The organism is Marinobacter sp. C1S70, assembly GCF_000475355.1.
GTDB lineage: Bacteria > Pseudomonadota > Gammaproteobacteria > Pseudomonadales > Oleiphilaceae > Marinobacter > Marinobacter nauticus.
Genome location: NZ_AXBW01000019.1, coordinates 1 through 99,516 on the forward strand (window position 1 = coordinate 1; position 99,516 = coordinate 99,516).

Annotated in this window: 93 protein-coding genes and 3 tRNA genes; 60 read left to right on the plus strand and 36 right to left on the minus strand. The window is 57.6% G+C overall.

From position 1 onward, the window contains the following. Positions 1–65 precede the first annotated feature (65 nt). The 9 genes from Q669_RS06510 to Q669_RS06550 form a co-directional block, all read right to left on the minus strand. Positions 66–818, minus strand: coding sequence for a response regulator (locus Q669_RS06510; protein WP_014421941.1), 753 nt, complete (start codon positions 816–818; stop codon positions 66–68). 148 nt (positions 819–966) lie between these two features. After that, positions 967–1,647: a sensor histidine kinase gene (locus Q669_RS06515; protein WP_014421940.1), complete on the minus strand. Its 681-nt coding sequence runs from the start codon at positions 1,645–1,647 to the stop codon at positions 967–969. Continuing rightward, complete coding sequence (locus Q669_RS06520) at positions 1,644–3,284, minus strand: tetratricopeptide repeat-containing response regulator (RefSeq protein WP_022991674.1); 1,641 nt, start codon at positions 3,282–3,284, stop codon at positions 1,644–1,646. Before Q669_RS06520 ends, Q669_RS06515 begins: the two co-directional genes overlap by 4 nt. Further along, positions 3,281–6,799: a PAS domain-containing hybrid sensor histidine kinase/response regulator gene (locus Q669_RS06525; protein ID WP_022991675.1), complete on the minus strand. Its 3,519-nt coding sequence runs from the start codon at positions 6,797–6,799 to the stop codon at positions 3,281–3,283. The genes Q669_RS06520 and Q669_RS06525 overlap by 4 nt, the downstream gene beginning before the upstream one ends. A gap of 27 nt (positions 6,800–6,826) precedes the next feature. Beyond that, positions 6,827–7,333, minus strand: coding sequence for a hypothetical protein (locus tag Q669_RS06530; protein WP_014421937.1), 507 nt, complete (start codon positions 7,331–7,333; stop codon positions 6,827–6,829). A 97-nt stretch (positions 7,334–7,430) separates the two neighbouring features. Next, entirely contained in the window at positions 7,431–9,197 is a 1,767-nt protein-coding gene (locus tag Q669_RS06535) for a sodium:solute symporter family protein (protein ID WP_022991676.1), read from the minus strand. A gap of 6 nt (positions 9,198–9,203) precedes the next feature. Continuing rightward, entirely contained in the window at positions 9,204–9,467 is a 264-nt protein-coding gene (locus Q669_RS06540) for a DUF4212 domain-containing protein (RefSeq protein ID WP_022991677.1), read from the minus strand. Between the two features lie 210 nt (positions 9,468–9,677). Further along, on the minus strand, positions 9,678–10,385 hold the full coding sequence (locus Q669_RS06545; RefSeq protein ID WP_022991678.1) for a PolC-type DNA polymerase III: 708 nt from the start codon (positions 10,383–10,385) through the stop codon (positions 9,678–9,680). A gap of 15 nt (positions 10,386–10,400) precedes the next feature. After that, the gene (locus Q669_RS06550) at positions 10,401–12,317 is read right to left on the minus strand and encodes a putative nucleotidyltransferase substrate binding domain-containing protein (RefSeq protein ID WP_014421935.1); all 1,917 of its coding nucleotides are present in this window, start codon (positions 12,315–12,317) and stop codon (positions 10,401–10,403) included. Between the two features lie 181 nt (positions 12,318–12,498). Here Q669_RS06550 and smrA point away from each other — a divergent pair, with 181 nt between their 5' ends. The 8 genes from smrA (at position 12,499) to Q669_RS06590 (ending at position 19,107) form a co-directional block, all read left to right on the plus strand. Further along, positions 12,499–13,080, plus strand: coding sequence for a DNA endonuclease SmrA (smrA, locus tag Q669_RS06555; protein WP_014421934.1), 582 nt, complete (start codon positions 12,499–12,501; stop codon positions 13,078–13,080). A gap of 53 nt (positions 13,081–13,133) precedes the next feature. After that, a complete protein-coding gene (locus Q669_RS06560) occupies positions 13,134–13,325 on the plus strand; it encodes a hypothetical protein (protein WP_022991679.1) in 192 nt (63 codons plus the stop codon). 59 nt (positions 13,326–13,384) lie between these two features. Continuing rightward, entirely contained in the window at positions 13,385–13,873 is a 489-nt protein-coding gene (locus tag Q669_RS06565) for a (2Fe-2S)-binding protein (RefSeq protein WP_022991680.1), read from the plus strand. 1 nt (position 13,874) lies between these two features. Further along, complete coding sequence (locus Q669_RS06570; protein WP_022991681.1) at positions 13,875–16,073, plus strand: xanthine dehydrogenase family protein molybdopterin-binding subunit; 2,199 nt, start codon at positions 13,875–13,877, stop codon at positions 16,071–16,073. A gap of 89 nt (positions 16,074–16,162) precedes the next feature. After that, positions 16,163–16,789 carry a methylthioribulose 1-phosphate dehydratase gene (locus Q669_RS06575; protein ID WP_022991682.1) on the plus strand — a complete coding sequence of 209 codons (627 nt, stop codon included), beginning with the start codon at positions 16,163–16,165 and terminating at the stop codon, positions 16,787–16,789. After that, positions 16,786–17,343 (plus strand): 1,2-dihydroxy-3-keto-5-methylthiopentene dioxygenase, encoded by a 558-nt coding sequence (locus Q669_RS06580; RefSeq protein WP_022991683.1) that lies wholly within the window; start codon positions 16,786–16,788, stop codon positions 17,341–17,343. The genes Q669_RS06575 and Q669_RS06580 overlap by 4 nt, the downstream gene beginning before the upstream one ends. After that, on the plus strand, positions 17,343–18,035 hold the full coding sequence (gene mtnC, locus Q669_RS06585; protein WP_022991684.1) for an acireductone synthase: 693 nt from the start codon (positions 17,343–17,345) through the stop codon (positions 18,033–18,035). Before Q669_RS06580 ends, mtnC begins: the two co-directional genes overlap by 1 nt. 10 nt (positions 18,036–18,045) lie before the next feature. Next, positions 18,046–19,107 carry a DUF3080 domain-containing protein gene (locus Q669_RS06590; RefSeq protein ID WP_022991685.1) on the plus strand — a complete coding sequence of 354 codons (1,062 nt, stop codon included), beginning with the start codon at positions 18,046–18,048 and terminating at the stop codon, positions 19,105–19,107. A 13-nt stretch (positions 19,108–19,120) separates the two neighbouring features. On the opposite strand, the gene Q669_RS06595 is transcribed toward Q669_RS06590, so the two are convergent. The 4 genes from Q669_RS06595 to arsC are packed head-to-tail and all read right to left on the minus strand — an operon-like array spanning position 19,121 to position 22,329. Further along, positions 19,121–20,914 carry a GspE/PulE family protein gene (locus tag Q669_RS06595; RefSeq protein WP_370231760.1) on the minus strand — a complete coding sequence of 598 codons (1,794 nt, stop codon included), beginning with the start codon at positions 20,912–20,914 and terminating at the stop codon, positions 19,121–19,123. A 38-nt stretch (positions 20,915–20,952) separates the two neighbouring features. Beyond that, on the minus strand, positions 20,953–21,312 hold the full coding sequence (locus Q669_RS06600; protein ID WP_022991686.1) for a DUF2069 domain-containing protein: 360 nt from the start codon (positions 21,310–21,312) through the stop codon (positions 20,953–20,955). 42 nt (positions 21,313–21,354) lie between these two features. Beyond that, positions 21,355–21,960, minus strand: coding sequence for an NAD(P)H:quinone oxidoreductase (gene wrbA, locus Q669_RS06605; RefSeq protein ID WP_014421924.1), 606 nt, complete (start codon positions 21,958–21,960; stop codon positions 21,355–21,357). Between the two features lie 15 nt (positions 21,961–21,975). After that, positions 21,976–22,329: an arsenate reductase (glutaredoxin) gene (gene arsC, locus Q669_RS06610; RefSeq protein ID WP_014421923.1), complete on the minus strand. Its 354-nt coding sequence runs from the start codon at positions 22,327–22,329 to the stop codon at positions 21,976–21,978. A 67-nt stretch (positions 22,330–22,396) separates the two neighbouring features. Here arsC and Q669_RS06615 point away from each other — a divergent pair, with 67 nt between their 5' ends. The 17 genes from Q669_RS06615 to Q669_RS06695 all read left to right on the plus strand — a co-directional run bounded on the left by Q669_RS06615 (position 22,397) and on the right by Q669_RS06695 (position 41,271). Continuing rightward, a complete protein-coding gene (locus Q669_RS06615) occupies positions 22,397–22,873 on the plus strand; it encodes a TlpA family protein disulfide reductase (protein WP_014421922.1) in 477 nt (158 codons plus the stop codon). 2 nt (positions 22,874–22,875) lie between these two features. Further along, entirely contained in the window at positions 22,876–26,358 is a 3,483-nt protein-coding gene (dnaE, locus tag Q669_RS06620; protein ID WP_036149067.1) for a DNA polymerase III subunit alpha, read from the plus strand. A 102-nt stretch (positions 26,359–26,460) separates the two neighbouring features. Further along, positions 26,461–27,414: an acetyl-CoA carboxylase carboxyl transferase subunit alpha gene (gene accA, locus Q669_RS06625; RefSeq protein ID WP_011784433.1), complete on the plus strand. Its 954-nt coding sequence runs from the start codon at positions 26,461–26,463 to the stop codon at positions 27,412–27,414. Next, positions 27,398–28,735, plus strand: coding sequence for a tRNA lysidine(34) synthetase TilS (tilS, locus tag Q669_RS06630; protein WP_022991689.1), 1,338 nt, complete (start codon positions 27,398–27,400; stop codon positions 28,733–28,735). The genes accA and tilS overlap by 17 nt, the downstream gene beginning before the upstream one ends. A gap of 88 nt (positions 28,736–28,823) precedes the next feature. Then, complete coding sequence (locus Q669_RS06635; RefSeq protein ID WP_022991690.1) at positions 28,824–30,452, plus strand: CTP synthase; 1,629 nt, start codon at positions 28,824–28,826, stop codon at positions 30,450–30,452. Positions 30,453–30,454: 2 nt separating this feature from the next. Further along, complete coding sequence (gene kdsA / locus Q669_RS06640; protein WP_022991691.1) at positions 30,455–31,300, plus strand: 3-deoxy-8-phosphooctulonate synthase; 846 nt, start codon at positions 30,455–30,457, stop codon at positions 31,298–31,300. A gap of 326 nt (positions 31,301–31,626) precedes the next feature. Continuing rightward, positions 31,627–32,922: a phosphopyruvate hydratase gene (eno, locus tag Q669_RS06645; RefSeq protein ID WP_022991692.1), complete on the plus strand. Its 1,296-nt coding sequence runs from the start codon at positions 31,627–31,629 to the stop codon at positions 32,920–32,922. A 199-nt stretch (positions 32,923–33,121) separates the two neighbouring features. Next, a complete protein-coding gene (locus Q669_RS06650) occupies positions 33,122–33,394 on the plus strand; it encodes a septum formation initiator family protein (protein WP_011784438.1) in 273 nt (90 codons plus the stop codon). A gap of 151 nt (positions 33,395–33,545) precedes the next feature. Further along, entirely contained in the window at positions 33,546–34,247 is a 702-nt protein-coding gene (gene ispD / locus Q669_RS06655) for a 2-C-methyl-D-erythritol 4-phosphate cytidylyltransferase (RefSeq protein WP_022991693.1), read from the plus strand. A gap of 34 nt (positions 34,248–34,281) precedes the next feature. Beyond that, a complete protein-coding gene (gene ispF, locus Q669_RS06660) occupies positions 34,282–34,761 on the plus strand; it encodes a 2-C-methyl-D-erythritol 2,4-cyclodiphosphate synthase (RefSeq protein ID WP_022991694.1) in 480 nt (159 codons plus the stop codon). Beyond that, on the plus strand, positions 34,758–35,813 hold the full coding sequence (gene truD, locus Q669_RS06665) for a tRNA pseudouridine(13) synthase TruD (RefSeq protein WP_022991695.1): 1,056 nt from the start codon (positions 34,758–34,760) through the stop codon (positions 35,811–35,813). The genes ispF and truD overlap by 4 nt, the downstream gene beginning before the upstream one ends. A gap of 20 nt (positions 35,814–35,833) precedes the next feature. After that, positions 35,834–36,604, plus strand: coding sequence for a 5'/3'-nucleotidase SurE (gene surE / locus Q669_RS06670; protein ID WP_022991696.1), 771 nt, complete (start codon positions 35,834–35,836; stop codon positions 36,602–36,604). Beyond that, positions 36,601–37,257, plus strand: a complete 657-nt coding sequence (locus tag Q669_RS06675; RefSeq protein ID WP_022991697.1) for a protein-L-isoaspartate(D-aspartate) O-methyltransferase — start codon at positions 36,601–36,603, stop codon at positions 37,255–37,257. Before surE ends, Q669_RS06675 begins: the two co-directional genes overlap by 4 nt. After that, positions 37,257–38,246 (plus strand): DUF368 domain-containing protein, encoded by a 990-nt coding sequence (locus Q669_RS06680; RefSeq protein WP_022991698.1) that lies wholly within the window; start codon positions 37,257–37,259, stop codon positions 38,244–38,246. The genes Q669_RS06675 and Q669_RS06680 overlap by 1 nt, the downstream gene beginning before the upstream one ends. Positions 38,247–38,521: 275 nt before the next feature. Next, on the plus strand, positions 38,522–39,307 hold the full coding sequence (locus Q669_RS06685; RefSeq protein WP_022991699.1) for a peptidoglycan DD-metalloendopeptidase family protein: 786 nt from the start codon (positions 38,522–38,524) through the stop codon (positions 39,305–39,307). Positions 39,308–39,501: 194 nt separating this feature from the next. Then, the gene (gene rpoS / locus Q669_RS06690) at positions 39,502–40,500 is read left to right on the plus strand and encodes an RNA polymerase sigma factor RpoS (protein WP_011784446.1); all 999 of its coding nucleotides are present in this window, start codon (positions 39,502–39,504) and stop codon (positions 40,498–40,500) included. Between the two features lie 195 nt (positions 40,501–40,695). Then, a complete protein-coding gene (locus Q669_RS06695) occupies positions 40,696–41,271 on the plus strand; it encodes a chalcone isomerase family protein (protein WP_011784447.1) in 576 nt (191 codons plus the stop codon). Between the two features lie 71 nt (positions 41,272–41,342). On the opposite strand, the gene nth is transcribed toward Q669_RS06695, so the two are convergent. Genes nth through metG form a run of 8 tightly spaced genes read right to left on the minus strand, consistent with a single transcriptional unit; the run spans position 41,343 to position 49,554 of the window. Next, the gene (nth, locus tag Q669_RS06700; protein WP_014421910.1) at positions 41,343–41,981 is read right to left on the minus strand and encodes an endonuclease III; all 639 of its coding nucleotides are present in this window, start codon (positions 41,979–41,981) and stop codon (positions 41,343–41,345) included. 16 nt (positions 41,982–41,997) lie between these two features. Next, positions 41,998–42,714, minus strand: a complete 717-nt coding sequence (locus tag Q669_RS06705; RefSeq protein ID WP_022991700.1) for an electron transport complex subunit E — start codon at positions 42,712–42,714, stop codon at positions 41,998–42,000. 2 nt (positions 42,715–42,716) lie between these two features. After that, entirely contained in the window at positions 42,717–43,418 is a 702-nt protein-coding gene (gene rsxG, locus Q669_RS06710; protein ID WP_031211407.1) for an electron transport complex subunit RsxG, read from the minus strand. Positions 43,419–43,420: 2 nt separating this feature from the next. Further along, complete coding sequence (gene rsxD / locus Q669_RS06715; protein WP_031211406.1) at positions 43,421–44,473, minus strand: electron transport complex subunit RsxD; 1,053 nt, start codon at positions 44,471–44,473, stop codon at positions 43,421–43,423. A gap of 20 nt (positions 44,474–44,493) precedes the next feature. Continuing rightward, positions 44,494–46,323 carry an electron transport complex subunit RsxC gene (gene rsxC, locus Q669_RS06720; RefSeq protein ID WP_022991703.1) on the minus strand — a complete coding sequence of 610 codons (1,830 nt, stop codon included), beginning with the start codon at positions 46,321–46,323 and terminating at the stop codon, positions 44,494–44,496. Beyond that, entirely contained in the window at positions 46,323–46,901 is a 579-nt protein-coding gene (rsxB, locus tag Q669_RS06725) for an electron transport complex subunit RsxB (protein WP_022991704.1), read from the minus strand. Before rsxB ends, rsxC begins: the two co-directional genes overlap by 1 nt. Positions 46,902–46,914: 13 nt before the next feature. Continuing rightward, on the minus strand, positions 46,915–47,496 hold the full coding sequence (gene rsxA, locus Q669_RS06730; protein WP_014421904.1) for an electron transport complex subunit RsxA: 582 nt from the start codon (positions 47,494–47,496) through the stop codon (positions 46,915–46,917). Between the two features lie 21 nt (positions 47,497–47,517). Further along, the gene (metG, locus tag Q669_RS06735) at positions 47,518–49,554 is read right to left on the minus strand and encodes a methionine--tRNA ligase (RefSeq protein ID WP_022991705.1); all 2,037 of its coding nucleotides are present in this window, start codon (positions 49,552–49,554) and stop codon (positions 47,518–47,520) included. A gap of 180 nt (positions 49,555–49,734) precedes the next feature. Between metG and apbC the strand changes: the two genes are divergently transcribed. The 4 genes from apbC (at position 49,735) to Q669_RS06755 (ending at position 53,596) form a co-directional block, all read left to right on the plus strand. Continuing rightward, positions 49,735–50,835 (plus strand): iron-sulfur cluster carrier protein ApbC, encoded by a 1,101-nt coding sequence (gene apbC, locus Q669_RS06740; protein WP_022991706.1) that lies wholly within the window; start codon positions 49,735–49,737, stop codon positions 50,833–50,835. A gap of 257 nt (positions 50,836–51,092) precedes the next feature. Then, positions 51,093–51,659 carry a dCTP deaminase gene (gene dcd, locus Q669_RS06745; protein ID WP_011784457.1) on the plus strand — a complete coding sequence of 189 codons (567 nt, stop codon included), beginning with the start codon at positions 51,093–51,095 and terminating at the stop codon, positions 51,657–51,659. Continuing rightward, positions 51,656–52,255, plus strand: coding sequence for a YjaG family protein (locus Q669_RS06750; RefSeq protein WP_022991707.1), 600 nt, complete (start codon positions 51,656–51,658; stop codon positions 52,253–52,255). Before dcd ends, Q669_RS06750 begins: the two co-directional genes overlap by 4 nt. A 63-nt stretch (positions 52,256–52,318) precedes the next feature. Then, on the plus strand, positions 52,319–53,596 hold the full coding sequence (locus Q669_RS06755; protein WP_022991708.1) for a valine--pyruvate transaminase: 1,278 nt from the start codon (positions 52,319–52,321) through the stop codon (positions 53,594–53,596). Here the strand turns inward: Q669_RS06755 and Q669_RS06760 are convergent. The 3 genes from Q669_RS06760 to purM form a co-directional block, all read right to left on the minus strand. After that, positions 53,593–54,333 (minus strand): DUF3108 domain-containing protein, encoded by a 741-nt coding sequence (locus tag Q669_RS06760; protein ID WP_022991709.1) that lies wholly within the window; start codon positions 54,331–54,333, stop codon positions 53,593–53,595. The genes Q669_RS06755 and Q669_RS06760 overlap by 4 nt on opposite strands. A 73-nt stretch (positions 54,334–54,406) precedes the next feature. After that, on the minus strand, positions 54,407–55,069 hold the full coding sequence (gene purN / locus Q669_RS06765) for a phosphoribosylglycinamide formyltransferase (RefSeq protein WP_014421897.1): 663 nt from the start codon (positions 55,067–55,069) through the stop codon (positions 54,407–54,409). Continuing rightward, positions 55,066–56,130: a phosphoribosylformylglycinamidine cyclo-ligase gene (gene purM, locus Q669_RS06770; protein ID WP_014421896.1), complete on the minus strand. Its 1,065-nt coding sequence runs from the start codon at positions 56,128–56,130 to the stop codon at positions 55,066–55,068. Before purM ends, purN begins: the two co-directional genes overlap by 4 nt. A gap of 188 nt (positions 56,131–56,318) precedes the next feature. On the opposite strand from purM, the gene Q669_RS06775 reads away from it, so the two are divergent. Genes Q669_RS06775 through Q669_RS06795 form a run of 5 tightly spaced genes read left to right on the plus strand, consistent with a single transcriptional unit; the run spans position 56,319 to position 60,108 of the window. Beyond that, positions 56,319–57,638 (plus strand): DUF2066 domain-containing protein, encoded by a 1,320-nt coding sequence (locus Q669_RS06775; RefSeq protein WP_022991710.1) that lies wholly within the window; start codon positions 56,319–56,321, stop codon positions 57,636–57,638. 21 nt (positions 57,639–57,659) lie between these two features. Beyond that, the gene (locus Q669_RS06780) at positions 57,660–58,220 is read left to right on the plus strand and encodes a CDP-alcohol phosphatidyltransferase family protein (RefSeq protein ID WP_036149062.1); all 561 of its coding nucleotides are present in this window, start codon (positions 57,660–57,662) and stop codon (positions 58,218–58,220) included. Beyond that, positions 58,217–58,915 carry a DnaA regulatory inactivator Hda gene (hda, locus tag Q669_RS06785; RefSeq protein ID WP_014421894.1) on the plus strand — a complete coding sequence of 233 codons (699 nt, stop codon included), beginning with the start codon at positions 58,217–58,219 and terminating at the stop codon, positions 58,913–58,915. The genes Q669_RS06780 and hda overlap by 4 nt, the downstream gene beginning before the upstream one ends. Positions 58,916–58,958: 43 nt before the next feature. Further along, positions 58,959–59,756 carry a ParA family protein gene (locus tag Q669_RS06790; RefSeq protein ID WP_011784466.1) on the plus strand — a complete coding sequence of 266 codons (798 nt, stop codon included), beginning with the start codon at positions 58,959–58,961 and terminating at the stop codon, positions 59,754–59,756. A 10-nt stretch (positions 59,757–59,766) separates the two neighbouring features. Next, entirely contained in the window at positions 59,767–60,108 is a 342-nt protein-coding gene (locus Q669_RS06795) for a YqcC family protein (RefSeq protein ID WP_022991712.1), read from the plus strand. A gap of 16 nt (positions 60,109–60,124) precedes the next feature. On the opposite strand, the gene nadC is transcribed toward Q669_RS06795, so the two are convergent. Then, entirely contained in the window at positions 60,125–60,964 is an 840-nt protein-coding gene (gene nadC / locus Q669_RS06800) for a carboxylating nicotinate-nucleotide diphosphorylase (protein WP_022991713.1), read from the minus strand. A gap of 223 nt (positions 60,965–61,187) precedes the next feature. On the opposite strand from nadC, the gene Q669_RS06805 reads away from it, so the two are divergent. From Q669_RS06805 to Q669_RS06820, 4 genes are all read left to right on the plus strand, one after another. Further along, positions 61,188–63,488, plus strand: a complete 2,301-nt coding sequence (locus Q669_RS06805) for a DUF1631 domain-containing protein (protein ID WP_022991714.1) — start codon at positions 61,188–61,190, stop codon at positions 63,486–63,488. A 105-nt stretch (positions 63,489–63,593) separates the two neighbouring features. Further along, on the plus strand, positions 63,594–64,205 hold the full coding sequence (gene ampD, locus Q669_RS06810; RefSeq protein WP_022991715.1) for a 1,6-anhydro-N-acetylmuramyl-L-alanine amidase AmpD: 612 nt from the start codon (positions 63,594–63,596) through the stop codon (positions 64,203–64,205). Then, complete coding sequence (locus Q669_RS06815; RefSeq protein WP_022991716.1) at positions 64,205–65,092, plus strand: histidine kinase; 888 nt, start codon at positions 64,205–64,207, stop codon at positions 65,090–65,092. The genes ampD and Q669_RS06815 overlap by 1 nt, the downstream gene beginning before the upstream one ends. 117 nt (positions 65,093–65,209) lie before the next feature. Further along, on the plus strand, positions 65,210–67,240 hold the full coding sequence (locus Q669_RS06820; protein WP_081699716.1) for a methyl-accepting chemotaxis protein: 2,031 nt from the start codon (positions 65,210–65,212) through the stop codon (positions 67,238–67,240). Between the two features lie 30 nt (positions 67,241–67,270). Here Q669_RS06820 and Q669_RS06825 read toward each other — a convergent pair whose 3' ends face one another. The 5 genes from Q669_RS06825 to Q669_RS06845 all read right to left on the minus strand — a co-directional run bounded on the left by Q669_RS06825 (position 67,271) and on the right by Q669_RS06845 (position 73,677). Beyond that, on the minus strand, positions 67,271–67,828 hold the full coding sequence (locus Q669_RS06825; RefSeq protein WP_014421886.1) for a cob(I)yrinic acid a,c-diamide adenosyltransferase: 558 nt from the start codon (positions 67,826–67,828) through the stop codon (positions 67,271–67,273). Positions 67,829–67,851: 23 nt separating this feature from the next. Then, positions 67,852–68,736: a ketopantoate reductase family protein gene (locus tag Q669_RS06830; RefSeq protein ID WP_022991718.1), complete on the minus strand. Its 885-nt coding sequence runs from the start codon at positions 68,734–68,736 to the stop codon at positions 67,852–67,854. A gap of 4 nt (positions 68,737–68,740) precedes the next feature. After that, positions 68,741–71,593: a valine--tRNA ligase gene (locus Q669_RS06835; protein ID WP_022991719.1), complete on the minus strand. Its 2,853-nt coding sequence runs from the start codon at positions 71,591–71,593 to the stop codon at positions 68,741–68,743. 91 nt (positions 71,594–71,684) lie between these two features. After that, positions 71,685–72,197 (minus strand): DNA polymerase III subunit chi, encoded by a 513-nt coding sequence (locus Q669_RS06840; protein ID WP_022991720.1) that lies wholly within the window; start codon positions 72,195–72,197, stop codon positions 71,685–71,687. After that, positions 72,187–73,677, minus strand: coding sequence for a leucyl aminopeptidase (locus tag Q669_RS06845; RefSeq protein WP_022991721.1), 1,491 nt, complete (start codon positions 73,675–73,677; stop codon positions 72,187–72,189). The genes Q669_RS06840 and Q669_RS06845 overlap by 11 nt, the downstream gene beginning before the upstream one ends. 225 nt (positions 73,678–73,902) lie before the next feature. Here Q669_RS06845 and lptF point away from each other — a divergent pair, with 225 nt between their 5' ends. Next, complete coding sequence (gene lptF / locus Q669_RS06850; RefSeq protein ID WP_022991723.1) at positions 73,903–75,006, plus strand: LPS export ABC transporter permease LptF; 1,104 nt, start codon at positions 73,903–73,905, stop codon at positions 75,004–75,006. Continuing rightward, entirely contained in the window at positions 74,999–76,060 is a 1,062-nt protein-coding gene (gene lptG / locus Q669_RS06855; RefSeq protein WP_022991724.1) for an LPS export ABC transporter permease LptG, read from the plus strand. Before lptF ends, lptG begins: the two co-directional genes overlap by 8 nt. An 8-nt stretch (positions 76,061–76,068) precedes the next feature. Here lptG and Q669_RS06860 read toward each other — a convergent pair whose 3' ends face one another. Beyond that, the gene (locus tag Q669_RS06860) at positions 76,069–76,605 is read right to left on the minus strand and encodes an RDD family protein (protein WP_022991725.1); all 537 of its coding nucleotides are present in this window, start codon (positions 76,603–76,605) and stop codon (positions 76,069–76,071) included. Positions 76,606–76,763: 158 nt separating this feature from the next. Here Q669_RS06860 and alaS point away from each other — a divergent pair, with 158 nt between their 5' ends. The 6 genes from alaS (at position 76,764) to Q669_RS06890 (ending at position 81,553) form a co-directional block, all read left to right on the plus strand. Next, the gene (gene alaS / locus Q669_RS06865; RefSeq protein ID WP_022991726.1) at positions 76,764–79,394 is read left to right on the plus strand and encodes an alanine--tRNA ligase; all 2,631 of its coding nucleotides are present in this window, start codon (positions 76,764–76,766) and stop codon (positions 79,392–79,394) included. Between the two features lie 105 nt (positions 79,395–79,499). Continuing rightward, entirely contained in the window at positions 79,500–80,738 is a 1,239-nt protein-coding gene (locus Q669_RS06870) for an aspartate kinase (RefSeq protein ID WP_011784482.1), read from the plus strand. A 172-nt stretch (positions 80,739–80,910) separates the two neighbouring features. Further along, positions 80,911–81,108 carry a carbon storage regulator CsrA gene (gene csrA / locus Q669_RS06875; RefSeq protein ID WP_011784483.1) on the plus strand — a complete coding sequence of 66 codons (198 nt, stop codon included), beginning with the start codon at positions 80,911–80,913 and terminating at the stop codon, positions 81,106–81,108. A gap of 126 nt (positions 81,109–81,234) precedes the next feature. Beyond that, positions 81,235–81,324: transfer RNA gene (locus Q669_RS06880), tRNA-Ser, on the plus strand. Positions 81,325–81,379: 55 nt separating this feature from the next. Beyond that, positions 81,380–81,456, plus strand: a tRNA-Arg gene (locus Q669_RS06885). Between the two features lie 20 nt (positions 81,457–81,476). Continuing rightward, positions 81,477–81,553: transfer RNA gene (locus Q669_RS06890), tRNA-Arg, on the plus strand. Positions 81,554–81,652: 99 nt separating this feature from the next. Here the strand turns inward: Q669_RS06890 and Q669_RS06895 are convergent. After that, on the minus strand, positions 81,653–82,189 hold the full coding sequence (locus Q669_RS06895) for a DUF2058 domain-containing protein (RefSeq protein WP_022991727.1): 537 nt from the start codon (positions 82,187–82,189) through the stop codon (positions 81,653–81,655). A gap of 104 nt (positions 82,190–82,293) precedes the next feature. Between Q669_RS06895 and dbpA the strand changes: the two genes are divergently transcribed. From dbpA to Q669_RS06915, 4 genes are all read left to right on the plus strand, one after another. Then, positions 82,294–83,667 (plus strand): ATP-dependent RNA helicase DbpA, encoded by a 1,374-nt coding sequence (dbpA, locus tag Q669_RS06900; protein ID WP_022991728.1) that lies wholly within the window; start codon positions 82,294–82,296, stop codon positions 83,665–83,667. 225 nt (positions 83,668–83,892) lie between these two features. Further along, positions 83,893–84,144 carry an OadG family protein gene (locus Q669_RS06905; protein ID WP_011784486.1) on the plus strand — a complete coding sequence of 84 codons (252 nt, stop codon included), beginning with the start codon at positions 83,893–83,895 and terminating at the stop codon, positions 84,142–84,144. A 42-nt stretch (positions 84,145–84,186) separates the two neighbouring features. After that, on the plus strand, positions 84,187–85,974 hold the full coding sequence (gene oadA / locus Q669_RS06910) for a sodium-extruding oxaloacetate decarboxylase subunit alpha (RefSeq protein ID WP_014421876.1): 1,788 nt from the start codon (positions 84,187–84,189) through the stop codon (positions 85,972–85,974). A 13-nt stretch (positions 85,975–85,987) separates the two neighbouring features. After that, a complete protein-coding gene (locus Q669_RS06915; RefSeq protein ID WP_031209652.1) occupies positions 85,988–87,322 on the plus strand; it encodes a sodium ion-translocating decarboxylase subunit beta in 1,335 nt (444 codons plus the stop codon). A gap of 56 nt (positions 87,323–87,378) precedes the next feature. Here the strand turns inward: Q669_RS06915 and Q669_RS06920 are convergent, their stop codons facing one another. Genes Q669_RS06920 through imuA form a run of 3 tightly spaced genes read right to left on the minus strand, consistent with a single transcriptional unit; the run spans position 87,379 to position 92,615 of the window. Further along, positions 87,379–90,498, minus strand: coding sequence for an error-prone DNA polymerase (locus Q669_RS06920; RefSeq protein WP_022991730.1), 3,120 nt, complete (start codon positions 90,496–90,498; stop codon positions 87,379–87,381). Then, entirely contained in the window at positions 90,498–91,919 is a 1,422-nt protein-coding gene (locus Q669_RS06925; protein ID WP_014421873.1) for a Y-family DNA polymerase, read from the minus strand. Before Q669_RS06925 ends, Q669_RS06920 begins: the two co-directional genes overlap by 1 nt. 3 nt (positions 91,920–91,922) lie before the next feature. Continuing rightward, the gene (gene imuA, locus Q669_RS06930; protein WP_011784491.1) at positions 91,923–92,615 is read right to left on the minus strand and encodes a translesion DNA synthesis-associated protein ImuA; all 693 of its coding nucleotides are present in this window, start codon (positions 92,613–92,615) and stop codon (positions 91,923–91,925) included. 127 nt (positions 92,616–92,742) lie between these two features. Here imuA and Q669_RS06935 point away from each other — a divergent pair, with 127 nt between their 5' ends. Continuing rightward, positions 92,743–93,081: a 4a-hydroxytetrahydrobiopterin dehydratase gene (locus Q669_RS06935; protein ID WP_014421872.1), complete on the plus strand. Its 339-nt coding sequence runs from the start codon at positions 92,743–92,745 to the stop codon at positions 93,079–93,081. A gap of 32 nt (positions 93,082–93,113) precedes the next feature. Then, the gene (locus tag Q669_RS06940; RefSeq protein WP_022991732.1) at positions 93,114–93,389 is read left to right on the plus strand and encodes a YrhK family protein; all 276 of its coding nucleotides are present in this window, start codon (positions 93,114–93,116) and stop codon (positions 93,387–93,389) included. Here the strand turns inward: Q669_RS06940 and Q669_RS06945 are convergent. After that, the gene (locus Q669_RS06945) at positions 93,386–94,372 is read right to left on the minus strand and encodes an integron integrase (RefSeq protein WP_022991733.1); all 987 of its coding nucleotides are present in this window, start codon (positions 94,370–94,372) and stop codon (positions 93,386–93,388) included. The genes Q669_RS06940 and Q669_RS06945 overlap by 4 nt on opposite strands. Before the next feature lie 368 nt (positions 94,373–94,740). Here Q669_RS06945 and Q669_RS06950 point away from each other — a divergent pair, with 368 nt between their 5' ends. The 8 genes from Q669_RS06950 to Q669_RS06980 all read left to right on the plus strand — a co-directional run bounded on the left by Q669_RS06950 (position 94,741) and on the right by Q669_RS06980 (position 99,452). Further along, complete coding sequence (locus Q669_RS06950) at positions 94,741–95,175, plus strand: hypothetical protein (RefSeq protein WP_022991734.1); 435 nt, start codon at positions 94,741–94,743, stop codon at positions 95,173–95,175. A 101-nt stretch (positions 95,176–95,276) separates the two neighbouring features. Next, positions 95,277–95,606, plus strand: coding sequence for a hypothetical protein (locus Q669_RS06955; protein WP_022991735.1), 330 nt, complete (start codon positions 95,277–95,279; stop codon positions 95,604–95,606). Positions 95,607–96,194: 588 nt separating this feature from the next. Next, a complete protein-coding gene (locus Q669_RS19705; protein ID WP_200861791.1) occupies positions 96,195–96,344 on the plus strand; it encodes a hypothetical protein in 150 nt (49 codons plus the stop codon). Between the two features lie 211 nt (positions 96,345–96,555). After that, on the plus strand, positions 96,556–97,191 hold the full coding sequence (locus tag Q669_RS06960) for a LysE family translocator (RefSeq protein ID WP_022991736.1): 636 nt from the start codon (positions 96,556–96,558) through the stop codon (positions 97,189–97,191). Between the two features lie 39 nt (positions 97,192–97,230). Beyond that, the gene (locus tag Q669_RS06965) at positions 97,231–97,647 is read left to right on the plus strand and encodes a hypothetical protein (protein ID WP_022991737.1); all 417 of its coding nucleotides are present in this window, start codon (positions 97,231–97,233) and stop codon (positions 97,645–97,647) included. 96 nt (positions 97,648–97,743) lie between these two features. Next, complete coding sequence (locus Q669_RS06970; protein ID WP_022991738.1) at positions 97,744–98,079, plus strand: hypothetical protein; 336 nt, start codon at positions 97,744–97,746, stop codon at positions 98,077–98,079. A 483-nt stretch (positions 98,080–98,562) separates the two neighbouring features. Next, entirely contained in the window at positions 98,563–98,958 is a 396-nt protein-coding gene (locus tag Q669_RS06975) for a hypothetical protein (protein ID WP_022991739.1), read from the plus strand. 116 nt (positions 98,959–99,074) lie between these two features. Continuing rightward, on the plus strand, positions 99,075–99,452 hold the full coding sequence (locus Q669_RS06980) for a hypothetical protein (RefSeq protein ID WP_022991740.1): 378 nt from the start codon (positions 99,075–99,077) through the stop codon (positions 99,450–99,452). The last annotated feature ends 64 nt before the right edge of the window (positions 99,453–99,516 follow it).

Consider the following 99,516-nt stretch of genomic DNA (forward strand, 5'->3'; position numbering starts at 1 on the left):
CTCCTAAATAAACAAGCCCCAACATCCTTGATGTTGGGGCTTTTTTATTTCTGCCTTTATGGTCACTATCGACCGATTAATTCAATAACGCCGCCAACAATGCTATGCAGCAAACTGAATTGTTCATCGGTGCGCGCAATATACTCGTCCAGAACCCCTCCCTGCCATGTGACAAGCCAAACCAGTGCCACCAAACCCGCAATGGATAAGCCGCCCAGCCAGCGCATTTGCCGTTGTTGCTGGTCTAACTTCTGAACCTGTTGTAGCTGACATTCGGTAAAGGCAGCGCGCAACTCACGGATTTCTTCCTCCAGCTCTTCATAGGCAATTTCCAGCGTAGACAGGCGCCCGGTCATGCCCCGGGAGTTCTGTTCCGTTGCTTCCAACCCGTGATGTCCTCCTTCCTCAACGGCCAGGCGGATGGCTTCACTTTGTTCCTGATCAGGCACGTTAGACAGAATGATATCCAGAGTTCGCATCAGCTGGTCCCGGTCAACCTGCTTGCGAATGACACCGGCAGCACCGAGGGCTCTGGCTTCCTGTAGGTAACGTTCTGCGTTCTGGGAGGTATACATGAATACCGGGATGTCCCGCGTCTCCGGCTGTTGCTTGAGTCTCTCCAGTGCCTGAAAGCCATTCATGCCCGGGAGGAGATGATCAAGGAAGATAAGGTCGAAATGTTCCTGCTGAAGCAGGGGAAAGGCCTGCTCCGCAGTGGCAACCCCTTTGGTGGAGATATCCGCTCGTTCAAGCAGCCGGGACAACAGAATACGGGCCGTTGACGAGTCTTCGATGATCAGTGCGTGCCCTCGCGGCATGAGAGAGCTCCTCCCTGGAAGTGACAGACGTTGTTACGCCGTGATGAATCAGTCCGAAAGACTCGGGCACTATAAGTGCAGCTCAGAAAATATGCAGTGGGTTGGCGGGCCCGGGTTCCGTTTTTGAGACTCCCATTTCATTTTTGCGTCAGGGCAGCCAGATTTCGAATACACCCCCACCCAGGCTGCCGCCGTTGTGCAGTTTGATGGAGCCGGTTCGCTCGCCTTCGCTATGCAGTGCGGCCACAGACGAGGCGAAGAACAGCCCCAGGCTGGTACTGCCGGTATTGAAGTCCAGCGACTTGAAACTCAGGGTACCAGTATGTTGCATGCTTTCCGGGTAGCCCTGGCCATCATCTTCAACCCCCAGCACCAGATAACCGTCTTCTTCGCGCGCAATAAGCCGTATCTGGCTTTTGGTATAACGGATGGCGTTGTTGATGGTGTTGTTGAGTACACCGGTCAACAGGTCCTCGTCGAAAAAACCATTGATGTCATCTGCGGCAATTGAATATTTGAGGCCGAGTCCCTGCAACAAAGGGATATGCCTGGCGAGGTGCTCCTCCAGGAAATCCGGCACAAAATGCTCGTCAATGTGGGCAGAGAGATTGTTTTCTCCCAGGCGATAGATACCCAGTAACTGAACCAGATCGTTATGCATACGCTCGGCTTCGTACTGGAGCATGTTGAATTTGTCGGAGCCAGCAAGGGATTGCTCATGTTCACCACGAAGTTCGTCGAGGCTGTTCAGTAACATGCCGAGAGAATTTTTCATGTCGTGCACGGCAGAGGCCAGCACCATCGAAAAGTCGATGTTTGGGTCGGTCATGCGGTCAGTCCTTTCAGTTTTCGGGTGAGGGCCAGGTATCGACGGTGTTGACGATGCTGCTCCGGCAGCTTGCTCAGACGATCCAGGCGCTGTTGGCAGGCAGCCAGTAACGCAGGCTCCGGGCTCTGGTCATATTGCTTCATCAACACCTGAACCAGGTTCAGGTTCAGGGCGGCATGGTCCGGAACGATCGCCAGGGCTTTGTTGAAGGCTTCCACTGCAGCGTCGAGGTCGCCTGCCTCAAACGCTTTGATGCCATCCCGGTTCATGCTGCGCGCTTCCAGTTTCTGACGGAAGCCAACGGGCTCGTCCAGGAGGTTTTCAATTTTCTGCAAGGTGTCGGGGTCGTTATCAAATCGTGAGGCCAGATCGCCGAGGATTCTCTTGGCTTGATCTTCCCGGCCCATCCGGAACAGGGTTTTTGCGAAATCCAGCCCCATATCGGCCGGGAGTTCCTCCAGGCTTTCGAGCTCCGAGCTGACCGCGGTAAGAATCTTCTCGGCCTCCCAGTGGCGGCCCTGGCCGGCATGGAGACGGCACTGCACGATCCGGCTTTTGAGCCCGATGGTTTCATCGTTGTCGAAGCGTTTCTCCATTTTCGTAAGCACAGAGAGGGCTTCTGACGAGCGCGCCGCGCCTTCTTCGTCCAGATCGCCCTCGCTCAGATCGGACAGGCTCTGGGCGAGCGACAGGTAATGCTCTGAATTGTCGTGTATGGAATAGGTGCCCAGAGACACCGTCTGTCGCCACGCCTGGGAGGCGGTGTCAATATCCTGGTTTGCGCCGGCCAGTTCAGCTAGATGCTTCTGGCGGAGCAGAGCGTTGGGGGAGTGTTCAGCCGCTTTCTCAAGAACCTGTTGGGCCTGGGCCGATCGTCCCTGTTTCTGAAGGCCTTCGGCCAGCAGGTCGTAGGCTTCCATATAGTCCGGGTGTTTTTCAATCAGAGCCTTGAGGCCGTCGACGGCCTGATCAAAGTTCCGGTTGGCGAGCAACACCTTACACCGGCCTAGCCGGGCCCAGGACAGCTCCCGCTGATTCAGAACATCATCGTAGACCTTCTGGGCGTGGGCCAGGTCGCCGACCATGAAGTAGAGTTCCCCGAGTGTCTTCATCAGCCAGGTTTTGTAGCGGGGCTGTTTGGGCAGGGTTTGCAGGCAAAGACTGATGGCTTCCGGGTAGTTTTCCCGATCGATCTCCCGGGTGATGGGGAGCAGGGCATTGCGCTGTTTGATCAGGCTGCCCAGACGTTGCTCCAGCATGGCACGGTTAATGGGCTTTGTCAGATAGCCGTCAGGCTGATATTCCCGTGCCCCCATGACCATTTCCTTGGAGGTTTCCGCGGTTACCATCAGGAACAGCGATGAGCGTTTGAGGAGTTTCTTGTGCCTCAGCTCTTCCAGTACATGCTGGCCGTTTTTGCCTTCCCCCAGGTTGTAATCGCACAGCACGACATCGACGTGATTGTAGGTACAGTACTGGATGGCGGGCGTGGCGTGAGCAACCAGCTCAATCTTGTCGGCACCACAACTGCGGAGCATCTGCCGCATGGATAGCCGAAAGTTCTCGAAATCGTCGACAACAAGAAAAGTAAGCTTGCCAAACGGATTTACTGCGTCTTTCCGGTCGGATGGATTCATGGCCGCTTCTGTTTAAGAAGTTTGTTTACGAGCGCTCGCAGGGCTGCAGGCTTCACTGGCTTGTACAGTACCTGGTAGCCCCGGTTGCCTGCGTCGTCACGTACCTCCGGCGCCATATAGCCGGTAATGAGGATGCCGGGAATGTCGCTTCCCAGATGTTCCCTTATGCTGTCCATGGCATCCAGTCCATTGCGGTTATCATCCAGCTGATAATCAGCAAGTATAATATCGGGCCTGCGTCCGTCCAGTTTGTCCAGGGCATCGTCCAGGCTTTCGGCGGCAGTGACATCACACTGCCAGTTGCCCAGCAACGCGACCATGCCTTGCAGAATGGCTGCGTCATTGTCGATGCACAGAACGTGCAGGCCCCCGAGATTGGAGACCCGCCTTGAACTGCTGCCGCTTTTCTGGGAATCCAGCCGGCTTTGATCGGCCGGGGCGACCGGAACCGTGATCCCGAATACGCTGCCTTTGCCCTGGATGGAGTGCACGGTGACGGGGTGGTTAAGCATGCCGCTGATACGATCAACAATGGCCAGGCCAAGCCCCAGCCCCTTCTTGTCGCGACCATGCTGGAATCGGCGAAACTCCTCAAAGATGTGATTAAGCTGGTCATCTGACATACCTGGTCCGGTGTCCCAGACTTCAATGCGCAGATAGCCTTTCAGGCGTCGGCAGCCCATCAGAATCTTGCCGCTTGCGGTGTAGCGGATGGCATTGGAAAGGAAGTTCTGTACCACACGACGCAGAAGTTTCGCATCGGAACGGACCCAGGCGGTACTGGGGACCACATGCAGTTCCAGCCCGTGATCCTTGGCGATGGCTGAAAACTCGGTGGCCAGATGCCTGAGCAACTCGTTGACCGGAAACACGCCGATATCCGGCTCAAGTGCCCCGGCATCAAGCTTTGAAATGTCCAGCAGTGTACTGATGATCTCCTCAGCCGCGCCCAGCGAGCTGTCGATGTGGTCTACCAGATCTCGGGTTTCGCCCTCGTTCACTTTGCCGGACAACGCGGAGGTAAAGAGTCTTGCTGCGTTCAGGGGTTGCAGCAGGTCGTGGCTTGCAGAGGCAAGGAAGCGGGTTTTACTCTGGTTCGCCTGCTCGGCTACCGACTTGGCCTTGAGCATCTGCTCATTGATCACCTGCAGTTCCTGGGTGCGCTCGCGGACCCTTTGTTCCAGATAGATGTTGGTTTCCTTCAGGGCCTGCTCGGTCCTGCGCATGGCGGTAATGTCCTGGAATGTGGTGACATAGCCGCCGCCTGGAATCGGACTGCCATCCACCCGGACCACCGTGCCATCGGGCCGCTGACGCTCGTAAGACATGGGTTTGCCTTCGCGCATGCTGTTGCAGCGGTTCTCGACGATGTCGTCAATTCGCCGGGCAGACAGGTTGGCGTTGGTGAGGTTGTAGCGCATCAGGTCTTCAACCGGCCGGCCAACCCGCACAAACCCCTTGGGATAGTTGAACAGTTCAAGATAACGATGGTTCCAGACGACAAGTTGCTGCTGATGGTTGACCACGGACACGCCCAGGCTGATGTTCTCGATGGCAGACTGCAGTAATTCCCGGCTGAAGGTCATGGCCTGGGAGGCTTCATCGACAATGCTGACCACGTCCTCAATCTGCATATCGCGGCCAGTCAGGGTCGACTCCAGAACCACGCGGGCGGTGGAGGCTCCAATCACCGATGCCAGCTGGCGCTCTATGTACTTCATCAGGTGGGTGGAAGCTGGCCGCTGAGGATAGAGCCGGATGGCATTACGTCGTTCGTAGTTCATGAAAATGCTTTCGGAACGTTCTTCCCCCATGAACCGGTCGGTCAGGGCCTGCAGGTCGGAGGTAAGAATCTCACCCTGCCAGCTCTGGTGCTGGGCATTCTCGGCTTTGGGCTGCGCATCGTGGAAGAACGCGGCAATCTGAATCTTCTCCCGAATACGTTGCCGGGTAATCAGGGAGAGCAGAATATAGGCCCCGGTGTTTACCCCCAGACTCCAAAGAATGCCATGGCTAATCTGATCCAGGTCGGAACCGAACAGGGCCGTTGGTCGGGTCCAGTTCCAGCCAAACAGGCCGTGCTCAATCAGGGTATCCGCAACCCACCCGGTGGACACCAGCGCGGGCAACAGCAAGGTGTAACACCACATCAGGAAGCCCAGCCCAAGGCCCCAGGCAGCTCCGGTGAAGTTACCCTGGCGCCAGAGAATACCGCCTACGAGCGCGGGACCAAACTGGGCCGCTGCGGCAAAGGACAGTAAGCCAAACGCCGTCAGGCTGTAGTCTTCGCCAGCCATGCGGTAGAAGCCGTAGGCGGTCAGCAGTACTACAAAGATGGCAACCCGCCGGATCGTCAGCAGCAGGAAGCTGAGATCAGTTCGTCGGTTCATGCCTGGTCGGAAGAACTTGAGCAGGCCTGGCATGATGATTTCATTACTCACCATGGTGGCTATGGCGACGGAACAGACAATCACCATGGCGGCCGCCGCTGATCCACCGCCCAGAAACGCCAGTACGGCAAGCCAGTGTTCCCCTGCCATGATCGGCAGTTGCAGGATGACGATGTCCGGATCGCTGCCCGCCAGGTGAGTGCTCAACAGTCCGGCTGCGGCAATGGGAATGACGAATGCGCTGGCGATGATCAGATAGATCGGCATCGCCCAGCGAGCGACCTCAAAATCCCGGTGATCGGTGTTCTCCACCACCATCACGTGAAATTGCCGTGGCAGGCAGATGATGGCCAGCATGGCAACCAGCGTCTGTGTGAGGAACGCAGGGGCTTCCAGCGACTCTGTGGTAAGCGTGCCCATCAGGTCAGCTTCGCGGACTCGGGTAAACAGGTCCCCGAAGCCATCGTACAGCCCGTAGCCAACAAACAGCCCCACCGCCACAAAGGCGATGAGCTTGATCAGTGATTCAAAGGCAACGGCCTGGATCATGCCCCGATGATGTTCTGTGGACTCCAGGTGCCGGGTTCCGAACAGCACGGTAAAGACCGCCAGAGCCAGGGTGATGTACCAGGCAGAGTCGTTCCAGGCCGCTGTACTCAATTCCTGATAACTGTCACCGGTGCCCGAGAGGACATTAAACCCCAGGGCAATGGCTTTGAGCTGAAGGGCAATGTAGGGAACGCTGCCGATCAGGGCAAAGATGGCCACCATGGCCGCCAGCACCTGGGATTTGCCGTAACGCGAGGCAATAAAGTCGGCAATGGAGGTGCTGTTGTTGCGTTTACTGATGTAGATGATGCGCCGGAGCAGCGGCGCAAAGAAAATGAATACCAGTAACGGGCCCAGGTAGATGGGGAGAAATGCCAGACCTTCCTGGGTGGCCCGACCAACTGCGCCATAGAAGGTCCATGACGTGAAATAGACGGCCAGGGACAAACCGTAAATATGGGTTCTGGCCAGACGGCGCTTGTAGAGCCCCGGGTGCCGGTCACCTGCCCAGGCGATCAGGAACAGCAGTGAAATGTAAGTGATCGATATAAGGACAAGCAGCCAGGCGCTAATCATGGGGTCTTGTTATCCGCTCCTGTGGTCTCAGCTTCTGCAAATGATGGTATAGAGTGGATCGTCGCTCTCCAGCAACTTCATGTTATCTACTCTCGGCGCCCCGTCGGAACCCAGTGGTACCAGCTCCCGGCTGCCACAGTTAATGAGATGAATCCGGTGCGAAACCGCATCGGTGACCGTCTGCTCGAAACGATAAAGGGTGAAGCGAACAATGTTCTGATCACCGGTATCACGGCTGATACTTTCCTTGTCGACCGCAGAGAATGAGGTCACGTAGGGAAACACAAAGGTCCAGGGGCGAAAGAAAATTCTCTCCTGTTCGGTGGCCACTACCACAGCTTCTTCCGGCAGCATGGCTCGTTTGTGGTCATACCAGGTGTATTCTCCATAGATCAGATAACCCAGCATGCCCGCACCGGCAAAGACCGGAATCAGCCACTTCGGGGCTTTTTTGGCGGTGGCCGCGCGAATACCCATGGCGATGCCAGCGGCACCAAGACCGCAAAAAACGGTGGCTACAAATGTCCAGAACATACAACGGTTTCCTCAAAAAAGAACGGGCTCCCTCACTGAGGAAGCCCGTTCGGTTTCAACCTGTCGTCAGGTGCGATGAATCAGATTGTCTTTCGCTTCAGTGATCCTGGGCAGTACCGGCACCACGCGGGTAGCGGACGCTTTCAACCAGTTCCTGAATTTCAACGGGCGGCTCTGCAGTCACCTTGGATACTGCGAAGGCTACCGCAAAGTTGACGATCGCACCAATGGCACCGATAGACAGCGGGGAAATACCCAGCACCCAGTTCTCGGGAGTGTCTGCCAGATTGTTAGTGCCCGGGATGAAGAACCAGCCTTTGTACACGAAGATGTACACCAGAGTGAAGATCAGGCCGGACAGCATGCCTAGTGTCGCGCCCACGTTGTTTACGCGTTTGGAGAAGATACCCATCATCAGTGCCGGGAACAGTGAGGCAGCCGCAATACCGAAGGCAAGGGCAACCACCTGAGCCGCGAACCCTGGCGGGTTTGCACCGAGATAGGTGGCGACAACAATGGCAACGGCCATGGATATCCGGGCAGCCATCAGTTCGCCCTTATCACTGATACTGGGGTTGAATCGTCCCTTGATAAGGTCGTGACTCACCGCCGAGGAAATCGCCAGCAGCAGGCCGGCGGCTGTCGACAGCGCGGCTGCAAGACCACCGGCTGCGATCAGGCCAATGACCCAGCCTGGCAGGTTGGCGATTTCGGGGTTGGCCAGTACCAGGATGTCACGGTTAACCACCAGTTCGTTGCCGTTCCAGCCGCGGGCCTGGGCTTCAGCTTCAAACGCAGGTACGTCGTTGTAAAGCTGGATACGGCCGTCTTCGTTTTTGTCAGTAAACTGAATCAGACCCGTTACTTCCCATTCCTTGACCCAGTTCGGGCGCTCATCATATTCGATGGGAGCGGCCTGGGTTCCGTCCGGGTAGATAGTGGTCATCAGGTTCAGGCGAGCCATGGAAGCGACAGCAGGAGCCGTCAGGTACAGCAGGGCAATGAAGACCAGAGCCCAGCCGCCAGACCAGCGCGCGTCAGCCACCTTGGGCACAGTGAAGAAACGAATGATAACGTGTGGCAGACCGGCAGTACCGATCATCAGGGACAGTGTGAACAGAACCATGTTCAGTTTATTGTCCACATCAGCGGTATATTCGTTGAAACCGAGATCAGTGATGACCTGGTTCAGCTTCTCAAGCAGCGGCAAGCCAGAGTCGGTATGGGTAGAGAACATGCCCAGGCCCGGAATCGGGTTGCCTGTCAGTTGAATGGAAATGAACACGGCGGGAATCGTGTAAGCGACAATCAGTACACAGTACTGGGCTACCTGAGTATAGGTAATGCCTTTCATGCCACCGAGTACCGCATAGACGAATACAACAACCGCTGCGATGATCAGACCGGTGGTGGCATCCACTTCCAGGAAGCGGGAGAAGGCCACACCAGCGCCAGCCATCTGGCCGATAACGTAGGTTACCGAGGCAACGATCAGACAGATAACGGCTACCAGTCGCGCGTTTGCGCTGTAGTATCGATCCCCGATGAACTCCGGAACCGTAAACTTACCGAACTTCCTCAGGTAAGGAGCCAGCAGCATGGCCAACAGGACGTAGCCACCGGTCCAGCCCATAAGGAACGTGGAGTTGGCATAGCCACCGGCCGCGATCAGACCAGCCATGGAGATAAACGAAGCGGCAGACATCCAGTCAGCACCGATTGCGGCGCCGTTGGTGATAGGATGCACACCACCGCCCGCAACGTAGAAATCGCTGGTACTGCCGGCCTTGGCCCAGACAGCGATGGCGATGTAGAGGAGGAACGAGCCCCCTACGAACATAATGTTGATTGCAAATTGGCTCATTTGTCCTTACTCCTCATGCACGCCGAATTTTTCGTCGATCTTGTTCATGCGCCATGCATAGTGAAAGATCAGAACAATGAAGGTAAGGATGGAGCCTTGCTGGGCAAACCAGAAGCCCAGATCGGTGCCGCCTACGGGGATTCCCGCCAGCATCGGGCGTAACAGAATAGCGAAGCCGTAAGATGCCAGGGCCCAGATAATCAGGCTCCCGAATATCAGGCGTAGATTCGCCTTCCAGTAGTTTTCAGCGTCGTAGCTATGACCTGACATACAATCACTCCTGTATTGTTGTTGTGGAGATTGGGTGTTTTTTTGGTGAGGTGTTGCGGATAGAGAATTTATTATTCATGTAGTACTTCTCCGACTTGTTGTCTCCTCCGACTTTACCGGTCAATGGATTTATGGATATTGGCAAATGGTCTAACTCTCAGTAACTTGCCTTGTATTTGGTCAAGGACATCGCCAGTAGATCCTGTTCCGCTAATAGCGGTGCATATGCTGTAAACGGCGTTGATAATGCAGCTTTTCACTGAGTTCTTTGAGAGTTTTGACGTCGTTTTTCCGGGCTTTATTGAGGGCTATCAGTGCCAGTTCTGCGGTAACCAGCGCGTCGGCTGCGGCGTGATGGCGTTCACTGATTTCCAGGCCAAATACATCCGCCCAGTCGTCCAGGCCGCGCCCTTTGATCGTTGCTTTCGGGAAGAACGCCGGCATCAGCTCGGCAACATCCATCCAAACGTGGGGCAGCGTGTAGCCCAACTGGCTTTTCAGCGTTTTTTCGAGGAACTTCTGGTCGAAGGCGGAGTGGTAGGCAAGAATCGGATCACCGTTCATCCATTCCAGAAGGTAGAGCAGTGCATCCTGGGTTTCGTAGCCCTGAGTCAGGGCTTCGGGGCCGATGCCATGGATCAGCACGGTTTCCCGGATGTCCAGTTCAGGGCGACGCAGAATCAGGTCAAACTGGTCTTTCAGGTGGATGACGCCACCTTCGATGGCAACCGCTCCGATGGCGATCACTTCATCTTTGGATGCGTTCAGGCCGGTGGTCTCAAGGTCAAGGACAATCAGCCGGCTCCGGGACAGGGGCTGGTCGGCAACGGTTTTCGGGCTGGGCAGGTTGGCGGCATCGTGATCGCCGACCGTGCCGCCACGCCGTTGGGCGAGCCACTGTTTGATGTATTCCAGCATGATCTGTGTGCGGGCCTATAGTTGGTACGTGACTTCGAGTTTCTGCTGGAGCCGCTGGGCCTGGCGGAAAGACTCGCGAAGTATGCGCCGGTCCAGAGGATTCAGGTCGTCCGGATCGATGTAATTGGTCAGCTCCTCGCCCCGGTCGAGCATTTCCTGATGAGCACGCATACGGATGGCCTGAATCAGGCTGTAGGCTTCCTTCCAGGCGTTGGCGTCCTTGGCGTCAAAGATGTCTTTTCTGGCCAGGGCGTCAATGCGCTCCAGGGTATTGGCGGCTTCCACCCCATGGGCCAGTGCGAACACCCTTACGGATTCCACAAATGGCGCCAGGCCCTGACGTTTCAGATCCAGCGAGTGTTTCTTCTCGTCGTTCAGATAGCGGAAGTTCCGGAACATGGTCAGGGGCGGTTTTCGCTGCAGCGCGTTGCCAGCGAGCATTTTCTGGAACAGGGCGTTCTTGCGGATGCGTTGGAGCACCTTCTCCAGCAGACGATGGAGTGGCTCAGTGGGGCCGAAGACCGCTCTCATATCCAGGAATATCGACGAGTAGACCAGGTTCTGGGGGGTTGAGGCATCAATAAAGCGGATAAACCAGTCGTCCCATTCCCGGTCACTCAGGCAGAGTTTGGGGTTGCTGGCCATAATGTTGCCTTTGCACAGGGTGAACCCGCACTCCGCCAGTTCGTCGTTGACCTTGCGGGCAAAGGGCAGCAGTTTCTCACGCACCTGGTCTTCGGTCATGCCCTCTGGTGTTTCGAACAGAATACCGTTGTCCTGGTCGGTCAGCAGGGTTTGCTCCTGGCGGCCTTCACTGCCAAAGGTAAGCCAGGTAAACGGAATGCCAGGGTCGTTTTTCTTGAGGTTAAGTTCGAGTACCCTGCGCACGGTGACATCGTTCAGGGTGGTAATGATCTTCACCACCTGGCCCGAATCCGCGCCGTGGGCCAGCATGGCGTCGACCAGCCTTGAGACATCGGAGCGAAGGCTGACCAGGGTGCGCAAGTGGGTGGCAGTGCCGATGGTTCGAGCCAGGTTGACCAGGTCTACCCGCTGAAGAGAAAACAGATCCCGCTCGGATACCACGCCAATCAGGCGGTCCTCTTCGTCGACCACACACAGATGGGCAAAATGGTGTTCCGCCATCAGCATTGCCGCCTCAAAGGCGTCCGCTGTGGCGGGCAGGCGACAGGGATTGCCTGTCATCACCTGACGAATGGGCGTGTCGAGGGGGCCCTTTTCCTCAGCGATCATGGTGCGCAGGTCGCGCAGCGTGAAAATGCCGGTTGGATGACGATTGTCATCGGTGATAATGATGCTGCCCACATTATTCTCGTGCATCCGGGCTACGGCCTTGCGAACCGGCAGATCCGGTGAGCAGACAATCGGGTTGCGCAGCGCATAGCGCTCCAGGGGGGTGTCCAGGCTGTTGCTGGAGCCAATGGAAGCCATGGCCTTGGACTGGATGCGCTGATTGACCTGATCCAGCAGGCTGCTCACGCCCCGCAGGCAGAAATCGCGAAAGGATTCGCTTTCGGAAAACAGGGTGATGAAGGCGTTCTGTTCAATACTGAGGCAGAAGGTATCGCCGGAAGCCCTGTGTAGCGTTCGGGTCGGGCGCTCGCCAATCAGTGCCGCAAGCGGAAAGCACTCACCCTGGCTGATTTCAAAGGTGGTTTCTGCCCGGTCTTCTTTTTCATTGTGGCGCTCACCCCGGATACGTCCCTGCTTGACCACATAAAACCGCTTGACCACTCCATCGTCGGGCGAGAGCACTTCGTCGCCATCGGCGTAAAACCTCAGGGTCGCATGCTCAGCAAAATGGGCCAGATGGGTGTCGTCCATGCTGGAGAACGGGGCATGTTCCCTCAGGAATGACATAATCGCTCGGGTGTTCTGAGGGCGGGTAGTGTCCTGATTTGCTGCGGCCATATCGTGATCCGTAAGCTTGGGAGCCAGGTACGGGGAGCTCCGTCATTATTATTCTCCGCTTGCAGTGTAGTTCAGCGGAACCCGGAGGGGCTCTACGATTTTCGTCGCAGAGCTTTTCTTTATGGTAGACCGGTGCGGTGATAGAGTTCTGATACTCGTCAAACCGGAATCAGTTAGTGTCATGACCAGTAAAGATGAACGCCTTGCCTTCCTCGAAGAAATGAAGGATGTGCAGCGGATACGCAAACCCAATCGGGCCGAGGTATCGGTGCCCAAGGAGCTGACGCCCGGGCACCTTGAACGCCAGAGGGCGGCGGTTGAAAAACCGGTGCGAGACCTGAACCCGCTGACATCCGATATGGTAGAGCCGCTAACGGCACACGACATTCTCAGCTGGCAACGCCCAGGCGTTCAGCACGGGGTTTTCCGCAAGCTGCGTCTTGGTCAGTACCCGATCGAGGCCCGGCTGGATCTGCATCGCATGACGGTGGAAGAAGCCCGCCGGGAAGTGTTCGGTTTTATCAACGACTGCGTACATTACGGTTTACGCTCGGTGATCATCCTGCACGGCAAGGGCGAACGCAATCCCGATGGCATCGCCCAGCTCAAGAGCTACCTGGCGAAGTGGTTGCCAGAGCTGGACAACGTTCTGGCTTTCCATTCGGCAAAGAAACACCACGGTGGCACCGGCGCGGTTTACGTAATGGTCAGGAAAAACGATCGGGAAAAACAGCATAATCGGGAGATCCATGGTTCCAGATAAGGAATCGTCTGGATTATTCGCTACGACGGAAACACCGAATCGGGAGAATTAAGATGCGTTTGATTTTAGTGGCTTTGATTTCTGTACTGACATTGGCCGGCTGTAAAGACCGGGTAATCTGGAACGACAATGGCAAAGTGGAAAGTGCCACCCAGAACCGTGAAGTCTGGGATTCCAACGGCAAGCTGGAAACCGGTGAGCGCAAGATCTGGGTAAACAAGGATGGTGAAGACGTCGTCAAGTAAAGGCGTGGCGGTAAAACGCCCCGAACCTGCCAAAACAATAACATGATGAGGAGCACGGAATGGCTTTCACGCTGACTGTGAACGGTCGCCAGCATTCGCTGGATGTCGAACCCGATACCCCGTTGTTATGGGTGCTTCGGGATGAACTTGGGCTGAAAGGGACCAAGTTTGGCTGCGGTGCAGGCCTCTGTGGCGCCTGCACTGTGCACCTGAACGGTCAGCCCGCCCGTTCCTGCTCTACGCCGGTGGAGATGGCTGAAGGTGCCGAAATCACCACCATCGAAGGCCTGTCCGCTGATGGCGAGTTGCATCCGTTACAGAAAGCCTGGGTGGAACAGGGGGTGCCCCAGTGTGGTTATTGCCAGTCTGGCCAGATCATGACGGCCGCGCACCTGCTGGCCAACAACCCCTCTCCGGATCGCGAACAGATCGTCACCGCCATGACCGGCAACCTGTGTCGCTGCGGCACCTATCCTCGCATTGTGGCTGCGGTTGAGTCCGTCGCCGGTGGTGTGGGTCAGTACCAGACGGCCGGGGAGGATGCGTAATATGGCGATGAATCGACGGGATTTCCTGAAGGTCAGCACCTCGGCTTCCGGTGGACTGCTATTGGCGCTGAATCTGCCTGGTTGTGCCTCCGTGCAAACCGGCTATGAGCCTGAAACCGGAGAATGGAAACCGAACGCCTGGCTGGAACTCACCCTGGACAACGACATTATTTTCACCCTGGATCGGGTTGAGATGGGCCAGGGCACCTACACCGGCCTTACCACTTTGATAGCGGAGGAGCTGGATGTAGCGCCGGAGGCCATTCGCGTGGAATTTGCCCCGGTTGCTCCGGAGTACCGTAACCCGTTGTTCGGGCTCCAGCTTACCGGTGGCAGCACCAGTGTCGCCTCCAGTTGGCAGCCCCTGCGGGAGGCCGGAGCTTCGGCGCGACTGATGCTGGTGATGGCCGCCGCCCGGGTTTGGCGGGTCGAGCCGGGACAATGCAAAACGGAGGGCGGGTACGTACGCCACCCCAACGGCCTGGATTCCATGCCCTATGGCAAACTGGTGGAGTTGGCGGACAAAGAGGTGATTCGTGGTGATGTGCCACTGAAACCCCGCTCCCAGTGGAAATACATCGGCCGACAGGCCGGAAGGCTGGATGCCGAGGCCAAGTCCACCGGCCAGGCGATGTACGGGATAGACGTAGAGCTGCCGGATATGGTCTATGCCGTTATGACCCGGAGCCCCCGCTATGGCGGACTGGCGGTCAGTTTCAACCGCGATCAGGTTCGGGCCATGCCGGGCGTGCTTGATGCCTTCATCACCGAGCGCGGTGTGGCCGTAGTGGCAGATCGCTACTGGCGAGCCCGCAAGGCTCAGGAAGCGCTGGCAGTTGAGTGGGATTTTTCCGAGGCCGTCGGGTTATCCAATCCGGACGTGTTCAAACACTATCGTCAGGCCGCCGGTGACGATCCCGGCGAGGACGAACGGGTGGACGGTGACCCCGAGGCTGTTCTGGAGAAAGCGGGTACCCTGGTGGAGGCTGAATATGAGCAGCCGTACCTGGCCCACGCCACCATGGAACCAATGAATGCGACCGCCTGGTATCGGGACGGTGGCATGGAAGTCTGGGCGCCGACCCAGGCGCCGGATCTGGGCCGCATAGCCGCCGCGCGACACACCGATCTCTCTCCGGATGACGTGACTATCCACACGACCTTTCTTGGCGGTGGCTTCGGCCGCAGGTTGACCCAGGACTACATTGAGGAAGCAGCCCTGGTCGCCTACCGGGTGAAAGTGCCGGTCAAACTGATCTGGTCCCGGGAAGAAGACACCCGCCATGGCTTTTTCCGCCCGGCCATGTTGCATCGTATGGCGGCCAGTCTGGAGGATGGGCAGCTGAGGGGCTGGGATCATCAGATTGTTGGCCCGCAGATACTTGACTGGTACGTCCGGAACGCTGCACCAGCCCAGTACCCCTGGGCACCAAAATTACTGTACGGCACATTGGGCCGGGTTGGCCTGATGGTTGAAGGTATCGCAACCCCGAAAGACATTTCGGCCATTGAGGGTGCTATTGGCTATCCCTACGCGGTACCCAATGTCCGGGTTCGGCATACCCATACTGACCCGGGCGTGCCAATTACCTGGTGGCGCTCCGTGGGCTATTCCCACAATGGTTTCGCGGTTGAGACCTTTATGGATGAACTCGCCAACCAGGCCAACGAAGATCCAGTCAGTTTCCGGCTGAAACTGCTGGAGAATGAGCCCCGTCATCGGCGGGTTCTGGAGCGGGCTGCCGAGCTGGCGGGCTGGAACCAGCCGGTGCCAGAGGGCAGGGCGCGCGGAGTGGCCTTGTTCAAGAGCTTTGGTACCTATGTTGCCCAGGTGGTGGAAGCCAGTATTGAGCAGGGTGGAATTCGCGTTCATAAGGTCACGTGCAGCGTGGACTGTGGTCAGGTGGTGAACCCGCGAATTGTCGAGGATCAGATGACCGGCGGCATTGTCTTTGGCCTGACGGCGGCTCTGAACGGGGAAATTACCCTGGACGGCGGCGAGGTGCAGCAAAGTAACTTCCACGATTATCGTCTGCTGCATATGCATCAGGTACCGGAGATGGTGGTGGATATTGTCGACAGCGAAGAGCCGCCCACCGGCGTTGGGGAACCTGGCGTCCCGCCGGTGATTCCGGCCCTGGGCAACGCCTTGTTTGCGCTGACTGGCAAGCGCCAGCGCCGTCTGCCCCTTAAAGCCTGAGCGTAATCGGTTTTACCCGGGCTGGGGTGGTTCTATAATGGCGCCAGATTCGCGCCCGGGCAGGGCTCGTACCAACCCGGAGGATGCCTGTGTTTGATGTAACCCGCTACGCCACCGCCGCCCAATCCATCGTCGAGGCAGGCCGCTTTCTTTACGACCGCGGCTGGTCGCCCGCCACCAGCAGTAATTATTCGGCTCGTATCGATGGCGACCATGTGGCGATAACGGTATCTGGCCGGCACAAGGGCCAGTTGGGCGCAGGCGACGTCATGGTGGTGGATCTGCATGGCCAGGCGGTACAAAGCGATTGCCGCTCGTCGGCAGAAACCCTTCTGCACACGGTGATCTATCAGCTTTATCCCGAGGTTGGCGCCGTTCTGCATACCCACTCGGTCAAGGCTACCGTGCTTAGCCGCCTGATCCCGGCGGGGCAGGCACTGGAGCTTGAAGGCTATGAGCTACAGAAAGCCTTCAATGGCGTGCAAACCCATGAGGGTAAGCTGATTGTTCCCGTGTTCGACAACACCCAGGATATTCCGGCACTGGCTGAGGAAACCCGGGACTGGTTTGCGCGTCACCCGGAACAGCCTGGATACCTTATCCGCGGCCATGGTCTTTACACCTGGGGCCGCACCATGGCCGATTGCCTGCGCCATATTGAAGCGTTTGAATTTCTCTTTGAATGTGAACTCGAAACCATGAGGGTACGCCGATGACCACCCTGAGCATTTTTCATCAGAACCAGCCCGAACAGGCCCAGACGGTCGTAACAGACCCGGACGCCATCCGGAATAAACTGAGTGCCCACGGCGTGCATTTCGATCGTTGGGCAACCCGCGATCTGCCGGCAGACGCCACCCAGGAGAAGATTCTTGAGGCCTATGCCGACGAAGTGGCAAGGCTCAAACAGGATTGGGGGTTTCAGACCGCAGACGTGGTCAGCCTGACCGCGGATCATCCCCAGAAAGACGCGTTCCGCCAAAAGTTTCTGGATGAGCACACCCACAGCGAGGACGAAGTGCGTTTCTTCGTTCGTGGTCAGGGATTGTTTTACCTGCACTTCGGCGACCAGGTATACGCGCTGCTGTGCGAGAAGAATGACCTGATCAGTGTGCCTGACGGCACCCGGCACTGGTTTGATATGGGGCCGGAGCCTGAGTTCACCTGTATCCGGCTGTTCAGCAACCCGGAAGGCTGGGTGGCGAGCTTTACCGGTGAGGATATTGCCTCCCGGCTGCCCCGATATGAGAGCCTGGCGGGAGGGGCCTGATGATTCGAGTGATCCTGACGGACATCGAGGGCACCACCAGTTCGATCTCGTTCGTGCACGATGTCCTGTTTCCCTACGCCAGCGAGCACCTGCCAGGGTTTATCCGGGCCAACCACCACACTCTGCCGGCGGTGGCGGAACAGCTGGCGCGGGTGGCAGAGATCAGTGGTACTGACCCGAAAGATATCGATGGCCTGATCAATGTGCTGCAAGGATGGATTGCCGAAGACCGCAAGGAGGGGGCGCTAAAGGCGCTGCAGGGCATGGTCTGGGAGCAGGGGTACCACAGCGGTGAACTGAAAGGCCATATCTATCCGGATGCCGCGGATTATCTCAAGCGCTGGCATGATCGGGGCCTGAGACTGTTCGTATATTCCTCCGGGTCCGTCAAGGCCCAGAAGCTGATCTTCGGTCATAGCAATGAAGGCGACTTCACAGTTTTCTTCTCTGGTTATTTCGACACGGCCGTCGGGGGCAAAAAGGAGTCCCAGTCCTATCGCAACATTCTTACGGAGCTAGGGGTAGACGCGGGCACAGTGCTGTTTCTGTCCGATGTTGAGGAAGAGCTGCGTGCCGCCGAGGAAGCCGGCCTGAAAACCGCCTGGCTGGTACGAGAGGGCGAACTGCCGGATACCGCTCGGGTCGTGGCCAGGGATTTTTCGGAGGTTGATGCGCTGTTGCGCAAACGATAGGAGGTGATTCATGCCCGGGCGCCGCTGGTATTCATGGCTGTTACCGGCTGTGTGTGCACTGAGCCTGTTCGGGTGCAATCCCTTTTCAGACGCTGAATCCCTCACCGATGAGTACCTGGAACGTTTGGCCCGGGTACTCGATACCGCGCCCGTTCCCAGGGCCGAGCTGCCCGCCGCCTCCATTCCACCCAGGCGGAGAGAGCGTATACTTGCCCTGCCGGAGCTGGATCTGGGCATGCTGGATTTTCTGTCGCTTTACGGCTGCGAGCTCCAGTATGTGGTGGGCGAACGCAATTCCGTGATGGGCAAGGTGATGCAGCCCATCAATCAGTTACGCTATGAGATTCGTTTTATCCGAGCTGCGGAGGCCTGTCTGCCCGAGGTAGATGACGAGGAACTCACAGAAGCTCTGGAATCCGCCATTGAAAGCAAACGGGACAGTCTGCCGCTGGCGGTCTGGAATGCCACCTGGGGGACCGAAGAGGTGGAGCGCCAGTTTACCCTGTCCAAAGGCTATTATCCGGTGGCGGAAACTGGCAATCCCGCGTCGGATCTGGTCCGGGATCTGCAGCAGTTGAACCGCCAGGTGGAAGCCTTACTGGCTCAGAAGCTCGAGATCTCCCTGGAGAATCTCGGCCAGATCCATCAGCGCTGGCAGGCGGATGTGCTGGCGGGCCAGACTATTAACAGCGCCCGCTTGCTGATCAGCACCCTGAATGCCGGCACCGAGCTGCTCGGCACTCGATTGGAGGGCAGGCCGCTGTGTCTCAACGGCCAGCCCAATAACCAGTCGGAAATTGTTCAGAACTTCTTCTTCAGTATCTATATCGGAAAAATCCAGCCGTACATGAGTGACGTCAGCCGGGCACGGGATTCGCTGATTGCGGGCTTTGAGGAACTTGCCAGACAGCAGCAAGCCGTGATGCCAGAGAGTTTTACGCCCTGGTACCAGCGTCATCTGGCGGCTGATACCCAGAATAGCCTCTGGCAGGAACTGGATCAGGCCATGATGCGGCATACCCGGCACTGGCAGGATCTCTTGGGGCAGTGCGGGCTTCGTCCGGGCGCCTGATGGTCCGTTTTACTCAGCGTTGGCTTTCCGGCGTTACCCTCAGAATTTCCTCCACCGTGGTCAGTCCCGCTGCCACTTTCTGGGCGCCATTGAGCCGAAGCGACTTCATGCCTTCTTTGTAGGCATCCAGCCGAAGCTGTTCCAGCTCGCAGTGATCGGTGATCTGGCGGGTGAGTTTGTCTGACAGTGCCATAATCTCGTATACCCCGGCTCGGCCCATGTAACCGGTGTTCCGGCATTCCAGGCAGCCGACCGGCTGGTAGAACTGTCGGGGCAGCAGTGCCTTCCACGGCCGGGTCAGCGTCTGCCAGGCGTGAGCATCCGACTCCCCGGGCTGCTTGCAGTGCGGGCAGAGCGTACGCGCCAGTCGCTGGGCCATCACGCCGAGTACCGTGGCCCGGATCAGATAGGGCGGAATGCCCAGCTCCATCAGGCGGGTGATGGCGCTGGGGGCATCGTTGGTATGCAGTGTTGAGAGAACCAGATGCCCGGTTAGCGCTGCCTGCACTGCCATTTCAGCGGTTTCCAGATCCCGGATCTCACCGATCATGATGATGTCCGGGTCCTGCCGCAGCAGGGCACGAACACCGTGGGCAAAGGTCAGGTCGATATTGGTTTGCACCTGCATCTGGTTGAATGCGGGCTCCACCATCTCGATCGGATCCTCAATGGTGCAGATGTTGAGCTCCGGAGATGCCAGTTGTTTGAGTGTGGAATACAGCGTGGTGGTTTTACCGGAACCGGTGGGCCCGGTTACCAGCACGATACCGTGGGGCCGCGAGGTCATGGTTTGCCAGCGTTCCCGGTCTTCTTTGCTGAAGCCCAGTTGCTCGAAGGATTTGAGCAGTACCTCCGGGTCAAAAATCCGCATCACCATTTTTTCACCGAACGCCGTTGGCATGGTGGCCAGGCGCAGCTCCACTTCGCTGTTATCGGGTTTGCGGGTCTTGATGCGGCCGTCCTGGGGTCGTCGTTTCTCGGCCACGTTCAGGCGCCCGAGGATTTTCAGGCGGCTGGTCACGGCCACCCCAACATGTTCCGGGAATTCGTAGACGTTGTGCAGTACCCCGTCGATCCGGAACCGCACCTGGGTAACCGTGCGCCGGGGCTCTATATGAATGTCGGAGGCTCGCTGCTCGAAGGCATATTGCAGCAGCCAGTCAACAATTTTGACTACATGCTGGTCGTTGGCGTCCGGATTCTCGCTGGCGCCCAGGTCCAGTAACTGTTCGAAATTCTGATTGCCGGTGCCGCTTGACGACTGGCCGCCACTGGCTTTGCTGACCGAGCTTGCCAGTTGATAGAACTCGACGGTGTAACGGCGGATATCCTCTGGATTGGCGACCACCCGGCGAATGTCCTTGCGTACCGCCTGGCGGAGGTTGCTTTCCCATTCCCGCTTGAAAGGTTCGGTGCTGGCAATTACGACTTCATCCGGTGTGATCTCCACCGCGAGAATGCCATGGCGTTGTGCGAAGGCGTAGGACATCACCCGCGCGATGGCCGGCGTGTCGATCTTGAGCGGATCGATATGGTAGTAGTCCTGTCCACCCCAACGGGCAAGCCAATGGGTCAGCCGCTCCAGATCAAGAGTTCGGCCGTCCCGCTGGCTGGTCAGTGCGGCAATTGCCACCAGCTCGAGAGGATGTCGTTGTGGCGTATGGCCGGCACCCGAGGCGGCACCGAGATTGGCCGTCAGTACTTTTTCAGCATCTCGCTGGGCGATCTCGCCGCTTTCCACCAGCGCTGAACAGATGTCCCTCAGGGTCAGGGTCTGGCGATGCGGCGGTGCCGGCATGGTCACGATGTCATTCGCCATCTATGTGCCTCCGGGAGCCAGCAACATCAGTTTGCAACCGGTCGATTGATCTTGAGATGCACCATGGCAACGGTAAACAACAGGAACGTCAGGATAGTCAGTGTCACAGGACCGGCGGCGCCCTCCGACAGCCAGGCTGAAACCACGGCCTGAGTGAAGTAGAAAATCACCACAAACGCCAGCCAGATATAACCCCGATTGTGACCCCGGAAAACCGGTACCGCGAACGCTAGCAGCGGCAGGAGTTTGACGGTCAGCATCAGGGGTATGGAAACACCCTCCACCGGTGCGGGCCAGAACGTAGTGACCAGCAGGGTGGCGAGCACGGCGAGGTAAAGGGCGATGGTCAGGCGTGCGGTATTTCTGGCTTTGTCGTTGTGGAGCATGGAGCAGTCCGCATTAAGGGTTGTTTGAAAGTTTGGTCCAGTTTAGTTGGCCAGTTTCAGGGCCAGTCTGGCGAGGCGTTCACCGAAGGCCTGGCACAGGGTTTTCTCATGGTCACTCAGGGCCTGCTGTTCACCGGTGCCGGCCCAGTGGGAGGGGCCATACGGTGTGCCTCCGGTGGCGGTCTCGTTGAGCGCGCTTTCGGAATAGGGCAGGCCACACAGTACCATGCCGTGATGCAGTAACGGCATCATCATGGTCAGCAGGGTGGTTTCCTGGCCCCCGTGCAGGCTTCCGGTGGAGGTAAAGGCGCCTGCCGGTTTGCCGGCCAGTTTGCCGTTGAGCCAGAGGTCGCCGGTGCCGTCCAGAAAGTGCTTGAGTGGCGCTGCCATGTTCCCGAAGCGGGTCGGGCTACCCATGGCCAGTCCGGCGCACTCCGCCAGGTCGGCTTTGGTGGCATAGGGGGCTCCCGCATCCGGAACCGGGGGCAGGCTGGCGGCGGTATCCGGGGAAACCGGCGGAACCGTCCGGATTCTGGCTTCTATTCCTGCCACTCTGGCAACGCCGCGGCCGATCTGTGTGGCCATCTCGGCGGTCTGTCCGTTGCGGCTGTAGAAGAGCACCAGCACATAGGGAGTTGTTTCTGTCATGGGTAGCCCCGGTAGTCAGAGAATGTCCAGTACGTTTTCTGGAGGCCGGCCGACGGCAGCCTTGCCATTGGCCAGTACAATCGGGCGCTCAATCAGCTTCGGTGTGTTTGCCATGGCACGTATCAGGGCTTCTCGGCTGAGATCCGGGTTGTCCAGCCCTTGTTCCCGGTATTCGGCTTCCTTGGTTCGCATGAGTTCCCTGGGTTCGCAACCAAGCAGATCCAGAATGTGTAGAAGTTCCTGCTCTGTCGGTGGCGTCTCAAGGTAGCGTATAATCACCGGTTCGATGCCCTTTTGCTGCAACAGTTCCAGGGTCTGGCGTGATTTTGAGCACCTGGGGTTATGGAAAATACGGGTAGCTTCTGTCATGGTCGTGGCCGTTTAACCTATTGATTGCAGACTTTTCCGGGGCGTTAGTCTAACAGGAGGATAACCCTTGCAGTACCCTCAGTCCGGGCTCTTTTGTAGTGGCGCACGTTGGCTGGCATGGCCGGTACTCATGCTGATGCTGTTGTTGGTCTCAGGTTGTGAAAAGATCGAGCTGGAACGGGCCGACGGCACCCTGGCCAACTGGAACAAGTACCGCGGCCAATGGGTACTGGTGAATTACTGGGCGGAGTGGTGCAAACCCTGCCTTGAGGAAATCCCCGAGCTGAACGAGTTGGACAAGGCTCCGGATATTGCGGTGCTTGGGGTTAATTTTGATGGCGTTACGGGTGTGCCGCTGGTTGAACTCGGCGAACGTATGGGGATTGAATTTACCATGCTGGCCTCTGATCCGGGGCCCGGGTTCGGTTGGCAGGTGCCGATGGCGCTGCCTGCCACCTTCGTCGTGGATCCTGAAGGCACCCTGATTGAGGCCCGGTTCGGGCCCCAGACCGAAGAAGACATCCGAGCACTGATTGGCGAATGACCATGGCAAACACTTTTGTACACCTGCGCGTTCACTCCGAATACTCCATGGTGGATGGCCTGGTTCGGGTCAAACCGTTGATCGGCCGGGTCGCGGAACTGGGTATGCCGGCGGTTGGCCTGACCGAACAGTCCAATATGTGCTCTCTGGTACGTTTCTACAAGGCCGCCATGGGCGCGGGCGTCAAGCCCATTATCGGCGCTGATATCTGGCTGGAGAATCCGGATGAGCCCGAAAACCCGTTCCGGCTGACCTTGCTGGCCCGAGACAACGATGGCTACCTGAACCTGACGGAGATCATTTCCCAGGGCTATACCGAAGGCCAGCGCTACGGCAAGCCGATTGTCCAGAAAACCTGGCTGGAATCCCGTGCCAAGGGCCTGATTGTGCTGTCCGGCGCCAAGATGGGGGACGTTGGCAAGGCCTTGCTGGCCGGGAAGCCGGAACTGGCCAGGGAGCGTGCAGACTACTGGCGAAACCTCTATCCCGACAGTTATTACCTGGAGCTGCAGCGCACAGGGCGGGCCGGTGACGAGGATTGTCTGCACATGAGTGTGGAGTTGGCGGCTGAACTCGGTTTGCCGGTGGTGGCGACCAATGACGTTCACTTCCTTGAGGCGGATGATTTTGAAGCCCACGAAGCCCGGGTCTGCATCGGAGAAAGCCGGACTCTGGACGATCCCAGGCGGGATCGTCGGTTCAGCGACCAGCAATATCTTCGCAGCGCCGAGGAAATGATCGAGCTGTTCTCGGACATTCCGGAAGCCGTGGAAAACACCGTGGAAATCGCCAGGCGCTGTTCGGTGAAGGTCCGGATGGGCGAATACTTTCTGCCTAATTACCCCATTCCGGACGGTATGACCATGGACGAATATTTTCGCCATGTGTCGGAAGAAGGACTGGAAGCCCGGCTGGCGAAGACCCTGAGCAAGGACGATCCGGAGTATGATCAAAAGCGTGAAGAGTATTACAAGCGCCTGAAGTTTGAGCTGGATATCATTATCCAGATGGGGTTCCCCGGCTACTTCCTGATCGTAATGGACTTCATCAAGTGGGCCAAGAACAACGGCGTTCCGGTAGGGCCGGGCCGGGGTTCCGGTGCAGGCTCGCTGGTGGCGTATGCGCTGCTGATCACGGACCTGGATCCATTGGAATACGACCTGCTGTTCGAGCGGTTCCTTAACCCGGAGCGGGTCTCCATGCCTGACTTCGACGTCGACTTCTGCATGGAAGGCCGGGACCGCGTCATCGACTACACCGCCCAGAAATACGGCCGGGAAGCGGTATCCCAGATTATTACCTTCGGTACCATGGCCGCCAAGGCGGTGGTCCGTGATGTGGCCCGGGTGCAGGGAAAATCCTACGGTCTGGCAGACAAACTCTCCAAACTGATCCCCTTTGAAGTGGGCATGACCCTGAACAAGGCGATCGAGCAGGAGCCGCAGCTCAAGGAATTTCTGGAGCAGGACGAAGAAGCCCAGGAAATCTGGGAGATGGCTCTGAAGCTGGAAGGTGTGTGCCGTAACGCCGGCAAGCACGCCGGGGGCGTGGTGATCGCACCCACCAAGATCACCGATTTTTCGCCGCTTTACTGTGATGACGAAGGCGGCAGTCTGGTGACCCAGTTCGACAAGGGCGATGTGGAAGACGCCGGCCTGGTGAAATTTGACTTTCTGGGGCTGCGAACCCTGACCATCATCAAATGGGCACTGAACATGATCAACCCGCGCCGGCAGCAGCGTGGGGAAGGCGAGCTCGACATCAGCGCGATTCCGCTGGACGACAAGCCCTCTTTTGACATGCTCAAGAAGGCAGAGACCACGGCGGTATTCCAGTTGGAATCCCGGGGTATGAAAGACCTTATCCGCCGCCTGCAACCGGACTCCCTGGAAGACATGATCGCCCTGGTCGCCCTGTTTCGGCCCGGTCCGCTGCAGTCCGGCATGGTGGACGACTTTATCGACCGGAAGCACGGTCGGCAGCCGTTGTCTTATCCGCATCCCGATTACCAGTATCAGGGCCTGAAGCCGGTTCTGGAGCCCACCTACGGGGTTATCCTTTACCAGGAGCAGGTCATGCAGATCGCTCAGGTGATGGCGGGCTATACCCTTGGCGGCGCCGACATGCTGCGCCGGGCCATGGGTAAGAAAAAGCCTGAAGAAATGGCCAAGCAGAAAGCCATCTTCCTGGACGGTTGTGAAAACAACGGCATCGACAAGACCCTGGCGGAAAACATCTTTGACCTGGTGGAGAAATTCGCCGGTTACGGCTTCAACAAATCCCACTCTGCCGCATACGCACTGGTGTCGTATCAGACCCTGTGGCTGAAAGCACACTATCCGGCCGAATTCATGGCTGCGGTTCTCACCGCCGATATGCAGAACACCGACAAGGTGGTGACGCTGGTGGAAGAGTGCCGCAACATGAAGCTGGACTTGCTGGTGCCGGACGTCAGCCGGTCCGCTTATACCTTTACCGTTAACGATCAGGGCCAGATTGTGTACGGCCTGGGCGCAATCAAGGGCCTGGGTGAAGGTCCCATCGAGAGCATTGTGGAAGCGGCCAAAGCAGGCCCCTTCCAGGATATCTTTGATTTCTGCCGCCGGGTGGATCTGAAAAAGGTCAACAAGCGGGCCATGGAAGCCCTGATTCGCTCTGGCGCCATGGATAAACTGGGTGCCGATCGCGCCAAGCTGATGGCCAGTATCGACAAGGCCATCCAGCAGGCAGACCAGCAGTCCCGCAACGATGCCGCCGGCATGGTGGACATGTTCGGAGAAATGCTTGAGGGCGGTGGCGACGATGAAGACACCTATGCGGACGTTGCCCACGTTCGGGAGTGGCCGGAGAAAGAGCGCCTGAAAGGCGAAAAGGACACTCTGGGCCTGTACCTTACCGGCCACCCCTTTGATGAATACGAACGGGAAGTGCGTCGGTTTGTCCGTTGCTCCATCGCCGATCTGAAGCCCAACAAATCGCCGCAGCGGGTAGCCGGGCTGGTGGTGGCCCAGCGCACCATGAAGACCAAGACCGGCTCTACCATGTGTTTCATTACTCTGGATGATCGCAGCGCCCGGATCGAGGCTACCCTGTTTTCCGAGGCCTTCTTCGAGAACCGGGAGTTACTGCAGTCGGATCAGGTAATTGTGGTGGAAGGACAGGTCAGCCATGATGATTACTCCGGCCAGATGAAAATGCGGGTCAGCAGCGTGATGGATGTGGCGACCGCCCGTCAGCAGTTCAGCCGGGGTATCAAACTGGCGTTGCGTTCAGAGCAGTTGCAGAATGGACTTCTGGACAAGCTGGACGATACCCTCAGGCCGTTTCGCAGTGAAGGCAGTCCGGTCTGGATTGAGTACCGCAGTGCCGAGGCCAGCACCCGTATTGAGCTGGGTGAAAGCTGGCGGGTACAGCCAGACGACACACTGTTGTTCGAGCTCAAGCACCTGGTGGGCGACCAGTCTGTGGAACTGGTCTATGATTAAGACCAATGTCCGCTTTAGCCTTGCCGGCAGCGCTGCTATCTTTGTCCCAAATTCTGGTTTTGGCGGGTTTCGGCCCGCCTGGCAATAAAATGATGGAACATCATGAACCCTAACTACCTGGATTTCGAACAGCCGATCGCCGACCTGGAAGCCAAGATTGAAGAGCTTCGCATGGTGGGTAACGACACCGATATCAATATCACCGACGAAATCAGCCGCCTGAAAAAGAAGAGCATCAGTCTGACCGAGTCGATCTTCTCCGACCTTAAGTCCTGGGACATTGCCCGTCTGGCCCGGCACCCGCGCCGGCCCTATACCCAGGATTATATTGACCTGATCTTCGAGGATTTTGACGAACTGCATGGTGACCGACGCTACGCCGATGATCTGTCGATCATTGGTGGCACCGCTCGCCTCGATAACACGCCGGTCATGATTATCGGCCACCAGAAGGGTCGTGAAGTGCGGGACAAGGTCAAGCGCAACTTCGGGATGCCTCGTCCGGAAGGTTATCGCAAGGCTCTGCGCCTGATGGAAATGGCTGAACGTTTCAAAATGCCGATTCTGACCTTTATCGATACCCCGGGCGCTTATCCCGGTATCGGTGCCGAAGAGCGCGGACAGAGTGAAGCCATCGCATTCAACCTCGCGGTGATGTCGAGACTGAAAACTCCGATTATCTCTACCGTGATCGGCGAGGGTGGTTCCGGTGGCGCACTGGCGATCGGTGTCTGCGACCAGCTCAACATGTTGCAGTACTCCACCTACGCCGTTATTTCTCCGGAAGGCTGCGCCTCCATCCTCTGGAAGAGCGCCGAGTACGCTGCTCAGGCGGCTGAGGCCATGGGCGTTACCGCCGATCGTCTGAAAGAGCTGGGTGTGGCGGATCACGTGATCGATGAGCCGCTGGGCGGCGCTCACCGTAATCCGGAAAAAATGGCGGAAACCCTGAAGACGTCGCTGGCCCAGGGCGTGGCTGAGCTGAGCCGATTGCCGCTGGATGAACTGGTTTCCCGCCGGTACGAGCGTCTTACCCGCTATGACGGCGGGCGGTAACACCGCTCGCCGGGATACCTGGCCCGAAGACCTGATCGGGCCGGTTCAGAAACTTCCCGCCTGTGATGAACTCTGGGTCGCCCTGAGCGGCGGCCTGGACTCATCCCTGCTTTTGCATGTCGTTGCGGCCGCCTATCCGCGCGTCAGAGCGTTGCATATCAATCATCAGTTACAGTCCAATCACGATCAGACGGAGCGCGCCTGTATCGATCTCTGTGCTGGACTGGGCGTCGAACTTCAGGTGCGTCGAGTGAATGTAGCTACGGGCGCGGGGAGCCTCGAAGAGTCAGCAAGAGCGGCGCGCTACGAGGTCTTCAGGGAGGTTCTGGGAGACAACGACCTTCTCCTGATGGCGCACCATGCAGACGACCAGGCAGAAACGGTTCTGTTCCGGCTACTGCGAGGCACTGGCGTAAACGGTCTGGCCGGAATGCCTGCTGCCCGGTCGCTCGGGCTGGGGCATCTCTACCGGCCCTGGCTTGACGTATCCCGCAGTCGATTGGAGCAGGTGGCGCGTGAGCAGGGGGTAAGCTGGGTAGAAGATCCCAGCAACCAGAGTGAAGTACACGACCGCAATTATCTGCGGCACTCGGTAATGCCGGGCCTTAAACAGCGTTGGCCGGGTTTGTTGAAGCGCGTTGCTCACAGTGCCCGGGCCTGCGCCGAGAGTGAAACCCTGAGTCAGAGGCTGGCGGAGTTGCAATGGCAGAGTTGCGGCGACGATAAAGGTCGAATCCGCCTGGCCCCGTTCTCGGTACTTGGGCAGATCGAGCGCCGGAACCTGGTGCGCTGGTGGATTCATGACCGGGGATTGCCGGTTCCGGCGCTGTCGGGCTGGGACACAATGCTCGATCAGTTGATTCATGCCGGGCCGGATCGATCTCCGGAAATTCCTGGAAACGGATTCTGTATCCGCCGTTATCGGGATCATCTGTACCTGGTGGCCGAGGTCCAGATTCCGGAAGCCCCCAGATCCTTGTTGCCTGGTCAGTTATTGAAGTGGGGGTGGTGGACCCTGCGGCTTGTGCCTGCTTCGCAGAGCGCTACACCGGAATCTTCCTGCCCGGAAATAAGGGTATCTACGAGGCAGGGCGGGGAGCGAATCCGGTTCGGGACCAATTTACCCTCCCGGTCGTTGAAAACCTGGTTGCAGGAGCAGGGCGTGCCACCATGGGAGAGAACGGCGCTGCCGCTGGTTTCCGAGGTGTCCGAGGCCGGGGAAGCGTGGATTGCCATTGGCGATTTGTGGTGTTCTGAACGATACTCCGGAGGCGCCCATGCCGCCGGCTGGCGGCTGATTGTGGAGCGGGATTGTGATTGAGTAGAGAGGGGCTTTCTGGTAGTCTGGCGTCCCATCTTGAGATGAATAATCTCCCTCCTTCACCGAACCAGATAATCACGGAATCTGCATGACGCGTTATATTTTCGTCACCGGCGGTGTCGTGTCCTCATTGGGGAAAGGTATTGCGTCTGCCTCACTGGCAGCCATCCTTGAGGCACGCGGCCTGAAGGTCACCATTCTCAAGCTGGACCCGTACATCAACGTGGACCCCGGCACCATGAGCCCGTTCCAGCACGGTGAGGTTTTCGTCACCGAAGATGGCGCGGAAACCGACCTCGACCTTGGCCACTACGAGCGTTTCATTCGCACTCCAATGACCAAACGCAATAACTTCACCACCGGCCGGGTGTACGAAGAAGTTATTCGCAAAGAGCGTCGTGGCGACTATCTGGGTGGTACCGTTCAGGTCATCCCGCACATCACTGACGAAATCAAACGCCGTGTGGTGGAAGGCGCAGCGGGTGCCGACGTGGCATTGATTGAAGTTGGTGGCACGGTGGGTGACATTGAGTCGTTGCCCTTCCTGGAAGCCTGTCGTCAGCTGAAGGTGGAAGTAGGCTCCCAGCGTGCACTGTTCATGCACCTGACGCTGGTTCCTTACATTGCTACCGCCGGCGAGATCAAAACCAAGCCGACTCAGCATTCCGTGAAAGAAATGCGCTCCATCGGCCTGCAGCCGGATATCCTGCTGTGCCGCTCTGAGCACGAAGTGGACGCAAGCTCCCGTCGCAAGATTGCCCTGTTCACCAACGTGGAAGAGCGCGCGGTCATTCCGATGCAGGATGCAAGGTCCATCTACGCCATTCCGCGCATGCTGCACGAATACGGGCTGGACCAGTTGGTTATCGAACGCTTCGGCCTGGATGCCCGTGAAGCAGACCTGAGCGAATGGGACGCGGTTGTGGATTCACTGATGAATCCGCAGGACGAAGTTACCATCGCCATGGTCGGCAAGTACATGGAGCTGCTGGACGCCTACAAGTCCCTGATCGAATCCCTGCTGCACGCCGGTATCAAGACCCGCACCAAGGTCAATATCAACTACATCGATTCCGAAGACATCGAGCGCGACGGCACCTCCGTGCTGGAATCCGCCGATGCCATTCTGGTGCCCGGTGGCTTTGGTGAGCGTGGCGTGGAAGGCAAGATCCGCACTGTTCAATACGCCCGTGAAAACAAGGTGCCGTATCTGGGCATCTGCCTGGGTATGCAGGTGGCGGTTATCGAATACGCCCGCAACGTGGCCGGCCTGAAAGACGCCCACAGCACGGAATTCCGTGAACACACACCGGAGCCGGTTGTCGGCCTGATCACCGAATGGCTCGATGCCACCGGTGAAAAAGAAGAGCGCACCGAGGAATCCGACCTGGGCGGCACTATGCGTCTGGGGGCCCAGGATTGTGTGCTGACCGAAGGCTCCACCATCGTTGGCTGTTACGGCAAGAAGACCATCCGTGAGCGCCATCGTCACCGTTACGAAGTCAACAACCACTTCCTGCCCAGGCTGGAAGAAGCAGGCCTGCAAATCTCCGGCCGCTCTGCCGATGGCAAGCTAGTTGAAGTGGTGGAAGCGCCCAATCATCCCTGGTTTGTTGCCTGCCAGTTCCACCCGGAATTTACCTCAACACCTCGCGACGGCCATCCGCTGTTCAAGGGCTTTGTTGAAGCCGCGCTGGCGAACAAGAAAGGATCCTGATTATGGCGCGCAGCAACCTGAACGTCTCGGGCATTGAGATCGCTAACGATAAGCCGTTTGTGCTGTTCGGCGGCATGAACGTGCTTGAGTCCAGGGAACTGGCGTTTGAAGTGGCGGAAAAGTATGTGGATGTATGCACCCGTCTGGGCATTCCATACGTATTCAAGGCGTCCTTCGACAAAGCCAACCGCTCATCCGTCAATTCCTTCCGCGGCCCCGGCCTCGACAAGGGGTTGCAGATCCTGGCTGATATCAAGAGCAAGTATGGCGTACCGATCATCTCGGACGTGCACGAGCCCGGCCAGGCTGCCCCGGCGGCGGAAGTCTGCGACATCATCCAGTTGCCCGCCTTCCTGAGCCGGCAGACTGACCTGGTGGTGGCCATGGCCAAAACCGGTGCGGTCATCAACATCAAGAAAGCCCAGTTCCTGGCACCCCAGGAAATGAAGCACATCATCACCAAGTGCGAAGAAGCCGGCAACGACCAGATCATCCTCTGCGAACGCGGCACCAGCTTCGGCTACAACAACCTGGTGGTGGACATGCTCGGCTTTGGCATCATGAAACAGATGAATGTGCCGGTGTTCTTCGACGTCACCCACGCCCTGCAGATGCCGGGCGGTCGGGCCGACTCCGCCGGCGGGCGTCGCGCTCAGGTCACCGACCTGGCCCTGGCGGGAATGTCTCAGGGCCTGGCTGGCCTGTTCCTTGAGGCTCACCCAGACCCGGATAACGCCAAATGCGATGGCCCCTGCGCATTGCGCCTGAGCCAGCTGGAACCGTTCCTTGAGCGAGTGAAAGCTATCGACGATCTGGTAAAAAGTTTCAAACCTATCGACACCGCCTGATTGGCGGTGTTGGTATTTTGACAGGTCGCATGCCTCATTGTTTTTGGAATGACGGCATACCGTGAACCTTGAGAGCGAGCGACTGGAAGGGCCTGGCGAAAATTTCGGAGGCCAGGGATGGCCGGAGAGAAGCGCACATGGGTGAGGCAAGCGTGTATGAAGCGGAGCTTCATGCGCAGCCGAACGACAGCAATCTGTGATTGCTGGCCGGACCCACTGGTGGGTGCTTGTAGCGGTTTTCGCCAGGCCCTTCCAGTTGATCGCTCCGGCACCATCATTCAAAGCTTGTATAGTGATTAAAAGATAAAATCTGGAGAATCAACCGAATGACCAAGATTGCCAACATCAAAGCCCGTGAGGTTCTGGATTCACGTGGTAACCCCACCGTGGAAGCAGACGTCATCCTGGAAGACGGCACACTGGGCCGCGCTTGCGCACCGTCCGGCGCCTCTACCGGTTCCCGCGAAGCTCTGGAACTGCGCGATGGTGACGCCTCCCGTTACCTCGGTAAAGGTGTTCGCAAAGCCGTTGAAGCCATCAACGGTCGAATTCGTGACGCCCTGCTGGGTAAAGATGCCGCCGACCAGCGCAGTCTGGACCAGGTCATGATCGACCTGGACGGCACCGAAAACAAAGCCAACCTGGGCGCCAACGCCATCCTGGCCGTATCCCTGGCTGCTGCCAAAGCCGCAGCTATCTCCCTGGGCAAGCCTCTGTATGAGCACATCGCCGATGTAAACGGCACCTCCGGCAAATTCTCCATGCCGGTGCCGATGATGAACATCCTCAACGGTGGTGAGCACGCCGACAACAACGTCGACATCCAGGAATTCATGGTCCAGCCGGTCTCCGTGAACAGCTTCGGTGAAGCCCTGCGCGTTGGTGCCGAAATCTTCCATAGCCTCAAGAAAGTGCTGAAGGCCCAGGGCCTGAACACAGCCGTAGGCGACGAAGGTGGCTTTGCCCCCAACCTGCCGTCCAACGAAGCAGCCCTGGCGGCGATCAAGGAAGCCGTCGAGAAAGCCGGTTATGAACTGGGCAAAGACGTCACTCTGGCGCTGGACTGTGCCTCTTCCGAGTTTTACAAAGATGGCCAGTACCAGCTGTCTGGTGAAGGCAAGAGCTTCGATTCCGAAGGCTTTGCCGATTACCTGTCCGGCCTGTGCGACCGTTACCCGATTGTGTCCATCGAAGATGGTATGGACGAGAGCGACTGGGACGGCTGGAAAGTGCTGACCGACAAACTGGGCAGCAAGGTTCAACTGGTCGGGGATGACCTTTTTGTCACCAATACCAAGATTCTGAAGCAGGGTATCGAGAAGGGCATTGGTAATTCCATTCTGATCAAGTTCAATCAGATCGGTAGCCTGACCGAGACTCTGGATGCCATCAAGATGGCTCAGGATGCTGGCTACACGGCGGTCATTTCTCACCGCTCCGGTGAAACCGAAGATACCACCATTGCGGATCTGGCCGTAGCTACCTGTGCTGGCCAGATCAAAACTGGTTCTCTGTGTCGTTCCGACCGGGTTGCCAAGTACAACCAGCTGCTGCGTATTGAAGAGGCGCTGGAAGGCAAGGCACCATACCGTGGCCTGAGCGAAATCAAAGGTCAGGGTTGAGGATTAGCGACGTTTTCTGACCTGCCGGTCCATTCCGGCAGGTAACAAAATGTTAAGGCCATCGCGTTCTGAATGAAAATTCAGACACGATGGCCTTTTTGTACAGTGACTTACAGAAAATTGTTGCTAATCTACTATAAGGTCTATACTTGACCCTCGACTCGTTTATTTTGTTGTTCATTTTCTGTACGGATTCGGCATGAAATCGCTTTGGGCCATTCTGGTAGTGCTGATACTCCTGCTGCAGGTTCGCCTGTGGATCGGGGAGGGCAGTTTTGCGCAGGTGTGGGCCCTGGAGCAGTCGATTGCCGAGCAGCGGGAAGAGAATGCCGAGTTGGCGGCCCGGAATGACCGGCTTTATGCGGAGGTGCGGAATCTTCGCAATGAGCAGGGCGCCGTTGAGGAGCGGGCCCGGATGAATCTTGGCCTGATTCGTGAGGATGAGACGTTCTTTCTCGTTGTTGAAAACTGATTTCAGACCCGGGTGGTGCGAGCGCCGGGGAGTGTCTCTCCGGGAACCGCTACAAGCACATCCATGTGCGCTTCTCTCAGGCCATCCCTGGCCTTCGAAATTCCCGGAGAGACACTCCCCGACGCTCACCTGACCTTTGAAGTGCCGTCCCATGAAAAATGCAGATCTTTGGCTTATTGTCCCCGCCGCCGGTATCGGCCAGCGCATGAACGCCGAATGCCCCAAGCAATACCTCAAAATCAATAACCGTTTCATCCTGGATATCACCCTGTCCCGTTTGTTGGACAACGCCCCGTTTAAAGGTTGTATGGTGCCGCTGAATCCGCAGGACCACTGGTGGCCGGAGAGTGAGTCGGCGAGGGATGATAGGGTGCAGACCTGTACTGGGGGCAAAGAACGGGCGGATTCGGTGTTGTCGGCTCTGGTAGCCCTGGAGGGGCAGGCGGCGGATAATGACTGGGTGCTGGTACATGATGCGGCGCGGCCCTGTGTTCATTCTGAAGATCTGTCCCGTCTGATTGAGACCTTGTCTGAGCATCCGGTGGGTGGTTTGCTGGCTGCGCCGGTGGCGGACACGTTGAAGCTTGCCGAGGCGGGATCATTGCCGGTGGTGAGTGAGACCATTGACCGGAGTCGGTTGTGGCGGGCATTGACGCCGCAGATGTTCCGGTTCGGAGCGTTAAAACAGGCGTTGTCATTTTGTCTGGAACGTGGCCAGGCGATTACGGATGAGTCCTCTGCCATGGAGTTTTCCGGTAACATGCCGGTTCTGGTGGAAGGGCGCCCGGATAATCTGAAGATTACGGTCCCCTCGGATCTGGCGCTGGCGGAGTTTATTCTCGAGCGTCAGTGATTCCCTGCATTATGTTCTGTTTTCGGAGATGATCATGCGCATTGGTCAGGGCTTTGATGTTCATGCCTTCTGTGAGGGCGATTCTGTCATTCTTGGGGGTGTGACAATTCCCCATAGCCACGGTCTGAAGGCGCACTCGGACGGGGATGTTCTGTTGCATGCGCTTGCGGATGCGCTGTTGGGTGCGGTGGCGCTGGGTGATATTGGCCATTTCTTTCCGGATTCCAGCGAGGAGTGGGCCGGCGCAGACAGCCGCGACTTGTTGCGGCGGGTGGTGCAGCGGGTGCTGGATGAGGGCTACGCGGTTACCAATATTGATTCCACAATCATTGCCCAGGCGCCGAAAATGGCGCCCCATATCGAGGCGATGCGGATGAACATTGCCGAAGATCTGGGCGTGCCTGCTAATCGGGTGAGCGTGAAAGCCACCACCACAGAAAAGCTTGGCTTTACCGGGCGAGGGGAAGGCATTGCCTGTCAGGCGGTGTGTCTGCTTGAGGCGGTTTCCCAGTGAGTGAGGATTCTCAGTGGCTGTTGGACTGGCCGGTGTCTGGCGGAGCCCGGGTTGGTCGTGCTGAACTGAAAACGTCGCCAGAGGATTTCCGGGTTACGGAGTTGCTCTGGCCGGAGCGGGAGGACGATGCCGCGGCGTCAGGTCCGGTTGAGGTATCCGGCGACGGTGAGCACCTTTGCCTGCGGCTGGAGAAAACCGGTGACAATACCGAGTACGTCGCCCGGGAGCTGGCGGCACTGGCGGGCTGTCGTTCTTTCGATGTTGGTTTCTGTGGCCTGAAAGACCGGCATGCGGTGACGGTTCAGTGGTTCAGTCTTTATCGGCCTGGCCAGGAAGCGGACGATCAGGCGTTGATGGCAGAGGTTGGCCAGCGTTGGCCGGTTCGGGCCGCGGTTCGCCATTCCCGCAAACTGAGGCGCGGCGATCATCAGGCCAATGGTTTTGAGATTGTGCTGCGCAATGTGACGGGCCAGCGCGAGCTTGTGGAAGCCGGGCTTGCGCGGTTGGCGAGTAAGGGCGCCCCCAATTATTTTGGCCCCCAGCGGTTCGGTTTTCAGGGAGCGAATCTCGACAGTGCTGTACAGATTGACCCCTCGCGGCTCAATCGTAAGCGCGGACGCGCTGGCAGAAGCGCGTCGAAAAACGTATTGTACTTTTCGGCGGCACGTTCCTGGCTGTTCAATCAGGTACTTGCGGAGCGGGTCAGCAATCGAACCTGGACTGAGGTGTTGCCGGGAGAGCCGGAACCCTCAGGTGCCGGGCCAACCGGACCACTGTGGGGCGATGGCGGTACGCTGGCCTCGGGCAAGCAGGAAACCCTTGAGCGTGGCGTGGTGGATGCCTGCCCGGGGTTGGCCAGGTTGTTCCAGTCCACCCGCATGAAACCGGAGCGTCGCCCCCTGGTAGCCCGCCCGGGAGAGTTCAAATGGCAGTGGCTGGATACCACCACTCTGCGAATTCAGTTTGTGTTGTCGCCCGGGCAATATGCCACAACGGTATTGGGTGACCTTTTCGAGCTTGAGGACCTGAGCCTCAGCCGTGATAACAAGTAGTATGGCTAGCGGAGATAATTGTGCGAATTCTGTTGTCCAACGACGATGGCGTTCATTCGCCGGGTCTGGTGGCGCTGTATGAGGGTCTGAAGGGCCTCGGGGAGCTGGAAGTTGTTGCCCCGGACCGGGATCACAGCGGTGCCAGTAATGCCCTGACACTGAACCGACCTCTTACGGTAGAGCAGCACCCCAATGGTTTCCGGTCTGTCGACGGAACGCCGACAGATTGCGTACACCTGGCCGTTAACGGTTTGTTCGACACGGCGTTTGATCGGGTGGTGTCGGGCATCAATACCCACGCCAATCTTGGTGATGACATCATCTACTCGGGCACAGTGGCTGCTGCTACCGAAGGGCGCCATCTGGGGCTGCCTGCCATTGCTGTATCGCTGGTCAACAATGGCCACTTCCATTACGACACGGCTGCCCGGGTAGTGCGGCTGTTGCTGGAGTACAAGCAGGCCCTGAAACTGGGCCCCCGTTCCATACTCAATGTAAATGTGCCGGATCTGCCCTGGGAACAGCTTAGCGGGTTCCGCGTGACCCGTCTGGGGCACCGTGAACGGGCCGAAGGTGCGGTGCCGATGACCTGCCCGAGAGGCAAGCAGCGATACTGGATAGGGGCAGCGGGGCAGGGTGGAGACGCAGGCCCGGGTACGGATTTTCATGCCGTGCGTGAGGGCTATGTGTCCATTACCCCGGTTCACATCGATATGACCCGGCACGAAGCCTTGTCCGGCCTCAGGGAATGGGTTGACGGTCTGGATATGAGTACCGGAGGTCAGCCATGACGGCCCAGCTCGAAGGCATTGGTATGACCTCACGGCGCACGCGCATGCGTCTGGTGCAGCGTCTGCGTGAGGGGGGAATAGAGTCTGACCGGGTGCTTGAGGTGATTGGCCAGGTGCCCCGGCATATCTTTCTGGATGAAGCGTTGTCGCACCGGGCCTACGAGGATACCTCGCTGCCTATCGGGCATGGCCAGACTCTTTCCCAACCCTACATCGTCGCCCGGATGACTGAGCTGTTGCTGGCCCATGCGCCGCAACGGGTGCTGGAACTGGGGACCGGCTCCGGCTACCAGACGGCCGTGCTTTCGCAACTGTTCCCCGAGATCTACAGTGTTGAGCGTATCCGCCCGCTCCAGGATCGCGCCCGGGACCGGCTGCGCCAGTTAAACGTGCGCAATGTCCTGCTTAAACATGCGGATGGTGGTATGGGCTGGCCAGAACGAGGGCCCTTCGATGGCATCATCGTAACGGCAGCCCCGGTGGAAGTTCCCAGAGAACTGCTGGATCAGCTGGCCGATGGTGGCGTGCTGATAGCCCCGGTGGGGAAAGAGAATCAGGTGTTGGTTGAGATTATCCGCAAAGGCAATCGCTTTGAGCGCCACAACCTTGAACCGGTGCATTTTGTGCCTTTGTTGGGTGGAGTTATCCGTTAATGTCAGAACCGTCGGTGTCGGAAACAGACCAGAACCAGACTGAGTATCATCATCGCCTGCCTGCGATATTCCTGAGGGGCATGGCGATGGGTGCCGCGGATATTGTGCCAGGTGTTTCCGGTGGCACCATTGCCTTCATCACCGGTATCTACTTCCGCCTGCTGGAGGCCATCAGTGCCGCGCCCGTAGCCTTTGTGCGCCAACTGGTGCGGGGTAATCTGGCCGGCTTCTGGCGAGCCATCGACGGAACATTTCTGGTGTGCCTGCTGGCGGGAATTGTCTCGAGTATTGCCAGTCTGGCCTCTGTTATTACCTGGTTGCTCGAAACCCAGCCGGTTCTGATATGGAGCTTTTTTTTCGGTTTGATCGTGGCCTCGGTCTGGCATGTTGGTCAGCAGATCCAGCGCCCTCGGGCCGGTTTGCTCATGCCGTTTGTGGCGGGGGCTGTCTTTGCCTGGTGGGTGACGACCTTACCGGCCAGTGAACTTGCTCCCACGGGTATTGCCTTCCTTGGAGCTGGCGCGCTGGCCATCTGCGCCATGATTCTGCCCGGAATCTCTGGCAGCTTCCTGCTGTTGATTATCGGCATGTACGCCCCCGTTCTCGCCGCGATCAAAAATCTTGAACTGATCCATCTGGGGCTGTTTGTGCTGGGTTGCCTGATTGGGTTGTTGTCGGTTGCGCGCCTGATTACGCTGGCCTTTCGGCATTTTCACGACACAGTGTTAGCGCTGCTCACCGGCTTTATGGTGGGCGCCTTGAGTAAGGTTTGGCCCTGGCAGGAAACCCTCAGCTGGCGTACCAACAGTGCCGGGCATCAGGTACCGTTGAGCCAGACCCCGGTGACACCGGAAACCTGGACAACGCTTTACGGGCAGGATCCCCAGATTCTGCTGGCGGTGTTAATGGCGGCGCTCGGGCTGGCGTTGGTATTAGTGATTGAATTGGCCGGCAAAAAGGCAAGGCCTGCGGAGAGTGGTTCGGCCTGAGCAAGAGAAAACGTTACCTGGCGCACAAAAAGACTGTTCCCGAGGGTAACAATCCTGTGCACAGGGTAACTTGGAATTGCCCGATAATCGTGCAATATATTAGTAAGTTAGTCCTGAATGATAAGAAACTGGATAAAATCAGGGCGATTCTTAAGACGGATTTTTCATAACCGGGCAGCTTTTAATACGTGACTCTTTTTAACGGGCGCATTCAATTTGAGCATTTCCCCGTTTGGTGGTCTGAAGTCCCGGCTTCTGAGCGCCGGAGCCCTCCATTGTTCCGGGCCATGATGACTGCGCTCCTGGCCGTCGCTGTGCTTGTGCTCTCAGGCTGCAATACCAGTGCAATCTATCAGGACGATCTGTATAACCCTCCGGTTTACTGGGGCTCCCATGTGGTCAAAAAGGGCGAAACCCTGTATCGGATCGCCTGGCAGTACGGCCGGGACTACCGGGAGCTGGGTAATGCCAATGGCATCGGGCCGCCCTGGAATATTCGTCCGGGGCAGGTGCTTCGACTTGATCGCAAGGGCACGATCCCCCAGACCGCGCGGACGACCGCGCCCTCCAGGCCCGCGTCATCACCCCCTCCTTCCCGTTCAGGTGCCCGCGCGACGGTGTCGAAACCGGCAGCCAAACCCGCGACCTCCGCTCCGACGGCCAGGTCATCCGTTAGTCAGGTGGTGGCCAATGTGCGGTGGCACTGGCCGCATTCTGGCACTGTAATTGCAAACTTTTCTTCGTCTGGCAAAGTCAATAAAGGCATTGATATCGCCGGCAATCCCGGTGATGCTGTCAAGGCGGCGGCTGATGGAAGCGTGGTATACGCAGGAAACGGGTTGCTAGGTTATGGCAATCTGATTATCGTGAACCATAACGAACATTATTTGAGCGCCTACGCACACAATCGGAAAATTCTCGTAAAGGAAGGGGAGGGTGTGAAAGCTGGACAGGTAATCGCCGAACTGGGCAATACCGGAACCGACAAACCGAAGTTGCATTTCGAGATACGCAAGAATGGCAACCCGGTAGATCCATCCAGGTATTTGCCAAGGCGCTGAAAAACGCGCACGGGCCCGAGGCCCGGAGGGTATTACCCAACAGCCTGACTGAAACCGCGAAACAGAAGAACAAAAACGGCAACGGTAATTGCCAGCCAACAAGTAAATGTCCTGAAGAAAACCAAAACTGAAACACTCCCGGAATAAAAAGAAGTAGCGGGTGACAACAGGATTATTGAGAGGCGGGGTAAACAATGTCAGTAGAACAGGAAGATATCATCATTGATCGCGTAGCAGATCTGGAAGACGCCGACGATCAACTGTTAGCCGAAGACAAGCCTGAAAAAGCTTCTGCTGAAGACGAAACTGCAGAAGTCGAAGACGGATTTCCCGCACAGGGAAAGTACTACTCCAACCAGAAGCAGCTGGATGCCACTCAGCTGTACCTCAACGAAATTGGTTTTTCTCCCCTGCTTACTCCGGAAGAAGAGGTGTACTTCGCGCGGCTTGCCCGTAAAGGCGAAGAGAGCGGCCGTAAGCGCATGATCGAGAGTAATCTCCGGTTGGTGGTCAAGATTGCGCGCCGCTACGTCAACCGTGGGCTGACACTGCTTGATCTGATCGAGGAAGGCAACCTGGGGCTGATTCGGGCGGTTGAGAAGTTCGATCCCGAGCGTGGATTCCGTTTCTCCACCTACGCTACCTGGTGGATTCGCCAGACCATCGAACGAGCCATCATGAACCAGACCCGCACCATCCGTCTGCCGATTCATGTGGTCAAGGAATTGAACCTGTACCTGCGGGCCGCCCGTGAGCTGACCCAGAAACTGGACCATGAACCGACCGCGGAAGAAATTGCCCGCATGGTCGACAAGCCGGTTGACGACGTAAAACGCATGCTCGGCCTCAACGAGCGCGTTGCCTCCATGGACACTCCGATCGGGGCTGGCAGTGACAAGTCCCTGATGGATACCGTGGCCGATGAGGGCGCGTCGGATCCTGCGGATCTGCTGCAGGACAACAACATGTGTTCATGCCTGGAGAAGTGGATTGATCAGCTCAGCGACAAACAGCAGGAAGTGCTTTCCCGCCGTTTCGGGCTGAGGGGCTATCCCATCAGTACCCTGGAAGAGGTTGGCCAGGAGATTGGCCTGACCCGGGAAAGGGTGCGGCAGATTCAGGTGGAAGCCTTGCGTCGCCTGCGGGAGATCCTTGAGAAAGAGGGATTGTCCGGAAGTCTGCTGTTCAAATAGACTGGATTGACGAGATCAGTGAAAAAGCCGGCCATGGAAACATGGTCGGCTTTTTTGTTAAATGTGGCGGCAAATGAGAACCAGGTGGCGATCAGCCCGCAAAGTTCGTTGTTAGAATGGGCCACCGGGCAGATCTAGGGAGTCGCCCTGGTGTCGAATGAAACACTCAATAATAACGATCGAAAGGAAAGGACTATGAAGAAGGCTCTTACTGCAGGATTTGCATCCCTTTTGCTAACCGGTGTTCTGTCAGCCCCGGCTTCCGCCCTGACCGTAGGGGACGTCGATGTGCCCGATACCTATTCTGCCATGGGGCAGGAACTCAAGCTCAATGGCGCCGGCACCCGTTCCAAGTGGTTTATGGATCTTTATGTGGGTGGTCTCTATGTACCTGAACAGGTGAGCGATGGCGAAGCGGTTATCAACGCTGATGAGCCCCAGGCCATCACGCTGCACATTACCTCGGGGATGATCACCAGCGAGCGCATGACCGAGGCGACCATGGACGGCTTCAAGGCATCCACCGATGGTGACCTGTCTGCTATCCAGTCGGATGTGGACCAGTTCATGGCGGTATTCCAGGAAGAGATCACCGAAGGTGATGTGTTTGATCTGGTTTACCTGCCCGGCGAAGGCGTTCGCGTACTCAAGAACGGCGAGCAGAAAGATACCGTTGGTGGCCTGGAGTTCAAGAAGGCGCTGTTTGGTATCTGGCTGTCAGACAAGCCCGCCCAGGAAGACCTGAAAGAGAAAATGCTGGGCCAGCGTTGATCGCAACCCAGATCTGAAAAAGCCGGCATTCGCCGGCTTTTTTGTTCCTGTCAGTTCGCTTTCAAGACAGTTTACTGGTAGTCCCGCTTTTGCTTGAATTCGCACAGATCCTCAATTATGCAGGCGCCACATTTCGGCTTTCGGGCTGTGCAGGTATACCGGCCGTGCAGGATCAGCCAGTGGTGAGCGTCCATCAGGAACTCTTTCGGCACCAGCCTGACCAAGCGTTTCTCGACTTCCAGTACATTCTTGCCCGGCGCGATACCGGTACGGTTGGAGACCCGGAAAATGTGGGTGTCCACGGCCATGGCTGGCTGCCGGAACGCTGTGTTCAGCACCACATTAGCCGTTTTACGGCCGACGCCGGGCAAGGCTTCCAGGTCTTCCCGCCGGGCCGGGACTTCACTGCCGTGTTTCTCGATCAGAATGCGGCAGGTCTTGATCACATTCTCGGCCTTGCTGTTAAACAGGCCGATGGTCTTGATGTATTCCTTCAGGCCGTCAACGCCCAGGGCAAGAATGGCCTCGGGCGTGTTCGCTACCGGGAACAGCTTGTCGGTGGCCTTGTTCACGCCTACGTCTGTGGCCTGAGCGGAGAGAATGACCGCAATCAGTAGCTCAAATGGCGTGCTGTAATTGAGCTCTGTGGTCGGATTGGGGTTAGCCTCCCGCAACCGGGAGAAAATCTCGGTACGTTTTTCTTTGTTCATGCTGGCCCGATCTGGTTCAGGAAATAGTGCCGGTTACGCGCACACGTTTGCTACCTGTGCTGGCCGGAGCGGGTTCGGCGGCTTTTCTGCGTTCTTTGACGTGATTGTCGATGCCATTCTTCAGGGCAATCAACAACCCGAGGCCCACAAAGGCGCCTGGTGGAAGCACCATGAACAGCATGTCGGGGTACTGTTCGAACGGCCGGATGACCCAGTCCGCCGCCATGGGGCCGAGGAGCAGGTGCATGTCGGCGAACAACGTGCCCTGGCCGACCAGTTCCCTCATGGCGCCCAGCGTTATCAATACCGCCAGGAAGCCGATCCCCATCATGGCGCCGTCCAGAATGGCCGGTAACGGTGGATTCTTGGAAGCAAAGGCATCGGCACGGCCAAGAATGGCGCAATTGGTAACGATCAGCGGGATGAAGATGCCGAGAATCTGGTACAGCTCATAGGTAAACGCCTGCATCAGCAGTTCGGCGCAGGTTACGAACGAGGCAATGATCATGACGAACGCCGGCAGTCGAACGGATTCGCTGACGAAGTTCCGGATAAGAGAGACCGACAGGTTTGAGCCCATCAACACCAATAGTGTGGCCAGGCCCAGGCCGATGGCGTTGACGACCGTGCTGGTGACGGCAAGCAGCGGACACAACCCGAGAACCTGTACCAGGGCAGGGTTGTTGTGCCAGAGGCCATCCTTGATGATTTCGCTGGACGTTTTCGTGCTCATGATCAGGAGTGCTCCGCTGGTTGAGTATCGGCGGCAATGGCTTCCGGAGACAGGCGGCGTTTACCGGGCTCCGGGGGCGCGTTCACCCGTTCGCGGATGATCTCACGGTTCTGGCGAAAATAGACCAGGGTTTTCTGTACCGCTTTCACCACCGCTCTCGGAGTGATGGTGGCACCGGTGAACTGGTCGAAGATGCCACCGTTCTTCTTCACGTTCCAGGCGTTGGGGGCAGGATTACCGAGAGACTTACCGTCAAACCCATAGATCCAGTCAGACTTGCGGGTCTCGATACGATCGCCGAGCCCCGGTGTTTCCTTATGACTGGTGACCCGAACGCCCAACACCCGGCCTTGAAGATCCAGGCCAACCAACAGGCGGATATTCCCGGAGTAGCCGTCTGGCGCCACGGTGGGCAGTATCATGCCGATAGGTCGGCCGTCTTTTCGGGCAACCCAGGCCCGCAAGGGGCCTTCAACGGGTAGCCGCTCGCTGGCGGGCAGGGCGACCACATCTTTCAGCAGGTCATTATCATGCTGGCTTTCCGGAATAATCTCGAACAGTGCCCTGGCCTCGGCGCGGGCAGCCTGCTCCTGAATCCGGTCTTTGGTCAGCCCCTGAGTCAGGGCAATGGTGCCGCCGGTAATAATGGCAAACAGGCCCAGGCCGATGGCGCTTCGACGGATGGCGGTGGTTACTGCACTCATGGTCAACCTCCACTCCGGCCCGGGACACCCCGGCGGGCCTTGTGATGGCCGTAAGTGCGGGGTGGTGTGTAATGGTCGATAAACGGGACCGCGAAGTTCATCAGTAGCACGCTGAACGCGACTGCATCGGGATAGTTACCCCAACTGCGAATGAGGTACACCAGGATACCGATGCCGGCACCGTATATCAGCTTGCCCTGATGGCTGGTGGCTGCCGAAACCGGGTCGGTGGCAATAAAGAACGCGCCAAGCATGGTACCACCGGCCAGCAGGTGCAGTTGCAAAGGCGCGTACTGGTCGGCGTTGCTGCCAAAGGCCAGGCTCATGGCGGCAATACCGGCCAGGAAGGCAACCGGAATATGCCAGGTTATGATTCTAAGGGCGATCAGCAGGACGCCGCCGGCCAGGAAGGCCAGATTGACCCACTCCCAGCCCCGGGCAATCAGGTCGCCAAAGGTGGGGTGGCCGAGTACTTCCACTGACGTGTGACTGGCAATCTTGTGTTTGTATTCGTCCAGCGGTGTTGCCATGGTCCAGCCGTCGACGGCGGTCTGGCTTCCAGTGAAAATCTTCGCGAGGGTTTCACCTAAGCCGGGTGCGCCGCCCCAGAGCGTGGCCGCTTCGGCCCAGTTGGTGGTCATGGCGACCGGAAACGAGATCAATGCCAGGGCATAGCCCACCATGGCCGGGTTAAAGGGATTGGAGCCCAGACCACCGTACAGCTGCTTGGCCACTACGATTGCTGAGACCACGGCAATACCGGATACCCACCAGGGCGTGAACTGGGGCAGGGATAGCCCCAGCAGCAGGCCGGTGACCGCTGCGGTGTTGTCACGCAGGAAAAAGGCGACGGGTTTGCCGCGCAGCTTCAGGAAGGCGGCTTCAGAGCCCAGCGCCAGGGCAATGCACCAGATGACATTGATCAGGTTGCCCCAGCCAAAGAACAGAGTCTGGGCCAGCAGGCCGGGCAGAGCGGCCAGAATGACCCAGAGCATGACCTGTGACGTGGGCCGCGCGCGACGAGCGTGGGGTGAGGACTGTTGAACAAGAGCCATGAAGTTCCAGCCTGATTGAATTATTGAGACGACGCGGGTTCTTCCGCCACTTGCTTGCGAGCCTGATCAAGCGCCTGCTGAGCCCGTTGCACCCGATCATGGTTCTTGGCGACAGCACGTTCCAGTTTCTCAACATTATCCGCCTGCTGAGACCGGGCCTCATCGAGCATGCCCTGCATGGTGTTGAGCTTGGCTTCTGCCTGGGTGAGTTGCTTCTCCAGCGCCTCTATGTCGGGTTTGTCATCGGCCACTTCAGTGCTGCTCGGTACCGGTTGCTCTTTGGTGTCGGCGGCTGTTTTGGCCTTCTTGCGTTCCAGGGCCTGCTGTACCAGGGCGGCTTTGGCTGCCCGGTCGTCGCTTGCCTGGCCATCGGCGGCGGCCATTTCGGCTTCCGCCTGCTTTTTGGCCTGAGCTTCGGCAGCAGCCTTGGCCCGCTCCTTGCGCCGTAATTCCTTTTCCTGTTGCTCCCGTTCCAGGCGGGCCTGACGTGCCTCGAAGCGCTCGCGAGCGCGATCCGCTTTCAGCTGTTCCGCGCGCTGGGTGCGAATCTCGCCTTTGGCAAACCGATAGTACTGGACCAACGGAATGGAGCTGGGGCAGACGTAGGAACAGGCTCCGCATTCGATGCAGTCGAACAGGTTCAGGTGTTCTGCTTTCTCGAATTCACCCGCCTTGGAATACCAGAACAATTGCTGCGGCAACAGTTCCATGGGGCACGCCTCGGCGCACTGTCCACAACGGATGCACGGCTGCTCTGGCGGCGGAGCCGGCAGTTCTGCCGCGGTTGCCGCGATCACGCAGTTGGTGGTTTTTACCACGGGCACGGAATCGGTGGTCAGGGTATACCCCATCATGGGGCCGCCAAGAATCAGCCGGTCAAGACGTTCCTGCGCCATCCCTGTCGTTTCGAGCAGGTGATGGATCGGCGTGCCGATCAGGACTTCAAAATTGCCGGGTTCCCGCACCGCCTCGCCAGTAACGGTTACCACACGGGATATCAGCGGCTTGCCCTCAAAGACAGCACGGCCCACGGCGACTGCAGTTCCGATGTTCTGGCACATCACCCCGATATCGGCAGGAATACCGCCACTGGGGACTTCCTGGCCGGTCAGAATCTGTATCAATTGTTTTTCACCACCAGACGGGTACTTGGTGGGCACCACCGCAATTTCAATCTGAGTGCCCGCCACCGCCTTGCGCATGGCGGCAATGGCCTCGGGCTTGTTGTCTTCAATGCCGACAACGCACCGGGAAGGCCGGAGAATCCACGCCATCACTTTCAGGCCGGCAACCACCTCGGCGGCCTGCTCGCGCATGGTCATGTCATCGGCGGTGATGTAGGGCTCGCACTCCGCGCCGTTGAGAATCAGGGTATCGACCTTGCGATCCCTTGGTGGCCTCAGCTTGATATCGGTAGGGAAACCGGCGCCCCCCATGCCGGAAATGCCGGCCTCGCGAATTCGCTGCAGCACCGCTTCCCGCTCAAGTTGTTTGTAATCGTCAATCGGTGACAGGGCGCACCACTGGTCTTCGCCATCCGGTTTCAGTACCACGCACCAGTCCGCCATACCGGACGGGTGGGGAACCGGACGCTGTTCAATGGCTTCGATCACCCCCGAAGTGGGAGCATGCACCGGCACACCCATGCCATTGGTAACGTCTGCGATTTTCTGACCCTTGAGTACCCGGTCGTCCACCGCAACCACCAACTCTGCCGGTTCGCCAATGTGTTGTTGCAATGGCAATACCAGGCGATCGGGCATGGCGCCCTTGCGGATCGGGCGGGCCGTGGACTGATGCTTGTTCTCGGGCGGATGAATGCCGCCGGTGAAATCCCACAGCTGAGTCATCAGGCGCTGGCTCCCTGGCGATCGGTGGTGATGATTTGGGGCGCTGGAGGTGTCCAGGTCCAGGTACGGATATCCGGCTCAATGGTGATCATGTCGATGCAGTCCACCGGGCAGGGTTCCACGCACAAGTCACAGCCGGTGCACTCGCTCTCGATAACGGTGTGCATGTGCTTGGCGGCGCCCAGAATGGCGTCTACCGGGCAGGCCTGAATGCATTTGGTGCAGCCGATGCATTCATCCTCGCGAATAACAGCCACCCGTTTGGCCTGCTCGACACCGTGTTCTGCGTCCAGCGGTTGTGGCTCTACATCCAGCAGATCGGCCAGCGCCTTGATGGTGCTTTCACCACCGGGCGGGCATTTGTTGATGGCGTCGCCGTTGGCAATGGATTCGGCATAGGGCCGGCAGCCGGGGAAGCCACACTGGCCGCACTGTGTTTGCGGCAGCAGCGAATCAATCTGGTCTACCAGTGGATTGCCTTCAACTTTGAACCGTTCAGAGGCAAACCCCAGTAGCCCGCCAAAGACCAGGGCAAGCGCCAGCAGGACCACAACGGCAATCAGGAAACTCGTCCACATAACAACCGCTCCGTCAGACCGCGACCAGGCCGGTGAAGCCCAGGAAAGCCAGCGACATGAGCCCTGCGGTAATCATGCCGATAGCCGCGCCCCGGAAGGCCACCGGCACATCGGATACGGCAATGCGCTCGCGCATGGCGGCAAACAGCACCAGCACCAGGGAGAAGCCGACGGCGGCGCCAAAGCCGTAAAGCACAGATTCCACAAAGTTGTTGTTTTTGTTGAGGTTCAGGAGGGCTACACCCAATACCGCGCAGTTGGTGGTGATCAGGGGCAGGAAAATCCCGAGAACCCTATACAGCAGCGGACTGGTCTTGCGTACCACCATTTCGGTGAACTGTACCACCACCGCAATCACAAGGATGAAGGTGATGGTTTTCAGGAAAGCGAGATCCAGCGGGGCCAGCAGGTAGGTGTAGGCCAGATAACTGCACACCGACGACAGGGTCAGCACGAACGTGGTTGCCAGCGACATGCCCATGGCGGTTTCCAGTTTCCCGGAAACGCCCATGAAAGGGCACAGCCCAAGGAACTGCACCAGCACAAAGTTGTTCACCAGAATGGTGCTGACCAGAATCAGTAAATACTCTGTCATCGGAGCGTCTCAGTCTCTGCTTTACATCACCCGCATGCCCGGCACAGCGCCGGAATCCGGAGACAGAATGAAAATATCCTTACCACCGGGGCCGGCCGCCAGCACCATGCCTTCGGACATACCGAACTTCATCTTTCTGGGTTTGAGGTTGGCGACCATCACGGTCATACGACCTTCCAGATCTTCCGGTTTGTAGACGGACTTAATACCAGCAAACACGTTGCGTTCGCCATGCCCCACGTCAAGAGTCAGTCGAAGAAGCTTGTCAGCGCCTTCCACATGTTCTGCTTTGACAATCTTGACGACCCGCAGATCCACCTTGGCAAAATCCGGGAACTCGATTTCCTCGGCGATCGGTTCGAGATCCTTTGCCGCCTCTTTCTTGCTGTCGCCCTGGGCCGCCGGCAGTTCCTCTTTGGAGGCCTCCAGCATTTTTTCGATCTGGTCCATATCCACCCGGTTCATCAGCGGCTTGAACTTGTCGATGCCGTGGTTTTCGAGCAGGGCTGCACGGTTGTTCCAGTCCAGACGTGAATTCAGGAACGACTGGGCTGCATCAGAGGTCTTCGGCAGTACCGGTGCCAGATAGGTCATCAGCAGGCGGAACATGTTGATGGCGTTGGTACAGATAGCCTGCAGCTGGTCATCCTGGCCGTCCTGTTTGGCAATCACCCAGGGCTGCTCATCATTCACGTACTGGTTGGCAATGTCTGCCAGCTCCATAATCCGACGCATGGCGCGGCCGAACTCACGGGCTTCGTAGAACTCTGCAATCTGTTCACCGGCATCAATAAACTCTTTCAGCTTGTCCTGCTCGGTGACCTCGCCCAACTTGCCGTCAAAGCGCTTGGTGATAAAACCGGCGCTGCGGCTGGCAATGTTCACCACCTTGCCCACCAGATCTGAATTCACCCGGGCAGCAAAGTCTTCCAGGTTCAGGTCCATGTCATCCACACCGCCGGTCAGCTTCGCGGCGAAGTAGTAGCGAAGGTACTCCGGGTTCAGATGGTCCAGGTAGGTCCGGGCCATGATGAAGGTGCCGCGGGACTTGGACATTTTCTTGCCGTTCACCGTCACGAAGCCATGGGCCCAAACCGCGGTTGGCGTGCGGAAGCCCGCATCGTGCAGCATCGAGGGCCAGAACAGGGCATGGAAATTGATGATGTCCTTACCGATAAAATGGTACACCTCGGCACTGGAATCCTTCTTCCAGAAATGCTCGAAATCGATGCCCTCGCGGTTGCACAGATTCTTGAAGCTGGCCAGGTAGCCGATAGGTGCATCCAGCCAAACGTAGAAGTACTTACCTGGTGCATCCGGGATCTCAAACCCGAAATAGGGCGCATCCCGACTGATGTCCCACTCCTGCAGGCCCGCATCCAGCCACTCGGCCAGCTTGTTGGCCACCTGGGGTTGCAGAGCACCGCTGCGGGTCCACTTGCTCAGAAAATCGTGGAACTCCGGCAGTTTGAAGAAGTAATGCTCGGATTCTTTTTCCACCGGGGTGGCGCCAGACACCGCAGAGCGGGGGTTGATCAACTCGGCGGGTGTGTAGGTGGCGCCGCAGGCCTCACAGTTATCACCGTACTGGTCTTCGGTTTTGCACTTGGGACAAGTGCCTTTGATGAAACGATCCGCCAGAAACATCTCTTTTTCCGGATCAAAGAACTGCGTGATCTTGCGCGTGGCAATGTGATCATTGTCCTTGAGCTGGCGGTAGATGTACTCCGAGAAGTACTGATTCTCCTCCGAGTGCGTGGAGTAATAATTGTCGAAACGGATGTGAAAGCCCGCGAAATCTTCCTGATGCTCCTGACGAATCCGGTCGATCAGCTGCTCCGGGGTAATCCCCTCACGCTCGGCCCGCAGCATAATGGCGGTGCCGTGAGCATCGTCTGCGCAAACGTAGTAGCAGTTGTGGCCGCGCATGTTCTGGAAGCGCACCCAGATATCGGTCTGAATGTATTCCAGCAGATGCCCCAGATGAATGGGCCCGTTGGCGTAGGGCAGGGCGCTGGTAACCAGAATATCGCGCTGTTGCTTGCTCGCTTGCGTCATGGTGATGTCCGAACCTTATGTTGAGTCGGGTTGGAAAGACAAAAACGGGGTTCCGGCGCCAATCGCAATTGATTGTTCCAGGTAAAGACCCCATATGGTCAGAAACGGGCACAGATGATACCTTCCGAGCCATCATTTTTCACCTGCATTCAAGCTTATGAGCTTATTCCGGAGACCCCGATGACCCAGATTTCCCAACAGGCCCTAGAAGCCGCCGTTCGCGAATACCGGGACCCCTACCTGAACAAAGACCTGTACGAACTGGGAGCCGTGAAAAACCTGAGCGCAGACGACAGCGGCAACGTAACCCTGATGGTCGAACTGCCATACCCTTCCAAAGGCATCGCTGGTGGCCTGAAACAGATCGTCGCCAACGCTCTGGAATTTGTCGATGGCGTTGAAAGTGCCGAGGTACACGTAGCCCAGAAAATCCACAGCTACAAAACCAACAAAGACCTGCCGGCCGTCCCCGGTGTGAAAAACATCATCGCAGTCGCCTCCGGCAAAGGCGGCGTGGGCAAATCCACCACCGCCGTCAACCTCGCTCTCGCCCTGCACGCCGAAGGCGCCCGGGTCGGCATCCTCGACGCCGATATCTACGGGCCCAGCATCGGCATGATGCTCGGCGTACCCGAAGGCAAACGCCCGGACGTACGCGAAAACAAATACTTCGTCCCCATGCTGGCCCACGGCCTGCAAGCCAACTCCATGGCCTTCGTCACCACCGACAAAACCCCCATGGTCTGGCGCGGCCCCATGGTCAGCGGTGCGGTGATGCAGTTGCTCCAGCAAACCCTGTGGGATGAACTCGACTACCTCATTATCGACATGCCTCCCGGCACCGGCGACATCCAGCTCACCCTGGCCCAGAAAGTCCCGGTCACCGGCGCCGTCATCGTCACCACTCCCCAGGACATCGCCCTGCTGGACGGCAAAAAAGGCATCGAAATGTTCCGCAAAGTCGACATCCCGGTGCTGGGCGTAGTCGAAAACATGAGCGTCCACATCTGCTCCAACTGCGGCCATGAAGAACCCCTCTTCGGCCACGGCGGTGGCGAACGCATCGCGGAAGAATACGAAACCACCCTCCTGGGCCAGCTACCCTTGCACATGACCATCCGCGAACAGACCGACAGCGGCGCCCCGACTGTGGTTGCCGAGCCGGATTCGGAAGTGGCAAGACGCTACCGCGACATCGCCAGAAGGGTGGGGGCGGAGCTGTCCACCCGCGAGCGGAATCTTGGTGGGACGATTTCCAGTGTTTCCGTGACGGAGCATTAACCAAGACCGGGTACAGAGGGACTCCAGCTCCATAGTCTGTTCGCGGCATCAGGCCCTTCTGTCCAAAAATGTCGGAGGCCATGGATGGCCGGAGAGAAGCGCACAGGGAAGTGCTCGTAGCGGTTTTTGGACAGAAGGGCCTGATGGCGCAGCCCCCAGTGCGCGGTGTTGGGCAACCAGTCCTATATCTTCGACAGTCACCGCACGACAAGGTAAACTACGCCCCAATTTTCCCAGCTGGAAACGAGAATTCACCCATGAGCATCAAATCCGACAAGTGGATCCGCCGGATGTCCGAACAGCACGGCATGATCGAACCCTTCGAAGCCGGACAAGTTCGGGAAAGCGAAAAAGGCCGCGTCATCTCCTACGGCACCTCAAGCTACGGCTACGACGTACGTTGCAGCAACGAATTCAAAATCTTCACCAACGTCCACAGCGCCACCGTAGACCCGAAGAACTTCGACGAAAACAGCTTCGTCAACTACACCGGCGACGTCTGCATCATCCCGCCGAACAGCTTCGCTCTGGCACGCACCGTTGAGTACTTCCGCATCCCCAGAAGCGTACTCACTATCTGCCTGGGCAAAAGCACCTATGCACGCTGCGGCATCATCGTGAACGTCACCCCGCTGGAACCGGAGTGGGAAGGTCAGGTAACCCTGGAATTCTCCAACACCACCAACCTGCCAGCGAAAATCTACGCCAACGAAGGCGTTGCCCAGATGCTGTTCTTCGAATCCGACGAAATCTGTGAAACCAGCTACAAAGACCGCGGCGGCAAGTACCTTGGCCAGACCGGCGTGACCCTGCCCAGGACATGAACGCCAACCAGTTTCTCAAAGCCGTCTCACAACTGCAGGGCTGGCGCGAATGCGCCTTCCTGCTGGCCCTGGCCGAACGTTCATTTCCCAACTACGCCCTGTTCGCCGACGCCGTTGGCCTGAAAACCGGCGGCAAGATGCGCCAGTTGCTCGATCTGGCCTGGGACATGCTCCAGAAAGACGTGGCCGATGCCGCGATCCCGCAGCTGCTCAGCAAACTCGAAGCCCTGTGCCCCAATGTCGACGAGTACGATGCCTACGGTGTCTACCCGGCCTTCGATTTCTGCCAGCTGCTTGAGCAGGCGCTGCTGAACCGTCTGAACCCGAACAAGCATCGCGCCACCGAAGCCTCTCAGCTGGCGACCCGCACCGTGATGGATTTTGTTGAAATGTCCGAAGGTGAGGGGCTGGATGAAAACGAACTGGTGCGCGTGTTTGAGCACCATCCACTGCTCAAGGACGACAAACTGTTTCAGCGCGACACCGTCATGGCGCTGAAAAAGCAGCGAACACCCAAAGAAGCCTTCCTGGCTGAATTGCGAGCCGGTGCCGCCAACGACGGTGTCAGTAACCTGGGTATCTCCCTGGAAGGCTGACATAAGGCAACCGAGCTACACTGCCTGTAACCTCCCTCAGTACTTTATTGAACGGAATGAATCATGAAACTCTCTGCTTTCGGTCGTAAATTCACCGCTGATGCCGGCATTACTTCCCTGATGGACGATCTCGGGAATGCCATGGCCTCCGGTGAAGACATGATCATGATGGGCGGCGGTAACCCCGGCCACATCCCGGAGATCCAGCAGAGAGTTCAGAGCATTCTGGGGGAGATGGCCTCCAGTGAGGCGGACGTACGTCGGCTGGTGGGTATTTACGATCCCCCTCAGGGGGAAAAGCAGTTTATTGCCTCCCTGGCCCAGTTGCTGAATCAGGAATACGGCTGGGGCCTGAAGCCCGAAAACATTGCGCTGACCAACGGCAGTCAGGCCGCCTTCTTCATGCTTTTCAACATGTTTGGCGGCGACTACGGTGATGGCCATCACAAGCATATCCTGCTGCCTCTGGCGCCTGAATACATTGGCTACGCCGATGCCGGCATTGAGCAGGGGCTGTTCCACGCGGTACAGCCGGACATCTCGTTTACCGATGCCCATGAATTCAAATATCGGGTGGATTTTGACGCCGTGGAGGTGACCGGAGAAACCGGCGCTATCTGTGTCTCCCGGCCAACCAATCCCACCGGGAATGTGATTACCGATGAAGAACTGGCCCGACTGGAAGAACTGGCCCGGCAAAACGATATTCCGCTGATTGTCGACGGAGCCTATGGAACGCCATTTCCGAGCCTGCTGTTTGTCGACGCGCAGCCGAGCTGGAACGAGCAGGTTATCCTGTGTCTGAGCCTGTCAAAGCTGGGCTTGCCGGCGGCGCGAACCGGGATTGTTATTGCCGAAGAGTCCATTATCAAGGCATTGTCGGGTATCAACGCCATCATGAACCTGGCCACCGGAAGCTTTGGTGCGATGCTGGCAGAACCGCTGGTGCGCTCCGGAGAGATTCTGTCCCTGAGCCGGGATGTGGTTTGCCCGTTCTATAAAGCAAAAATGGAGCGGGCGGTATCGGTGTTCCGGGACGCCATGGGCGAAGACAGTTGCCGCTGGTACATCCACAAGCCCGAAGGCGCCATGTTCCTGTGGCTCTGGTTCCCGGATTTGCCAGTCTCCAGTCTGGAGCTTTATCAGCGTCTCAAGGCTCGGGGTGTGCTGGTGGTCTCCGGGCATTATTTCTTCCCGGGCTTGCCCGAGGATGGCTGGCGTCATCGCCATGAGTGCCTCAGGGTCACCTATTCGCAGGACGATGCCCGGGTGGCTGAGGGCCTGAGAATCATTGCTGAAGAAGTAAAAGCGGTGTGGGCCGAGCAGGGACTGGCCGGTTAGTCGGCCAGTGTCGCGTCTTTGAGTTTCAGCTCGTACTCGCTGCCGTCCGGCTCTACCTGGAGCAGGCGAACCAGCAGGTAATCCCGGGCCGGATCAAACCACATCAGGGTCTGGCGTTTGGAGTCTTCGTCCCGGACCTTTTCTGCCTTCAGGGTATTCATGGTGCGGCCATGGTCGCTCAGGCTATCTTCGTCGATGACAGCAAAGCGGTCGTCGTCGTAATCCCCCTTGTCCAGCACCTGGTAGGTGACATCGCGTTTGCCCGCCTTGAGATCCTGATGGAGCTGTAACTGGTAGCCCAGTGGGTCCAGGGTCTTATCCCGTAACTCGACTTCAAACTTCTCGCCGCGATAGCTGCCGGTGGCAGTGCCTGCCTGCCAGTCAAAATCAATGGACTGTTTGCGATCCTTGATCAGGAAGCCGGAGAGGTGATAGCGGTAGCGCAGGGGGATTACCTGGCCATCTTCCCAGCGAAAAATCAGTGATTCGTTGATATCGGCGATGAAGGAGTCGACATCCGTACGGTACAGCCAGACGTTATTGCCCTGGTCTGTCAGTTCCCGAACACCCTCGCCGTTGAGGCTGACGCCTTTGGACATGGAGGCGGTGTAGCGGGCCTCATAGGGCACCAGAGGGGCGTAATCTACATCGGCGGCGGACGCCGGCAGCGCAATCATGCCGGCAATTAGGGCTGCCCAGAGCTGAAAACGTGGTTTGTGGGGGGTGTCTGTGTGCATCAAAAAGCCTCTTTGACCGTCTACGCTAGCGACAGTGTAGTTGGTTCGGCGAGGCCTTGTGATGACAATCTGTTCAGTTCGCCGGCAGTCGCATGGGACGCTCGATGGGCGCGCCGTCAAACAGAACGCCCTCAGCGCCCAGCTGAATGCGACCCTCGCAGAACCAGCGCACGACGATGGGGTAGAGCACGTGCTCCTGTTGCTGAACTTTTTCCGCCAGGGACTCCGGAGTGTCATCCTCTGCCACGGCAACTTCCGCCTGGGCGATGACCGGCCCGCCGTCCAGTTCCTCGGTCACAAAGTGAATGGATACACCGTGGGTGCGGTCACCGGCTTCCAGGACCCTTTGGTGGGTGTTCAGTCCGGTGTAGGCCGGCAACAGGGAAGGGTGAATGTTAAGCATCCGGCCACGGAATGCGCGGACAAAGTCGCTGGTCAGAATCCGCATGAAGCCGGCCAGCACCACCAGATCCGGATTGTGGCGAAGGATTTCGGCCAGCAGGGCGGCGTCGAATTCTTCTCGGGAGCCATATTTTGTATGGTCGACCACAAAGGTGGTGAGATTGGCCTGGGCGGCGCGCTCCAGGGCAAACGCGCCCGGTTTGTTGCAGCCAACGGCAATGATCTCACCCGGAAAGTCGCGTTCCCGGGTGGCGTCGATCAAAGCCTGCAGGTTGGTGCCGCTGCCAGAGGCGAGCACCAGGATCTTCGGAACGGGGGCCGGATCTGCCTTCATGCCGTCAAAAGCCCCGGAGCGTAGCGAACAACGGGCTCAGCATCGCTGGATTCGGCTGCTTCCATTACGCCGATCTGCCATACCTTTTCACCCATGGCATTCAGGGTGTCCATGGCCAGTGCCTTCTGGTCTTCCGGTACACAGATGACCATGCCGATACCGCAGTTAAAGGTGCGATACATTTCCTCCTGGGCTACGCCGCCGGCATTCTGAAGCCACTGGAATACCGGGGGCAGCTCCCAGCTCTGGGTGTCGAGTGCGGCTATGGTGCCCTTGGGCAGTACCCGGGGGATGTTCTCGGGCAGGCCGCCGCCGGTAATGTGCGAAAGGGCCCGAACATCGACTTCGCGAATCAGTTGAAGCAGATTCTTCACATAGATGCGTGTGGGCGCCATCAGGGCGTCGGCCAGTGTGGTGTCGCCCATTGACTGGCTCAGGTCTGCGCCACTGACTTCGATAATCTTGCGAATCAGCGAGTAGCCGTTGGAGTGGGGGCCGGAGGAGCCCAGCGCCAGCAGGGCGTCACCCGGCTGCGCGCGGCTACCGTCAATGATCTTGTCACGCTCCACAATGCCTACACAGAAGCCGGCCAGATCGTAATCGTCGCCTTCATACATGCCCGGCATCTCGGCGGTCTCGCCACCAACCAGAGCGCATCCGGCCTGCTCACAACCCTGGCCAATGCCTTCAACTACCTGAGCGGCAACGTCGACATTCAGTTTGCCGGTTGCGTAGTAGTCCAGAAAGAACAGAGGCTCGGCGCCGCCGACCACCAGGTCATTCACGCACATGGCCACCAGGTCGATGCCGATGCTGTCATGCTTCTGCAGTTGCATGGCAAGCCGAAGCTTGGTGCCTACGCCGTCCGTGCCAGAAACCAGTACGGGCTCTTTGTAGCCTGCCGGAATCGATACCATGGCGCCAAAGCCGCCGAGGCCGCCGAGTACTTCCGGGCGACGGGTGCGCGCTGCAGTACTCTTGATTCGGTTGACAAGATCGTTACCTGCGTCGATGTCCACGCCGGCATCGCGGTAGGTCAGGGAGGGCTTCTGTTCGCTCATGGAAAATAACCGTAGGCCTGTGAGTCAAGGCGCGGATTTTAACAGGTGCGCACGGGGGCTCCAAATGGAATTGGGAGCACAGGCAATATTGCCGGTTTCAGATTGCCTGACTGCAACCTGTGCTTGCTACTCTCGGCTCTGGTGATGGTGTATCCTGTGCGCCAACCATGGGAATGGCAAGGTGTTTCATGACCGAATCAGTGAAAACAGCCAGGAACGGGCGAGTTGCTGCGTTTCTGTTGGCGGCAGTCTGTTGGGTACTCTCGGCCGGCCCGGCATCGGCGGTCAGCGTGTCGGGACTCTACGCGGCCGATGTTCCGGTTGCAGGCACTTCGGCGGATACGTTGAAGGCCGGATACGCTGAAGGGCTGCGTCAGGTAATGGTGAGGGTGTCCGGAACCCGTGAGGTGCTGGAACTCGAAGGGATAGACGAGGTATTGGCAGACGCCGAGTCCATGTTGCTGTCTTATCAGGTGAACCGTACCGCGGGGCAGTCACGTTTGCAGATGAGTTTCGGAGCCGTCGGGGTCAACCGCGCGCTGGCGTCTGTGCAGGCGCCGGTATGGGGCGCCAACCGCCCCCTGACGCTGGCCTGGATTGCCGTGGAAGACCGGGGAGACCGGCAATTACTGACCCGTGCAGCGGATTCAGCGCCGGGAAGTAATGAGGGGCTCTGGGCACAACATCTCTTATCAGCAGCGGCCGATCGCGGTCTGCCCATCGCCTTCCCGCCGGAGACCTATGCCGGTGACCGGGCCTTGCTGTCGGATTTGTGGGGCCAGTTTGTCGGCCGCATCCAGCAAGCTTCAGACGATCTGTCCCACGACGCCCTGGCTCTGGTTCGTATCAGTCGTTCCGGCGGCCAATGGCGCGCAGGCTGGGTGGTTGAAGGCATGGGGCTCGATGCAGGTGAGCAGTCGGTCAATGCCGATACGCCGGAACAGTTGGCGCAAGCTTTAATCGATCGCTGGACAGAGCAATACGCCAGCCGATATGCGGTCACAGCCGGCGAGGCGGGTGAGGCTCCGAAAGTTGATATGGTGCTTGAGGGTGTAACGACGCTGGCAGATTACGGCCAGGTGACCCGGGCACTGCAGGACATGACTCCGGTAGTGTCTGTTGGTGCGTCACGGGTTCGTGGCAACCGGCTGACCGTGGAGGTGGCATTCTCCGGAGAACTTGACCAGTTGAAGGAGCATATCGCGCTGGACGCACGATTTGTGCCGGCGGAGCAGCCTGCAGAGCCGATAACGGCCAGCAAGAACAGCCAGGCTACTGGCTCGGAAGGGGATGGTGCGGCGCAAACAGGCGAGGCCGGTTCCCGGAACGAGACCGAAGCACCGGCCGGAACGGATGCGCAGGATAGTGCTGAGACGGCTGGGTTCAGCTATCAGCCCCTGGCTCCGGGCGATGAGCAGGATGCCGAACAGGCTTTTGAGTCTTTGTACCAGGTACTTTATTACCGCTGGCAACCCGCTCCCGGCGCCACTGGCGGCGACCGAAGCTGATGGCTTGATGGAGGCGGCCCGGTGAGTTCTAGGCAGTGGCGCTGGATCCCGAATGCACTGACATTCCTGCGAATGGTGCTGATCGTGCCGTTCGCCGGCGCACTGCTGGAAGGTAACTACCGGCTGGCTCTGGTGATATTCTTCGTTGCCGCACTGACCGATGCCTTTGACGGGTTTCTGGCCCGTCATTTCAACTGGCGCTCCCGGCTTGGTGCTGTGGCCGACCCTCTCGCGGACAAGGCGCTGTTGATTTCGGCCTACCTCATGCTCACCATTACCGGTGTACTTCCGCTGTGGCTGTTTGCCCTGGTGCTGGGTCGGGATCTTGTCATTGTCTGCGGCGGCCTGGCTTTTCATTACGGCATCGGCCGCTTCGATATGGAACCCAGTATTCCGGGCAAGATCAACACGTTTGTCCAGATACTGGTGGCGCTCGCCATTATCATCCTGCTGGCGGGTTTGCCCATGCAGCCCTGGGTCATCGACACCGGGATCTGGCTGGTTGCCGTCAGCGTGCTGGTGAGCGGGGGCCATTATGTTGCAGTCTGGAGTTTGCGGGCCTGGAGGGCGAAGCGGTCATGAAAGCCTCACAAATGGTATTGGGGGTCAAGCTCCGGGACGATGCCCGCTTCGACAACTTTCACGGCGACCGTAACCGTTCGGCCGCACAGCGGCTGGAGCTGGTGTGCCGGGAGCCGTCGGGGCTTCCGGTAGTGGTGATCTGTGGCGATTCCGATACCGGCAAAAGTCATCTGTTGCAGGCGATCTGCCATGAGTCCGAGCAGATGGGAAAAACCGCCGTCTGCATCAGCATTGTCGAGCTGCTGCCGTTCGGCCCGGACGCCCTGGCGGGCCTGGACAGTCATGATGTGATCTGTCTTGACGATCTGGAGCATGCCGCGGGTGATCCCGGCTGGGAGGAGGCGGTTTTCCACCTGTACAACCGGGTGCTGGATCGTAATGGTCTGCTGGTGGTCAGTCTGTCCGAGGTGCCCGCTTCGCTGCCGTTCGGACTGGCAGACCTGGGATCTCGTCTGGCGCATGGTTTGCTCATTCAGTTGGGCGTGTACCGGGATGAGGATCGGCAGCGAATCCTGATGGCCCGGGCAGAGCAGCGCGGGCTGGTGATGAGCGAGGATGTTGCCGGCTTCATCATGCGCAGGGCCCCGAGAAAGCTGGGTGATCTGCTGGGGCTGCTGGATACCTTGGATGAGAATTCGCTGCAGGCCCAGCGACGTTTAACCATTCCGTTTGTGAAAGCCGTGATGGGATGGTAGCGGTAAAGGGATTAATAACGATAAAGGCCATTGGAGAGACGACATGAGACGGGTTGTATTCAATCAGAAAGGTGGCGTTGGCAAGTCTAGTATCACCTGTAACCTGGCGGCCATCAGCGCCGCAAGAGGAAAGCGTACCCTGGTGGTGGATCTGGACCCGCAGGGCAACTCCACCCACTACCTGCTGGGCAAACCGGCGGCTGAACTGAAAGATACCGTTGCCGATCTGCTGGAGCAGACGGTCGCCTTCAGTGTCTTCAATCGTCGACCTGACGAGTTTGTACACGCCTCGTCATTCGACAACCTGTACGTGTTGCCATCCAGCCCTGAGCTGGATTTTCTGGAACGCAAACTCGAAGCCAAGCACAAGATCTACAAGCTCAGGGAGTTTCTGAAAAAGCTCAGCGACAGTTTCGATGAGATCTATATCGATACCGCCCCGGCCCTGAATTTCTACACTCGTTCTGCCCTGATTGCTGCCCAGCGCTGCCTGATCCCGTTCGACTGCGATGATTTCTCCCGCCAGGCGCTCTACAACATCCTCCATGAAATCCGCGAATTGCAGGAGGATCATAATGAGGAGCTGGTTGTTGAGGGCATCATTGCAAACCAGTTCCAGCCAAGGGCGAGCCTGCCCAGGCAGTTGGTCCGGGAGCTGACGGAGGAGGGGTTGCCGGTGCTGCCGGTACGCCTGTCCAGTTCCGTCAAGATGAAAGAATCACACCAGAGTCGCCAACCGCTGATTCACATGGCTCCGAAACACACGCTCACACGCCAGTATGAGGATCTATACCGTGTGCTGCATGGGGAGTCTGTTGAGCTGGAGCCATTGGCAGACTGAGAGGAATCCCATGAGTGAAAAAGCACGCCACCTGGATCAGGTGACCGACGGTTTGCTGCAGATTGAAATTGAACTTCGGCAACTGGGTGTCTGGCAGACAGAAAGCCTGCCACCGGAGGCGTTCCAGAGTACCCAGCCGTTCTGCCTGGATACCATGGACTTCACCCAGTGGCTGCAGTTCGTGTTTCTTGAAAAAATGAAGGCGCTGGTGGAAGCCGGTCACGCGCTGCCAGAGGTATCTGGTATTGCGCCCATGGCAGAAGAGCATTTCCGTGGGCGTGAGCAGTCCGGCCGTGAGCTGATATCAGCGCTTGAGGAGATGGATCGGCTGTTGTCCTCTGGCGGCCGCTGATTATTTCGGGACTGGATTACTCCAGGCGCATGGACAAATCGATGGCTCGTACGTCTTTGGTCAGTGCGCCGATCGAGATGTAATCCACGCCGGTTTCGGCAACGGGCACCAGCGTGTGCGCGTTGATGCCACCGGAAGCTTCAAGGCGGGCTTTTCCGGCATTCCGTTTTACCGCTTCAGCCATGTCGGCAAGCGAGAACTCGTCCAGCATGATGATGTCGGCCCCGGCCTCAAGGGCCTGGTCCAGCTCGGCGAGCGATTCAGTTTCCACTTCCACGGGTTTGCCTGGTGCAATGCGGTGCGCTTCGGCGACCGCATTGGCAATGGAGCCGCAGGCGGCAATGTGGTTTTCCTTGATTAGAAATGCGTCCCAGAGTCCCAGCCGGTGATTGTCGCAGTCACCGCAAGTCACCGCGTATTTCTGGGCCAGTCGCAGCCCTGGCAGGGTTTTCCTGGTGTCCAGAAGGCGTACGTTGGTATGGGACACCCGGCGAGCGTAATGGGCACAGGCTGTTGCCACGCCAGACAGGGTCTGCAACCAGTTAAGAGCAGCGCGTTCGGCGGTCAGAAGCGAGCGGGCCGGGCCTTGCATGCGGAAGATCACGGCGTTGGCGGGTACGTCGTCGCCATCGTGAAACTGCCACTGGAGTGTCACTGACGGATCCACCTGGTGAAAAGCCTCCTCCACCCAGGCGCTTCCAGCCAGGCGGGCGTCTTCCCGGGTGATTACCCTTGCTGTTGCCAGTTTTTCGGCAGGGATCAGCTGGGCGGTGATGTCGCCATCGCCAATATCTTCCCGCAGACTCTGGGCAACGGATTCGATACGGGCCTGGCGCAGCAGTTCGGCAGAAATCATTGGGACGTCCGGAGGTTGATGGTGGCTTGGAAAATTGTGGAGGGCAATTCTACTGCCAGCGCTATCGATTCGCCAAATGGAGGTGTGAGTGGTCTGAAGTGTGATGCAGTTCCTGCTGACACAAAAGGTGACAAATTCTGACACAAGGTGACGACACTCGCCCGTATGATGTAATCCTATAAAGGTTTAAGTACCATCAGCTGATCGATTCCGGAGCATCCACATGGCGCACGATAACAAGGTAGTCCGCTTGGCCGGTCAGAAGCCGGTGAGCCGGTTCTCGTTACCGGTAGAGCTGGTGCGACTGCGTGACACATCGGGTCAGTCACTCAAGGCGGTACTTGCCAGTTTTTTCGAACAGGCTGACGACAGTTTGTTTGCCCTCGCAGACCGGGCCGGCTCCAACCAGGACCAGACTGCCTACTTCGACGCCATGCGGGAGCTGCGACTGCGCCGGAAGGCAATGACAGTGTCAGTCCTGCAATACGTCAGCCAGGCCTTCAACGAGCTGGGTAAGTTCAAACCTGCCCGCTCCGGTGGTTCACTGGAAGAAGTGGACCAGGACTCTCTCAGCCTGGTGGATCACTCTGATCTTGAACAGCAGGTAGCGATAGATAACCTGACCAATCGCCTGCGGAATCGATACCAGGAGCCGGTAAGGATGTTGGCGGCCCGGATTCGCCATCTTGTTCCGCAGTTGGATCTCTCTGACGATCAAATGCCTCTCAGCCCGGAAGTCATTTGTGGCGCTATTTCGGATGCTTGCACCGATCTGGATATTGATATCCGTGCCAAGCTTGTGGTTTTGAAGCTGTTTGAACGCCTGCTGGTGGACAAGCTCAGCGATTTCTACCAGGAATGCAACAAAACCCTGATCGCCGCCGGCGTGCTGCCTGACATGAAGCGGGCTCCGGTGGGTGGTGCTCAGGTAGCGCCGGGTCGCAGTGCGCCAAAGGCAGGCGGTTCGCCAGCGCCCGCCCAGGAAGCCCCGGCTGCCGAAGGTACGGCCAATGGCCATGGACCGTCGCCTACTTTCAGTGAGCTGAGTGCGCTGTTGCACCAGGGAGAGACCAGTAGTGCCGGTATGGCACAAACCGGCGCTGTTCTGGATACCGATCGTCTGATGGCGCGCCTGAACGAACTGCAGGGCGCAGCGCCGCAGGGTGAAGGCGACAATGTGGTGCCTTTGCGCCAGCAGTTACAGCCGCTGTTGCAGGGTCCGGAAGGGAAGCGATTCTCAGTAGGGCAGGTCGACAGTGATGTGATCAATCTGGTCTCAATGCTGTTTGATTTTATTCTCGAAGATCGTCAGTTGCATCCGGTCATGAAGGCGCTGATCGGGCGGCTACAGATTCCGGTGCTCAAGGTCGCACTCAGCGACAAGAACTTTTTCAATCGTGGTGGCCATCCGGTTCGCAAGCTCCTCAACGAACTTGCCCTGGCCGCCATTGGCTGGAGCGAGAAACGTGCCGGAATGCGTGATCCGCTTCGGGAAAAGATTGAGGAAGTGGTGGGTCGGGTGCTGACCGAATACACCGATCAGGTAGGGCTGTTCGAGGAATTGCTGAAGGACTTTGGTCACTTCATGGATCTGGATCGCCGGCGTCGCGAGCTGGTTGAGCAGCGCCTTCGGGATGCCGAAGAAGGACGCGCCCGGCAGGAGCGTGCCAGTCAGGCTGCTACCGATGTTATCCGTGAGCACACGGCAGGCCGGGACATTCCCGAGCCGGTTTTACAGGTGCTGAACGAGCCCTGGACCCGCTACCTGCAGTGGGTGGTGTTGCGCGAGGGTGAAGAAAGCGAGCGTTGGCTGCAGGCAAAGGCCATCAGCGAGCGGCTGGTGTGGAGTGTTGACCCGCGACCGGTGTCTTCTGATACCCGGGCGGAACTGTTGCGAATGATTCCAGAGGTGGTGGAAGAGCTCCGCAAGGCGCTTCAGGAGATCTCCTGGGATCCGTTTGCAACCGATGCGGCCATCCGGGACCTGGAGCTTGCCCATGTCGATGTTTTCCAGAAACTGGTGACCGCGCCGGTTGTTGAAGACAAGGCACCCACGATTGAGAATTTCGAGGTACCTGAAGCTCCGGCAGAGCCGGCGGAAACTCCCGAGCAATCGGAACCTGCGCCGGAGGTGATTGACGAGGTGACTGAACCTGCGTCAGTCAAGCCTGCTGAGATCTCAGCCGGCGTTGAGACGGCAGCCGTCGCCGAGGAATCCGCGGAGATCCAATCACCAGTAGCGTCGGCGGAATGGCTGGCGAAGGCGGACGGCCTGAGAGTTGGATCCTGGGTTGAGATGGCCAGAGACGAGACCAGGGTCCGTTGCAAGCTGGCGGCCTTCATCAAGGCCACCGGCAAGTACATCTTTGTTAACCGCAGTGGTGCGAAGGTGGCGGAATATCATCGGGATGACCTGGCGATTGCTCTGCAGGAGCAGGCGATCACCATGCTGGATGACGGCCTGATCTTTGATCGGGCGCTGGAGTCCATCATCGACAACCTGCGTCATAACCGAAAAGACTGATCTCCGGTACTGAGTGCCCGCGCCGGGCACCGGCGACGTCGTGGCATCCATGGGCGCTTTGTGATTCAATCATCTGCATGAGTCCCCTGCGCCGATGGAAACACGTTGTCTAGTATCCAGAACGATCATCACCCACACTCCCTGAAAGATGCGGCAGCACTTTTGCGTTCCAGTGGCCGGTTCCCCGGCGTGCGCTGGTGTCCGTCGCCCAATTTTGGTCCCCGCCCGGACGGTTCCTCTATCTCACTGCTGGTGGTTCACAACATCAGCCTGCCGCCGGAACAGTTTGGCGGCCCGCACATCGAGAACTTTTTCTGTAACTGTCTGGATACTGCTGCCCACCCCTATTTTGAAACGATCGCAGAGCTGAAGGTGTCTGCACACGCGTTGATTCGCCGGGATGGTTCCGTTATTCAGTTTGTCAGCTGTCTGGACAGGGCATGGCATGCTGGCCGTTCCAGTTTTCAGGGTAAGGAGGAGTGCAACGACTACTCCATTGGTATCGAGCTCGAAGGTGCGGATGACGTTCCCTATACCGATGATCAGTACCGTGCGCTGGCGCGTCTGGCGCTCCTGGCAATGACAGCCTGGCCAGAAATCACGCCGGGTCGCATTGCCGGCCACAGTGATATTGCTCCGGGCCGAAAAACCGATCCAGGGCCCGCGTTTGAGTGGTCTCGCTTCCGGGCACTGCTGTCGAACGAGGAGATGGCCTGATGTCGTTGGTTGTTTTTCTGATTGCGTACGTGACTCGCCGCAGGCTGGACCGCGCCGACCACCTGGCCAGCGATGAGATCTGGCGTCGCTGGCTTCATCGTTGGGGCCGGGTAGAAGCGGGTCAGGAGCGGTCAGTCTGGAGAGGGGCGCTGCTGGTTGTGTTACCTTCTCTGGCGCTCGCTGGCGCGTGGGCGTTGTCCCGTGAGGCGGGCTACCGCTATGCCCTGTATCCGCTTGAACTGTTGCTGCTGGTGGTGCTGATGGGGGCGCCGGGCTGGCGCAAGGTGCTGCGAGCCTATTCTGATGCCTGGCGGCGCGGAGATATGCAGGCTGCCTGGCACCATGTTCAAGAGCGCCTGCCCGCCTCCGAAAGAGGAGCGGCGCTATCGCCAGAAGCCATGCACCTGTCGGTGTCGCGGGCGCTGATGGTCTCGGTTTTCGAGCGTTTCTTCCTGGTGGTTTTCTGGTACGCCGTCGGCGGCATAGCGCTGGCTTTTCTGGCTCGCGGGCTTGTAGCTCTGGCGGGTCAATGGCCGCAGGCGGCCGCGCGGGAACGCTATCAGCGGGCGGCCCGGCTTATCGGCTGGATTCCTTCCCGCTTGCTGTCATGCACATTCGGACTCGCCGGTGACCTGGCCGGCTGGTCCCGGGAAATACGCAAGGTATTCCCGGGATTCGGGAAAAAGACCGCAGATGTGCTCATGATTTCCGCCAACGGGTCGTTAACTGGTTATGCACTTGATCCTGCGCGCTTTTCGGAGTTGCACCCGGAAGAGTGGCCCGATTTTGGTGGACGGAGCCTCAGCGCCATAAGGGACCTCCTCAACCGGAGCATGCTGGTGTGGATATGTGCGTTTGCATTGCTGGTGATCGCTGGCGTGACCTAGGCGGAGAGCAAAAAACGAATTACAGAATAACACTAAATAGTGATTAAGTTTTTCCGGCAACGGGCGATAATCAAACAAAAGAATAAAGATTCAGTTGTTAGAAGCAGCGAGGGCTCTGTGAACTATATAATCAATCCGGCTGTAGCACTGATGAATCGGCTGCCCATGGTTTACAAATTCAGCCTCATCAGCATTCTCTTTCTTGGCCCTATCATCGTGCTTTCCTGGTTGGTGATTTCCGGGCTCAACCAGTCGGTTCAGACCATGACCCGCGGCATTGAAGGTCTTGCAGAACTCCAGAAGGTGGAACGCCTGCTGGTGGCGTCGATGGATTACCGTGACTATCAGGCCCCTGGCATTCTGAAAGACGAACAACCCCTGCTCGAAAAAGCCAACGAAGCGGCCAGTCGTATGGACGCCCTGTTGGCAGATCTCGCCGAACCACAGCGTTCTTTTGACACCTCCGGCTCCTGGCAGGAGCAGATTCTGGCTGTAAGGGAAGAATGGGAGACGCTCAAAGCCAACGATAACTATCAGGGCAACATTGACCCCCAGTTCAAGTACTACCAGGAATTTGTGCAGAAGGTGATGGCCTTGCTGCCGGCGACCATTGAAATCAGTGGGTTGGGGCAGGATGCGTCCCGGGAAAACCTGCTGCTGTTAGGGCTGGTACGTTCTGCGTTGCCTGAGTCTCGCACCGTTGTTGGCCGCGCCCGTTCATACGGTATTTTTGCGCTGGTGGAAGGTCAGGTGGGCTATGCACTCAGCGAAACCCTGAATGAAATCTACGATCAGTTGACCAACCGCAGTTCGCTGCTTTCGCCGGCCCTTTCCGTTGCCGTGGAGGCGTCGCCCCAACTGGCAGAGAGTGCGAGCGGTGCCTTGACCCGCACGGAAGAGAGCCTGATGACAGTGCGTGATGAGCTGGATCTGAATGTCATTACGCCTATGCGCCTGGAGCTGCCCTGGCAGGAATTCGATGAGACCGTATCGGCGCAGATGGGATATTACGATACCCTCAGCGATCGTATCTTCGATGTGGTTGCCGGTAATCTTGAGGATCGCCTGGCCCGCCAGACCGGGCAGCGCACTCTGATTCTGGTGGCGCTGATTGCTGTGATGCTGGTGGTGGTCTACCTCTATGTGGGCTTCTTTATGTCTGTGCGGATTGCCATCAACCGGTTCAGCGAAGCTGCAAGAAATGTGGCCGCCGGCGATATGACCACCCATATCCGGTTGAACAACCGGGACGAACTGGGTGAGCTCACCTCCGAGTTCAACAACATGACCGATCGTATCGCTGAGCTTGTCCGGTCGGTGGGCTCTACAACGGCAGATGTTGATCAGCAGGCGGTCCGGGTGAATGACACCGCATCGGCTAACAGTCAGGCCGTGGCCCGACAGATGGAAGAGACCGGTCAGATCAACGAGGCCATGGGCCAGATGGTGGAAGCGGTCAATGAAGTCACCGAGAGTGCGCACCGGGTGGCGGATAGTGCGGGGAATGCCGAGAAAGATACCGAGAAGGGCCGGGAAGTGGTGGCCGATACCGTGGCGACCATTAACCGGCTGGCGACGGAGATTGCTGGCGCCGTTGATGTCATCAACCGGGTGAGTGCGGACAGTGACAATATCAGTCAGGTTCTGGTTGAGATTAAAGCGATTGCCGAGCAGACCAACCTGCTGGCGCTGAACGCGGCCATCGAGGCAGCGAGGGCGGGAGAACAAGGGCGTGGCTTTGCGGTGGTGGCGGATGAGGTTCGCTCATTGTCCCAGCGTACCCACAAGTCCACTGAGGAAATTGAAGGCATGATTTCCCGGCTTCAGGGTGGTGTAAAAGAGGCGGTATCTGCCATGACCTCAAGTCACGATGCCACGGAGAAGACGGTACAGAAGTCTGGTGAAGTGACCGAAGCGCTGGATCGGATCGCCTCGGGCATTTCCGAGATCGTGGATATGAGCCACCAGATTGCCCAGGCGGCGGAGGAACAGTCGGCCGTGGCCAGGAACGTGAATGCCAACGTGGAGCGCATTGGCGAATTTGGCCAGAGCACAGCCTCCAACGCCGAAGAGACTCTGGCTTCGTCCAGGCAGATGTCGGAGCTTACCGCGTCGCTTCAGCGCCTGGTGGAGGCATTCAAGGTGTAATCAGCGGTTGCTGTTGTGAAAAATCCGGCCTCAGAGGCCGGATTTTTTTTGCTCCCAGAGAATCTCCTGGCTGCCATCCCGGCGAGCCAGCACCCGGGCGATGACAAACAGCAGATCGGATAACCGGTTCAGGTAGTGACGCGAGGCAGTATTGATGGAGTCCTCGTGGCCAAGGGCCACCACCACGCGCTCGGCCCGGCGACAGACCGCCCGTGCCAGATGACATTGTGCTGCGGCAGGGCAGCCCCCGGGCAGGATGAAGTTTTTTAGCGGCGGCAGGTCGGTGTTGTACTCGTCCAGAGTCTGCTCCAACCACTCAATGTGATTGTCGCTGATCACCTTGCTGCCCGGGATGGCAAATTCGCCGCCCAGATCAAACAGGTGATGCTGAATGCGCCGGAAGGTATCGATCAGACGGTCGCCAGATGGAAGCGTCTCAATCAAAACGCCGATATGGCAATTCAGCTCATCGGCCATACCCATGGCTTCCACTCGCTGGGCATTTTTGGCGATACGGTTGCCATCGGCCAGGCCGGTAGAGCCGTCGTCTCCGGTTCGGGTGTAGATCTTCGACAGGCGATTGCCCATGGTCTTGCTCCCTCTGGTAAAAGTCAGTTCAGTTGTTGTACCTGTTCGGCGAGCATTTGGTTCACCTGTGCCGGTATGCCATGTTGATGGCCGAGCCGCGCCAGGTAACCGTTAATGAAGTCGATTTCCGTGGTTCTGCCTGCCTGTACATCAGCCCGCATGGAAGACGTGTTGGCGGCGGTTTTGCGGGCGACAGCCTCAATAGTCTCGCGCAGGTTTTCCGGGGCTTGTTGCGGTTGTCCGGCGGCAGGGAGCAGGCGGCTGATCTCCTCGCACAAGGGGGCAATCCATTGCAGGTAAAACGGTTGTGTCAGGATCTCTCCGTTGGGGCAATCCAGAATGGCCGTAAAGGCGTTTATGCCGGCGTTGATCACCAGTTTTTGCCAGAGCCTGGCGAGTATATCGTGTTCAGGGTGGACCATGAGGCCGCTGCTGGCGAGCTGTTGGGCAACCCTTTCGACCAATGGATTCCCCGCCGGGTTCAGGGCGCCGACCCAGGTAGTGCCGCTGCCAGCGTGAACGGTCAGCCCGGGGGCGGGCCGGTTTGCGCCTTCGGTCGTGGATGCGGCCAGTACCGGCCGGTCCGGCCATGTTTCGGTGACCTGCTGCTGGCTCCCCAGGCCGTTTTGGAACAACACAATGGGAGTCTGTTTGGCAATGGAGGGCAGGGCCGCCTTGAGGGCTTCGAGGGTGTCGCCGGCTTTGGTTGTCACCAGGATCAGATCAGGAGACTGGCCGGGTTGTAGCCAGGGAATAATGGTACTGCCTGATTCGCCGTCAATGGGCTGAAAGCGATAACAGACGGGGGCAGGGGCCTGCCCCGGACGGGGCACAAACGCTACCTGCCCGGCAGGTAGCGTTGCCGCCCAGAGCCGGCCCAGGGAGCCGGCACCGAGGATGGCGATCATGGCCTTACATGGCCTCGATTTCTGCCCGTTGCGCACTGAGCCGCTGCAGGCTGCCCTGGGCATCCTTCAGCTTCTCTTTTTCCTTCTCTACGACTTCGGCTGGTGCCTTGGCGGTGAACTTCTCGTTGTTCAGCTTGCCTTCCAGGCGACCGATTTCCTTGTTCAGGCGTTCCAGCTCCTTGTCCAGGCGCTTGAGTTCGGCGTCCTTGTCGATCAGGCCGGCCATGGGCACCAGCACTTCCATTTCGCCTACCAGTTGGGTGGCGCTCATGGGAGCTTTGTCGCCCTCGAACCATTCCAGCTTCTCAAGTTTGGCCAGGGAAATGAGGAATTGGCGGTTGTCGTTCTGGCGGCGCTGATCGTCGGCGTTGCCGCCTTTCAGAAGTACCGGTACCTGCTTACCCGGGGAGATGTTCATCTCGCCGCGGATATTACGCACCGCTACAATCACGCCTTTCAGCCACTCGATATCGGCGGCCACGGCGGCATCCTGCTTGCTGGCATCCGGCTGCGGGTAGGGCTGCAGCATGATGCTGTCGCCCTGCTTGCCGGCCAGCGGTGCAATGCGTTGCCAGATTTCTTCGGTAATGAACGGCATGATCGGATGCGCCAGGCGGAGTACGGCTTCGAGTACGCGTACCAGGGTACGACGGGTGCCCCGTTTGGCCTCGGCACTGGCGCTGTCATCGCTCAGGGCTGGTTTGGACAGTTCCAGGTACCAGTCGCAGTATTCGTTCCAGATGAACTCGTACAGGGCGTAGGCGGCCAGGTCAAAGCGGTACTGGTCCAGGTGACGGATCACCTCCTGCTCGCAGTGCTGCAGTTCGCTGATGATCCAGCGGTCTGCCAGTGACAGTTCCACCGGCTCATTGTTCACGCCGCAGTCTTCGCCTTCCGTGTTCATCAGCACATAGCGGGCGGCATTCCACAGCTTGTTGCAAAAGTTACGGTAGCCTTCCAGGCGCTTCATATCCCAGTTGATGTCACGGCCGGTGGTCGCCATGGCGGCGAGGGTGAAACGCAGGGCGTCAGTACCATGGGCGGCGATGCCTTCCGGAAATTCCTTCTCGGTGCGCTTGCCGATTTTCTCGGCCAGCTTGGGCTGCATCAGGTTGCCGGTGCGTTTTTCCAGCAGGTCCGGCAGGCTGATGCCGTCGATCATATCCAGCGGGTCGATCACGTTACCCTTGGACTTGGACATCTTGTCGCCGTGCTCGTCCCGGATCAGACCGGTGACATACACGGTATGGAAGGGTACCTGTGGGGTGCCGTCTTCGTTTTTCATGAAGTGCATGGTCATCATGATCATCCGGGCAACCCAGAAGAAGATGATATCGAAACCGGTCACCAGCACGTCGGTGGGGTGGAAGGTCTTCAGCCGTTCGGTGATTTCCGGCCAGCCCAGAGTGCCGAAGGTCCACAGGGCGGAGCTGAACCAGGTGTCCAGTACATCGTCGTCCTGCTTGAGTTCCAGTGTGTCCGGGAGCTGATGTTTGCTGCGCACCTCAGCCTCGCTCCGGCCCACATAGATATTGCCTTCAGCGTCATACCAGGCAGGAATCCGGTGCCCCCACCAGAGCTGGCGGGAGATACACCAGTCCTGGATGTCGCGCATCCAGGCGAAGTACATGTTCTCGTACTGTTTGGGTACGAACTGGATGCGACCGTCTTCTACCGCTTCAATAGCCGGCTTGGCCAGGGTCTTGGCGTCGGCAAACCACTGATCCGTCAGCATCGGCTCGATAATCAGCCCGGAGCGATCGCCGCGGGGTACGCTCAGCACATGGTCTTCGATTTTCTCGACCAGGCCTGCCAGTTCCATGTCGGCAACAATCTGCTTGCGGGCTGCTTCCCGGCTCAGGCCGGCATAGGCGGCCGGGAGGGCGCTGTTAATCTCGGAATTTTCGGTGCCGTCCGCATTGAACACTTCGGCGATTTCACGAATGTTGGCGTCCTGCGTCATGACGTTGATCATGGGCAGGTTGTTGCGTTTGCCTACGGCGTAATCGTTGAAGTCGTGAGCGGGGGTGATCTTCACGCAGCCGGAACCTTTTTCTGGATCGGCGTGGTGGTCGGCCACGATGGGAATGCGGCGGTTAACCAGCGGCAGCAGAACGTGCTGGCCAATCAGATGCTGGTAGCGCTCATCGTCCGGGTGGACGGCTACGGCGGTGTCACCCAGCATCGTTTCCGGGCGGGTGGTGGCGACGATGACGTAGTCTTTGCCGTCCTGGGTTTTCTGGCCGTCGGCCAGCGGGTAGCGCAGGTGCCAGAAATAGCCCTTTTCTTCCTTGTTTTCAACTTCCAGATCAGAGATAGCGGTGTGCAGCTTCGGATCCCAGTTCACCAGCCGTTTGCCGCGGTACACCAGGCCTTCATCGTACAGGCGGATAAAGACTTCCTGTACGGCTTTGTAGAAGCCATCGTCCATGGTGAAGCGTTCGTTGCTCCAGTCCACGGAGTTGCCCAGGCGACGCATCTGGCGGGTGATGGTACCGCCGGAGTGTTCTTTCCAGTCCCAGATGCGCTTGATGAATTCTTCCCGGCCGAGATCGTGGCGGGTTTTGTCTTCTTCTGCAGCCAGTTTGCGTTCGACGACCATCTGGGTGGCGATGCCGGCATGATCGGTGCCGACGGTCCACAGTGCGTTACGGCCCTGCATGCGCTTGAAGCGGGTGAGGGTGTCCATGATGGTGTGCTGGAAGGCATGGCCCATGTGCAGGCTGCCGGTCACGTTGGGTGGCGGGATGGCGATGCTGTAGGAGTCGCCTTCGCCGCTGGGGCGGAAATAGCCTTTGGATTCCCAGTTTTCGTACCACTGGCGCTCGATGTTTTCTGGCTGGTAGGTTTTTTCCATGGGATTATGCAGTGACCGTTTTGGTTGATTCACATAGGGAAATTCTGAATCGGACGATTATACATGGTCGTCTTGATCGCGGCGAACCTGGCTAGCGTTTCCGCATATCATGCACCCGAGCTTCAATGCCCAGTGACCGCAACTGCTTGTAATGCCCCCGCGCCTGGTTCAATACCGCCGGGTCATTGTGGGCAACCAGTGCCAGGCGGCCGTACTGGTCGGCGTCGTCGGGCAGTGTTGAGGACAGGACGATCACGGTATCCCAGTCCACCGCGGCTGGCGGGTAGAGCAGGATGCCGACAGGATCGGTGCAGGGGGTGGTTGGGTCTTGGGCGATACTGTGGGGGATGAAGGCTTCGGGGGTGAAGTTCCACAGCAGGTCGTCGAGTTCCACGGCCTGTTCTTCGGTGTCACAAAGAACGCACACACGGTCGCCCTGCTGCCAGGCTTTGTCCACGAGTTTGGCGGCGTGGAGGTTGCGGGCGGCGTGGGTGTTCTGGGCGAGGATGTGGAACCAGTAGCGCTGGTTTCTGTCGTCCTGGCCGGAGGGCCCGGCAGCGAGGCTGCCGGGCTCCGGGGAAGGGTTTGGCTGGTTATCCTGCATGGGTCATCAGGTAGTCGACCAGCAGGGGGACCGGGCGGCCGGTGGCGCCTTTGGCTTTGCCGGAGTTCCAGGCGGTGCCCGCGATATCCAGGTGGGCCCAGCGGTAGTCTTTGGCAAAGCGGCTCAGGAAACACGCGGCGGTGATTGTACCGGCCGGGCGGCCGCCAATGTTGGCCATGTCAGCGAAGTTGCTGTCGAGCTGGCTCTGGTATTCGTCCCACAGCGGCAGGCGCCAGGCGCGGTCGCCGGTGCGTTCGCCGGCGGCGAGCAGTTCGTTGGCCAGTTCGTCGTTGTTGGACAACAGCCCGGTGGCGTGACTGCCCAGGGCGATAATGCAGGCGCCGGTGAGGGTGGCCATGTCGACCACGGCTGCCGGGTCAAATTTCTTCACGTAGGTGAGGGCGTCGCACAGTACCAGGCGGCCTTCGGCGTCCGTGTTTAGGATTTCGACGGTCATGCCGCTCAGGGTTTTGACGATATCGCCGGGGCGGGAGGCACCGCCGTCGGGCATGTTTTCAGCGGCAGCGATCACGGCAACCACGTTGATCTTGGGTTTGGTTTCAGCCAGGACTTTCATGGTGCCGAAAACGCTGGCAGAACCGCCCATATCGTATTTCATTTCGTCCATGCCCTCGCCCGGCTTGAGGCTGATGCCGCCGGTGTCGAAGGTGATGCCTTTCCCCACCAGTACGTAGGGCTTGTCTTTGGCCTTGCCGCCACGGTATTCCATCACGATCAGGCGCGGAGGCTGCTTGGAACCTTTGCCTACGGCCAGGATGGTGTTCATGCCCAGTTTTTCCATCTGCTTCTCGTCCAGAACTTCGGTCTGGATGGAGTCGTAGTCTTTGGCCATGGCCTTGGCCTGTTCGGCAAGCCAGACCGGGTGGCAGATGTTGGGTGGGGTGTTGCCCAGGTCTTTGGTGTAGTTCATGCCGCGGCCGGTGGCCAGGCCAAGGTTGAACGCATCTTTCAGGGACTTGCCGGCGCCGGATGCCTGTACCACAACTTTTTTCAGTTTGCGGGCGGCAGGCTTGTCGCTTTTGAATTCGGTGAAGGTGTAGAACTGGTCTTCCAGAATCCGGCCAATCAGGTTGAGCCGGGCTTCTTCAGAGCTGACCGCAGCTTCGCCCTGAACCGCAGTATCGGTCAGGCTGATCAGTGCACTTTTGGAGGGGCCATCTTTCAATGCGCCGGTCATGGCAATCAGGCTCTTACGATAGGCTGTGGCTGTGCGGTCTGCATCTTTGCCGGTGCCAATTACCACAACGCGCTGCCAGGGTTGATCCACCAGGGGCAGGGTATTCACGGAGGCGTTCTTGCCGGTCAGGTCGCCGGCTTTCTCGAGTTGCTTGATCAGTCCGCCCAGCGCGTCGTCTGCCGCTTTGGTGGATTCTGGCCACTCGCCTTTCTCAGGCAGGCCGATAACCAGGCAGTCGGCTTTGGTGGCTGTGATGGCTTTGCTGCTCAGGCTGAAATTCATGGCAACTCCGTTGTCAGATTGTGCTTTATTCAATTGAATTGAATGTTGATGGCAATGCTCATAAGGATTGGGGCAAAGCCTTTATTAATCAAGCCGGGCGCCCGCTTCGTTACGATGGTTTTATCGTGTAGGCCCCGTACTGTCATTCGTCGGCGAGGTTACATAGAATACGCGCTGTTCTCCTTAACCTCCATCTCCAATGACGGCGCCGCCAGAGAGACTGATTTGAGTATTATCTTCCGTTACCTCATTCGCCAGATCATGGTCAGTATGCTTGCGGTGTCAGGCATTCTGTTGCTGGTGTTCATGAGTGGGCGTTTTATCAAGTATCTGGCCGATGCTGCTGAGGGCGAGATTGCGGCCGGCGTCCTGTTTGCGATTATGGGGTATCGTTTCCCCGGGTTTCTGGAATTAATTCTGCCCCTGGGCCTGTTTATCGGAATTCTGCTGGCCTATGGCCGGATGTACCTCGAAAGCGAGATGACGGTGTTGTTCGCCTGCGGTGTGAGTGAAAAGCAGTTGCTGGCGAAAACGTTGCTTGGAGCGCTGCCGGTCATGCTGATGGTGGGGGCCATGAGCCTTTATATCTCTCCCTGGGGCATGAAACAGGTGGAGCACATCTTTAACGAGCAGCGAAAGGCCACCGAGTTTGAAATGCTGGCCCCGGGGCGGTTTCAGGACTTTACCTCCGGCGATCGGGTTACTTACACCGAGGCCCTGAGCGACGACAAGCGCCAGTTGCAGGGGGTGTTTATTGCCGAGTACGACAAGGACGGTAAGGGTGTCACTCTGATCACTGCGGAGTCTGGCTCCCAGTTCATTGACGAGGAAACCGGCAGCCGGTTTCTGGTGCTGGAGGATGGTGGTCGTTTTCAGGGGGCTCCCGGCCAGCTTGATTACAATGTCACTGAATTTGAAGCCTACGGTTTGAAGATTGTCAGCGGCCAGGAGGGCAGCAAAGAGCTGGAGGAAGGCCTGAGTACGCTGGCGCTTTGGAACTCGGATGATCCGGAAGACCGGGCTCTCTTGCACTGGCGAATATCGTTACCGTTGATTGTGCCCATCGTCACCTTGCTGGCCGTGCGGCTCAGCCGGGTGAATCCCCGGCAGGGGCGGTTTTTCCATCTGTTGCCAGCCATGCTGGTTTACATCACCTATCTGGGCTTACTGATTGTGGCGCGGGATGCGCTGGCGGATGAAAAGGTGCCTGAATGGGTGGGTATGCTCTGGGTGCATGCGCTGTTCCTGGCGCTGGGCCTCTGGCTGCAGTTTGGCCCGGGGTGGTTGAACCGTCGCCGTCTCGAGAGGGAGGGCCGCCAGCATGCATAAGATTGATGGTTATGTGATGCGTACCGTTGGCGGCGCCATGTTCCTGGTGATGGTTGTGGTGTTGTCGCTGGATGTGATCTTTGCGTTCATTGCTGAACTGGAAGATACGCGCAACGAATATCAAACCCTGCAGGCGTTGTGGTATGTGGCGCTGACCTTGCCCCGGCGAATCTACGATTACCTGCCTCTTGGTGCCTTCATGGGGTGCCTTGTCGGCCTCGGCTCCATGGCCAGTTCCTCGGAGCTTACGGTGATCCGGGCAGCCGGCGTGTCGCTCAAACGCATTGTCTGGTCCGCCATGAAGCCGGCATTGATCGTGGTTCTGCTCGGCGTGGCGATAGGTGAGTATGTCGCGCCGATCACCGAACGCATTGCCCAGAGTGACAAGGCGGTGGCGTTAGGTGCGGGGAGCAGCATGGCTTCCGCCGAAGGGGTGTGGCATCGCGAAGGCAATACCTTCATGCACCTGAATGCGGTTCAGCCAAACGGTGTGTTGCATGGGGTTTCGATGTTCCGGTTTGACGATGCCCGGCAATTGCAGGTTGCCAGCTTCGCCGAGCGTGCCATCTACCAGGGCGACTACTGGTTGCTGGAGAACGTGACTTCCACCCGTATTGAACCGGAGCGTACAGTGCGTGATGTGAGTGCGTCACTGCGTTGGGAGACCGGCCTGTCGCCGAGCGTGCTGAGTGTACTGATTGTGAAGCCGGAGAATCTGTCGATGACGGGCCTGTATACCTACGCGGCCTATCTCGGAGAGCAGGGGCTGAGTGCGGCACAATACTGGCTCGCGTTCTGGAAAAAGGCACTGATGCCCCTGGGCACGGCGGTGATGGTGTTGGTCGCCATCTCCTTTGTGTTCGGGCCACTGCGGTCTGTGACCATGGGGTTCCGGGTATTTACCGGTCTGCTGGTGGGATTGCTGTTCAAGTATATGCAGGATCTGCTGGGGCCGATGAGTATGGTTTATGGCTTTAATCCGCTGATCGCGGTGCTGGCTCCGATTGTTGTTAACGGTATTGTCGGAGCCGTCCTGATGCGTCGGGCAGGGTAGTGCCGGACCTATTTTTTCTCGGGCCTGGCCACCTGAACAACCACGCTGTTGGAGGTGCGGTCGGTCAGCGACAACCCATTGATGGGATAGAACAGCGCGATGATGGCCGGGATGCTGAGCAACAACGTCAGCGCGCCCAGGTAGTAGGCGCCGAGAATGCTCAGGAAAACGATGATCGCAGCGGTAACATAGCGAATCAGGGCCTGGGTCCAGCTCACGGAGGTGCCATCAAGATTCTCGATGCGAACGCGCCATACCTGCATGCCGAGGGTCTGGCCGATGCGGGTCCAGAAGTAGGCGAAAAACAGATACAGCACCAGAAACAGAACGAAGGTCAGCCCCGGGTCTCCTGAGAGTTCACCGGCTTCGGCCATTTGTTCATAGCGATCCCAGCCCGTAACCCATCCCGCAATCATGGTGTACACCCAGCTGGCGACAAGCAGCACGGCGATACTGATCAGTCCATCGTAAATGATGGCCAGGGCACGTTTCAGTCCGGTCGCCGGTGGCAGAAGTTCATCGGCTTCATGAAAGCGTCGGGGCATGGCGTCTCCTGTGAGTTTTCACGTTTTTCAAGTTCTCGGCGTGTGCTAGAGTAGCCGATTTGCACACGCATGTAAGTAATCGCATTTAACCTCAGACCCGGCGGTTCATTCGGCGGGTGTCTGGCAAGGTGTATCAGGTCGAAAGGTATCAAAGGTCTATGAAAACCGCAGAGTTGCGACAAGCATTCCTCGAATATTTCCAGCAGCAAGGGCATGCCATTGTGCCCAGCAGTTCACTGGTACCCCACGATGATCCCACTCTGCTGTTTACCAACGCGGGGATGAACCAGTTCAAGGATCTTTTCCTCGGCCGCGAGGAGCGCGACTATACACGAGCGACCAGCTCCCAGAAATGTGTGCGTGCCGGCGGCAAGCACAATGATCTGGAGAACGTGGGCTATACAGCGCGCCACCATACCTTCTTCGAGATGCTTGGCAACTTCAGCTTCGGCGATTACTTCAAGCGCGAGGCCATTAATTTTGCCTGGACTTTCCTGACTGGCGAACAGCACCTCAACCTGCCCCAGGAGAAGCTGTGGGTAACGGTTTACGCCGCAGACGACGAAGCCTTTGATATCTGGAACCAGGAAATCGGTGTGCCGGCGGAACGGATTGTGCGCATCGGCGACAACAAAGGCGCCCGCTACGCCTCCGATAACTTCTGGCAGATGGGTGATACCGGACCCTGCGGCCCGTGCACCGAGATTTTCTTCGATCACGGCCCGGATGTGGCAGGTGGGCCTCCCGGCAGCCCGGAAGAAGATGGCGACCGCTACATCGAAATCTGGAACGTGGTTTTCATGCAGTACAACCGCACCGCCGACGGCGAGATGCTGAACCTGCCCAAGCCCTCGGTGGACACCGGCATGGGGCTGGAGCGAATTGCTGCGGTTCTGCAGGGTGTTCACAGTAACTACGAAATCGACCTGTTCCAGGACCTGTTGAAGGCGGCATCCGACATCCTGGGTGGTGCGGCCACCACAGAAGCGTCTCTGCGCGTGGTGGCGGACCATATCCGTTCTTGCGCCTTCCTGATTGCCGACGGCGTGATGCCGTCCAACGAAGGTCGCGGCTTTGTTCTGCGCCGAATCATTCGTCGCGCAGCTCGCCACGGCAACAAGCTCGGTGCTACCCAGCCGTTTTTCTACAAGCTTACCGGCGCTCTGGTTGAACTGATGGGCGAGGCTTATCCGCAGCTGGTGAGTAGTCGCAAGCAGATCGAAAAGGTGTTGCTGCAGGAGGAAGAGCAGTTCGCCAAGACCCTGGACAAAGGCCTGCGCCTGCTGGAGCAGGACATTGCGGAGCTGAAGGGTACCGAGATTCCCGGTGAAACCGTGTTTACTCTTTACGATACCTATGGGTTCCCGGTCGATCTGACCAACGATATTGCCCGCGAGCGTGGTCTGACTCTGGATTACGAAGGCTACGAAAAAGCCATGGAGGCCCAGCGCGACCGGGCTCGTGCCGCCAGCAAGTTTGGTATCGACTACAATGCCGCCGGCATCACGATTGAGGGCAAGACCGAGTTTACCGGTTATGACCACGTCGATGGTCATGAACGTATCCGCACGGTGCTGGTCAACGGTGAGGAGCGTAACGCGGAAGCGGGTGATGAGTGTGTGGTGGTATTGGAGCGCACGCCGTTCTATGCGGAGTCTGGTGGTCAGGTGGGTGATACCGGCCTGCTGACCTGGAGCGGTGGCCGCTTCCAGGTAACCGACACCCGCAAAGAAGGTGATAACCACCTGCATGTGGGCACCCTGATTGAAGGTGAGCTGTTCCCCGGGCTGGAAGTGGATGCGCGGATTGATCATGCCCGTCGTGAACGCACCAAGCGCAACCACTCGGCTACGCACCTGCTGCATGCGGCCCTGCGCAATATCCTGGGGGAACACGTTACCCAGAAGGGCTCGCTGGTCGACCCGGACAAACTGCGATTCGACTTCTCCCATTTTGAAGCCGTGACGCCGGAGCAGCTGAGAGAAATCGAGCGTACGGTTAACGAGCAGATCCTGGAGAACACGCCGGTAGATATCGACATTACCGATATGGATACCGCCAAGGAAAAAGGCGCGATGGCTCTGTTTGGTGAGAAGTACGGTGATGTAGTACGGGTGCTCACCATGGGTACCGACAAATACTCTGTTGAGCTGTGTGGTGGTACTCACGTTGCCCGTACCGGCGATATCGGGTTGTTCCGCATTACCTCCGAAAGCGGCATTTCCTCTGGCGTTCGTCGTATTGAGGCTGTAACCGGGTTGGGTGCGCTGGAATGGGTTGATGAAACCGAGCGTACGCTGCGCGAGACCGCACGTCTGGTGAAGGGCACCCGTGATTCTGTCGTCGACAAGGTCAAGCAGGTTCTGGACCGCAATCGCCAGCTTGAGAAGGATGTCGATGCCCTGAAAGCAAAACTGGCGAGTTCCGCGGGTACTGATCTGGCTGGTTCCGCGGTCGAAGTGGCAGGCCTGAAAGTGGTGGCCTCCGAGATGGAAGGCGCTGACCGCAAGGCCTTGATGGAAACTGCGGATCAGCTCAAGAACAAGCTGGGCGAGGGCGTTGTGGTGCTGGCCACTGTCGAAGACGGAAAGGTGGTGCTGGTGGCCGGTGTTACCAAGTCCGCCACCAACCGCATCAAGGCTGGCGATTTAATGAAGCATCTGGCCTCGCTGGTAGATGGCAAAGGCGGCGGTCGCCCCGACATGGCCCAGGGTGGTGGTAATGATCCATCCCGTCTGGCCGAAGCCCTGGCTGGTGTACCGGCCTGGGTTGAGCAAAATATCGGGTAAACAACTGTTTTCTGATACGGGCGGAGGTTTATAATCCCGCCCGTTTGTTTTTAATGGCGGGGCGCCTAGCCCCGTTGTGACACCCCGTTTCGGAGTTTGGGAAACATGGCTCTGCTGGTTCAGAAATTTGGTGGTACGTCCGTCGGGACAACCGAGCGGATTGAAGCGGTAGCTGACAAGGTCTGTCGGTTCCGCAAAGAAGGGCACGATGTCGTGGTTGTGGTCTCGGCCATGAGCGGTGAAACCAACCGTTTGATTGCACTCGCCAACGATATTATGGATGAGCCTACCCCCCGTGAGATGGACGTTCTGGTTTCCACCGGCGAGCAGGTAACCATTGCCCTGTTGTCCATGGCTCTCCAGAAGCGGGGCTGCGATGCCCGGTCCTACACCGGTTCCCAGGTCAGGATTCTCACGGACAGCAGCCATACCAAGGCGCGTATCAAGCAGATTGATGAGCAGCGCATGCGGGAAGATCTGGATGCCGGTCGGGTGGTTGTGGTAGCCGGCTTCCAGGGCATTGATGACAACGGCAATATCACCACGCTCGGCCGTGGCGGTTCTGACACCACGGCGGTTGCCCTGGCGGCGGCACTGAAAGCCGATGAATGCCAGATCTATACTGATGTAGATGGTGTTTACACAACTGACCCAAGGGTAGTGGACAGTGCCCGCCGGTTGGAGCGCATTACATTTGAAGAAATGCTCGAGATGGCTAGTCTGGGTTCTAAGGTACTCCAGATTCGCTCAGTTGAGTTTGCAGGTAAATACAACGTTCCATTAAGGGTGTTGTCCAGCTTTCAGGAAGGCGAGGGCACCCTGATTACTTTTGAGGATGAGAACGCCATGGAACAACCGGTTGTTTCCGGCATTGCTTTCAATCGTGACGAAGCCAAGCTGACGATCTCTGGTGTGCCCGATACACCGGGCAGCGCACTGCGGATTCTCAAGCCCGTCAGTGATGCTAATATCGAAGTAGATATGATTGTTCAGAACGTGGGCGAGGATAACAAGACTGCCTTTACGTTTACGGTGCATCGCAACGATTTCAAACGGGCCCAGGAAGTGTTGCGCGGTGTTACCGCTGAGCTGGGTGCCGGTGAAGTGGGTGGAGATACCAAGATCGCGAAGGTCAGCATCGTAGGCGTGGGTATGCGCTCCCATGCGGGCGTTGCAACCAAGATGTTTGAAGCGCTGTCCAATGAGGGCATCAATATTCAAATGATCTCCACGTCAGAAATCAAGATTTCGGTGGTGATTGATGAGAAGTATCTCGAGCTTGCCGTTCGCGCACTGCACAGTGCGTTCGAGCTGGATAAAGCCGGGGTGGAGGAGAGTGCCTGAGGCAGGAGGTCTCAAATGCTCTCTGATCAAGGTCATTGAAGATAGCTATCAGGATTCAGGTAAGTATAAGTATTTCTGCGTCTTTAGTGTCTGAAGTGATCTCATTATAAAAGCAATAAGTAAACAGTAGTGTTTGTCGGAACAGGTAGCTCTGGAATAGGGAGTAAGGGATATGTTGATTTTGACTCGCCGTGTTGGCGAAACCCTCATGATCGGCGACGAAATTACCGTCACCGTTCTGGGTGTAAAGGGGAATCAGGTACGCATCGGTGTGAACGCGCCAAAAGATGTGGCGGTTCACCGCGAAGAAATCTATCAGCGAATTCAATCTGAAAAAGGCTCCGAAGAGCCGGAATCGGGCAATCGTTGATCAGTTAAAAAGCCGTTCGAGGGTAACCCGGACGGCTTTTTTGATTGTGGGGAAAATCGGCCAGAAAAAAGTCGTGTCAACCCTATGAAAACAGAAAAATTATGGTAGTATACGCCCCGTTCTCAAGGAGAGGTGGGTGAGTGGCTGAAACCAGTTCCCTGCTAAGGAACCGTACGAGCAATCGTACCGAGGGTTCGAATCCCTCCCTCTCCGCCATTTTCTCCCCGGAGAGAAGTGAGAACAGTTGAGGTAGCGCTCAACGTTGCGATGCGCGGCTGTAGCTCAGCTGGATAGAGTACCTGGCTACGAACCAGGCGGTCGGAGGTTCGAATCCTCCCAGCCGCGCCAACATCGCAAATCAGTTTCAAGCGGCTGTAGCTCAGCTGGATAGAGTACCTGGCTACGAACCAGGCGGTCGGAGGTTCGAATCCTCCCAGCCGCGCCATATTAAAGTCAAAGCGCCTCAGTTTGTGTACCCCGCAGGCTGAGGCGTTTTGCTATACAAAATAAAAAACCCCGCCTTGTGCGGGGTTTTTTATTGTCTTTACCACATCAAATCGTCGGGGATTTCATACCCTGCATACGGGTCGTCTTCGCCTGCGTCATCCTGTTTACGATCATGCATTGAGATGATGGCGCTCTCATCGCGCTCCATAATCTTGCGGGCCACCCTGTCCGGGACGATCTCATAGTGGTCACCCAGCGCCACAATGGCCAGACGGCCTCGAGAGAGTTGGTCCACCATCTGGTCGTTCACCAGAATCTTCTTGATCTTCTTGCCGTCGACAAACTGGTAGGAGGTTTCGCCGCGGCTCCGGTCCAGGCGATTGGTTTCGATCAGCTGCCGAATCTGTGCCTGAATCGCCTTTTTCTCAGCCTCTTTCTTGCGCTCAAGGTTGAGCTGCCGATCCCGCTCGGCCTTTTCCTGGCGAGCCTTGCGGGCGCGCTCTTCGGCTTCGTTTACGGTCGTGGCGCCTTTGGGCTGTTGCTTTCTCTGTTTTCGTTTTTCATTTCGTACTTCCCGGGCTTTCTTTTCGTCGGCCAGCCCGGCCTTTAATAACTGTTCCTGCAGTGAGGCCATCAGCGACTCCGTGAATTCATGATAAACTGGTGCGATCAAACGTTAAGTATACGCCGTCAGCATTCTCTCAATAACCCATCACAACCCACCCCACGGATTTTTCTATGTCATCTTTTAAAGCGCTTGGTCTTTCCGCGGCCATGCAGGCCAATCTTGATCAATTGGGTTACCAGCAACCTACGCCGGTTCAGGCAGAGGCGGTTCCGCTTGCGTTGGCGGGCAAGGACGTGATTGCCATGGCGCAAACCGGCAGCGGCAAGACAGCGGCGTTCGGGATACCGATTATCGAGACCATCGATCCGCGACGCTTCCAGGTTCAGAGTCTTGTTCTTTGTCCCACCCGGGAACTGGCGGATCAAGTGGCCAAAGCGTTGCGAGAGTTGGCACGGGCCAAAGATAACGTGAAGGTGCTGACGTTGTGTGGTGGTGTGCCTATCGGGCCCCAGATCGGGTCGCTCAGCCATGGCGCTCATATCGTCGTGGGCACGCCCGGCCGGGTAGATGACCACCTGCGCAAAGGTACGCTTTCGCTGGATGGCTTGAAAGTGCTGGTGCTGGACGAGGCGGACCGCATGCTGGATATGGGGTTCGAGGAGGTGGTCACCAGTATCGTCTCCCAATCTCCCGGTGGCAGGCAGACGCTGCTGTTCTCCGCCACCTGGCCGCCGGCCATCAGAAAGCTGAGCGAGCAATTCCAGAGCAAGCCGGAAGACGTGCGGGTGGAATCAAAAGCGGCCGCCATCACCATTGAAGAATCCTTTTACGAAATCCAGCCCGACCAGCGGGCGGCGGCCGTGGCAGCACTGCTTTCCCGTTTTCAGCCGGTGTCGTCTCTGGTGTTCTGTACCACCAAACGGGACTGTGATGAGCTGTCGGATGAACTGGGTCGTCTCGGCTTTTCGGCGTTGTCGCTACACGGCGATCTGGACCAGCGCGAACGGGACAGCGCTCTGGTTCGATTTGCCAACCAGAGTTGTACGGTTCTGGTGGCTACCGATGTGGCGGCAAGGGGGCTCGACATCAAAGGGCTACCACTGGTCATCAATGCCGAGCCTGCGCGGGATCCCGAGGTACACACCCATCGGGTGGGCCGTACCGGCCGGGCAGGCGAGCAGGGGCATGCGGTTACTCTTTGCACTCCGCGCCAGGGCCACAAGATTACGCGCCTGGAAGCGGAGCGGGGCGAGCCGGTGTTGTGGGGCGATACGGAGGCGTTGCTGGCGGAGGCGTTGCGCCCGGTTACGCCGGCCATGAAAACGCTATGCCTGGCTGGCGGCCGCAAAGACAAGGTGCGCCCTGGCGACGTGATGGGAGCTCTCACCGGCGAGGCCGGTATTCCCGGCGCTGCCGTTGGCAAAATCGATCTGTTCGATTTTCAGTGCTTCGTGGCGGTTGAATCCCGATGGGCGGCCCAGGCGCTGGCGCGGCTGGAGAAAGGTAAGGTGAAAGGTCGGAAATTCCGGGTTAGATATGCATGATTAAAGCCTGATGAGGCTGTTGCAGCAGGTGTCATTTCGGGCCGGGACGCTCGGAAAGTCCCTATAGAAATGCGTGCTTCAGGTTGCTCCTGGTCATTGAAAACGGTAAATTACGCAGGATTTTGCCTCCCGAATTGTTCCGCCGGGCCATTAGACTTTAGTTTTAGTGGTGGCTTGTCGGGCGGTACGGGGAAATCAACAAACCAATACAGGTAGCTGTTCGATATGAATGAGCTGATGTCACAAGCCGTAGACTTGATGATTGCCGGCATGGGCTTCGTGTTCGTGTTCCTGATTATTCTGGTATTCGCGACCGGCCTGATGTCCAAAATCATCCTGCGGTTTGCGCCGCCAGAGCCGGCAACCCCGGCCAGAACGCCACGTGCCAAGCCGAAGGCGCCCACGTCGGTTGACCCTGACACCGCCGAGGCCATCAAGAAGGCGATTGCACAATACCGGTCACGCCACAAGAAGTGACCCCGGTACACGATTAGAACCTTTTAACAGAAGGCTGACACGATGACTGACACGAAAAAACCGCTGGGGATTACGGACGTAATTCTGCGTGACGCCCACCAATCCCTGCTCGCCACCCGCATGCGTCTGGACGACATGCTGCCAATCGCCGAGAAACTCGACAAAGTGGGTTTCTGGTCGCTGGAATCCTGGGGTGGGGCTACCTTTGATGCCTGTATCCGTTACCTGGGCGAAGACCCCTGGGAGCGCATCCGCGAACTTAAAAAAGCCATGCCCAATACTCGCCAGCAGATGCTTCTGCGCGGCCAGAACCTGTTGGGCTATCGTCACTATGCGGATGATGTGGTTGACCGTTTCTGTGAGCGTGCCGCCGAGAACGGCGTAGACGTGTTCCGTATTTTTGATGCCATGAACGATCCCCGCAACATGGATCGCGCGATCAAGGCCGTTCGCAAGACCGGCAAGCATGCCCAGGGTACGATTGCTTACACCACCAGCCCTGTGCACACCATCGATATGTGGGTAGATCTGGCGAAAGAAGTCGCCGACATGGGCGCAGATTCCATCGCGATCAAGGACATGGCTGGTATTCTCAAGCCGTATGTGGCCTATGATCTGGTCAGCCGCCTGAAGAAAGAGCTGGATATCCCCATCCACATGCAGTGCCACGCCACCACCGGCATGTCGACCGCCACCGCCATCAAGGCTGCGGAAGCCGGTATCGATAACGTGGATACTGCTATTTCCTCCATGAGCATGACCTATGGTCACTCGCCCACCGAGGCGGTTGTGGCCATCCTGGAAGGTACCGATCGTGACACCGGTCTTGATCTGAACCTCCTGGAAGAAATTGCCGCCTATTTCCGCCAGGTGCGCAAGAAGTACGCGAAGTTCGAGGGCAGCCTGCGCGGCACTGATTCCCGCATCCTGATTGCCCAGGTTCCGGGCGGTATGCTGACTAACATGGAAAACCAGCTGCGTGAGCAGAACGCAAGCGACAAGTTTGACCAGGTGCTGGAAGAAATTCCCAAGGTTCGTGAAGACCTGGGCTTCATTCCGCTGGTGACCCCGACCTCGCAGATTGTCGGCACCCAGGCGGTACTGAATGTTCTGACCGGCGAGCGTTACAAGTCCATCTCCAAGGAAACCTCCGCCATTCTGAAGGGTGAGTACGGCGCAGCGCCAGCCCCCATGAACAAAGAGCTGCAGGAGCGTGTTCTGGATGGCAAGGAAGTCATGACCTGTCGCCCTGCAGATGTGCTTGAACCGGAAATGGACAAGCTGACCGACGAGCTCAAGAAGCTGGCGGACGAGAAGGGCATCAAGCTGGCCGACAATCTTGAAGACGACGTGCTGACCTACGCGCTGTTCCCACAGATCGGCCTGAAGTTCCTGGAGAACCGCAACAACCCGGATGCGTTCGAGCCGGTCCCGACCGCAGAAGACGCCGCACCGGCCAAGAAAGCCGCAGGCCCGGAGACTTACACCGTGGACGTTAACGGCAAGAAGTTTGTGGTGGCGGTTTCCGAAGGTGGCGAGATTACCCAGATCCAGGGTGACGGTGGCGCCGCGTCTGCTCCGGCCGCTTCCTCCGCACCTGCTCCTGCGGCAGGCGAAGGCGAGCCTCTGGTGGCACCGCTGGGTGGTAACATCTTCAAGGTTCTGGTTTCTCCGGGTGACACCGTTGAGGAAGGTGACGTGCTGATTATCCTCGAAGCCATGAAGATGGAAACCGAGGTTCGCGCACCGAAAGCCGGTACTATCGGCGAAGTCTTCATCAAGGTCGGTGATGCCGTCTCCCCTGATGATGAAATGCTGACAATCGCATAAGGGCCAGCATTCCATGGATAAATTAATGACACTGTGGACAGGCAGTGGCCTGTTCAACATCGAGCTGGGCCAGGTGATCATGATCGCTATTGGCCTGTTGCTTCTCTATCTTGCGATCAACAAGAAGTTTGAGCCGTTGCTGCTGGTGCCCATCGGGTTTGGTGGCATTCTGGCGAATATTCCGGAGGCAGGGCTTGCCCTGACTGCGGCTGAAAACGCTATTCACTTTGCATTGCAGGGTGGCAACTCCAAGGTTCTGGCTGCATTGGCTGCGCCGCTGGATGTGGCCTATCAGGTCGGACAGGCGATTACGCCTGAGCTGAAAGAAGCCTTCAAAGTAGCGGTGAAAGAAGCCAGTTATTCCGAAATGGCGATGGCCAACTCCATTGCGCAGGATTACGGCTACGGCAATGGCATGCTGTATAACTTCTACTCTGTGATTATCGGCAGTACCGTTGGTCCTCTGCTGATTTTCATGGGTGTAGGGGCGATGACCGATTTCGGCCCTTTGCTTGCTAACCCCAAAACCCTGCTTCTGGGTGCGGCTGCGCAGTTCGGTATTTTCGGTACCGTTATTGGCGCGGCGTTGCTGGACTGGACGGGAATACTGGAGTTCAATATTCTCGAGGCCGCTGCAATCGGCATCATTGGTGGCGCCGACGGCCCCACCTCCATCTACGTATCCAGCGTACTGGCCCCGCATCTTCTGGGTGCGATTGCCGTCTCTGCTTATGCGTACATGGCGCTGGTGCCGATGATCCAGCCGCCGATCATGAAGGCGCTGACCAGCGAGAAAGAGCGTGCCATCAAGATGTCGCAGCTGCGCCCGGTGAGCAAGAAAGAGAAGATTGTCTTCCCTCTGGTTGTTCTGATTGCCGTGGTTCTGTTCCTGCCCGATGCGGCTCCGCTGCTGGGTATGTTCTGCTTCGGTAACCTGATGCGTGAGTGTGGCGTGGTAGAGCGTCTGAGCGATACCGCACAGAACGCGCTGATCAACATCGTAACCATCTTCCTGGGTCTGTCTGTTGGCTCCAAGCTGATGGCCGACAAGTTCCTGGATGGCCAGACGCTGGGTATCCTGGGCCTGGGTATTGTGGCTTTCGGTGTAGGCACCGCTTCCGGTGTACTGATGGCGAAACTGATGAACAAGTTCACCAAGGAAGCGATCAACCCGTTGATTGGCTCCGCAGGTGTATCCGCGGTGCCGATGGCGGCGCGGGTCTCCAACAAGGTGGGCCTGGAAGCCAACCCGCAGAACTTCCTGCTGATGCACGCAATGGGTCCGAACGTGGCCGGTGTTATTGGCTCTGCGGTTGCAGCGGGGGTAATGATCAAGCTGCTCGGCTGATCCTTACCGACACTGCCCTGAAAACCCCGCCTTTGGCGGGGTTTTTTCGTTTGTGGTCAGTGGAAATCCCGGGAGCTGACCGGTAGCGAGTTGATCAGATGGCTCAAGTCAGACAGCTTGCCGGCCATGACATGAACGATATCCCCCTCTTTCTCGATAACTCCTTTTACGTGTAACAACCGGGCGGTGAGCAACGGTTTGCGTTGGCGGCGGGCGGTGTCTAGCCAGACGACGACGTTGACGTTGCCGGTTTCGTCTTCAAGGGTGACGAAGGTGACGCCGGAGGCGGTGCCGGGCCGTTGGCGGCCGGTGACCAGGCCGGCAACTTGTACGGGGATGCCGGGACGGGTGGCTTTGAGTTGATTGGCGGTGAGGCAATGGCGCAGGTGGCCTTGTTCGCGGAGCAGGGCAAGGGGATGCCTTTGTAGTGTTAAACCCTGGCTGCTGTAGTCGGCCAGTACGTTTTGCCCTTCGGTGGGCTCCGGGAGCAGGTGGCAGGGTTCCGGTGTGTATTTGGTCATGGCTTCGTTAGCGAAGAGCTCAGCGGGTTCTTCGTGTTCGAGCAGTTGCCAGTAAGCCTGGTGGCGGTTGCTGGTGAAGCCGGGCATGGCGTTGGCGCCGGCGAGAAGTTCCATGTCACTCTGGTTGAGGCCAGCTCGGGTGCGCAGTTCGGCGGCGCTTTGGTAACCGTTTGCCGGGCGGTTCTGGTGGACGCGCTCGGCGCCATTGCGAGACAGGCCTTGAATGATTCTAAGGCCAAGGCGCAGGTGCTGCTCCTGACCTTGCAGGGTGTGCTGCCACTGGCTGTGGTTGACGTCTGGTGGCAGCACGGTAACGTTGTGGCGCCGGGCATCCTGAACCAGCTGGCTGGGCGAGTAAAAGCCCATTGGCTGGCTGTTGAGCAAGGCGCAATAGAATGCTGCCGGGTGGTGGCGTTTGATCCAGGCAGAGACGTACACCAGTAAGGCAAAGCTGGCGGCATGGGATTCCGGAAATCCATAGCCACCAAAGCCGCAGATCTGTTTGTACAGGCGCTCGGCGAAGTCGGCATCGTGGCCCCGCTCCAGCATGCCCTGAATCAGTTTGTCGCGGAAAGGTGTCAGATCGCCATGGGATTTCCAGGCTGCCATGGCACGGCGAAGTTTGTCGGCTTCGCCCGCACTGAAACCGGCGGCGACCATGGCCAGTTTGATGACCTGTTCCTGGAAGATCGGCACCCCGAGGGTGCGCTCCAGCACCTGGCGTACGGCATCGTTGGGGTATTCTACTGCTTCCATGCCGTGTTTTCGGCGCAGGTAGGGGTGCACCATGTCGCCTTGTATGGGGCCCGGGCGAACGATGGCGACTTCGATCACAAGGTCGTACCAGGTTTCCGGTTTCAGCCGCGGGAGCATGTTGATCTGGGCGCGGGACTCCACCTGAAAGACACCGATACTGTCGCCTTTTTGCAGCATGGCGTAGGTGTCAGGGTCTTCCTGAGGGACGTCCTGAATGGTAAACGTCGTGCCTTTCTCTTCACTGATCAGCGCCAGTGCTTTGCGAATGGCGGTAAGCATGCCCAGGGCCAGGACATCCACCTTCATCAGCCCCAGGCTTTCCAGGTCGTCCTTGTCCCACTGGATAACCGTGCGCCCTTCCATGGCGGCATTCTCAACAGGCACCAGTTCTGAAAGCGGGCCGGCGCTGATCACGAAACCGCCCACGTGCTGGGACAGGTGGCGTGGAAAGCCCAGCAAGGTGTTCACCAGCGTGAAGAACTGATCCGCGACGTTGGGGCTGCGGGTCAGGCCCTTGTCCAGAATCTGCTGGCGCCAGCCGGTGGTCTTGTCACGCCAGTCGATGCCATCCAGCAGCTTCTCCACCAGTGTGGCATCAAAGCCCAGCGCCTTGCCCACATCCCGAATGGCGCTGCGGGGGCGATAACGAATCACGGTGGCGGCCAGGGCGGCCCGCTCCCGGCCGTAGCGCTGGTAAATGTACTGAATGACCTCCTCACGCCGTTCGTGCTCGAAATCCACATCGATGTCGGGGGGCTCATCCCGGTCTTTGGAGATGAACCGTTCAAACAGCAGTTCCACATTGGCCGGGTTCACCTCGGTGATGCCCAGGCAGTAACAGACCGCGGAATTGGCTGCGGATCCCCGGCCCTGGCAAAGAATGCCCTGGCGCCGGGCAAAGTCGACGATGTCGTGGATGGTGAGAAAATAGTGTTCGTAGCGCAGTTCGGCAATCAGCTCCAGCTCTTTGCGAATCAGTGCCTGCACCTTCATGGGTGTGCCCGATGGGTAACGCCGCCGTTCACCCTCCCGGGTGAGTTGCGCCAGAAACGATGTGGGTGTTTCGTGTTCCGGCACTAAATCGGGAGGGTATTCATAACGCAGGCTGCCAGGCTCAAAGCTGCAGGCTTCGGCGATTGCCACGGTCTCCCGAACCCAGGGCTCGGGGAATAGTCGCCGGATAACCGGTATCGGGCGCAAATAACGCTCGGCATTCTGAAACAGGCAGTGTCCGGCCTGTTCCAGCGTGGTGTGGTGGCGCAGAGCTGTCAGCACGTCCTGTAATGGCTGGCGTTCGCGGCGATGCATATGAACCTGGCCGGTTGCCACCACTGCGCAGCGCATTTGTTCAGCTAACCACCGTACACGGACCAGTTGCTGTTCCTCGCCGGCTTCCAGTGTGCGGGTCGCTGCAAGGCGTAGCCTGTGCTCGAAAATCCGTTGCAGCCATTCGCCGGTGATCAATGCCTGGTGCGCGTTGGTTTGTGATACCAGCGGTGGCAGCCACAGGCAGAGGCAGTGGTCCAGCGAATGGGTTTCGATGTCCCGGGTCAATAACCGGTATTGCCCTTTCTCAGCGCGTCGCCGCCCGGTGGTGATCAATTGGCAAAGCTGACCGTAGCCCTCGCGGGTTCGAGCCAGCAGTATGAACCGGGGTGGGGCAGTGGCGCCCTCGGGAGTATCGCTCAGTTCGAACCAGCTCCCGGTAATCAGCTTTACCGGGCTGTCTTTAAGGGCTGCCCAGGCTCTGGGGATGCCTGCCACCGAACAGGCATCGGTGATGGCAATTGCCCGATAGCCAAGCTCTGCGGCTTGCTCAGCCAGTTCATGGGGATGGGAGGCGCCGGTCAGGAAGGTGAAGTTGCTGAAGCAGAACAGCTCGGCGTAATCAGAATCCATCAGCCAAACCACCCGTGTATGTACCAGCCATCGCGAATATCCCGGAACACCCACGCCAACTGGCCGCTGGACAACTGGGCAATATAGTAGTCACGGTGCACCCGCTGGCCGTCCCACCAGCCAGCACTGATGCGTTCCGGCCCCGAGAACCATCTGGCCGGAGGTTCTGCCAGTGGGTGCGGCGTGGATAACAGCCATAAAGGGCGCGCAGGCAGGCCAGAGACCTCTGGTGTTTCGCTGTGCCTGCTGGCCGGTTTTATGGCGGAGGCTGTCCAGGCAAACTCCGGGCGGTGGTCTGCCCGCGGTGCAAGCTGTTGCAATGCCTCAGTACCAAGGCGGGCCTGTAAACGACTGGCCAGCGTATGCCAGGCTTCATTCAGGTCCTGTCCATCGCCCAGGAGGTCCTGGCCAACCGGGGCTTCCCGGCCCAGAAACCGCTTTACCGACAGGGACAGACTGATCACCGGTGCCCGCAGCGGGTGCTGATCCAGTTTCAGGCGCAGCAGTTTCAGAAAACTCTCTGCTCGATGCTCCGGGCCAGTCGTTCGCAACGTTAACCGGGTGGCTTCTTCGTGCCGGTGTTGGAGTAAAAGATGCAGGGTATCGGTGTCCTGTTGGCGCCAGCACAGGTCTTCTTCCAGCTCGGTCAGAATCCGCTGCAGCGCGAACAAAAGCCCCTGGGCATGCTCCACTTCCTGAATAAAATCGGCCCGCTGGCGAAATCGGTGCGGGGGGTGCCAGGGCGATTTGGGGTCTGGCCTGGTGCCCTGGGCTTTTTGTATACGTGCCAGCAGCTCCGGGGATAGCCTCCGTGCCAGTTCCCGGGCTGGCAGATTGAAGACTTCAGCCAGCGTATTCAGTCCCAGGCGATGCAGGCGGGTACAGGATTTTTCATCAAAACCCGCAGCCACCAGAGGCAGTTTGCCCAGGGCCGTCAGAATGTGGCCTTTGTCTGCGGTGCACTCGCCTTTGCCTGCTTGCGCAAGGAGCTGAGCCGCCAGTGGCGTATGCCCAAGAGCCAGCCAGGCAGTGAGTTGCCGCTCTGCCAGAGCCTGCTCGACCGTTTGCCAAACGGCGGGAAGCCCGCCATATAGCCGCTGGAGGCTGCTGACTTCAGCCCACAGACCGTGCGGCGGCGACAGGGTAATGTGGGCCGCGTAACGATATAGCCAGCGGGCCTGCTCTTCCAGCAGATTGGTTTCCTGTTGAGAATCGAGATGCAGAATCACCAGGTCTGGTGCCAGGCCCAGTGCGGTCTTGAGGCGCATGCCCGGCCGAATACCCAGGTGATCGGCTTCTGGACAAACCTGCAGAATAGCCTGACCGGCAAGATCGACCACCGCAAGTGCGCCCTGAGTTTGCTGGCTACGGCGAACATGATCCAGCAGCAGGTGAGGGAAGTGCAGATACAGCCACAACATGAATCAGGTGGCTCCATCCTGTGACCATGGCCCCTGAATCACACCAGTGGGGTCGCTGGCCTGAATGCCCGCGCGATGCCCAAGGGCAAGAGTGCAGCGCTGCCCTGGCCAGCTACCACGGCGTTTCAGAATGTTGATCTTGAGATCCTGGTGTTCTCCGGGAATCAGCTCCAGCCGAAGCGCGGCCGGTGAATGCTGCTCTGCCTGCCGACGTTCCCGAAACAGAATGCAGACATTGTTACCCGCTTCGGAGGCCAGTTGCAGCCGGCGGATATCCCGGGTGGCCAACTTCCCCGGCCAGGCCATCACCAGGCCTGTGACAGGGGAGCGCAGGCAGTTTTCCAGTGTCCACAGAAAGTCAGCGGAATCGTGAGTTTGAACCAGCACCAGTTGATCGGTATTTACGCCAGCCCTGGCCAGCGCCGGGGCATAAGGTGTGTGGGGCGGGTTCAGCCAGAAAATGGTCTTTCCCTGCCTGGCGACCTTCTGCATAAGCGGAAGTACCAGGTGCAGCTCGCCAATGCCACAGCTGTCCAGCAGGCATTCACTCAAGGCACCCTTGGGCCAGCCGAGCCCACCAAGTTGGTTATCCAGAACCTGATACCCCGTGTGCTCCGCCGGAGAGGCGTGTTTCTGGGGCTTATGACCCTGCCAGATACGGGCATCCTGAAGCAGGTGGTTGAGTGATTTGCTCATGCTTATTTCTCGAGTACTGTTTATATATACAGTATTCGGAAAAAGGGTCGATTTCAACTGCCGGGTTGATAAACGACGGGTGGGCACCCACGATGTGGTTGAAGCCACAAATATAGTGGAGGACGCTATGTCGAATCTTGGCCAGCAAAGCTGCAGCGCCTGCAGTGCCGATGCACCCCAGGTCACGGATGCTGAAAAGCAGACCCTGTTGAAAGACGTGCCTGAATGGCAGTTGATCGTTCAGGATGGGGAAGAGCAGTTACAGCGGGTGTTTACCTTCAAAAACTTTGTCCAGGCCCAGGCCTTTACCAACAAAGTGGCGGACCTGGCGGAAGAAGAAGGCCACCACCCCGCGATACTGTTGGAATGGGGGAAAGCCACCGTACGCTGGTGGACCCATAAAATCGGAGGCCTACACAAAAACGATTTCATCATGGCCGCCAGAACCGACGAACTTTACCCATAATCGCTTCAAACAGACCGGAAACAGGAAGTGCCATGGACGAACAATCAATGGACAACCCGCTTACCCTGAAACTTGGCCACGAAGAGCTGATCATCCGGCGCCGCTACGAGATGATCAGCATCATCAATGATTTCTTCATCGCCATCTGGTTTCTGGTGGGGAGCATACTCTTCCTGTTTCCGAAGCATGAGACCGCCGCAATCTGGCTGTTTATTATCGGCAGCTTCCAGTTCCTGGTAAGGCCCACCATCCGCCTGATCAGCCACATTCATATCCGCCGAATACCACAGAGTAACTGGGAATCCTAAACGGCCTGGTCAATCGGGCTGCGGACTCCAAAGCCGCCTTTCTGCACAACGTGGGTGTAGATCTCCGTTGTGCGCACGTCTGAGTGCCCGAGTAATTTCTGAATGGTTCGCAAATCGTAGCCAGACTCCAGAAGCCTGGTGGCAAAGCTGTGCCGGAAGGTATGGCTGCCGGCAGGTTTATGAATACCTGCCTCTCTGATAGCGTTTTTGACGTGCTTCTGGACGGTTCGATCCATCATGTGGTGTCTTCGCCGTATACCTGAACGAGGATCGATAGAAAGATCCGGCGCGGGAAAAATATACTGCCAATCTGGTTCCTGGCTGGCATTGGGGTATTTTTTGGACAAGCCCGCTGGCATATATACCGAGCCACAGCCTTTGGCCAAATCAGCCTGATGCTGCAAAAGTGCGGCATGAATCTGGTCATGCAGTGGTTGAATCAGACGGTCTGGCAGGAGTGTTATTCGATCTTTGCTGCCTTTCCCTTCGCGAACGATTAACTGCTGCATGCCGAAATCGACGTCTTTGACACGTAAGCGAAGAGCTTCGTTAATCCTCAGGCCTGCACCGTAGATCAGCATGGCCACCAGCTTGAATTCGCCCTTTAGATTATCAATTACCCGCCTGGCCTCGTCCGGGCTGAACACAACCGGAAGCCTCTTGGGCTTTTTTGCCGCTTCATACTCCAGGTTTTCCAATGGTGTTCCCAGAAACTCCCGATAAAGAAATATCAAAGCATTCAAAGCGACACGCTGAGTGGCCACGCTGACATTCGCCTGCAGAACCAGATGAGAAAGAAAAACCTCAACCTCCGCTGTACCCATAGACTCCGGGTGTTTTCGACCATGGAAGCGGATAAAGCGCTTGATCCAGAACACATAGGTTTTCTCGGTTTTATAAGCGAGACCGCGAAGTCGGATAAAATTTCTGAGCCGATCCAGAAAGCGTGTGGATTGCGGAGAAATCGGGCAGCGGATGTCCATATCCTGGCTCCTTGATGGTTATGTATAAATATACAGTATTTGATTTTTCGGGATTGTCAATCAAGTATCCAGAAGCGGAGTTATACGAACGCGTTCGCAAAACTCCGGGAAACCAGGGCGAAATGTTGCTAACCTTCTGATAAGTTTGAAAAGGAGTATCGGGGCGTGCGGAGTTATACGCCCCCAATCTGGAGCAGGGGTGGCTCGAACACGGGCGTATAACTCCGGCGGTAGCCGTGTTGGATTCAGGTAATTTGCTGATTTTATTGGTGAAGCTGGGGTTTCTGAGAGCCGCGTTTTTTGGAGTTATACGAATGCGTGTTATACGAACGCGTTCGTATAATTAGCTGTTAAATTTGAAGAGGCCTATGTCACAGTCTGAAATTCGTAATGGAAGATACCAGTGGTGGCGTTGGCCATTCGTTGTCATCCTGCCCCCAGTTGTAGCTCTGGCTGCGGCCTTCATATTTCATTGGATTCAGTGGTTTGGTATGAAAATGCAAGGTGGGTACTCAGAAGATGGGTGGATGGTTCTTTATATTGCACCATTGTTTACCGCTGCTATTCTCGGGTGGTCATATGCTTGGGTTGCCGCGCTCACTGCACCGTCAGCAAAGTTTCCGGCAAGCGTTGTCATGTCAATGTTATTGGCTGCAATGGGTGGAGTAGCATCAGTTGCTGCAATAGTTGGGGAGCAATATCCAGCTTACCAAGCAGTCAGTGTTTCTCTGATGACATTTGCCGGAGTCTGCGGGCTAGTCGGTGCCCTTGTTCAAATAAAGAAACATGGCGGCACCCTGTGACTGCAGAATTTAACAATACGCGTCACACGGATGCCCTTGTCTCCGCTTCGCTACGTCAAGGTCACCGGTGCGCTCTGCGTTAAATCTAAGGAGTGTCAATTATGGCAATAACGTATACCCCCCAAAAGGATCAGGAATACGCAGATTTTAAGAAAAATGGCGGAACGATCGTGTTTGAGATTGATGCTGAAGACATCTCTGCCAGCAAGGACTTTGAAAGTTTTGACTCGATCAAACCAAAACTCAACACTGGTTTCGAACTGCCGCCGACAACCCTTATCGAATCCCCAGAGCTTCAGGCCTTAATCGCTACCTCTGGCTCCGTGTGGGACTTTATCTTCACTCGCGTGTATCTGGCTGGTGGTAAAGTAGTCTACAAAAAGCAGGGCAACGGGAAGTATCAAGCTGAGTGTACGGTACCGGCGAAATGATTTAACAAGGCCAAGCACGGCGACGCCTACTACATTGCGGCTTCGCCTCCATTTCGTAGCCGCGCATGTTGGCTGGCGTTAACGGCCAGGCGCTTTTGCGTTTTTGGCTGGTGCGGTGCAAAGGCCTTGGCATCAGGGTTGGCTGCAAAAACCGCTCATGCTGGTGATGGCCAAGGCCGGAAAATTCGCTGTCTGGTTTGGTTGCCACAATAGTCAGCGGTGTTGGTATTCATGGCGTGCCCCAGTTTTGGGGCCGTCCGTCTCAAACGGTAATCGGGCGGGTAGCCTTTGCTTTCTGGTTCCTTTCGCCATCCGTCGAGTTGGTGCAAGCTGTCCGGGAGAGGGCATGCGGCCTGGGTGTCAGGCTCAACCACGGCGGTGAACGGCCATTAACAAGGCGGTCAACCGGACGCCAAAAGCGTACCGCTTTTGGTTCCCTCCGCTGCGCTCCGGCGCCGGTTACCTCAGCATTATGTGTATTTGTACAGCCTGTATTCTTGAACAGTTTATTACTAGGGTGTAGGCTGGTTTTGTGTACAAAGTTCGTACACAAATCGATCAGGCTAGCACCCTTGAGGAGGTTTCAAGATGGCTGTCAAGCACACACCAACAGGTGAAGTTCACAGTGGTAATAAAGGCGGTAAAACCGGTTGCGGTTTCGATACTCGTGACAATCCCAGCCACTGGATTTTATCCCATGAAAGGATCACTTGCGGCAAAAACGGCTGTAAAAACTGATTCTTAACATGGTTTGCTTCCGTTGCGGTTGACCCGAGATAAAGTCAAACGGGGGCAAACCACATAACCAGGCGCAGCAGTTCGCGGCCGGTGGCCGCCGGACGCCCTTTACGTGGCACCTTCGGCGCCACGTAAAGGGCGCCGCTGTGCTTCGGCGTTATGTTTACACTTGGCATCTGGAACAGATGCTGCCCATATTGGAAGCCTTAAAATGTTTGACTATACGCTTGTTCACTGGATGACATTTTTTTCAGCGGCGGTTCTTCTGAATCTGTCCCCTGGCCCAGAAAGTGCTTTCATTTTGGGCCAAACCTTGCGAAATGGACGTAGACAGGGCTTTGCCGCGATGTTTGGAACTTGGACAGGTGGGGGGCTGCATGTGGTCATGGCAGCCGCCGGCCTCTCGGCAATTCTCGCAACATCGGCTGTGGCTTTTTCGATTATCAAGTGGTTAGGCGCTGCATATTTGATATGGCTTGGGTTCATGATGCTGCTGTCGCGTGAAGATTCACCAGCTTCGAACGAGGAACCAAAAAGGAAAAATGAATATTCGATCTATGGTCAAGGGGTGTTAGTTGCAACTCTCAATCCGAAGGTGGCCATCTTTTTTCTGGCGTTCTTACCACAGTTTGTTGTTGAGGGGGCTGGTTCTCCTGGCGCTCAATTATTTCTCCATGGATGTCTGATAATTATTATTGCCGCTTTCATAGATCCTTTTTTAGTTATGATTGGAGCTCATTTAGGAGCGTTTTTCAAGAAAAAACAAAAACTTGCATTGTGGGTTAATCGTGCTCTTGGGGGAGTGTTTGTAACCTTGGGTGTGCGCCTCGCGTCAAGCGCCAAGTAGTAATTCCGTTGCACACAGCAATGCAGCAAGGAGTAAATAGTGTTGAAGCCCGTGATACAGGAAGAAATTTCAGGATGCGGAATTGCGTCTGTAGCCAACATTCTGGGAAAAACGTACTCGGAAATGAAAGCTACCGCAAATGCAATGGGAATTTATGCTGAAGATGAATCGCTTTGGTCTGATACCCAATATGTGAGAACGATGTTAACTCATGCAGGAGTCGAGACGTCAGCTGGTGAGATTCCATTTGAATCGTGGGATGCGTTGCCTGATTTGGCATTACTGTCCATCAAGCACCATCATGAAAATGGCAGAAATTTCTGGCACTGGGTTGTTTTCAAACGCTTAGAAGATCGGGGTTTTGTTTTGGATTCAGCGAGCTACCTGCCATCAAATATTCGAACGGACTTCAGTGAAATGCAGCCCAAGTGGTTCATCGAAGTAACAAATACATAACCAGACCATGCACCGGATGCCAAATCCTCCGCTTCGCTCCGGTTTTGTCACCGGTGATGGCGGACGTTATACAAACGAAAACCAAAGGGGAATGCCGTGGGAACCAGTAAGCAATCGCTTCTGAAGCTCAGCGCTATCATAGAGCAGCACTCGGCAAATCAAACGGATATGCCATTTCGCAACATGTTCGCTACTGCTTGCTATCTCTCCGTGATTGGCGAGGAGCAAGCAGCTCGCAAACAAATGAAGAGCCTTTTCGATTGGTTAGGATGGGATAATCGGAGGACCTATTTCAGCGCTATACTTGATTCTTTATCGGAATTTGCACCGAAGTATGCATCTGAAATAGCTGCCAACCAGGAAATCAACAAAATCATGTACAAAGTTGATAGGCCGGGTAGCCCAGCGTCAGAATCGACAGAAAATGTATAACCAGTGCAGGCACGGCGACGCCCACTGCATTGCGCCTTCGGCTCCATTCCGTTGGCGCGCATGCTGCAGGCGTTATTGGCCCGGCATTCGTGAGTTTTTAGCAGGTGGGGTGCAAAGGCCTTGGCACCGGGATTGGTTGTAAGCCCGCTCACTCTGGTGATCGCCAAGGCCGGAAAACTTGCTGTCCAGTTTGGGTGCCGCAATGGCCAGCGGTGTTGGTATTCATGGCGTGCCCCAGTCGCGGGGCCGTCCGTCTTAAACGGTAATCGGGCCGGTAGCCTTTGCGTTCTGGTTCCTTTCGTCATCCGTCGAGTTGGTGCAAGTTGTCCGGGAGAGGGCATGCGGCCTAGGTGTCAGGCTCAACCACGGTGGTGAACGGCCATTAACCAGGCGGTCAACCGGACGCCAAAAGCGTACCGCTTTTGGTTCCCTCCGCTGGCGCTCCGGCGCCGGTTACCTCAGCGTTAGTGGCCAAGGAGAGCTATGAATCAGGCAATCCATTTCAAAACGTCGATGTTTGATGTCTCGAAGGAAAAAGAGAATCCCATTAACCCGATATATGGGCTTTCTCTTCTGGAATGGTTGAGGAAAAAGCTCGAAGGCAAGATAGAGATTACGGAGCCGGAAGCCGAGGATTGGGGCTGGTGCAGTGAGCTCGAATACGAAGGTGGTAATTACCTGATTGGAGCATGTGCGTTTTACGAGAAAGGCGATAATCCAACATCAGAAATCGAGTGGGTCTTTCAGGTCCATAAATACCGTAGCCTGAAAGAGAAGTTGCTTGGTCAAAACAAGATGACTACCTCCGACAATTGCTTCCAATTTTTTAAAGGGCTTCTTGATCAGGAGCCTGGAATCAAAGAGGTGGAGGTTGCCTGAGCCACTAACAAGGCAGTCAACCGGACGCCAAAAGCGTGGCGCTTTTGGTTCCCTCCGCTGGCGCTCCGGCGCCGGTTACCGCAGGCGTTAACTGAAGTGAATATCGAGGAACTGTCATGGCGCAAATGCATGAAAAGCAAACATTCCAAGAGCTAGCGAGTTTGCTGGGTTTAATTGCGCCTGAAGATTGGGTTAGCTTGCTTTCAATCTATCTGTTCCATGACGGCGCTATGAAATTAAAGCACTACGTGAAAGAAGGGCCTAGGAGCAATTGGCGGACATTGAACACCGGTAGCGTGGGATTCGACATAATGGATTGGTGGCAAAATTATCATGGGCTAGTCAAAGAGGCTGAGGGAAGCGAGTTTAAGTTTGCTAAAGCCCAGATAGACCCGTCGGGGAATCTCAAAATGAGATTGTCTTATGAAGCGGTAGATCCGCTTTCTGACATCGATGTTTTGCGAATAGCTGAGAATCTCAGTGAAAACAGTTAACAAGTACAGGCAAGGGACGCTCCTTACGTCGCGCCCCTGCTGTTGGCGTTGAGGCTGTAGAAAA

Excerpts from the sequence above, each read along its gene's own strand:
- Q669_RS06560 (WP_022991679.1), top strand. The coding sequence starts at position 13,134 with ATGCGTTTGATTTTAGTGGCTTTGATTTCTGTACTGACATTGGCCGGC.
- ispF (WP_022991694.1), top strand. The coding sequence starts at position 34,282 with ATGCGCATTGGTCAGGGCTTTGATGTTCATGCCTTCTGTGAGGGCGAT.
- lptG (WP_022991724.1), top strand. The coding sequence starts at position 74,999 with ATGCATAAGATTGATGGTTATGTGATGCGTACCGTTGGCGGCGCCATG.
- Q669_RS06545 (WP_022991678.1), bottom strand. The coding sequence starts at position 10,385 with ATGCTGGAATACATCAAACAGTGGCTCGCCCAACGGCGTGGCGGCACG.
- Q669_RS06975 (WP_022991739.1), top strand. The coding sequence starts at position 98,563 with ATGAATCAGGCAATCCATTTCAAAACGTCGATGTTTGATGTCTCGAAG.
- alaS (WP_022991726.1), top strand. The coding sequence starts at position 76,764 with ATGAAAACCGCAGAGTTGCGACAAGCATTCCTCGAATATTTCCAGCAG.
- nadC (WP_022991713.1), bottom strand. The coding sequence starts at position 60,964 with ATGATTTCTGCCGAACTGCTGCGCCAGGCCCGTATCGAATCCGTTGCC.
- Q669_RS06870 (WP_011784482.1), top strand. The coding sequence starts at position 79,500 with ATGGCTCTGCTGGTTCAGAAATTTGGTGGTACGTCCGTCGGGACAACC.
- Q669_RS06570 (WP_022991681.1), top strand. The coding sequence starts at position 13,875 with ATGGCGATGAATCGACGGGATTTCCTGAAGGTCAGCACCTCGGCTTCC.
- dcd (WP_011784457.1), top strand. The coding sequence starts at position 51,093 with ATGAGCATCAAATCCGACAAGTGGATCCGCCGGATGTCCGAACAGCAC.
- Q669_RS19705 (WP_200861791.1), top strand. The coding sequence starts at position 96,195 with ATGGCTGTCAAGCACACACCAACAGGTGAAGTTCACAGTGGTAATAAA.
- metG (WP_022991705.1), bottom strand. The coding sequence starts at position 49,554 with ATGACGCAAGCGAGCAAGCAACAGCGCGATATTCTGGTTACCAGCGCC.
- Q669_RS06650 (WP_011784438.1), top strand. The coding sequence starts at position 33,122 with ATGAAATCGCTTTGGGCCATTCTGGTAGTGCTGATACTCCTGCTGCAG.
- Q669_RS06895 (WP_022991727.1), bottom strand. The coding sequence starts at position 82,189 with ATGGCCTCACTGCAGGAACAGTTATTAAAGGCCGGGCTGGCCGACGAA.
- wrbA (WP_014421924.1), bottom strand. The coding sequence starts at position 21,960 with ATGACAGAAACAACTCCCTATGTGCTGGTGCTCTTCTACAGCCGCAAC.
- arsC (WP_014421923.1), bottom strand. The coding sequence starts at position 22,329 with ATGACAGAAGCTACCCGTATTTTCCATAACCCCAGGTGCTCAAAATCA.
- Q669_RS06905 (WP_011784486.1), top strand. The coding sequence starts at position 83,893 with ATGAATGAGCTGATGTCACAAGCCGTAGACTTGATGATTGCCGGCATG.
- rsxG (WP_031211407.1), bottom strand. The coding sequence starts at position 43,418 with ATGAGTGCAGTAACCACCGCCATCCGTCGAAGCGCCATCGGCCTGGGC.
- tilS (WP_022991689.1), top strand. The coding sequence starts at position 27,398 with ATGACGGCGGGCGGTAACACCGCTCGCCGGGATACCTGGCCCGAAGAC.
- rsxA (WP_014421904.1), bottom strand. The coding sequence starts at position 47,496 with ATGACAGAGTATTTACTGATTCTGGTCAGCACCATTCTGGTGAACAAC.
- Q669_RS06815 (WP_022991716.1), top strand. The coding sequence starts at position 64,205 with ATGTCGTTGGTTGTTTTTCTGATTGCGTACGTGACTCGCCGCAGGCTG.
- mtnC (WP_022991684.1), top strand. The coding sequence starts at position 17,343 with ATGATTCGAGTGATCCTGACGGACATCGAGGGCACCACCAGTTCGATC.
- Q669_RS06755 (WP_022991708.1), top strand. The coding sequence starts at position 52,319 with ATGAAACTCTCTGCTTTCGGTCGTAAATTCACCGCTGATGCCGGCATT.
- Q669_RS06805 (WP_022991714.1), top strand. The coding sequence starts at position 61,188 with ATGGCGCACGATAACAAGGTAGTCCGCTTGGCCGGTCAGAAGCCGGTG.
- Q669_RS06775 (WP_022991710.1), top strand. The coding sequence starts at position 56,319 with ATGACCGAATCAGTGAAAACAGCCAGGAACGGGCGAGTTGCTGCGTTT.
- imuA (WP_011784491.1), bottom strand. The coding sequence starts at position 92,615 with ATGAGCAAATCACTCAACCACCTGCTTCAGGATGCCCGTATCTGGCAG.
- rsxB (WP_022991704.1), bottom strand. The coding sequence starts at position 46,901 with ATGTGGACGAGTTTCCTGATTGCCGTTGTGGTCCTGCTGGCGCTTGCC.
- dbpA (WP_022991728.1), top strand. The coding sequence starts at position 82,294 with ATGTCATCTTTTAAAGCGCTTGGTCTTTCCGCGGCCATGCAGGCCAAT.
- Q669_RS06580 (WP_022991683.1), top strand. The coding sequence starts at position 16,786 with ATGACCACCCTGAGCATTTTTCATCAGAACCAGCCCGAACAGGCCCAG.
- rsxC (WP_022991703.1), bottom strand. The coding sequence starts at position 46,323 with ATGACTCAGCTGTGGGATTTCACCGGCGGCATTCATCCGCCCGAGAAC.
- csrA (WP_011784483.1), top strand. The coding sequence starts at position 80,911 with ATGTTGATTTTGACTCGCCGTGTTGGCGAAACCCTCATGATCGGCGAC.
- Q669_RS06795 (WP_022991712.1), top strand. The coding sequence starts at position 59,767 with ATGAGTGAAAAAGCACGCCACCTGGATCAGGTGACCGACGGTTTGCTG.
- Q669_RS06925 (WP_014421873.1), bottom strand. The coding sequence starts at position 91,919 with ATGTTGTGGCTGTATCTGCACTTCCCTCACCTGCTGCTGGATCATGTT.
- Q669_RS06750 (WP_022991707.1), top strand. The coding sequence starts at position 51,656 with ATGAACGCCAACCAGTTTCTCAAAGCCGTCTCACAACTGCAGGGCTGG.
- apbC (WP_022991706.1), top strand. The coding sequence starts at position 49,735 with ATGACCCAGATTTCCCAACAGGCCCTAGAAGCCGCCGTTCGCGAATAC.
- Q669_RS06520 (WP_022991674.1), bottom strand. The coding sequence starts at position 3,284 with ATGAATCCATCCGACCGGAAAGACGCAGTAAATCCGTTTGGCAAGCTT.
- accA (WP_011784433.1), top strand. The coding sequence starts at position 26,461 with ATGAACCCTAACTACCTGGATTTCGAACAGCCGATCGCCGACCTGGAA.
- Q669_RS06590 (WP_022991685.1), top strand. The coding sequence starts at position 18,046 with ATGCCCGGGCGCCGCTGGTATTCATGGCTGTTACCGGCTGTGTGTGCA.
- Q669_RS06695 (WP_011784447.1), top strand. The coding sequence starts at position 40,696 with ATGAAGAAGGCTCTTACTGCAGGATTTGCATCCCTTTTGCTAACCGGT.
- Q669_RS06915 (WP_031209652.1), top strand. The coding sequence starts at position 85,988 with ATGGATAAATTAATGACACTGTGGACAGGCAGTGGCCTGTTCAACATC.
- hda (WP_014421894.1), top strand. The coding sequence starts at position 58,217 with ATGAAAGCCTCACAAATGGTATTGGGGGTCAAGCTCCGGGACGATGCC.
- Q669_RS06825 (WP_014421886.1), bottom strand. The coding sequence starts at position 67,828 with ATGGGCAATCGCCTGTCGAAGATCTACACCCGAACCGGAGACGACGGC.
- Q669_RS06675 (WP_022991697.1), top strand. The coding sequence starts at position 36,601 with ATGACGGCCCAGCTCGAAGGCATTGGTATGACCTCACGGCGCACGCGC.
- Q669_RS06980 (WP_022991740.1), top strand. The coding sequence starts at position 99,075 with ATGGCGCAAATGCATGAAAAGCAAACATTCCAAGAGCTAGCGAGTTTG.
- smrA (WP_014421934.1), top strand. The coding sequence starts at position 12,499 with ATGACCAGTAAAGATGAACGCCTTGCCTTCCTCGAAGAAATGAAGGAT.
- rpoS (WP_011784446.1), top strand. The coding sequence starts at position 39,502 with ATGTCAGTAGAACAGGAAGATATCATCATTGATCGCGTAGCAGATCTG.
- Q669_RS06680 (WP_022991698.1), top strand. The coding sequence starts at position 37,257 with ATGTCAGAACCGTCGGTGTCGGAAACAGACCAGAACCAGACTGAGTAT.
- purN (WP_014421897.1), bottom strand. The coding sequence starts at position 55,069 with ATGAAGGCAGATCCGGCCCCCGTTCCGAAGATCCTGGTGCTCGCCTCT.
- eno (WP_022991692.1), top strand. The coding sequence starts at position 31,627 with ATGACCAAGATTGCCAACATCAAAGCCCGTGAGGTTCTGGATTCACGT.
- rsxD (WP_031211406.1), bottom strand. The coding sequence starts at position 44,473 with ATGGCTCTTGTTCAACAGTCCTCACCCCACGCTCGTCGCGCGCGGCCC.
- oadA (WP_014421876.1), top strand. The coding sequence starts at position 84,187 with ATGACTGACACGAAAAAACCGCTGGGGATTACGGACGTAATTCTGCGT.
- Q669_RS06705 (WP_022991700.1), bottom strand. The coding sequence starts at position 42,714 with ATGAGCACGAAAACGTCCAGCGAAATCATCAAGGATGGCCTCTGGCAC.
- Q669_RS06830 (WP_022991718.1), bottom strand. The coding sequence starts at position 68,736 with ATGATCGCCATCCTCGGTGCCGGCTCCCTGGGCCGGCTCTGGGCGGCA.
- Q669_RS06635 (WP_022991690.1), top strand. The coding sequence starts at position 28,824 with ATGACGCGTTATATTTTCGTCACCGGCGGTGTCGTGTCCTCATTGGGG.
- purM (WP_014421896.1), bottom strand. The coding sequence starts at position 56,130 with ATGAGCGAACAGAAGCCCTCCCTGACCTACCGCGATGCCGGCGTGGAC.
- nth (WP_014421910.1), bottom strand. The coding sequence starts at position 41,981 with ATGAACAAAGAAAAACGTACCGAGATTTTCTCCCGGTTGCGGGAGGCT.
- Q669_RS06935 (WP_014421872.1), top strand. The coding sequence starts at position 92,743 with ATGTCGAATCTTGGCCAGCAAAGCTGCAGCGCCTGCAGTGCCGATGCA.
- Q669_RS06860 (WP_022991725.1), bottom strand. The coding sequence starts at position 76,605 with ATGCCCCGACGCTTTCATGAAGCCGATGAACTTCTGCCACCGGCGACC.
- dnaE (WP_036149067.1), top strand. The coding sequence starts at position 22,876 with ATGGCAAACACTTTTGTACACCTGCGCGTTCACTCCGAATACTCCATG.
- Q669_RS06600 (WP_022991686.1), bottom strand. The coding sequence starts at position 21,312 with ATGCTCCACAACGACAAAGCCAGAAATACCGCACGCCTGACCATCGCC.
- Q669_RS06845 (WP_022991721.1), bottom strand. The coding sequence starts at position 73,677 with ATGAATTTCAGCCTGAGCAGCAAAGCCATCACAGCCACCAAAGCCGAC.
- Q669_RS06940 (WP_022991732.1), top strand. The coding sequence starts at position 93,114 with ATGGACGAACAATCAATGGACAACCCGCTTACCCTGAAACTTGGCCAC.
- Q669_RS06950 (WP_022991734.1), top strand. The coding sequence starts at position 94,741 with ATGTCACAGTCTGAAATTCGTAATGGAAGATACCAGTGGTGGCGTTGG.
- ispD (WP_022991693.1), top strand. The coding sequence starts at position 33,546 with ATGAAAAATGCAGATCTTTGGCTTATTGTCCCCGCCGCCGGTATCGGC.
- Q669_RS06955 (WP_022991735.1), top strand. The coding sequence starts at position 95,277 with ATGGCAATAACGTATACCCCCCAAAAGGATCAGGAATACGCAGATTTT.
- Q669_RS06960 (WP_022991736.1), top strand. The coding sequence starts at position 96,556 with ATGTTTGACTATACGCTTGTTCACTGGATGACATTTTTTTCAGCGGCG.
- Q669_RS06760 (WP_022991709.1), bottom strand. The coding sequence starts at position 54,333 with ATGCACACAGACACCCCCCACAAACCACGTTTTCAGCTCTGGGCAGCC.
- Q669_RS06945 (WP_022991733.1), bottom strand. The coding sequence starts at position 94,372 with ATGGACATCCGCTGCCCGATTTCTCCGCAATCCACACGCTTTCTGGAT.
- Q669_RS06790 (WP_011784466.1), top strand. The coding sequence starts at position 58,959 with ATGAGACGGGTTGTATTCAATCAGAAAGGTGGCGTTGGCAAGTCTAGT.
- Q669_RS06515 (WP_014421940.1), bottom strand. The coding sequence starts at position 1,647 with ATGACCGACCCAAACATCGACTTTTCGATGGTGCTGGCCTCTGCCGTG.
- Q669_RS06535 (WP_022991676.1), bottom strand. The coding sequence starts at position 9,197 with ATGAGCCAATTTGCAATCAACATTATGTTCGTAGGGGGCTCGTTCCTC.
- Q669_RS06540 (WP_022991677.1), bottom strand. The coding sequence starts at position 9,467 with ATGTCAGGTCATAGCTACGACGCTGAAAACTACTGGAAGGCGAATCTA.
- Q669_RS06840 (WP_022991720.1), bottom strand. The coding sequence starts at position 72,197 with ATGCAGGATAACCAGCCAAACCCTTCCCCGGAGCCCGGCAGCCTCGCT.
- Q669_RS06565 (WP_022991680.1), top strand. The coding sequence starts at position 13,385 with ATGGCTTTCACGCTGACTGTGAACGGTCGCCAGCATTCGCTGGATGTC.
- kdsA (WP_022991691.1), top strand. The coding sequence starts at position 30,455 with ATGGCGCGCAGCAACCTGAACGTCTCGGGCATTGAGATCGCTAACGAT.
- Q669_RS06525 (WP_022991675.1), bottom strand. The coding sequence starts at position 6,799 with ATGATTAGCGCCTGGCTGCTTGTCCTTATATCGATCACTTACATTTCA.
- Q669_RS06530 (WP_014421937.1), bottom strand. The coding sequence starts at position 7,333 with ATGTTCTGGACATTTGTAGCCACCGTTTTTTGCGGTCTTGGTGCCGCT.
- Q669_RS06920 (WP_022991730.1), bottom strand. The coding sequence starts at position 90,498 with ATGGATTCTGATTACGCCGAGCTGTTCTGCTTCAGCAACTTCACCTTC.
- Q669_RS06550 (WP_014421935.1), bottom strand. The coding sequence starts at position 12,317 with ATGGCCGCAGCAAATCAGGACACTACCCGCCCTCAGAACACCCGAGCG.
- Q669_RS06835 (WP_022991719.1), bottom strand. The coding sequence starts at position 71,593 with ATGGAAAAAACCTACCAGCCAGAAAACATCGAGCGCCAGTGGTACGAA.
- Q669_RS06510 (WP_014421941.1), bottom strand. The coding sequence starts at position 818 with ATGCCGCGAGGGCACGCACTGATCATCGAAGACTCGTCAACGGCCCGT.